Source organism: Arthrobacter sp. MDB1-55 (genome assembly GCF_059092925.1).
Genome location: NZ_JBNHID010000001.1, coordinates 1 through 113,069, shown reverse-complemented (window position 1 = coordinate 113,069; position 113,069 = coordinate 1). Strand labels below are relative to the sequence as shown.

Genomic DNA, 113,069 nt, shown 5'->3' with positions numbered 1-113,069 from the left:
TGCCGCTGCTCCGAGGGATCCCTCGCGCGGAGCGGGCACCGCCGTCGTGCTGGCTCTCCGCCGAACCATCTCGGATGCTCGCGGATCCGAGTCGCTGCCCGGCGAGCCGGCCCGCCGGGAGGGTGATCCGGCCACGGGTGACCCGGCGGTCGATGAGGCGTATGCGGGCCTCGGCGCAACGCATGAACTCTTCAGTGAGGTGTACGGCCGAGCCTCGATCGACGACGCCGGCCTGCCGCTGAACGCCACCGTCCATTACGGGCGTCAGTATGACAACGCGTTCTGGGACGGTTCCCGCATGGTTTTCGGTGACGGGGATGGCGAGATCTTCGGGCGGTTCACCGCGTCGCTGACGGTGATCGGTCACGAGCTGGCCCATGGGTTCACCCAGTACACCTCGAACCTGAGGTACCAGGGCCAGTCGGGTGCGCTCAACGAGTCCATCTCCGACGTTTTCGGAGTCCTGGTCGAACAGCGCGAGCGTGGCCAGTCCGCAGATGCCGCGAGCTGGCTGGTCGGCGAGGGTCTGTTCACCGACCAGGTGGAGGGCAATGCGCTGCGGTCACTGAAGGCTCCGGGCACTGCCTATAACGACGACATCCTCGGCAAGGATCCGCAGCCCGCCACCATGGCGGACTTCGTGGACACCACGTCCGACAACGGCGGAGTCCACATCAACTCGGGCATTCCCAATCAAGCGTTCTACATTGCCGCAACGCGAATCGGCGGTTATGCCTGGGAACATGCGGGGCAGGTCTGGTATGACGCCGCCGCGGGCGGCAATGTTCCCGCCGATTGTGACTTTGCCCAGTTCGCGGACATCACGGTCAATGCTGCGAACGCGCGTTACGGGGAAGGCTCCCCCGTCCCGCAGGCAGTGGAGTACGGGTGGCGGGAGGTGGGTGTGCTGTGACCCGCATCGAGGTCTCACGGTCCGGAGGCTTCGCCGGGATGACCCGGACCTGGAGTGTGGAGGTGAGCCCAACCGAAGCGGAAGAGCACTGGCTTCCACTCCTCGAGCAGGCTGATCCCGGCGAGTCGGAGGACGCGCAACGCGACCGCTTCGTCTATCACATCGTGGTGGTCGGCTACCGCGAGGTAACGGTCGGCGAAAGTGCGGTGCAAGGTCCTTGGAAGGAACTGGTGGAGTGGGTGAAAAATTCCAGCCAGCACGGGAACCAGGCGGGTGAAGGGCCCCGCTGACATGTTGTAGTGTTTATGGAGCGGTTCAGGCCGCATGCGGGCGTAGCTCAATGGTAGAGCGCTAGCTTCCCAAGCTCGATACGCGGGTTCGATTCCCGTCGCCCGCTCCACGATGTGTAGCTCTAGCTCGGTGAGCGGGGTCCGAACATGATCACCGCAACTCCGGTCAGGCAGACTGCGCTTCCGATGACGTCCCAGCGGTCAGGGCGGAAGCCGTCGAGGACCATCCCCCACACAAGTGATCCCACCACGAAGACACCGCCGTAAGCGGCAAGGATCCGGCCGAAATGAGCGTCGGGCTGCAGCGTTGCCACGAACCCGTACGTGCCGAGGGCCATCACGCCCAGCCCCGCCCACCACCATGGCCGGCCCTCGCGCACGCTCTGCCAGACAAGCCAGGCTCCGCCGATCTCGGCGAGCGCGGCAAGGGCGAAGAGGACTGCAACAAGGAGTAGGTTCATGGCCCCATTATTTCCCTGCAGCAGGGAACCGTCGGGTGCGCAAGTTGGTGCGCAAGGCCACATGGCAGGCGAAGTTGGGCGAGCGTAGACTTGACGCGATGAATCGCACAATGTTCAAGTCCAAGATCCACCGGGCCACAGTCACCCACGCAGACCTGCACTACGTCGGTTCGGTGACCGTTGACCTGGACCTGCTCGAAGCCGCAGACATCCTGCCGGGTGAGATGGTTTCGATTGTGGATGTCACCAACGGCGCCCGGCTCGAAACCTATACCATCGCCGGTGAGCGCGGCTCAGGTGTCCTCGGGATCAACGGTCCGGCAGCGCATCTGGTGCATGAGGGCGACACTGTCATACTCATCACGTACGCCGCGATGACCACGGAAGAGGCGCACTCCTATGTGCCCACCATCGTGCACGTCAATGCTGACAACAGAATCATCGAACTCGGCAACGATCCGGCCGAGGGCCTGACGGAAGGGCTGCAGCGGCCACCGTTCGCGCTCAATAATGCGGCGCTTCTCTAGTTTGCGCCAAAGACACTATCCAGATGGCTCCGCAAATTCTGCGGAGCCATTTCTGTATTGCGTGTTGTCTTTAGGGACACGCGGAGACTAGCGACAATCCGCCTAGCGGAAATTAGTCAGAAGGCTTAGGGTCGAGAAGACAAAACGTTGCTCCGGCCCTTTTCACCGCAGTGTCTGATTGATTGCAGTGTCTGGGCCAGGGCTGCTCATGCTCGATGTGGAGGCGAGGTACGTATGCCGGGAAATCGCAGGATCGATCAGCAACAAAAGCGGCTCCGGCAGAGGGCCGGCGCCAAGGTAGTCACTACGCTCGGGTTGGGTTCGCTCCTCCTCACCGGCTGTGGGCCGGCGGATTCCGGAGCGCCGACTCTGACCTGGTACATCAACCCCGATGCCGGCGGACAGGCCGCAATCGCGGAACGGTGCACCGAGGAAGCCGGGGGTGAATACCGAATCGAAACCTCGCTTCTCCCCAATGATGCGGCAGCCCAGCGAGAGCAACTGGCACGGCGGCTTGCAGCGGGCGACGATTCCCTCGACATCATGAGCATCGACCCTCCGTTCGTTCCGGAACTGGCCACATTCCTTGCTCCCGTACCGGAAGACATCGCGGAGAGCACAACCGAGAACACCCTTGAGGGCGCTCTGCAGGGTGCGACATACGAGGACGAGCTAGTCACCGTGCCTTTCTGGGCCAACACCCAAATCCTTTGGTACCGCGAGTCGGTGGCTGAGGAAGCGGGGCTCGACATGTCGCAGCCCGTCACCTGGGACCAGCTCATGGAGGTAGCAGCATCCCAGGACGTGGAGCTCGGAGTTCAGGGTTCCCAGGCTGAATCGATGACGGTCTGGATCAATTCCCTGGTCGAGTCAGCCGGCGGGACCATCCTCGAGAATCCGGAGGCTCCCGCTGACGAGATAGAACTGGGCATCGCGAGCGACGCCGGTCAGGAAGCCGCGCGAATCATCGGTACGATCGGCGAGGAGGGCCTGGGCGGCCCAGGTATCGCAACGTCGACCGAGAACACTTCGCTGATTCTCTTCCAGGGCGATACCGGTTCCTTCATGGTCAATTACCCCTTCGTCTGGCCGGCCACCCAGGGTGCTGTCGAGGAAGGATCCCTTGACCAGTCAGTGCTCGATGACATCGGGTGGGCACTCTATCCGCGGGTCACCGAAGACCAGGAAGCCGCTCCACCGCTCGGAGGCATCAACCTCGGCGTGGGCGCCGGCAGCGACGCTCCCGATCTGGCCTACCAGGCGATCGAGTGCATCGTGAAGCCGGAGAACCAGACCGAGTACTTCCTGACAAACGGTAACCCTCCCTCAAACTCGGAGGCCTACGAGGACCCCCAGATCGAGGAGCTGTTCCCGATGGCGGAGACCATCCGCGAATCACTGGAGCTTGCGGCCCCTCGCCCGCAGACACCGTTCTACAACGAGATTTCCAGCGGCCTGCAGCAGACCTGGACGCCACCGGAACAGGTTGATCCGGAAACAACGCCAGAGCAATCGGCAGACTTCATCACCTCCGTCCTGAAAGGGGAGAGGCTGTTGTGACCAGCGCGATCACCAAGAACCCCGAGGCCATGAAAACAAATGGCCGCAACCGCAACAACGATTACAGCGACAGGGCCAAGGCTGAGCGGCGCCTCGGCTGGATCCTTGCAGGCCCGGCATTCATCATCATGCTCGCGGTCACGCTGTATCCGATTCTTCAGGCGTTCTTCGACTCCCTCTACGCGTTCCGCCTGACCGCCCCCGATGAGCGCGAGTTCATCTTCTTCCAGAATTACGTGACCATCCTGAGCGATCCGGTCTGGTGGCGGGACCTCGTCGTGACGCTTCTGATCACTGTGGTGACTGTCGCCGTTGAACTCGTCCTCGGTTTCGCCCTGGCCCTGGTGATGCACCGGGCGCTGAAGGCAGTACGGGGCTGGCTCCGCACGGCCATCCTGGTTCCCTACGGCATCATCACTGTTGTCTCCGCGTATGCCTGGTTCTACGCGTTCGACATCAGCTCGGGCTACGTCAACGCCTGGTTCGACTGGGTGCCGGGCATCGATGCGGACCTGAACTGGTTCGCACAGGCGAGCACCGCCCTTCCGGTCATCATGGCCTCGGAAATCTGGAAGACGACCCCGTTCATCTCGCTCCTCCTCCTGGCCGGCCTCGCGCAGGTTCCGGATGAGCTGACCGAGGCCGCGAAGGTCGACGGCGCCACCTGGTGGGAGCAGATGCGCAAGGTCATCATCCCGAACATGAAGGCAGCGATCATGGTCGCGGTCCTCTTCCGGGCCCTCGATGCCTTCCGAATATTCGACAACGTGTTCATCATGACCAACGGCCAATACGGCACTGAGGTGCTCTCGCTCCTTGCCTATCGAACGTCCATCAGCCGGCTGGAGATCGGGCTGGGCTCGGCAGTGTCCGTCCTTCTCTTCGCCTGCGTTCTCTTGATCAGCTTCATTGCCATCAAGGTCTTCAAGGTGGACCTCGCCGGATCAACAGGAGGAAAGCGATGAAGTCGACCGGCCGTCAAAAGCTTGTATGGACCATCATCTCGATCGCGGTTCTGGTTTACGCGCTGTTCCCTGTGGCATCGATTCTGGCCACCTCGTTCAAGTCTCCGGGAGATCTGACCAACGGGCGCTTCCTTCCCACCCCGGGGCTGGCAACGCTGGCCAACTACGAGCAGATCCTGGTGGGCGATGCGCAGGGCCTCTTCCTCACCGCGCTGTGGAACTCGATCGGGATCTCGCTGATCGCAACTTTCATCGCCGTCGTGCTGGCGACGCTGTGTGCCTACGCGATTGCCCGTCTTGATTTCCCCGGGAAGAAACTGATTCTTACGACGGCGCTGGCCGTTTCGATTTTCCCGGTTATCTCCATCGTGACACCGCTGTTCAACCTGTGGCGCAATATCGGCCTGTACGACACCTGGCTCGGCCTGATCATTCCGTACCTGTCACTCACCCTCCCAATTTCCATCTGGACCCTCGCTGCGTTCTTCCGGCAGATTCCGTGGGAGCTGGAGCAGGCTGCCCAGGTGGACGGGGCAACGACGTGGCAGGCGTTCCGCAAGGCGATCGTTCCGCTCGCTGCACCGGGTGTGTTCACGACGGCGATCATCGCCTTCTTCATCGCCTGGAACGACTTTGTCTACGGCATCTCGCTGACGTCAACGGAAGCGGCGCGGCCCGTGCCTGCGGCGCTGGCGTTCTTCACAGGGGCTTCGCAGTTCGAGTCCCCCACCGGCGCAATTTCAGCGGCGGCAATCATCGTCACCATTCCGGTTGTACTGCTGGTACTCCTGTTCCAGCGGCAGATCGTTTCAGGCCTGACCCAGGGCGCAGTCAAGGGTTGAGAACCGAAGGAAGAGGATCCAGAACATGGCTTCTATAACGCTCAAGAACCTCGTCAAGCAGTACGGGGACGGGTTCCCCGCTGTCAACGACATCAGCATCGATATCGAGGACGGCGAGTTCATCATCCTGGTGGGCCCGTCGGGCTGCGGCAAGTCCACCCTCCTGCGCATGATCGTGGGGCTCGAGGACATCACCTCGGGTGACCTCTACATCAATGGCGAACGGGTCAATTCGAAGGCGCCGCGTGATCGGAACCTCGCGATGGTGTTCCAGAACTATGCGCTCTACCCGCACCTGACGGTCTTTGAGAACATTGCGTTCCCCCTCCGTCTGGCCAAGGGCCGGCACAGTGAGGAGGAAGTGCAGCGGCTCGTCACGGAAGCCGCGGCAACGCTTGAACTGACCGACCACCTGCAGCGCAAGCCGGCGAACCTCTCCGGCGGCCAGCGGCAGCGTGTTGCCATGGGCCGGGCAATCGTGCGGCAGGCAGACGCGTTCCTCTTCGACGAGCCGCTATCGAACCTCGACGCGAAGCTGCGCGGACAGATGCGGTCAGAAATTTCACAGATGCAGCGTCGGCTCGGCACAACGTCCGTGTACGTCACCCACGACCAGACCGAGGCGATGACCCTCGGCGACCGCGTTGCGGTGCTGAAGAAGGGCGAGCTGCAGCAGATTGCATCGCCTCGTGAGCTGTATGAACAGCCGGTCAACCTCTTCGTGGCCGGCTTCATCGGTTCCCCGTCGATGAACTTCCTTCCCGCGACCATAGAGAACGGCAAGCTCCAGACATCGCTGGGTGCACTGGACATCCCTGCCGACCGTGCAGCCAAGGCAGCCGGCCGCAAGGTCGTGCTGGTTGGGGTCCGTCCGGAGTTCTTCGAGGACGCCAAACTCGTCGACGAGGCGAAGAAGCCGCACGGCTCGACGTTCAAAGCCACGCTCACTCACACTGAGTGGCTCGGCAACGAGCAGTACGGCTACATCAACTTCGACCCCTCCCCCGAGGTCCGTGAACTGCTGAACAACCTTGCCCGGGACATGGACGCCGACGAACTGCGGCCACAGGTCGTGGTTACGCTGGACGCGGCGAGCCGGATCCGAGGCGGCCGTGAGTCAGAGATCTGGCTTGATACCCGCAAGCTGCACCTGTTCGATCCCGAGACAGGCGAGAACCTCACCCGCGATGCAGAGGCGGGTGCGGCACTGACTGCAGAGGCCAATGAGGAACGCGCCGAGGAGATCGCCAGCGCCCGCGATGCGGACCACGAACACAGCACTACGAGTACAGGCAACGGTGGCGGAGGCGGAAGCCACCGGGCGGTGAGCTGACGCACGCCATATTCACCGCCTGACTGACGACGCCGGCACTCACCAGGGTGCCGGCGTCGCTTCGTGTCGCGGAGATTCCTGCCTGTGCCGGCGCCGGTGCCTGAGAGTGGTTGTAGCCTGAGGCTATGGCGAGCAAAGAGGCAGCAAACACGCAGGCATCGACCGCGGAGCACGCAGAGAAGATCGCGGCCGGCTATACCTTCGAGGGCCCGGCAGTGCAGCTCGGCGCGGCCATCGTCGACGGTACTGTCCACCCGGGGACGGCGGTGCGTCTGCCGCTGGCCATGATGAACCGTCACGGGCTCGTCTCCGGTGCCACAGGGACCGGAAAAACGATCACTCTCCAGGTCCTTGCTGAACAGCTCAGCACCAACGGAGTGCCCGTCTTCCTTGCCGACATCAAGGGGGATCTCACCGGGTTGTCGACGCCGGGCACGGGGAGCGACAAGCTCCTTCGGCGGACCCAGTCGGTCGGCCAAAGGTGGACTCCCGGAAATTTCCCGGTGGAATACTTCTCCCTTGGTGGTGACGGCACCGGCGTTCCTATCCGGGCAACCATCTCCGACTTCGGTCCCCTGCTGCTTGCGCGCGTCCTCGACCTGAATGAAACGCAGGAGTCCAGCCTGCAACTGGTGTTCCATTACGCCGACAAGGCCGGCCTTGAGCTTCTCAACCTCGCGGACCTTCGCGCCGTCATCGCATTCCTTGTATCCGATGAGGGTGAGAGCGCTCTGGACCAGCTTGGGGGGCTCTCGAAGGCAACTGCGGGCGTTATCCTCCGCGGGCTTGTCACTCTGGAGGCGCAGGGCATGGACCGCTTCTTCGGTGAACCGGAATTCGACACTGCTGATCTCCTGCGCACGGACGCGGAAGGTCGCGGCATCATCAGTTGCCTGGAACTGCCCACGCTCCAGCAGAAGCCGCAACTCTTCTCCACGTTCCTGATGTGGCTTGTCGCAGACCTCTTCGCCGATCTTCCGGAGGTCGGGGACGTCGAGAAGCCCAAATTGGTGTTCTTCCTCGATGAAGCTCACCTGCTGTTCAACGGTGCCTCGAAAGCGTTCCTGCAGTCCATCCACACCACCGTGCGCCTCATTCGCTCCAAGGGCGTCGGGATCTTCTTCGTCACCCAAACCCCACGGGACGTGCCCGCGGAGGTATTGGGCCAGCTCGCAAACCGGGTTCAGCATGCCCTGCGGGCGTTCACACCGGATGACGCGAAAGCCCTCAAGTCCACCGTCTCCACCTTCCCGATGAGCCCCTACGATCTCGAAGAGGTACTGACAACCGCCGGCATCGGGGAGGCCGTGGTCACCGTCATGAACGAATCGGGCGCGCCCACCCCGGTGGCCTGGACGCGGATATTCACTCCACAGTCCGTCATGGGGCCCTCGCCCGCAGGCGTCGTGGAGGACATCGTGAAGAACTCGCCACTCCTCGGCGATTACGGCACACCTATCGACAGCCATTCCGCGTTCGAGAAGCTCTCCGCTCCACAAGACAGTCCGGAAGCGCGACCCACGACGACGACGCCGACGCCGTCATCACCCGCGGGCGGGCGCATGCCCAGTCAGGCGGAGATCGACGCCGAGGCGCGCCGTATTGAGGAGGAGATCCTGGGCCGGCCCAGCAGCCGGCCGCCAACTGCCCGTGCTGAACGCCCGGCGCCGCGTGCCGGGCAGCAGGCTCCCGACGGCGGTTGGCATGCCCCGCCTGCAGGCAGAAAACAGCATGAGACGAACGAGGTAATGGACTTCGCCCTCAAGGCCGCCGGCACCATCGGCGTAGAGCTGGTCCGTGGGCTTTTCGGGACGCAGCGGAAGCGCCGACGTCGTCGTTGGTAGGTCTGGCACTGCCATTGGGTAACGTAAGAGGGTGCATTCGTCCCGCCTGATCCGAGTCCTGGCCGCCTGGCTGCTTGGGCTCATGCTGGCAATCGTGGCGGCAATTGCAACCGTGATGCTCGTCAATACGCGGGTATACGGTCCTCACCAGCAGGTCGAAAGCTATTTGGAGGCGCTGCGTCAGGGCGAGGGAGAGCGGGCGCTGGGACTGCTCAACGCCTCCGTTCCGGACTCAACGAATGCAGCGCTTCTGGACGGTCCGGCCCTGCAACGGGCAGCGCAGGGCGTCGAAAATGTGCAGGTCGGCGAGCCACAGGCGGCGGGAGAGAATCGCGTGGAGGTGGACGTCAACTACACGATTGATGACGCCGCACACGCCACCGCTTTCCAGCTGGAGAAGACCGGCACGGAGTGGCTTTTCTTCGATCGCTGGGAGTTTGTGCCCTCGACGCTACCCATGCTCGAGGTGTCGGTGATCAACCAGAACGATGCCACGCTCAACGGCACCCGCGTGCTGATGCCTGAGGGCCGCAACCGGTTTGCTGCCTTCTATCCGGCCGAGGTGGAGGCCCACTACACGAGCGAGTATTTTGCCGCGCCCGCCCAGACCGTCGCCGTCACCGACCGCCAGCAAGCACCGGCCGGTCTCAACCTCGCAACGGCGGCAACCCCGGCGCTGACCGATGCCGTCACGGCGCAATTGAAGACGTTCCTCGACGACTGTGCCAAGCAGACCGTGTTCCAGCCGGCCAACTGCCCCTTCGGTTTCGAGACCGAACGCCGGGTGGCCGGGCCCATCAAGTGGTCCATCACCGAGTACCCGGAAGTCCGCATCGAACCGTTCAACGGCGACTGGGTTATCGCCCCGCTCACAGGAACCGTTCAGCTCGAGACCAGCCTGCAGGACCTGTTCACCGGGGTCATCGAACCGGTCACCGTCCCCCAGGAATACGGGTTCACCGCGCGCCTCGCCGTCACCGACGAGGGCATCACGGTAACCCCGGTCGTAGAGTACTAGCGCCGTCTAGTCGAGGCCGCGCAGGTCCAGCGTCAGTTCCTTTTCACCGCCGGCGCCGAGAGTGACCGGAATGCCCCAATCCTGCTGGTACAGGTGGCAAGCTGCGTGGTCCGGTATTTCGCCGCCGGGCTCACCGTCACAGGCCGCTGCCCGCGCGGTGATGTGCAGAACGCCCTCGGATACCTCGTCTGAGAGGACGAGCTGCCGCTGCAGCCCGACGCCGGTTCCACCACCCGAGACCAGAAGTGATTCCGGCGACGATGAGATCTTGAGCTGCGTCGGGTCACCCCAGCGGTCATCCAGCTTCTGGCCCTTCGGCGCGCTGAACCGCACGGTCACGCCGAACTCTCCCGTGGCCACCGCTGTCTTGGGCCGCTGCGTCTGCGAGGCACCCTCATCCACTGCGAGAGCTTCCTTGGGGATCGGCGCCCGGACCAGCTGATGCTTGTTCGCCTCGACGACGATGAGCAACGGCTCGCCGCCCGACTCCACCGGTGCCTGGTCCACCAGCACATCGGAGGGCTCCGCCAGTCCCCGCAGGAGGGTCGAGACCTGCCTCGTTGAGGGGTCATACCGACGGATTGCGCCGTTGTAGGTGTCGGCGATGGCAATGGATCCGTCCGGCAACGCGGTCACACCCAGCGGATGCTGAAGACGCGCCTGTTCGGCCTCACCGTCCCGGAACCCGAAGTCGAAAAGCCCCGTACCGATCGCCGACTGCACCTGCGTGCGGCTCCTGCCGTTGACAGTGAGGAAGCTCAGCACGCGCAAGGCCGACGTTTCGGAATCGGCAACCCAGATATTCCCGTGTGCGTCCTCGGCCAGGCCGGAGGACTGCGCGAACCAGGCAGCGGTGGAATCGCCGTCGAGCAGGCCCTCCAGGCCGGTGCCGGCGAGGATGTCCACGGCGCCGGTCAGCGGGTCGAAGGTGAAGATCTGGTGCGTCCCGGCCATGGCTACGACAATCCGCTCCAGGGCGGTCGACCAGATGACGTCCCACGGTGAGGAGAGGGAGATGTTGAGGGCGTCCGTACCGAGGAACGTGTCCTCCAGCCGCGGCGCTGCATCCTCGGGGATGTCCTCTGCGTCTCCGCCCAGGTCATGGGAGACCTCCTGCAACTCCACCGGCCGCGCTTTGACCTGGTTACCGGCATCGAGCAGCCGCTGGACGCCGTTGCCCGCGACAGTGCGCACCGCACCGGTTTCCAGTGCCACCCCCCGCAAGCGGTGGTTCACAGTGTCAGCGATGACGACGTCGTACCCTACCCGGCGCGCTATCGGCGCCGGGAGGAGGGCCAGACCCTGCGGTTCATTGAACTGCGCCTCGTCCGGGCCGCCGTCGGCGAAGCCCCTCGTGCCCGAGCCGATGGTGCGCCGCACGGTCTCAAGGTCAGCCTCAAGCTCGACGAGACGGTGGTGGCCGCTGTCCCCCACGAGGAACGTATTGGTTGTAGGCAGCGCAAGCACCTTGCCCGGGAAACGCAGGTTGCCGGCGGTGGGCTCGGCGGGCACGTAAGGGCCGTCACCGCGGTGCAGCGTGCCCTTCGCCTCATGCTCGGCGACCAGTTCCTCGACGAGTGATTCGAGGCCGGCCGCGTGGCCCTCACCGGAGAGATGCGCCACGATGTAACCCTCGGGGTCGATGACAACCAGGGTCGGCCAGGCCCGCGCCGTGTAGGCCTGCCAGGTATCGAGCTCGGGGTCGTCAAGGACCGGGTGGTGAATCTCATACCGCTCCACCGCTGCGGCGAGGGCAACCGGATCAGCCTCATGCTCGAACTTGGGCGAGTGTACGCCCACCGTGACGAAGACGTCGGAGTACTTCGCTTCGAGCGGTCGCAGCTCGTCGAGGACGTGCAGGCAATTAATGCAGCAGAACGTCCAGAAGTCGAGGAGGACGATCTTCCCCCGCAGGTCCTCAAGCGTCAGCTGCCTGCCCCCGGTGTTGAGCCAGTTCCGCCCGACGAGTTCTGACGCGCGGACGCGGTAGCCGACGCGGAGCGAGGTTTCGGTCATTCAGGATCTCCTGGTGGGGTTGAGCGCTGTCCTGCGGGAGTTTCGGATGAAGGGCGACGCGTCGCAGGCCGGGTCCCCTCCCGTTCGGCCAGCGAGGCGAACATGTTGTTATAAGCAGAGAGCTCGGCGTCGTTATTCCGGTCCGCGGCACGGTCCTTGCGCCGCGACTCCCGCGCATCGCTGCGGGACCACATCACCGCGACGCCGATGGCGAGCAGGAGCGTTGGAACCTCTCCGATGCCCCAGGTCACTGCACCACCGATCTGCTGGTCCTCAAGGGCTGACGGCCCCCACTCCCGGCCCATGTTGCCGAAGTAGGAGGCCTGCAGCAGGGAGGTGCTGCCGGTCAGGGCCACGCCGAAGAACGCGTGGAAGGCCATGGTGGCGAAGAGCAGCAGCAGCCGCAACGGGAAAGGCGCACGCCGCGGCACGGGGTCGGTGCCGATCATCGTCAGTACGAAGATGTACCCGGTGAGGAGGAAGTGGAGGATCATCAGCTCGTGCCCCACGTGCTCACGCAGCGCGAAGCCGAACAGCGGCGAGTAGTAGAAGATCACGATCGACCCGGCGAAGTTGGCAGCGGCGAACAGCGGGTGCGTCACCAGCGCCGAGAACTTCGAGTGGACGATCACGAGTATCCACTCGCGGATGCCCCGGCTGCCGTCCCTGCGGGGCGTCAATGCCTTCAGGGCCAGGGTGACCGGTGCGCCGATCACCAGGAACAGCGGCACAACCATGGTCAGCGCCATGTGGTCGATCATGTGCGCGCTGAACAACACCATGCCGTAGATCGCCGGAGCCCCGGAGGTGAAGTAGGTGAGTGCGATCAGTCCGATGAACCAGGAGATGAGCCTGAGTACCGGCCAGGAGTCACCCCGGCGGCGCAGCTTCACAACGCCCAGGATGTACGCTGCCGCGACCGTGAGGGTGAAGGCGATCCAGAGCCAGTCGGGGCGCCATTCGGTGAGCCAGCGCATCGCCGTCGGCTCCGGAGGCAACTCATAGCCGGTGAGGATGCGCGCCGGCGTGGCATCGGGCTGCAGATCCTCGGAACGCGGAGGCGCGGTCCGCGCCAGCGCAACGGCGACTCCCGATACAGCGCCCATGATGGCCAGTTCGACGGCGATGAGCTGCCAGAGAACCCGGCGCGCGGACATGTTGGTATCGAGCTGCGGAATGATCCACTGCCGGTGCATCAGGCCGATACCACCGAGGAGGATGGTTGCGATGGCCTTGAAGGTCACCAGCAGGCCCCACTCGGAACCCAGTTGTGAAAGGCTTCCGATCCGGAGGCTTGCGTTGATGATGCCCGAGAGGAAGACCAGCGCGAATGCGAACCCGGCGAGCGCAGAGAATCGCTTCAGCACGGCCGTCGTCTGGGTTCCCAGCTTTCCGCCGATGATGGCGAGGACCACGATGCCGCCCACCCAGAGGCAGACCCCGACCAGGTGAAGCAGGATGGAGTTCACGGCGGCGTTGTGGTCGTCCCCGCTGGCAGAGTGGCCGATCAGTGCCATCGGGAGCAGCCCACCGAGCGACAGGACGAGCGTGAGGGCAAGCCACAGGCTGGAACGGGCGCCGAACGTCATGGTGGCAACGACGGCGGCAATCATCGTGGTGGAAAGCCAGGCACGACCGGTGTCGAAGTCTGTGAGGTAGGACGCGAGCCCCTGGGTGTAGGCCGGTTCGCCGCTCAGGGGAAGGCCGGATGCGTCGGAGTACGTCAGCACCAGCACGGCAAGGGCTGAAAGGGTCCAGGCAACCGCGGCCCACGACGCAAGCGACATGACCCTGGAGAAGGCCGGAGACTCGTCTGGTACCGAGGTGGATTCGGAGGAACCGGCGCCGCTGGATCCTCCGCGCGAGCGCACCTGCCTCGGCAGGATCACCACCGCGAAGGCAAGGGATCCGATGACGGCGGCCACCGAGATATTGTGCACGGCTTTCGACAGGGGTAGCCCCCACCGCGTGAGTGATCCCGGGTCGCTCAGCTGCCGGGGTGCTGCGGCGCCGGAGAAGGCGAGTGCCAGCACCACCGCGGTCAAGAGGGCGATGCCGGCAGCGATCAGCCAGCCCGGCTGGACCCCGGACTGCCCGGTGGCGCCGGTGTTGCCGGGTTTCGACTGGTTGGTTGTTGTGGCCACGCTTTCCATTGTCTACCCGCAGTAGAACAACGACCAACTAACGTGCTCCGCCGCACGAAGCCTGCTCACAGGCTCGGTTTCGCAGAACAGTTAAACGAAACAGGGACTGCCACCGCGTGGTGGCAGTCCCTGAATTCTGCTGGGCTACTTGACGGCAGCCTTGAGCTTGGAGCCTGCGGTCAGCTTGACGCTGCTGCCTGCTGCGATCTCGATGGTCTCGCCCGTCTGGGGGTTGCGACCGGTGCGAGCTGCACGCTCGGTGCGCTCGACTGCCAGCCAGCCCGGGATGGTGACCTTGACGTCGTTCTTGGCAGAGGAAGCGAGAACGTCGAACAGGGCGTCGAGCACGCTGTTCACGGCAGTCTGGCTGGTGTCAGCCTTTGCTGCTACCTCGGCCACCAGTTCGCTGCGGTTCTTGGTCTCTTTCTTAGCCAATGTATGTCCTCCTGGACTTGTGCGGATTATTCAGAACCTCACCGTCTGGCGAAGCTTCTGGAGGAAAACCTATCAGCTTCAACCGCGATCTCCCGCAGAAATGGGGGTTTTTGCCCGTGATGTGGCGGAATATGGGCCTGTTGGAGAGGATATGGCGTCCGAAGACCGACCACGCCGTCTCCACCGCTTAAGATAAATCAGGACGGCGACCATGTGGTCGCCGTCCTGATTTTCACTGCGTCAAGCCGGAATATTTACCAGCTGGACTTGGTCACGCCGGGCAGCTCGCCGCGGTGTGCCATCTCGCGGAAACGAACGCGCGAGATACCGAACTTCTGGAGGGTGCCGCGGGGGCGCCCGTCGATCTGGTCGCGGTTGCGCAGGCGCACCGGTGAAGCGTTGCGGGGCAGCTTCTGCAGGCCGAGGCGTGCAGCCTCACGAGCCTCGTCGGTTGCGTTTTCGTCAACAAGCGTCTTCTTGAGCTCGAGGCGCTTGGCCGCGTAGCGCTCAACAATGACCTTGCGCTGCTCGTTGCGAGCAATCTTTGACTTCTTAGCCATGTGTTTAGCGCTCCTCTCGGAATTCGACGTGCTTGCGAATCTTGGGGTCGTACTTCATCAGAACCATGCGGTCCGGGTCATTACGGCGGTTCTTGCGGGTTACGTAGGTGTAACCGGTGCCGGCCGTGGACTTCAGCTTGATGATCGGACGTACGTCTTTGTCCTTTGCCATTAGAGCTTCACTCCCCGAGCCTGGATCTCAGCGACGACGGCGTCGATACCGCGGACGTCGATGGTCTTGATGCCGCGGGCGGAAACCTGCAGCGTTACATTACGGCGCAGGGATGGAACCCAGTAGCGCTTCTTCTGAATGTTCGGGTCGAACCTGCGCTTGGTGCGCCGGTGCGAGTGCGAGATGCTGTGCCCGAAGCCCGGCTCGGCCCCAGTCACTTGGCAGTGAGCTGCCATGATGATCCTCCAAAGATTGAATAAAGCAAGTAGCAGAGTGTTCTACCTGCCATGAGGTGCATGCAGAGGCGTCACCTTCAACGCGGTCCGAACGACCGTGAGATGTTCGCGATTTCGCGCAACCTGAGCCCCTAACTACCGGCCCTCGAACGGAAAAACCCACGAGAACCGAAGCAATTGCGCACGCTCCGCCACCTGATGCCTTTCTATTCTAGGAGGCAGGCGGCTTTAAGACCAATCGCGGTGCGCTCAGCTGCCGTTCGACTCGTCCGGCCTGAATGCCTCCCCATCGGCCCCGATCACGGTGATCGCGCCCGACTCCCCCACTTCCGTGCCGGGACGAACCTGGGCATCGGCATCGACAATAACGGAGCGCAGCACCGCGCCGGCGGGAATGTGCGCACGGTTCAACACCACTGAATGTTCGACGACGGCGCCCTCCTCGACCACCGCGTCCGTCCCGATCACGCTGTTCGTCACCGAGCCGGCGATGCGGGCTCCCGGGGAGATGAGGCTGGATCCGATGTGCGCCGAGTCAGCAATGAACGCGGGCAGACGGCGCGGACTCGCACTGAGGATGGGCCAGGCAGGATCGTCGAAGTCAAGGCCGTTCCCGGCCAGCAGGTCCATATGTGCGCGGTGGTAATTCTTTGGTGTGCCCAGGTCCAGCCAGTAGGACTCGAGCCGGTGCTCGGCGACCGTGCCGGTCTCGACGAGGTGCGGGATGAGCTGGTCCCCATAGTCCTCCAGTTCCCCCTCCCGCTCATACAGTTCCGCCAGCGTGTCCAGCAAGACATCCGCGGAGTACAGGAAGACTTCCGCAGCGACCAGGTCCGAGCGCGGGCTCTCCGGCTTGTACTCGAATCCCGTCACCAGGCCCTCCTCCACCTCCACCACGCCGTGTTGGGAAGCATCGCCGTCGAACCTGGTTGTCACCATGGTGAGGACAGCGCCGGTGTCCTGGTGGGTCTTCACCACATCGCGGTAATCGAGCTGGTACAGGTGGTCGGCACTGAGCACCAGCACCAGATTGGGATTGAACTCACGAATGTACTCCGACTGCCGGTACAGGCCGTCCGCGTTTCCAGCCGCGAAGCCCTCTCCGTGCTCTCCCTCGAAGGGAGGCAGTACCCTCAGGCCGCCGTTGGTGCGGTCGAGGTCCCAGGGGCGGCCGTTCGCCAGATGGTCATTGATGGACTTGGGCTGGTACTGCTCCACCACCCACACGTCGGAAATGTGACTGTGGTGCAGGTTGGACAGCGGGATGTCGATCAGCCGATAGGTTCCGCCCACCGGCACCACCGGCTTTGCCTTGTGGTCCGTCAGCGGACCGAGCCGCCCGCCCGTGCCGCCGGCCAGGATGACCGCCAGGATGGACGGCTCGCTCATGCCGATCCCACCGGCTGGGACTGCCTGAGAATCCAATGCGCCGAATCGAGCCGGGCGAGGATCTTCTTGCCCACCCGCTCCAGGTCCGCAACATCCTGCTCGTCAAGCCCGTCGAATACCAGGTGGCGTACGTACTCAACATGTTCGAGCGCCAGCTCCTGCAGGTTCTCAAGACCGTCGGAGGTAAGGGTGGCGGTGGTAACCCGGAGATCCCGGGTGCTCTGGCTCCGCTGCACCCAGCCGCGGGCTTCGAGCTTGGTGACCACGTGGCTCAGCCGGGACAGCGAGGCATTCGAGCGGCCCGCGAGGTCGCTCATGGGGAGGGTGCGGTCCTCCGCCTCGGACAGCATCGCCAGGACGTGATAGTCAAAAAGCGTAATCTTGGCGCGGCGGTTCAGGTCCGCGTCCAGCGTGCCGGGCAGCATGGTCGCCACCGCATAGAGGGCCAGCCACGCTTGTCTTTCCGCAGGATTCAACCACCGCGCGCCAGTCATAGGACTCATTCTTGCAGAAGCGCCGCCCCTACGGTGATGCTCCTACGGTGACGCCCCCACGGTGACGCTTCTACGGTGACGTGGTCTGCCGAGTCCACACCGGGTGCGTCAGGTTCGGGTACTTCAGGGGAAGGGCATCCCCGGAGGACTGACCGCGTAACCGTCTGCCGACCCAGGGCCCGAGGTAGTCCCGTGCCCACACCGCGTCCTTGCGGAGCTGCACGAGCCGCGATGCTGCCGGACGCGCCTCCAGTTCCGGCACTTGAATGCTGTGCGCTGACTTCAGCACCTGCAACACCCGGACCGCCATCAAAGTGTGTCCGGCAGCGGCCATGTGCATCCGGTCGACGTCCCAGTAGCCCCAATTCTGGAACTCCCGCATCCGCCAGTAATCGACCAATTCGGCATCATGCCGGTCCGCAATCTCCCGGACGAGTTCGTTATAGATGGCAGTACGCCCGCGCGTCTTCGCGAAAACCGCCGACTTCGACGAGTCGAAGCCCGTGAAGAGCACGACGGCGGCTCCGCTGCTGCGCAGGCGGGCGATCCCGGCGTCGTACTCGGCAAGCAGAGCGTCCAGGTCGATGGAAGGGCGCAGGATGTCATTGGCGCCGGCGTAGACGGTGACGAGCGTCGGCTTGAGTGCCAGGGCGGCGTCGACCTGCTCGGCGAGGATCTGCCGCATCTTTTTGCCACGGATCGCCAGGTTCGCGTAACCCCAGGAGGGATCGGCGAGGATCAGTTGCTCGGCAACGCGGTCAGCCCAGCCACGCACACCGTTGGGACTCTGCGGGTCCCAGTCCCCGACCCCTTCGGTGAAGGAATCTCCCAGGGCCACATAGCGGTGTGCGAAGGTCTCCCCCGGGAATTTAGTGGTCAAGAGCGGTGGTCTTCCTGATCGGATCCTTCGGCGGCGTCGCCGTCGGACGGGTTCTGCTGGTGCTCGGCGTCGTACTCGTGCTGGGTGTGGTGCTCGGTTTCGGTGTACGAACCGTTGAAGCCAGTGGTGTCGCCGGTGGGGCGAGCGGTTGACGGGTTGGGGAACGTGGGCGACCCGCCGGAGGGGTTGCCTTCGGGAGCGCCCTCCTCCTGTGCGCTGCCCTCGCCTGCATGGGACGTGCCTGCATTGGACTGGTCCTGTGTCATTGCTCCTCCTTCTCGGTTTTGCCCACCCAGCATAATCCGCCGAAACCACCCGCACACCGGGCAAGGGGCAGACGCTAAGCTCGATTCAGAACCACCGCCGTCAGGAGAACACGCATGGCTTCTTTACCGGACACAGAGTCTGAGCCGCAGGTTGATACCCAATCCGAGTCGCGCACAAAGCGCGCTGCCCTGATCCTCAACCCGGTCAAGCCGACGACTGAGGACATTCGCGCCATTGTCACGGAGTTGAGCCTCGAGAAGGGCTGGCAGGAGCCGCTCTTCCTCGAGACCACCGCGGATGATCCGGGCCACGGCCAGGCGCGGGAGGCGCTCAAGGCAGATGTCGACGTCGTTATCGCTGCAGGCGGAGACGGCACCGTTCGGTGCGTGGCTGAGGAGCTTGCGGGCACCGAGACGGCCCTTGGACTCCTTCCGCTGGGCACCGGCAACCTGCTCGCCCGGAACCTCGATATCGACGTCGATGATCCTAAAGGGGCGGTGGAGGCAGCACTGGGCGGAACCGAGCGTCTCATCGACGTCGTCTACGTGAATGTGGACCGCGCACAGGATGCTCACGTCTTCCTTGTCATGGCGGGGCTCGGTTTCGACGCCGCGATCATGGCTGACACCCGCGACGACCTGAAGGACAAGGTCGGTTGGCTGGCCTATGTCGACGCTGGTATCAGGAACCTGCCCGGGAAGCCGTCCCGGGTTCGCATCACACTCGACGGACGCAGGCGCATCAACGGTCGGCTGCGGAGCGTCATGGGCGGCAACTGCGGGAAGATTATGGGCGGTCTGGAGATTTTCCCCGGCGCCAAGCTCGACGACGGCCTCCTGGACGTCATGACCATCGCGCCGAGCGGTGCATTCGGCTGGTTCGCCGTACTCGGCAAGCTGCTTGCGCGCGGCAAGGGCAAGGACCCGTCGCTGGAGTACTACCAGTGCAAGACCGCCGAGATCGAGGTGGACTCTCCGCTGGAGATCGAACTCGACGGCGACCACCTCGGCAAGGGCCGGCACATGGCCCTGCGAGTGGAGCCAAGCTCGCTGAAGCTGCGCATGCCGTACGGCAAGAAGGATCCGGCAATCCTTACCGACCCGACCCCATAGGGGCCGGGCCGCTTACCCCTCTGCCTTACCCCGGCGCCAGTAGCCCATGAACGCTACCTGCTTGCGGTCGATGCCGACATCGCGCACCAGGTATCGGCGCAGCTCCCGCACTACTGCAGCTTCACCTGCGATCCAGGCGTAGAAGGGCAGCGCGCCGGCGGGTTTGTCCGGGTTCAGGGAACCGTCGAGCGCCGCGGCATCCAGCAGTTGAGGCGTCTCCCAGAGGATGGTCCTGTCGACGTCGATATCCTCCGGCTCAGGACCGGCTGCCCGCTCGGGCCCGCCGACGCGGCCCGCGGCCGCAGCGAGTGCCTGCCCGGAGGGAGTGTCCGAACCGAGGCTGACCCGGAACGGCGCAGCCAGGGAGACCCAGCCGGGGACCTTGACCGCCTGGCGAACGGCGGCATCCAGCAGTTCACCGTGCGGACGCCCGCCGCGGACGAGCCAGCTGATACCGACGCCCGACCGCGTCTGAATCTCCTGGCAGTCCGAACCGGCAGGCACCTCGAGGAAAGCGTGTCCGCTGATGTCCTCGGGCAGCGATTCAAGGATCGCGCTGATTGCCGGAACCGCTGTCTCATCACCGGCGAGCAGGACATTCTGGGCCAGGCCGGGACGCCATTCGATGCCGCCGTACGCGCCGGCCGTGGAGCAGGTCGCGGCATGAAGATTCGGCCCGATGATCCAGACCCGGTCGCCGGGCTCAGCTGCCGCCGCCCACTGCGAGGCAGGCCCGCCCCTGCCGTCGTCGTCGAGGTGCATCACGAAGTCGACGTCCAGTTCCGGGATCGCCTGGTGGCAGCGGGAGGCGCGCACCGTGTAGGTTCGCATGTCACCGCGCTCGGCCTGGTCGAGCGAGAGCCACTGCTGGTACCAGCCGCTGCCGGAATCCTCCATCAGTGCTCCGAGGTCGGCGGACCCGCCGCCGACCGGCGGGATCATCACCTTGATGCGGAGGTCGAGCGTGTGCCCCTGGACTCCGAAGTCGGACAGGCAGGCGCCACCGAAGGTGATGCGCCGGAAATTGGCGCTGAGGTGCTCCACGCGGCTGACTACGACGTCGAAGGCACGGATGGCGGGCACCGCGGACTGGCCGGCGTCGGCCGCAGCCCGTGCGCTCCTCCGGGCGGGGCGGGTGGTGCTGACTTCTGTCACGATGCTGCCTCCATTGTCAGTGCGGGTAGCCCGTCCTGCGGGTTCGCTAAAAAACCCTGCTCACGTTCCACGCTGGCTCGTGCGGGGGTGGTTCTGTGGGTTGCATGGTGGCGTCCAACGGGTACCACCATGGGCGTACCCGAGATCGGATCCGGCATGACGCGGCTCTCAAGGCCGAAGACCTCCGCGACCGTCTCCTCCGTGACCACGGCCGAGGGCGCTCCCTCAGCGACGATCCGGCCGCCCTTCAGGGCGATGAGGTGGTCCGCGTAGCGCGCCGCCAGGTTGAGGTCGTGCAGGACGATCGCAACCGTGGTGCCCGCGCTGCGGTTCAAGTCGGTGATGAGGTCCAGGACCTCCACCTGGTGTGCCAGATCAAGGAAAGTCGTCGGCTCGTCCAGAAGGAGGATGTCCGTCTGCTGGGCCAGCGCCATGGCAATCCAGACGCGCTGCCGTTGCCCGCCGGAGAGCTCGTCGACGTTGCGGTCCGCCAGCTCCAGAGTATCGGTGACGCGGAGTGCGGAGGCGACTGCGGCGTCGTCGTCGGCGTTCCACTGGCGGAACCATCCCTGGTGTGGGTAACGGCCGCGGCCGACGAGGTCCACCACGGCGATGCCGTCCGGTGCCACCGGTGTCTGCGGGAGCAGGCCGAGGGTCTTCGCGACCGATCGGGTGGACAACGAGTGGATGTCCTTGCCGTCGAGCAGCACCGTTCCGCCCGCCGGCTTCAGGAGCCTGGCGAGGCCCCGGAGCAGCGTCGACTTGCCGCAGGCGTTCGCCCCGACGATGACCGTGACATTGCCCTCCGGCACTTCCACCGTCAGGTTCTCGACCACCGTGCGGTTGTCATACGCGAGAAAAAGGTCCTTGGCGCTCAACCTCATGTCAGCCTCCCTGGCCTGATCGGTTGGATGTGGCAAGAAGCCAGAGGAGGAACGGAGCCCCGAGGACACCCGTGATCACTCCCACCGGCAGGGAAACCCCTGGAATCAGATTCGCGCCCACAAAGTCCGCTCCGAGGACGATGACCGCTCCGACGAGCGCTGCCGTGACCAGTGGGCGGTACCCACCAAGGATGCGCCGGGCAATCGGTCCGGAGAGGAAGGCGATGAACGCAACGGGCCCGGCTGCCGCCGTCGCTACCGCGGCCAGGAGCACGCCGGTAACGATGAGCGCGAGCCTCGAGCGCTCGACGCTCACGCCGAGTCCGGCCGCTGCGTCGTCTCCCAGTTCCAGGCCGCGCAACGAGCGGGACAGTACGACGACGGCGGGTGCCAGGACCAGCAAGGCAACCGACAGGATGGTCACCCGGTCCCAGTTGCTCGAGTTGAGCGAGCCGTTCAGCCAGGCCAGCGCGTCAGCAGCAACGCGGATATCCGTTCGGGTCAGGAGAAAGCTGACAACCGACTGCAGGACCGCCGAAAACCCGATGCCGACCAGGATGAGCCGATAGCCCGCAACTGAGCCGCGCCGTGAGATGGCGTAGATGGCCAGGGCCACCGCAAGTGCGCCGACCATCGCGAATCCGGACAGCACGAGCCCGGAAGCTCCGAGGAACGCAATGGCGAAAACAGCCGAGGCGCTCGCTCCGTAGCTGATTCCGATGATGTCGGGGCTGGCGAGCGGGTTCCGCAGCATGGTTTGGAACACCGCCCCGGCTACCCCGAATGCCGCGCCGACCATGATCCCGATGAGAACGCGGGGAATCCGGTTCTCCATCACGATGAAGCTGGCACCCGGGATGTCCACCCCGCCGACGATCCGGAAGAAATCGGGGATGGTGACCGTGTAGCGGCCCAGCAGCAGCGTGACGGCCGCGAGCGCGACAATCAGGAACGCCAGGATCGCGAGCTTCACCGCCCGCTGGGTCCGCAGATGACGGCGCTCCCGGAGGACCAAAGGCTCCTCGGCTGCGCGCACCGCGGAGGCGTTCGGGCGGGTGGTGACGCTCATAGCTCGGCCATTTTCCGGCGTCGTACCAGCCAGACGAATACCGGTGCTCCGATGACGGCGGTCAGGATGCCGACCTGCACCTCGCTGGGCGGGAGAATGACGCGGCCCAGGATGTCAGCGCAGAGCAGCAGCACGGGGGCGAGCACCATCGAGAACGGGAGGATCCAGCGGTAGTCCGGTCCAGTGAACGCGCGGACCACGTGCGGAATAACGAGGCCGACAAACCCGATGGGCCCGGCGGCCGCTGTCGCGGCACCGCACAGCACGACGACGCCGAGAGCTGTCAGCGCGCGGGCGAGGGTCACGTTCTGCCCTAGACCCCGGGCGATGTCATCTCCGAGGGAGAGGCTGTTCAGCACCTTGCCCGTCAGAAGGGTCAGGATGAAGCCGAAGGCCAGGAATGGCAGGACCGGAAGAATCACGTCCCACCCCCGGCCGGCCACTGAGCCGACCTGCCAGAAGCGGAAAGAATCGAAGGTTTGCTGGCTCGAAACAAGCACAGCGTTCAGCAGCGAAACCATGCCCGCGGAGAGCGCCGCGCCCGCGAGCGCCAATTTGACCGGTGTCGCGCCATCCCGACCCAGGCTGGCGACCGCGTAGACCAGCACCGCTGCTCCGGCCGCTCCGAGGAAGGCGAACCAGACGTATCCCGTGAAGCTGGTGACGCCGAAGACGAAGATTCCGATGACGACGGCAAGCGCAGCACCGGAGTTGACGCCCAGAATGCCGGGATCGGCGAGGGGGTTGCGGGCGACGCCCTGCATGGCCGCTCCCGCGAGGCCGAGGGCAGCACCGGCCAGGAGCCCGACGATGGTCCGCGGGACGCGCGACAGTACTACGGCGTGATCACCGTTGGCGGAGTCATAGGCGGTCAGTACCTGCACCAGAGTTTCCGCGCTGATCGGGCGTGCCCCGATTGCCAGCGATGCGACGCAGACGATCGCGAGGACGAGAACGGCCAGAATCAGTTGCAGTGCACGGGCTGTTGGACGTTTCCGGGACCGCTGCTGGCGGAGGAGCGGCGAGGCGGGCGCAGCCACTGCCATGCATGCCTCCCTGGGCCAACTCCTGAGATCGCCGGATTAACCGGATCGGACCCAAGTAAGGCTAGCCTATGCATGCCCGGATTAGGAAACGGTAATGTTCGCTATTTCCCGAAGAACCCCTCGAGCTTCACGGGGCTGCGGTGGGTGCCGTGCCGCGCCCGAACGGACTTCCACCGAGCCGTTCGCGCTGGTGCTCGGTGTGCCAGTTCTCCAGGGACGGACCTTTCGGCACGATCTGTGTGGGGTTGATGTCCTGGTGAACGACGTAATAGTGCTTCTTGATCTGATCGAAGTCGATGGTGTCACCGAAGCCGGGAGTCTGGAAAAGGTCCCGCGCATAGCCCCACAGTGCCGGCATCTCCGTGAGCTTGTTCCGGTTGCACTTGAAGTGCCCGTGGTACACCGGGTCGAACCGCACGAGGGTGGTGAAGAGCCGCACGTCGGCCTCCGTGATCGAGTCCCCCACCAGGTAGCGCTGGCTGGTTAGCCGTTCCTCCAGCCAGTCCAGTGCTGCGAAGAGGCGGTCATAGGCGTCGTTGTAGGCGTCCTGTGATCCTGCGAAGCCGCAGCGGTAGACGCCGTTGTTCACCTCGGTGAACACACGCTTGTTGACCCTGTCGATCTCCTCGCGGAGGTCCTCCGGATACAGGTCCGGGGCGCCGTCCCGATGGAACTCCTTCCATTCGGTGGACAGGTCGAGGGTGATCTGCGGGAAGTTGTTCGTAACTACTGCTCCGGAATTGACGTCCACGATCGCGGGCACAGTGATGCCGCGCGGGTACTCGGGGTCCCGCTTGAAGTAGGCCTCCTGCAACCGCTCGATCCCGAGTACCGGATCCTTGCCGCCCGGGTCGAGGTCGAACGTCCAGGAGCGTTTGTCATGGGTGGGTCCCGGCGTGCCCAGCGAGATCGCCTCCTCCAGCCCCAGCAGGCGGCGAACGATGATCGCCCGGTTAGCCCACGGGCAGGCCCGGGCGGCGATCAGGCGGTACCGGCCCGGCTCGACCGGGAAACCGTCAGCGGCGTCACGGGTGATCCGCGTCTCGATGTAGTTGCTGTCGCGCTTGAACTCCTTGCCGGAGTCGACGTAAGCGCCCTTGGTGCTGTGTTCGGAATTGCTCATGGTTCACTCTCGTTGTTTGGCTGCGTTCAGGAACGGGCTGCGTCGATTCCCTTCCCGATCTACCGGGCGAGGTATTCGAGCAGCGCGGCGCAGGCCGCTTCACAGCGACGGCAGGTCTCTGCGCAAATCCTGCAGTGATCGTGCATCGACGCGTGCCGTTCACATTCCTCTGCGCAGTTTCGGCAGGCTTGCAGACAGGCCTCGAGCAGCGGCGCGAGCACCGCGGGATGGTGTCCGCCCTGCCGTTGCAGCATCCGTGCGGTGGCAAGACAGATATCCGCACAGTCCTGGTCCGTCCTGATACAGTGCCGGAGCTCTTCGATTCCGTCTTCGCCAAGGCAGGCGTCCGCGCAGCTTCCGCAGGTGGCAACACAGTCGAGGCATGCCTCAATGGTTGCTGCCAGATCCCCGGCCTGCACATGGCCGGACGGGCGGGGGTGGGCGATGATCATGTCCGCGATGTTGGTCATGACCGGCTCTTCTCGCGGTCGCTGTGGTCGCGGCCGTACTTCTGGCGCAACTCACGGCCCTTGTCGACCAACTCGATCTGCTTGTCGCGCTTCTTCTTCGCCTGCTTGTCATCCCGCGGGGGAAGCTGCACGGTTTCCTCGGCCTCGATACCGGCCTGCAGTTCCCGGCCACGCTCAAGCTCAGCGTCGAATTCGGCACCGAACAGGAGGGAAAGGTTGGCGAGCCAGAGCCACAGCAGGAAGATGATGACGCCGGCGATTGCGCCGTAGGTGCGCTCATAGTTGCCGAAGTTCGAAACATAGAACGAGAACGCCGCCGTCGTGATGGCCAGCACCAGCAGCGCGATGATGGAACCGATGCTCACCCACTTGAACTTGGGCTGCTTGAGGTTGGGAGCCGCGTAGTAGAGCACAGCGATCATCAGCACCGCGAAGAACACCATGACCGGCCACTTGGCGATATTCCAGATCGTCACGGCTGTTGAGCCCAGACCAATCGCGCCGCCGACGGCCTCTGCAACGGGACCCGACAGAATCAGCAGCAGCGCCATCAGCACCACCAGCAGCAATACGACGAGGGTGATGGCCAGCATCACTGGGCGCAGCTTCCAGAAGGGGCGGCCTTCCTCGACCTCGTACATCCGGTTCATGGCGCGGGCGAATGCGCCCACGAATCCGGATGCCGACCAGATGGCACCAACAAGACCGATGACGAATGTCAGCCCGGCGGTATTCGACGAGGCCAGTTGCTGGATAGTGGGCCCCACGGTCTCTTCCGCGTCGGAGGAGACGCTCGACAGGATTCCGATCACTGCGTCCGTGGTGGCCTCGGCCTGCCCGAAGAACCCGAGTATCGACACCAGCGCCAGCAGGGCGGGGAAGATTGCGAGCACTGCGTAGTAGGTCAGCGCCGCTGCAAGGTCGGTGCACTGGTCCTTGCTGAACTCACTGACTGTTCGTTTAAAGACGTAACCCCAGGCCGGTTTCGCAATGTCGGTGGGGTCGTCGGGCTTCCGGGAGTCATCCGGGTGGGGGCTCGAAGCCGCCTTTGCCTGCGTGGCTTCCTCTGTCGAATCCGCCTTCGCTGGATCTTTAGTGGTCACGTTCCTACCTCCGGTTCAGATTTACCTTCCCCAACCGAACCATAAGGATACTTACTATTGCAATAAGTAGTCGACCGTTTAGTGTGGTTTTCAGGCCACAACGATTGAAGGGTTCCACATGCGCATCGCTGTTATCGGAGCAACCGGCAATGTGGGGACGGCGCTTCTTCGCCGGCTTCAGCAGGCCCGCACGGAGAACCCAGCCATCGAGCTGGTGGGCATTTCCCGCCGACAACCATCGCAGGACCACGCACCCTATGAGGGAGTGCAGTGGCACACCGCGGATGTGGGAACCGATGCGGGGCGCGAGCGGCTCACGTCTGCGCTCCAGGGGGTGGACGCCGTCGTGCATCTCGCGTGGGCTATCCAGCCCAACCGGGACGAGGATGCGATGTTCCGCACCAACGTGACCGGAACCGAGAACGCCCTGCATGCCGCCGCCGACGCCGGTGTACGCCACTTCGTATGCGCATCCTCTGTCGGCGCCTACAGCCCGGCGAGCAAGGACCAGTCGGTCATAGAGGACTGGCCCACCGGAGGCATTCAGACGTCGCACTACAGCCGCCACAAGGCCGCGCAGGAGGACCTGCTGGATGCTTTCGAACGCGATTTCCCGGAGATCCCTGTTGCGCGTGTCCGCCCGGGGCTCATCTTCCAGGCTGACGCCGGTGAGGAGATCGGGCGCTATTTCCTCGGACCACTGATCCCCCGGTCCATCCTCAACAAGCTGAGCCTGCCCGTCCTGCCCATTCCATCCCAGATGGTGTTCCAGGCCGTGCACGCGGCGGACATGGCAGACGCTTACTGGCGCATCGTCGACCAGCGGGCGTCGGGAGCCTTCAACATCGCAGCCGAGCCAGTTTTAACACCCCGGCTTCTGGGCGGCCTTCTCGGCGCGAAGCGCGTGTTCGACCTGCCCGTTCCGGTGCTCCGGGCGGCAGTGGCGGCATCTTGGGCACTGCACATTCAGGCGACCGACCCGGGCTGGATAGACATGGCTGCACAAGCGCCCGTCATGAACACCGACCGGGCACGCACGCTCCTCGGATGGGAGCCGACGCGTTCCTCGGTAGCGGCCATCCGCGAGGTCATCGACGGATTGGCCGGCGGCTCCGGCGTGCACGGCTCCCCCAGCCTGCGCCCCGGCCGCTGAGTCGGCTTACTCCTTCACCGCACCGGCAGAAGCGTTCATGATGCGCTTCTGGAAGACAAAGAACACGATCGCCACCGGCACGGTCATCAACGCGGCCGCCGCGAGCTTGAGCGGGTACTGGGTTCCCTGGCTCAGGGCACCGGATGCAAGTTGCGCGACGCCCTTGGTCAGCGTGGTCAGCTCCGGGCTCTGTGTCGAGATGATGAAGTGGTTCAGTTCGTTCCAGGAACCCTGGAAGGACAGAATCACGATGGTCATCACGGCCGGACGGGCCATCGGCAGCACCACGGACCAGAAGGTTCGGAATGTTCCTGCGCCGTCGATCCTCGCCTGCTCCTCAACGCTGGCCGGGATCGACTCGAAGAAGTTCTTCATGATGAACACTCCCGCGGCGTCGGCCAGCAGCGGGAGGATCATTCCGGTGTACGAGTCGTAGATCCCCAGCTGGTTGATCACGAGGAACTTCGGAATAAGAAGAACGACGCCGGGCACCGCCATTACTGCCACGAGCAGCGCGAACACCAGCGCTCGCCCGCGGAACGGGATTCGCGCCAGCGCGTAACCGGCCAATGAGTTGAAGAAGACGCGGCCGAGGGTCACAAACACAGTCACGATGAACGAGTTCATGCCCCACAGCGGGAAATCCGAGTTGGCGAACAGCGTGTCGTAGGCCGCCACCGTCCAGTTCTGCGGAACGAGTCCCAGCGGGTTCTGCGCGGCTTCCGGCTCTGACTTGAAGGACGTGGCTACCTGCACCAGGAACGGAAAAATGTAAATGAGTGCCAGCGCGATCAGGACCAGGTAGGCAATCCAGGCTCCGCGGGCCGCCCTGCGCCGCCCGTCCGTTGGGGGACGACGACGGCTGGCAGCGGCCGGCGGTGCTGGTGCTGTGGCAGTGCTCATCGCCGCTGCTCTCCTTCTTCATCGGCGGGTGCCGCCGTACCGGGGATGGCCGCCGCGCTGGAGCCGGCGCTCACGCCGCCGGGTACCATCCGCCGTCGTCGTGGGACGTCACGCTCCCGAAGAGCCCAGCGCTGGAGCAGGGTGAGGACCACGATGATCGCGAAAAGGACAAAGGCGATAGCTGCGCCGACTCCCCACTGCTGGTCCACGAAGGCGGCGTTGAAGGACAGGTATGCCGGTGTGAGCGTTGTTTTGGCCGGTCCGCCCTGGGTGCCGGTGTAGATCTGGTCGAAAACCTGCCAGGTACCGATTAGCCCCAGCGTCAACACCGTGAACAGGGTGGGGCGAAGCATGGGCAGGGTCACGGCCCAGAAGCGCTGCCAGCCGGTGGCACCGTCGACCATGGCGGCCTCCTGCACCTCGCCGCTGATGTTTTGCAGCGCAGCGATGAACAGCAGCATGAAGGTTCCTGATGTTGTGAAGATGGCCATCAGGACGAAGGCACTCATTGCCACCGATGGTCCTGCAAGCCAATCCCACCCGCTGATACCCAGGAAGCCCGGAGCCCGAAGTCCTGCCGGTGCCTGATCCACTCCAACAAGACCGAACAGGATGTGCAGCACGCCCCGCGGATCCTGGAACCAGTTGGGACCTTCGATCGCGAAGAACGACAGCACCTTGTTGATGACGCCGGTAGCGCTGAACAGGAAGAGCCACAGCACGGTAATGGCTACCGAACTGGTTACTGACGGGAAGTAGAAGGCAGTGCGGAAGAATCCCCTGCCCTTGAGGATCTGGCGGTTCACCATCACCGCGAGGAACAGCGCGAGAGCCGTCTGAAGCGGGACAACCAGGAGCACGTAGTAAAGATTGTTCCGGATTGCTGTTCCGAAATCCCGGCCGATCAGCCCTTCGCCTCCGAGGATTCCCGAGTAGTTCTCGAACCCGACGAAACTCACGCTGGCCGAAAAGGGGCTTCCCCGTCCCGTCCAGTCGGACAGGCTGACCCAGGCCGCCATGATGACCGGGACAACGAGGAACAGGCCCAGGATCAGCACGACCGGGGTGATGAACAGCCAGCCCGCAAGACCTTGGCGACCACGGATGTCACCGCGTTTGACCCTGCTCGGGGGTGCTTCCGCTGCAGTGGTTGAAGTGGATGGCATGGCTACCTCGGATCTGAACGCTGTGGGTCTGGGCGGCGCCCCTCATATGGAGCGCCGCCCGGTAGTGGTGAGGCGTTACTGGGTCGCTATGGTTTCCACGAGCGGCTGCACCGACTCGAGGATCTGCTGTGGGTCCGAGGACTCGAGTGACTCGAGCTGCGAGTTCAGTTCCCCAAGCACGTCGGCTGCGCCCTGCTGGGCGGGCAGATTCTGCGCGTACTCGCCTCCGGCGATGAACGGCTCAAGTTCCGGGTACTGCTCGGACCAGTCGGCGGCGACGGACTGCAGCGACGGCATAACACCGAACGCCTCAGCGAATGCCAGCTGGCTCTCCGGAGTTGTCAGGTGCTCAACCAGTGCCTTGGCGCCCTCGATATTGTCGCTGTCGGCAGCAATTCCCCAGCAATTGGTGAACTGCAGTGTGCCCTTCCCGCCCGGACCTTCGGGCAGCTCGGCGACCTGGTATTCGACGTCGGGAAAGTCGTTGGTCATGGCGCCCGCGATCCAGTTGCCTTCGATGACCATCGCGGCCAGCCCCTTACCGAAGGCTTCACCGCCCCAACCCGCTCCGAGGTTTGAGGAGTAGTCGGCCACGCCGTCGGTCATCATCTGCTTGACATAGCTGAGCGCTTCCACGTTCTCTTCGCTGGCCGCAGTCGCTTCGCCGTCCGTGATGAGTCCGCCTCCGGCCTGGGCAGCAAAGACACCGAGCCGCTGGAATTCGGGGCTGAAGCCAAGACCGACGGTTTCCTCAGTAGTGAGCTGCTCAGCGACGTCTGCCAGTTCCTCCCAGGTCGTGGGAATATCCTCTTCTGTGAGCCCGGCTTCCTTCCACTTGGCGCTGTTGATGACGAGGCCGAGCGTGGAGAAGTCCTTGGGAGCACAGTAGAGCTGATCCTCGTAGGTGAAGGCTTCGCGCAGGGCCGGGTAGTAGTCGTCCTTGTTCGCGAGGTCCTCGCCATACGGCTCAAGGGACCCGTTGGCCGCGTACCCAGCGAACGCGTCGGTGGACAGGTAGAACACGTCTGCAGGCTCACCGGAGGCGAAGCCCTGACTGAGCTGCTGGGTCAGATCCGACGCGACGATGACGGATGCCTCTACGCCCGACTCGCTCGCCCAGGAATCGACGGCAGCAGTGACAGCCTCGGTTTCGGCGTCGCCGGATGATCCGATGAGAACGCTGACGGGTGCGTCGGTTGCTGCCGCTTCACCGCCGCCGTCCTCTGCTGATTCCGAAAAACCGGACCCTCCGCAGGCCGTCAAGGCCAGCATCGATGCCGCGGTGATGGCGACGGCAAGGCGCCGTCGGGGATGTCCAGTCTTCATTGTCTGATTCCTCATTGTGGTTGCTTCTTTTGGTGGTGGTTCTGGTCTCAGCTGCTGCTGAAGGAGTAGGGAGTACGTTGGATCAGAGTCGGCGGGAGCAAAAGGTGTCGCTCGGGTACCTCTTCCCCCTCGGGGAAGTTGGTTCCAGCCAGCTCGTGCGCAAGGACGGCGATGATGTGCCGGGCAGCGTCCTCGATGGGCTGGGAAACGCTCGAAAGTCCGACGGCGGCAGCCACCGGTGTGTCATCGAACCCGATGACCGTGCCTGAGGCCTGCTCTGGAAACAGTTGCCGCATCTTCGCGGCAGCGCCCAGTGCCAGGGAGTCGCTCGCGCACACGAGCGCTGTCGCTCCCCTCGACGCTAGCCGTTCAGCACCCTGCGCGCCGGCGGGAACGCCGTCGTCGGCCTGAATGTCCAGGGTGTCGGTGGCCAAACCGGCGGCGACCATGGCACGCTTCCAGCCTGCGCGACGGTCATCGCCCGCTCCGGAACCTGCGGGCCAGCCGATGAACCCGACGGCGGTGTGACCCTGTTCGATCAGGGTGCGCGCGGCTTGCTCGGTGCCGGCACCGCCGTCGACATCCACCCAGGGGTGGCCGGAGCCGAAAGGGTCCTCGACACTGCTCCAGGGACGCCCGAACGCAGCGAACGGCACCTCGTGTTCCAGCAGCCATTCGGTGCGGGCGTCGCCGTAATGCGTGCCGGTGAGAACGAAGCCGTCCAGATCGGCAACCTTCAGGAGCTCTTCATACTGCCGTATCTCGCCCGAGTCCGATTCTGCGCAGAACAGGGTGAGCCGATATCCCTCATCCTGCGCCGATTCGGTCAGCGCGTGCAGGAACCGGTCAAGGATCGAACCGTTGATTCCGTCCACCACCGGCATCAGGCGGATACCTAAATTCATCGACCGGCGGGTCCGCAGCTGGCGGGCTGCCGCGCTCGGCCGATAACCGCTTTCGGCGATGGCATGCTGCACACGCATCCGGGTCTCCGGCTTCACCCGGTGGGGGGCGTTGATGACGTTCGACACCGTCTGCCTGGAGACGCCGAGGGAGGCCGCCAGGCTGACAAGCGTGGTCTTCGGCATTCCGGTGCCTCCATGAGATCGAACGTTCACCGTGTTCGGCGGACGTTTACAGAATATGAACGTTCAAATAAAGTTGTCAATGAGAAATTTGAACGATCTAATGAGACATTGCCGAGCTGCAAGGAGAACCCCTTGGCGTACCTACAGCCTTTCCTCCACAACCTGACCGGCGTGTTCAGTGCTCCCCTCCAGGCGTGGGCGGATCCGCACGGCCAGATCAGGGACTCGGGTGCGCAGGGCATCCATTGTGGAGATGACAGGATTATCCGTTCAGCAGTGCTGACCGTGGACGGATCCGAGCCCGAGTGGGTGTCCACTCAGGTCCGTTCCGCGCAGCGCGTCGAGTACGTGCACTTCGTCCGCGTGGCGTCACAGGTCGCGGATCCGCTGATGCACCTGACCCGCGCCCGCACGGCGGACGCGCAGGGGGTTGCCGAGCACATCCGGCTGGAGTCGGCGTATGAGTTCGTGGTTCGTCAGGAGGTCCGGCTGGTGCTGGACGTGGACAACACCCCAATGGAGCAGGTGAAGTCCGGTGCAGCCCGGCGTTCCGATCTCACAGTCACCGGACCGCAGTGGAACTGGCGGGATGAGGACACCACAGCCTTCCTTGACGCGCCCGAGGCGCATATCGACTACGACGGCGGCCGCATCACTCTTACCTGGCCGGTGGTTATCGAGCCGGGCGGCACCGTAGACCTCAATTGGAGGCTTGCGGCAAACGATGCAGTGGCACCCATGGTTGCGCCGTCGGGCCCTGCCCTGACTGTCCCCCCGGTTGGGGACGAGCTGCTGCGCAGGCTCCTCGACCGGTCGGTCTCCGACCTCAACGGTTTGCGAATGGCAGCTGCCGACCGGCCGGAGGACACCTTCCTCGCAGCGGGAGCACCCTGGTTCTTCACGATGTTCGGACGGGATTCACTCATCTCCGCACGCCTGCTCCTGCCCATCGACACCTCCCTGGCGGGAAGCACGCTCCGCGCTCTGGCCGCGCGGCAGGGCGGCTCAATCGATCCCGAAACTGCTGAGCAACCGGGGAAGATCCTGCACGAGGTGCGCCGGGGCACCCTGTCCTTCACCGAGGGCGGCGCCGGCGTTTCACTTCCGCCCGTCTACTTCGGCACGATCGACGCCACTCCCCTGTGGATCTGCCTGCTCCACGACGCCTGGCGGGCGGGTCTGCCTGAGAGTCAGGTCGAGGCCTTGCTGGACCAGTTGGAAGCGGCGCTGTCGTGGCTACGCGACCACGGTGATTCCGACGGCGACGGGTTCCTCGAGTACCAGGACGAGAGCGGTCACGGGCTCGCGAATCAGGGCTGGAAAGACTCCGGTGATTCCATCCGGTGGCATGACGGTTCGCTCGCTGACGGGCCGATTGCGCTCGCAGAAGTCCAGGGCTATGCGTACGAGGCAGCGGTCGGAGGCGCCGCCCTGCTCGATGCGTTCGGCCGGCCGGGGGGAGATTCGTGGCGGCGCTACGCAGCCGAGCTGAAGGATCGGTTCCGACGTGCCTTCTGGTGCACCGACGAACTGGGTCCCTATCCTGCCATTGCATTGGATTCGTCCAAGCGCGCAGTGGACGGCGTCACCAGCAACATGGGGCATCTTCTGGGCACAGGCATTCTCAGCGATGACGAGGCACGAACAATTGCGGGCCGATTGATGGACGCCACCATGTTTTCGGGCTACGGCATCCGCACAGTGTCCACCACCAACGGGGGCTTTTGGCCAACCCGGTATCACGCGGGTTCGGTGTGGACCCATGACACAGGGATGATCATCAGCGGGTTGCTCAAGGATGGATTCACCAGCGAGGCGTCAGCCCTGGCAGGGGGGCTCCTCCGGGCCGCTGAAGGCTTTGACTGGCGCTTACCGGAGCTGTTCTCCGGCCATCCGGCACACGAGATGTGGCCGCCTATTCCCTACCCCGCGTCGTGCCGGCCGCAGGCGTGGGCAGCTGCGACCTCAGTGCCCATCGCGCAGGCGCTCGGCGCGCTCTAGCCGGCCTGCTCGTCGGTCCGGTCCTGCGCGTCCGCCTGGTCCTTCGTGAGCCAGGCAATCGCCGCCGCTTCATCGGTGAAGAACTCGCTCAGTGTGGCGGCGCGGTAGTTGAAGGCGGTCATCACCCGGGCAACTTCATCCTTGCCGAGGGCCGCTGTCCGGCTGGAGCAGGTCTCCTCCAGCAGGAGCTGCCGGGCTTCAGCGCTGATTCCGTTGACGCGATCAATGTGCACCAGCAGCGGGCGCTGTCCCGACGGCGACATCGCCTCCACTGCGGCAATACTCGACTGCACGTCGCCCAGCTCCATGACGATCCCCGCGTTCCAACACAAACGGAGGAAATCGCCCTCGTCCGTCAGTTCGAAACGTGGCGCGTTCTCGGATGAATATTCCATGGTTCGGTGCTTCCCCCAGCTTTACGGTCCATTAGTGCTGTGTCCCGGCGTCAACAGCCAATCAAGCGCCGCTTGCGGCTCCGGGAAGTATCGCGTGGGGTAACTCGGACGATGAACATCGTTGAAAAAGGCAGCAATCACCCGATCCACCGCCGAAGGTCCGACCAGCGCCAGAGCGCTCACGTTGAGCCGCCCGGCGAATGCCGACAGGGCTGAAGCGTCGAGCGAGACCATCGAATTGAGGATCACCAGCATCGGTTCGCACAGCCCCGGGTTCACTTCTTCGAGGGCCCGGATGAGGTCCAGCGCATCCTGCTCAGTGACAGTCACGCCCTCGTTCCACTCCACACGCACATAGCCGCCCTGCGGAGTGAGGACAAAACGGTACCCAGACATGCTTCCGTTCATCACTCCTCCCGCAGTAGGCTGCCGATGCCAAATGTATCCCACCTCACGTCCGCTGCGTCAGAACGCCGGGGCGCTGCTAGTAGAGGAAGATCGCGAACCACTCCCGGTTATGGGCGTGCAGCAGCACCAGGAAAAGCACGAAGTCGAACAGGAGGTGCACGCTCACGATGTAGCTCAGCGACTTGGTCTTGGAGAAGATCCAGGCCTGGATCAGCGCGAACGGATAGATCAGAACCGGCCCCCAGGCGTGGAAGCCAAGCTCCCACAGGAACGAGGTGAACAGGACCGCCTGAAGGAGATTCGCCTGCCAGTCCGGTAAGTGGCGGCGCAGCAGCGTGAACGCGGTGCAGATGAAGAAGAGTTCGTCCCAGATGCCAAGGACGTTGGTGCCCAGGAACAGCCGAGCGATGGTTCCGGGATCCGAGGCCGCCGGCCAGTTCTCGTAGACCCCGGTGGGGATCATGTACACGGGCAGGAGCAGGTATCCGATGACGACGACGGCAACCAGATACCAGCGCTCCGTCCGGTTCCACTTCTGGCCGGTGAGTACCGGGAAGCGGATGGCATGATCCTTGAAGACGAACCGGGACAGCAGGTACGGCACGGCCACAGCGAGAATCATGGCGGTACCCATGATTGCCATATGGCTGAAGCTGATGTCTGTCGTGATGGGCACCGCGCTGATGATGACCAGTCCTACGGCCAGCAGCAACAGGTCCCGAAAAAGCGCCTTACCTGAGAGGTAGGCGGTCGTGAGTGCAACGGCCACGACCAGGTAGCCGATCAGTCGCTGCTCCATCGCAAAAATGAGGAAGCCGGACACCGAAATCAGGGCTGCGGACAGGACCGGTAGAACCCGGGGGCGCGCGTCAAGACTCGCCGTAGTGGTCATGTGTCGAGCTTACGCCCTGCCCGTTGTCAGGGCCCGCCCCTAGACTGACGCAATGGTAGACAACATGGCCCGCGAGTCGCTCATTGCCGATACTCTCGTCGAGGCATTCAAACCGCTGATGGAGGCGGATCCGCACGGCTTCCGGACGAAGTTCCGCAAGATGGCCGCCGATCCGTTCGCCTTCTACCGCGGCAGCGCGTGTCTGTTCTATGCCGATATGCGGGAGACAGAGGACAGGTGGGCGGACGACAGCACCAGCAGGGTGTGGATTCACGGCGACCTCCACGCGGAGAACTTCGGCACCTACATGAGCGCCACCGGCCATCTCACGTTCGATATCAACGATTTCGATGAGGCCTACCTCGGCCACTTCTCCTGGGACCTCCGCCGGTTCACCACGTCGCTGGCGCTGATGTGCTGGCAGAAGGCTCTTCCCGAAGAGGCCGTACGCTCCCTTGCGCGCACCTACCTGTCCTCGTACCTCGACCAGGTCGATCATTACGACGACGTCGGCCAGGACGACTTCGCGCTTCACCTGGGCAATACGTCCGGCACCATTCACGGCGTACTGCTGGCAGCCCGGGCCTCGCGCCGCACCGATCTGCTCGACTCGATGACGTACGTCGAAGACCATGAACGCCATTTCCAGAACAATCCCAAGACACGGCAGTTGGATAAAGCCGAACATGACATGGTGGCAGCGGCATTCGAGCAGTACCTCGGCACCATCCCGGAGGGGAAACGGTCCGCCCGTGAGGTCTTCTACAACGTCAAGGACATCGTCGGAAGTACCGGCTTCGGCATCGGCAGTGCGGGCCTTCCCGCCTACAACGTACTCATCGAGGGGTACAACGAGGCCCTCGAGAATGACATCATCATCTCGATGAAGCAGGGCAACGTTGCCGCGCCGAGCCGGATCGTCACCGATGAGCGGGTCCGTTCGTACTTCGAACATGACGGGCACCGCACCGTCATCAGCCAGCGTGCGCTTCAGGTGCACACCGATGAGTTTCTGGGCTACACGACGGTGGACGGGGTCGGCTTCGTGGTGGACGAACTCTCCCCGTACAAGGCTGACCTACGGTGGGACATGTTGACGGAACCGAACGAGATCGAACCGGTCCTCGTGGATCTCGGTCGGGCAACTGCCAAAGTGCACTGCGCGTCTGACGAGGACAGCGACCAGGACCTGGTGGCCTTCCAGACAGAGCGCGCCATCATGCAGGTGATCAAGGGCAAAAAGGAAGAGTTTATCGACGACATCCTTGAGTTTTCCCTCGACTATGCCCGGACGGTCCGCACCGACCACTCACTCTTCGTCGATGCGTTCCGCGAGAACAGGATCGCCGGCGTCCCCTCCACTTGAGATCGAGGCCTAAGGCCGAGACCTGAGCCGAGACCTGAGCCGGGGCATGGCACAAACCGGACAACAGCACAAGGTGATGTAGTTCACGTCGGCAGAATTTGGTCGGCTAATTAGGTAAGACATACCTTACTTAATGCCGGGCCGGCCGGTTTCCTATCCCGTCTCACCCTTGGAGTCCCGCACGTGAAAAATCCCGGAAAGCCCGGCGCCATCGCCGCCCTGGCAGCGTCAGTCCTAGCTCTTAGCGCCTGTGGCGGATCTGCCGACGCCGGCAGCGAGCAGGCTGCTGACGCAGCATCCGCCACGGTCACAGTGGAGCATGCGCAGGGCGAAACGGAGGTACCCGTCAACCCGGAAAACGTCTACACCTTCGACCTTGGCGTGCTGGACAGCATGGACAGCCTGGGCATCACGCCGGGCGGCGTCCCGCAGGCGACCTTCCCGGAAGCGCTCGCTGAATACGCTTCGGATGACTACACGAAGATCGGGTCCATGAAGGAACCTGACTTCGAGGCCATCGCGGCAGGGGGCCCGGACCTCATCATCATCTCGGGACGCACCGCCGGCTCCTACGAGGAACTGAGCCGGATTGCACCCACCATCGACCTGAGCATCGACCAGGCCGCGCCGATCGACAGCTTCAAGGAAGTGAGCACCACGCTCGGCGCCATCTTCCAGAAGGAGGATCAGGTAGCTGAGCGCCTGGCCGCCATCGATTCCTCCATCTCGGACGTACATGCCGCCGCAGAAGGAGCAGGAACCGGCTTGATTGTCCTGACCAGCGGCGGGGAACTAACTGCCTACGGCGCCGGTTCCCGGTTCGGTCTGATCCATGACGTCCTGGGGGTTGAGCCCGCCACAGAGGTGAAGGCGGACGGTTCCCACGGCGAGTCGATCTCCTTCGAGTTCATTGCCGAAACCAACCCGGATCATCTGTTCGTGATCGACCGTGACTCTGCGGTCGGCGAGTCCGGAGACGCGGCCTCCGCCGTGCTGGACAACGAACTGGTCAACGGCACCACCGCCGGTGCCGAAGACCAGATCACCTACCTCGACGCCGCCAGCTGGTACCTCGTCGGGTACGGACTCAACAACGTCGATGCCATGGTCAGCTCGATCAGCGACGCGCTGACCAGCTGATTCCTCCGCCGGCCGTCCCATCCGGACGGCCGGCAGCAAAGCTCCCTCCGTGATCACAGCACCCTCACCTACACAGGCCACGACGACGGCACGCCGCCGCTTCCCAGCGTTGGGTGCGCTGGGTGCAGCCCTCGCCGTCGTCGTTCTTTCTGTTGTCAGCCTGTTCATCGGTGTCAGCGACGTTTCGCCGGCAACGCTGCTCTCCGACTCGGATGACGGTGCCGCCGGGCGAATCCTGCTGATCAGCCGTATTCCCCGGACCCTCGCCATCCTCCTGACCGGGACGGCCCTCGGAGTGGCCGGGCTCATCATGCAGCTGATGGCGCGCAACAAGTTCGTGGAGCCCTCGACGGTGGGTACCGTGGAGTCGGCGATGCTCGGCATCCTCGTAGTGACAGTGATGCTCCCCGCCGCCCCGCTGTTGGCGAAGATGGGGGTGGCCGCGGTCTTCGCCGTCGCCGGGACCGCCCTCTTCCTGCTGGTACTGCGGCGCGTGCCCCTGCGCAATACCCTGATCGTTCCGCTGGTTGGCATCATGCTCGGCGGCATCATCGGCGCCGTCACCACCTTCTTCGCCTACCGGTTCGATCTCCTCCAGAGCCTCAACAGTTGGATGGTCGGTGACTTCTCCGGTGTCATAGCCGGCCGGTATGAGTTCCTCTGGCTGGTCGCAGCCCTCACCGTGGTGGGCTACCTCGCAGCCGACCGGTTCACCGTCGCCGGGATGGGGAGCGAGTTCACCACCAACCTGGGCCTGAACTACCGGGCCGTGATGACCCTGGGACTCGTAATCGTCTCCCTGATCAGCGCCGTCGTCGTTGTTACGGTGGGCGCGTTGCCCTTCCTCGGCCTCCTGGTGCCGAATCTCGTCTCGCTGCTGATCGGCGACAACGTGCGCCGATCAGTGCCCTGGGTGGCCCTGACCGGAGCCGGGCTGGTGCTGCTCTGCGACATCGTCGGCCGGCTGATCCGCTTTCCCTACGAGATCCCCGTAGGTACCGTCCTGTCCGTCGTCGGAGCCGCCGGCTTCCTCTACCTCCTGCTGAGGAGCCGCCGCCGTGCCGCCTAACCCGCTTCCTTCCGCGCTGACCGTACGACGACGGCTGCCCGCCAGGAGCGTGGGTCCCCGCACCTGGATACTGGTGCTGGGACTCCTGACGGCGGGACTGGTGGTCATCTTCATGACAATCGGTCTGTCCGGCAATCTGTCCTACGTGCTGCCATTGCGAGCCAATAAGGTAGCCGCCATGCTGCTGGTGGCCTACGCCGTCGGAGTTTCGACCGTGCTCTTCCAGACGGTCACCGGCAACAGGATCCTCACACCGTCGATCATGGGCTTCGACGCGCTGTACATCCTCCTGCAGACCTTTCTGGCCTTCACCATTGGCACCCAGGCTCTCCTCACCATGGGGGCAGGCACGCGCTTCGTCCTGGAAGTCCTGCTAATGGTCGGATTCTCCTGGCTGCTCTACCGGTGGCTTTTCATCGGGGGTGGGAAGTCCCTGCACCTCGTCCTGCTGGTCGGCATCATCTTCGGCACCCTGTTCCGGGGAATGTCCTCCCTGCTGCAGCGGCTGATCGATCCCAGCGAATTCGTGGTGCTGCAGGACCTGTTCTTCGCCAGCTTCACCAACGTGGACCCGTCCCTGCTGGGCGTCTCCACACTGGCCATCCTTGCCGCCAGCGCCGTGGGGTGGCGGATACGAAACCAGTTCGACGTCCTTGCCCTCGGCCGGGAAACCGCCCTCAGCCTCGGCGTGGACCACAAGCGCACGGTCACCCGGGTGCTGCTTATCTGCTCGGCGCTCGTGGCTGTGTCCACCGCACTGGTTGGCCCCATAACCTTCTTCGGCCTGCTCGTGGCCTCACTGGCGTACCAGCTTTCCGCGGTCTTCCGGCACAAGTACGTCCTGGCGCTTGCCGTGCTGCTCGGCGCCATCGCGCTGATCGGTGGGCAACTGGTCCTCGAGCGGGTCTTCGGGTTCGACACGGCCCTGAGCATCGTCATTGAGTTCGTCGGCGGAATCGTCTTCATTGCCCTGCTCCTGAAAGGTTCGATCAAATGATCCAACTGTCCGGCGTAACCAAGGCGTACGGCGCCGAGACCGTCGTCGACTCCGTCACGGCCACGATCCGCCAGGGCGGCATCACCTCGATCATCGGCCCCAACGGAGCCGGGAAGTCCACCCTCCTGTCGATGATGAGCAGGCTGCTCCCCCTGGTCAGCGGCTCGGTGGTGATTGAAGGCATGGACGTCAGCACGACGGCGAGCAACACTCTCGCACGAAAGATGGCGATCCTGCGACAGGACAACCAGCTCACTGTCCGTCTGACGGTGCGCGACCTGGTGGGATTCGGACGGTTCCCCCACAACCAGGGCAGGCCAACCGCTCAGGACCGCATTCACATCGATCGCGCCCTGGACTACCTGGACCTCGGCACGATGGCCCACCGTTTCGTGGACGAGCTCTCCGGCGGGCAGCGGCAACGGGCATTCATCGCCATGGTGCTGGCCCAGGACACAGATTACATTTTCCTTGACGAGCCGTTGAACAACCTCGACATGAAGCACTCCGTCGACCTGATGCGTCTGCTGCGCCGCACCGCTGAGGATCTCGGCAAGACGGTGGTGCTGGTCATCCATGACATCAACTTCGCCTCCTGCTACTCGGACGCCATCATCGCGATGCGGGATGGGGCGGTGGTGCACCACGGCACTCCCGCCGAACTCATGCATACGCACCTGCTCCGCGAGGTGTACGACATCGATATCCGCGTGGAGGAAATCGACGGCAACCGGATCGGCGTCTATTTCGCCTGAGCGCTTGGCGCCCTGGCACAGCCCTACCCTGACACAACGTCCGTCCGATGGGGCAGGATGGGAACCATGCGAGCCCCCATGGACTTCGATGTACTGGTGATTGGCGCCGGGCCGGCGGGTATGGCCGCCGCAACCCGCTCAGCGGAGCTGGGAGCGCGCACCGGCGTCGTCGAACGTGCCCGGCTGGGCGGCACCTGCGTGAATTCGGGGTGTGTCCCCACGCGGGTGCTCGCAAAGACTGCGCGGCTGTATCGGGAAGTGCGCACGGCCCGCGAGTACGGGATCGTGGTGCACGAACCCGCGGTTGACTGGCCTCAACTTGTCCGGCGGGTGCGTTCCACGGTTGACCGCGTTCTGGAGGCCAAAGGGTACGACGAAACCATGCGGCGCCTGAAAATCACGCTGCTGGAGGGCGAGGCATCCTTCACAGGCCCGCGGGAGCTCCTGATTGACGGCCGTACGGTGACCGCGGCCTCGATCATCCTGTGCGTCGGCGGAAGTGCACGGCGGCTTCCCATCCCGGGCGCAGAACATGCCGTGCTTCCCCACGAAGTGCTGGACCTTCCGCAGCTTCCCAGCGCCGTCGCCATCATCGGTGGAGGCCACACCGGCGCCCAGCTTGCGACAATCTTCGACGCGTTGGGGTCACGGGTGACCCTCCTCGATGTAGCCCCACGCATCCTCACGACGGAGGACGACGACGTCTCCACCGCCGTCACCGACGGCTTCCGTTCGCGAGGGGTAAGCGTGGAGGTCGGCATCAGCGGCGTGGACGGGATTGACCAGCACGACGACGGCCTTGAGCTTCGCTGGCGGGGAACCGACGGTGCTCAAACTGCCCGCGTTGGAGCCGTTGTCATGGCTGCCGGGTGGCCGGCGAATGTCGAGGGTCTCGGGCTGGATGCCGCCGGCGTCGCCACCGAGCGGAACGCCATTCCCGTGGATGACTATCTGCGCTCCAATGTCCCGCACATCTTTGTTGCCGGTGATGCCAACGGAACATCCATGCTGGTTCAGGCCGCAGTGTTCGAGGGGGAAACGGCCGCGGAGAACGCTGTCCTTGGCGCACACCGCACCACGCCGCACCATCTGTTGCCTGAAGGCGGTTTTACCGACCCGGACTATGCCGGGGTAGGTCTTACCGAAGCCCAGGCGAAGGAACGCGACCCGGAGTGCGCCGTCGTCGTGGTCCCATACGGCGCGGCGGAGCGTCCCATCATTGATGACCGGGAGCAGGGTTTCCTGAAGCTGATCACCGACCGGCACCGGGAATTGATCCTCGGCGCGCACGCGGTCGGTGAGAATGCGGTCGAGGTCATCCAGGCCGTTGCCACCGCGATGGGAGCCGGCACCGACGTTGCCACGCTCGCCCGTGTGAAGTTTGCCTACCCCACCTACAGCGCGATCATCGGCCACGCTGCACGCGCAGCGGTGCGGGGAGCAGGGAAAGACTCCTGGTGATCGGACTGCTACTGTGGGACGAGGATCACTACAAAGCTTGCTTATTACCGGGCGCCCGCGGCACGAAGCCCGGTCCCCGTAGGAGAGCAGTGAGGAGTAGCCATGGGCAGCGCAGAGAAGAAGTTTTCAGTTACCGAGGAATCAGACAGCAAGCACCCGCATGACTGGGGTCGGGCAATGGCCGTAGCGATCAGCCGCCTCGTCGATCTGGCACACGAAGCGGGGGACGTCGTCGAAAACGAGAACCTCTATGGTGAGGACCTCCACCTCTTCGTCGCCGAGACGGAGCACGGCGCAAATATCACGATGTCATGGACGCCTCGGGCGTCGAAGTCCGCCGAACCGGCTGAGCAGGAGTAGATATGAGCGCGCCAAATCCCGATCCGGATCAGGACAAGGTTACGGGGCTGGAACCCGGCGGCGGCGTCCCCCCGGGTGAGACACCTCCCGGCGAGGCCAGTACGGCCGGACCTCAGGGCCACGAGGAAGGGGCGCCGGGCAAGGCCGCGTCGCGAATCTGGCTGGTACTGATCGGCATCTTCGTGCTGCTGGGCCTGCTGTACTTCGTCGGGTACATCGTCGGGCTTTTCACCTAGGCCACCAGGGACACAGTAAAGCGGCCGTGACCCGTGGGGGACGGCCGCTTTACTGTGTGCGCTCACAGTCTGCCCAATCGGGCGTGCGCTTAGTTGCGGTAGTAGTCGCGGAGAGTTGCTTCCTGGTCGGCTGAGAGGCCTTCCTCCACAGTGAAATCCGGCGCGTCCTTGATGGTGTCTTTCGATACCGCAACGTAGAGGTTGTCACCGTCCAACCGGGACCCTGCGAGCGGAACGAAGTTTTCCCTCGTATTCAGCAGCCCGAGCCCCACCGTGATCCAGGCGGGTTGGCGAGTTGCACCGTCAAGGTGCACCTGCGTGACGTTTCCGAGCTTCTCCCCGTTGACGTCCCATGCCGTGGCGGCCTGCAGTTGTTCCAGTTCCAGGTTCTCCATGATGCCTCCGAGCGTCGATAACAAGTGCCCTTACCATTCCAGTGCATCACGCCACCAAAGGCAACGGCGACGCCCGTCGATCTCCCCGGCTGGTTACGCTGCGTCGACCTTTTCGGCCGCCTCGTTCAGCATGGGGAGCCACTTGTCCAGCGCCCAGACCAGGGAGAGCGGGCTGGCTGCGGAGATTGAGAGCGTCAGGGTGTTGTCGGCGTCGGCAACGAGGGCTCCGGACTTGACGGCGGGAATCTGGCTCAGGAGCGGATCTTCACCGATGGCTTCTTTGGTGGCGTCGTCCGGCACCCAGGTGACGAATACATCAGACTCGAGTTCATCGGCGCGCTCAGCGGACCAGGGGAAGAAGAATTCCTCGCCCTTGGTGTTCTCGGTGACAACGTCAGCAAGCTCCATGCCGATCTGGGTGAGGAAGCGCGGCCGGTTGTCGCTTGCCGTGTAGACGTTCACGCCCTCGGCGTTGGCGGGCTCGAGGTTGCCGAAGATGAAGGACTTTCCTTCGATCGCCGGGTACTCAGCGGCAGCTTCGGTGATCTTGTCCTCGGTATCAGCGACAAGCTGCTCCGCCTCTGCGGTCAGGCCGAGCGCCTCACCGACCAGCGCGGTGGATTCCTGCCAGGCAGTACCGTAGGCCACCTCGGGGTAGGCCACCACCGGCGCGATCTCGCTGAGGGTGTTGTACTCCTCCTCGGTGAGGCCGGAATAAGCAGCGAGGATAACGTCCGGGTTGGTTGCAGCAATCTCGTCGAAGGCTATCCCGTCAGCCTCGGAGTACTGGGCCGGCGCGTTGTCTGAACCGATGGCGGCCCCCAGCTCCTCAAGCTTCGCGTCCTTCCACGGCGTGGAGCCCTGCTCGTTTCCACCGTACTCATCCAGCGGCATACCTACGGGCACTACGCCGAGCGCGAGCGCAACATCGGCGTTGACCCAGGAGACGGTCGCGACGCGCTCGGGCTTCTCCTCGAGAACAGTCTCACCGAAAGCGTGCTCGATGGTGACGGGGAACGCCTCGGCGGAGCCGGCTTCGTTCGCACCGGCTGCTTCCGAACCGCCTCCGGCCGGGCCCGTAGAACAAGCTGAGAGGGACAGAACCGCAACCGCTGCCGCGGCGACAAGTCCGCGCAGGCGTGTGGGGGCCATGGGGGCTCCTTGACTTTCGTGACGGCGATGAACGGACCGTCTGGATGGATACGAAAGTAAGGCTAACCTATGCTCTAACCCATTACGAAATGTTTGTGTTGCGTAATAGGTTCAGCTCCCGGATTTGCGGGCTTTCCGGCTCTCCCTGTCGTTCGCTTTCTGGATTGCGTCCACCAGGCCCTGCTTATTCATGGTGGATCGGCCGGGAACATCCAGCTTTTTGGCGACGTCATACAGGTGCTCCTTGCTGGCGTTCGCGTCCACGCCGCCCGCAGTCGGCTTGCCGCTTCCCCGTCCGCCTTTCGCCTGGTCGTCGGATGGGCCTTTATGGTCCTTCTGCTCCCAGTGGTCGCCCACCTTCTCATGCGTGTGTTTCAGAGCGCTGTAGGCGGTCCGGTGTGCGCGCTCACCGTCCCCGTACTGTTCCTCAGCGGAATCGAGGGTCTTCGCGAACGTTTCCTGCGCCTTTTTGTCCGAGCGCTGCAGGGTGCTTGGCAGGTCGTCGGTCTTGACCTTCCCGGACTTCGTTACCTTCGGCATCGCCTCTGCTCCTTCCGTGTGGGGTAGGGCTTCCATTTTCGAGGCTACCGCTGCAGCTGCAGCGCCGCTACACGTACGACGGCGCCGGGTTCGCTGCAACAGCCCCGAGATATTTCGCGAGCGCGCCCGGCGCGGAACGTGGCGCTTCGGCTTCCACCAGAGCGTTGTAGTTCGTGTTCGTGTTGACGTCATACGTGAGTACGCGCCCATCAACTGACTCCATGAACTCGATCCCGCACACCTCGATGCTGTTCCGCCGGGCGAAGTCCAGGTACTTCGCGATGATCGGGTGGTCGAAACCGCGGCGCAGGCTGAACAGCTGCTGACCTTCCTCGGGTTCGATCGTGGCACCGGGAGGCATGATCGGCTTGCCGGTGTTCGGATCGATGGCGCAGGAATCCGCCGGGCAGAGTTGGAAGCCGCCGCGCGCGGTGTCCGCCTGGATCGCGTAAATGAACTCGCCGCCGACGATTTCCACGCGCGTGATGATCGGCTCGGCTGCCTGAATGAACTCCTGGATGAGCGTGATGCCGTCCTGCGGTTCCTCGAACTCGTCCGAGCTCACGTAGTCGGCCAGTTCGTTGTGACTTTCGAACTTGCGGACGCCGAGACCCTTACCGCCCTGATTGTGCTTGGTGATGAACGGGGTGGGGAAACTCTTTGCTGCTTCGAGAATGTGCTCCCGCCCGACGGCGGCAACCGTACGGGGTGTGTCGATGCCGGCCGCCTTCAACGCGGTCAGTTGGTCCACCTTGCTCATCTCAAGCTCAAGGACTCGCCGCCCGTTGATTGTCCGGCGGCCATGAGCCTCCAGCCAGGACAGGACCGAACGGGCGTACTCCTTGGAGAGTCCGTGTTCCCGGGTGTGTGCCGACGCGCTGATCCTGGACCAGAAGATACCTTCCGGCGGGGTCGAATCCAGGTCGAGGACCCCATCGGTCAGGAGCCACTCCTCGAACTCCAGGCCCTCCTGCTCAAATGCCCGGGCAAAGGGCGGAAACCATTCCGGATTCTCGTGCAGGGCATAGATCTTTGTGGTTTCCGAAGTAGTCATGTTGGGTGCAACCGCTCGGATGGGGGCACTATTCCGGGAATGCCGATGCAGGCAATGAGCTGTACCCGCCGAAATAACGCCCCGGAAACCATCCTGCAACACGATGGCGGGACGCTTGTATCACCGGCGGGAAAGCCGGTTCCATCCTCATCAAGGAGCCGCAATGTCTCTGCTCACCTCCACCGAAATCATCCGAATCCGCGACCTCGGCACGCTGCGCCGGGGAGACACCGTCGAAGCCCATCTCCGGAACGAGCTCCACTACCGCGGACGTGTCGAAGAGACCGCTCCCGGAATCGGCGTCGTGTGGATACGCGACGACGTCGATGGCCGCCGCGCCATCATCCACGCAGATGAGTACGCCATCTGGCAGATCCGGGTGGCTGTTCAGGGGGGCCGCCTCGCCGCATAATCGACGCCTCAGGCCGCGAATGAACGACGGCGGTGGGTTCCCTTCCTGGTGAAGGGAACCCACCGCCGTCGTTGTGGAGTGTGTGCAGCCGCAGCCTAGCGGGTGGGCTCGCGTTCCAGCGCGGCTTCGTGTTCCTCGTGTGCCTGCCTGAGGAGAGCCATGAACTCGGTTTCATTCCGGATGAACCGCTTGTATTTCTCGGGCTGCTTCCGGAGCATCTGCTCCTCGGCGCACATCCTGTCGAAGATGCGCTCACGCTCGTTGATGTCGGTCTCGTAATTGAGGTCCAGGTAGTACGTGGCGTGACGGCGGGCGCCGGAGATGAGGTTCTTCGCCTTGCCCTTGGGACTCAGCAGCGATGCGAGCACCGTGACAATCAGGACCCCGAGGATCACGCTCAGCGACAGGCCGGTCGAAATCTCCACGACCTCGACGTGTTCGCCGTTGTTGATGAACGGCACATTGTTCTCATGCAGGGCGTGCAGGATCAGCTTGACTCCGATGAACCCGAGGATGGCCGCCAGCCCATAGGAAAGGTAGATGAGGCGGTCGAGCAGACCGTCGATGAGGAAGTAGAGCTGGCGCAGCCCCATCAGCGAGAACGCTGTCGCTGTGAAGACAATGAACACGTTCTGGGTGAGCCCGAAGATTGCCGGGATGGAGTCGAGGGCGAACAGGATGTCCGTACCCCCGATGGCCACCATGACCAGCAGCATTGGAGTCAGCACCTTCTTGCCGTTCTCCATCGTGAACAGTTTGTCGCCGTCGTAGTGCTCTGTCGCGGGGAGGAACCGCTTGGCAAGGCGGACCACGATCGGTTCCCTGTCCTCATCGTGCCCGTCGGGCTTGAGGAGATTTCCGGCCGTGAGCAGCAGAATTAAACCGAAGATGTAGAACACCCAGGCGAAAGAGTTGATCAACGCGGCGCCGAGGAAAATGAAGCCGGTTCGCGCAATCAGTGAGAACACAATGCCGAACAGGAGCACCTTCTGCTGGTCTGCCCGTGGAACCTTGAAGGTGCTCATGATGATCAGGAAGACGAAGAGATTGTCCACCGACAGAGCCTTTTCCGTGACGTAGCCCGCGAAGTACTCCGCCCCCATGTCGCCGCCGCCAAAGACAAGCACCCCGATGCCGAACAGCACCGCGATTCCCACGTAGATGGAGGACCACACCGCGGCCTCCTTCAGGGACGGTGTGTGTGCCTTCCGGACGTGGAAAAAGAAATCGAAAAGAAGCAGCCCCACAATGCCGACGATCGTGGCTATCCAGACGACTGTGGGCACTTCCATGCGGGATCTCCTTGTGAGTGGGCTGCCTATTCACCGTAGTTTGACGTTCAGCGCACCTGCAACTGGTTCAGCTACCGGTAGAAACCCCGGCAATCTGCGACCGTGCAGCGTCGATGATTCTGTCGAACCCTGCATCCAGTTCGGAGTCGACCTGCTGCCGGTTGGGATCGGCGTCATACCAGGCGAGGATCTCCCGTGCCCCAAGGGCGAACGGTGTGGTGCAGACAAAGCCGGGCACCAACGCCTTCACCTTCGAGTTGTCGAAGATCACGGAGTGCGACTTGTCCCCCACCAGCTGCGGCCCGAGGTCAGGCAGGTGAGCCGCGATCGTCTGGGAGGCCACGTGGACAAGCTCAGGTTCAGGGGCCCCCGCGGCCTCGGCGAAGATCTGGTAGATGCGGTTCCATGGCAGGAACTCGTCGGAGGTGATCGTGAAACTGTCTCCGATCGCCTGGGGCAATCCGAGCAAGCCGACGAAAGCCTTCGCGAAGTCGGTGCTGTGCGTGAGGGTCCACAGGGACGTCCCGTCCCCGTGGACCAGCACCGGCCGGCCGGCCCGCATGCGCGCGATGTCCGTCCACCCTCCGGTGATGGCGATCTTGGTGTGATCGTATGTGTGGGAAGGACGGACGATGGTGATGGGGAAGCCCTGCTCCCGATACGCGCCCACCAGCAGGTCTTCGCATGCGATCTTGTCACGCGAGTACTGCCAGTAGGGGTTCCGCAGCGGAGTGGACTCTCGGATCGGCAGTGACGCCGGTGGTTTCTGGTAGGCCGAGGCGGAGCTGATGAAGACGTACTGTCCGGTTCGTCCGGCAAACAGTTCGATATCCGCTGCCACGTGATCAGGAGTGAAAGCGACAAAGTCGACGACGACGTCGAACATGCGGTTGCCCAGCGCGGCGCGGACGTCGTCCGGCTTCCGGATATCCGCCTGCACAACTTCCGCCCGCGCCGCCGGCGGACGTTCGGTGGTGCTCCCCCGGTTGAGGATGGTGACCGAGTAGCCGTGGGCGAGCGCCAGATCTACCACGGCGGTGCTGATTACTCCTGTCCCACCGATGCACAGGACCTTCACAGGACGCTCACCACGCGTAATCCTCGGGTGCAGTCTTGTGACCGGGGAAAATTTCATCAAGCGCGGACAGGGTGTCGTCGTCGAGCTTTATCTCCAGGGCACGGAGGCCGCCGTCGAGCTGTTCCTGGGTGCGCGGTCCGATGATCGGTGCGGTCACGGCCGGCTGCGCGAGGAGCCAGGCCAGGCCGAGGTCTGCCGGCGGGTGGCCGAGGGACTCAGCCAGGTCCTCGTAGCGCTGGATCTGGTCGCGGTGCTTGTCGAGGGTGTCCGCGGCCCTGCCCTCAAGGCGGCGGACGCCCTCGTTCTCCTTCTTGAGGACGCCGCTCAGCAGGCCTCCGTGAAGCGGTGACCACGGGATGATGCCGAGCCCGTACTCCTGGGCAGCCGGGAGAACTTCAAGTTCCACAGTGCGCGTCAACAGGTTGTAGATGGATTGCTCGCTGATGAGCCCGGTGTAATTGCGGCGGGCCGCGGCCGCCTGGGCCTGCGCAATGTGCCAGCCGGCGAAATTGCTGCTGCCCGAGTACAGGATTTTGCCCTGCTGGACCGCCACCTCGATGGCCTGCCAGATCTCGTCCCACGGTGTGTTCCGGTCAACATGGTGGAACTGGTACAGGTCGATGTAGTCGGTCTGAAGACGCTTCAGGCTGGCGTCGAGGGCGCGGCGGATATTCAGTGCGGACAGCTTGCCGTTGTTGGGCCACTCGTCCATGTCGCCGTAGAGCTTGGTGGCCAGCACCGTCTTCTCGCGGCGCCCGCCGCCCTTCGCGAACCAGCGGCCGACGATCGCTTCGGTGCGGCCCTTGTTTGTCCCCCACCCGTACACATTCGCAGTATCAAAGAAGTTGATCCCGGAAGCATGCGCCGCGTCCATGATGGAGTGCGCGTCGGCTTCCTCGGTCTTGGGTCCGAAGTTCATCGTGCCGAGGCACAGTCGGGAAACGGAAAGACCGGAGCGGCCAAGGTGGGTGTACTGCATCAGCGAAGTTCTCCTCAGATGGGCAGGGAATACGTTTTCCATCCTGCCAAGTCCTGCTCCCGGGCGCTAGTGGCCCTAGGATTCTGGACATGACTTCTCCCACTTCCCTGCCGGTGGCGCTGATCACGGGCGCCTCCCGTGGCATCGGCCGTGCCATCGCCGACGAACTCGCGCCGACCCACCATCTGTTGCTCGGCGGACGGGACGGTGCGGCGCTGAAGGAACTGGCGTCGTCGTACCCGTCTGCGGAGCCGTTCGCACTGGATGTGCGGGAGGCAACAGCGTCGTCGGTCGAGGGAATAGACACGCTGGACGTGCTGGTCCACTCGGCGGGGGTGCTGCGGATGGGCACCATCGCGGAGCTTGACGACGACGCCTGGCGGGAGAGCTTCGAGATCAACGTGTTCGCTGTCGCGAAGCTGACCAGGCTATTGCTGCCCGCACTCCGGGCAGCAGGCGGCCAGGTGATCGCCATCAACTCGGGTTCCGGGTACAACTCGGGCGCGGGTTCGGCGGTCTACAGCGGAACCAAGTTCGCGCTGCGGGCGCTCACCGACGCGCTCCGGGAGGAGGAACGCGCCAACGGCGTGCGCGTGAGCTCGATTCATCCGGGGCGAGTGGCAACGGACATGCAGGCGGAGCTGCACGACTACGAGGGCAAGGAGTATTCCCCCGGATCCTGGATCCAGCCCGCGCAGGTGGCGAAGGCCGTCCGGCTGGCAGTCGATGCGTCCCGCGATTCAACCGTCGAAGCGCTCAACATCCGTCCCTCGGGGATGTCATGAGCACCGTCCGCCTCGTGGCCACCGTGACGGGTGAGGTTCAGGGCGTGGGATTCCGTTATCGGACTCGGCAGCAGGCGGAGCAGCTCGGGCTCGTCGGTTCGGCCACCAACCGGTCCGACGGTTCTGTCCTCGTCGTCGCAGCCGGGCCGTCGTCGTCCGTCGACCAACTCCTGATCTGGCTGCATTCGGGAGACACTCCCGGCCGGGTTGAGAACGTGGATGCGGACCTGCACGACGACGGCGCCACTGATTTGACCGGCTTCGTCACCGACTAGCGGCTCACGCCACTGTGTGCGGCACCCCGAATTGGGTCTGCACGCCGGGCGAGTACAGCACCGATTCCGGCGGGCCCGCCACGTCGAGGCCCGCTGCGTGAACCAGCCCGTCCTGACAGGAGTCGAGAACCGCCGTCTGCAAGGGCCAGGGAGCGTGGGTGTTCGGAATATAGATCGTCCGCCCGGCAAGGCGTGAGTGCAGCCCGAAGCGAGCAGTGACGTGGACGGACAGCGGATCGGCGGCGATGTTGCCGGTGGGAAGCACTGAGAAGGAGGACGTTGCCCCGCCGAATCTCTTCACCGAATACCCCGTCTCTTCCGTCCCTTGCCACGCGCCGCAACGGGACCAGACGTAAGGGATCCCCGCGGCGCGGGCGGCCAGCACCACGGCGAGCCGTGACGCGTCCAGGGTAAGGAAGACGACGCCGCGGACACCGGTCCGGTCGCGGGAGTACAGCCGGACGTTCACCTCAGTGAATGAGCCGAAGTAAGGTACCGGCAGTCCACGCCCCACACCCGCTCCGCGCATGCGGAAACCGATGAGGCCTACCCAGGAGTCGCCGTCGTACTCGTCCGGGACAGTCCCTTCCGGCATGAAGCGGGCCGCGTCGGCCGTCGCTATACGCCAGTGCAGGAAGACCGCGTCGCCCCAGAACTGGTCCATGATGGCGGGACTGCCCAGCGGAGGAGGCGCCGGCCACCGGTCGGGGGCCGGACTCGGGTCAGACATGGGTTTTGGGCACGTCGCCCTCGCCCTCGGTCTCGACCTTGCGTTTCCGGACCCGGTCGAGGGCCATCATCACCGGAGTTGCCGTCACTCCGTGGAGCACCACTGACAATGCGACCACCAGGCCGACGAAGCCCCAGACCTCGTTGGCTTCGGCGTCGAACTCGCCGTTCGAGAGCCCGTAGCCGAGATAGTAGAGCGAGCCGATTCCCCGGACGCCGAAGAAGGCGAGCGCCACCTTCTCGCGCATGCCCGTCTCGCCGCCGAGCAGACCGAGGAAGCCGGCCAGCGGACGCACGATGATCAGGAAAGCCAGCGCAAGGAGCACATCGGTCCAGCCGATGGTGTCCAGGAGTCCGCGCGCGATCGCCCCGCCCAGCAGTACGAGGATGACCACGGAGAGCAGCCGCTCGAGTTGCTCCACGTAGCTGTGCAGCACGCGGTGGTAGCCGTGGTCGCGTTCTGCCCCACGGATGGTGACGGCGCAGACGAACACCGCAATGAACCCGTAGCCTTCGAGAGTCTCGGTAACGCCATAGGCAAGGAACGTAGCTGCAAGCGCAACGAAGCCCTCGGAGTGGTTCGACAGGCGGAAAGACTCTGCCCGCGAGGAGAAGAAGAGGCGTCCCAGAAGCTTGCCCGTTCCGAATCCGAGGAGCACACCGAACCCGATCCGCCACAGCACGTCCACCGCGAGCCACTGGGGCAGCCACGCTTCCGGTGCCGTGCCCAGAAGGCTCATGGTGATCGCCAGATAGACGAACGGGAAGGCCAGTCCGTCGTTGAGCCCCGCCTCGCTGGTCAGCCCGAAGCGGACCTCATCCTCGCGATCGAAGCCCTCCTCACCGTCGGCCGGTTCACCGACCTGCACTTCCGAGGCAAGCACGGGGTCTGTAGGGGCCAATGCCGCGGCCACCAGGATCGCGCTGGCCAGTCCCAGGCCAAGGAAAGCGAATCCCATCAGCGTGAAGACCAGGATGCAGAGCGGCATCACGATCCCGAGCAGGCGCCACGTGGTAGACCACGAGCGCCAGCCGACGGGACGGTCAAGCGCAAGGCCTGCACCCATGAGCGAGATGATGACGCAGACTTCGGTGAGGTGGGTTGTGGCAACCTCGTACTTGACCGGGTCGGGCGTGGGCAGGTATTCGATCAGTGAGAACGCCACGACTCCGGCTGCGAGAAAGACAAGAGGCATGGAGATCGGGGCCCGCCTCAGCAGCCGGGGCAGGAGCGCGGCGGCGAAGACGACGGCGCCCAGAACGGTGTAGATGATGCTGGGTCCCTCGAAGAGTTTGAGCATGGGAGGTTCCCTCTCGCCGTGTGGTCTTGCCTAAAGATACTCGTGTGGGGGGAACTTCGTAGCGGCTGTCACCCCGGGATGGGATACTGGTCCCGATCTCGACGCAGCGGGGGCATAAATGGAATTCCTGGACACGACCACGCTTCGTGTTGCCTTCGGCGTGGTGGCTGTCACCCTGCTGGGGCTTTTCTACTTCGTCACCTTCCAGCGAACCCGTTCGGTGTACAGCGCGTGGTGGTGCGTTGCTCTCCTGCTGTTTCTCGCGGGTGCCGCCGCATACCTGCTCGATGGCACGGTTCACCAGCAGTGGGCCAACCCCTCCGGCAATGCCCTGCTGGTGCTCGGAGCGGCCAGTGTGTGGGCTGGAGCCAGGACACTGCGAACCGAGGGACCGGAACCGTGGCAGATACTCGCTGGACCCGCTGTAACGCTGGTTGTTTCCGTGCTGGACAATCCGGCAACCAATGACTGGTCAGGGGGACCGGTCTTCCTGGCGTTCATGTGCCTGTTTCTTGCGCTGGCTTCCGCGGAACTATGGGCAGTGAAGCGGTCCTACAGCCGGGTGAGGCAATCCCTTGCGCTCGCCTCCGGCCTCCTCGCAGCCTTCTATCTATGCCGCTGGATAGTCTTCATCGTTGAGGGGCCGGACGGACCCACTTTCGTTGCCTACTTCGACTCGGCCATCACCACACTGATCACGCTGGTCCTTCTGGTGGTTGTGTCGTTCAGCATGGCGGCGCTCAGTAATGAACAGGTCACCCAGGACCTCCACCTGCGTGCCACCCGGGATGACCTCACCGGCCTCCTGAACCGTCCCGGGTTCCATGACCTGGCGGTGAATGAACTGAAGCGCATCCGGGACAGCAGGACCCCGGGCGCGCTGGTGCTGGCCGACCTTGACCACTTCAAGACCGTGAACGACACCTATGGGCACGCCGCCGGAGACGTGGTCCTCCAGGCCTTCGCCGATGCATGCGTCGGCACGGTCCGGTCCACCGACCTGGTGGGCAGGCACGGAGGCGAGGAGTTCGTCATCCTGCTCTCCGGAGCGGACTCCAACCGGGCGGAGGGGATCGTCGGTCAGGTGAGTGCTCGGTTCGCACTGGCGAGCTTTTCCGAGGGATTTAAGCCGCCGACGGTCAGCTACGGGATCGCCGCTATCGACGGCAGCTCAAAGGATCTGGGAACGATCCTCGCCACCGCCGATGCTGCCCTGTATGAGGCAAAATCCCTGGGCCGCAACCGGGCGGTTCAGGGTTCTTCCGGCGGCGGGGACTGAAATGGGACGGCGCGTTGCCTCCGCCGGAACTCCCGCGACGGTGCTCCTGAGTAAGCTCGGGGTCCCCTACCGCACGCTCTCCTACATCCACGATCCGTCCGCGGAGCACTACGGGACGGAAGCCGCCGAGAAGCTTGCGGTAGATCCGGCACAGGTGTTCAAAACACTCATGGTGGACGTCGGCACCCAGTTGGCAGTCGCCGTCGTGCCCGTGAACCGCACGCTGAACCTGAAAGCGATGGGTGCAGCCTGCGGCAGCAAGCGCGCGGCCATGGCGGACCGGGCCGCGGCGGAGCGGCGCACCGGGTACGTCATCGGCGGCATTTCACCGCTCGGCCAGAGGCACCCCAGCCCGCTGGTGCTGGACGAATCCGCGTTGCCCTTCGACGCAATCCTGGTGTCGGGCGGCCGCAGGGGTCTCGAGATAGAGCTTGCGCCGGCTGATCTCCTTCGCGCAACGGACGGTACGACGGCGGCGCTCGCCTCGGATTGACCGACCGGCTATTGTGGTGCCAGTTGTCCCACCCCTTCCAGCGAAAAAGAGCACCTGTGCATTGTCACGGCATGCTGGCGGTTGTCAATTCTTCCGCCGGAACAGCGTACCGGCGCAGTGTCGACGCTGTAGCGTCCTTCCTGTCATCGGCATCCTCCCGGCAGGGCAGCGCTTTTGAGCTTGCGCGTACGGAGAACCTCGACGAGCTGAGCTCCGCACTGGGGAGCCTCAACGGCAGACAGTTGGTCCTGCTTGGAGGCGACGGGTCGGTTCACGCGGCGATCGAGTGCCTGCATCAGTCCGCCACGCTCGACGCAGTGGGACCTATCGGAATCATTCCAGTCGGCACCGGGAACGACCTTGCACGGTCGTTGAAGATTCCCCTACACCCGCTGCAGGCTGCCGAATGCGTGATGTCCGGCCCTGCCCGAACGATGGAGCTGCTGCTCAGCGGGGACAAGGTTGCCGTCAACGCGGTGCACATGGGTATCGGCGCCGATGCCTCATACAAGGGTGCCGAAGTGAAGAAGAAACTTTCGAAGATCAAAGCAGGGAAGCTGGGCTACCCGCTCGGCGCGATCGCAGCAGGAATCAGCTCGCCGGGTCTGAACCTCAGCGTGCGGGTCGACGGAGAGCTGTTGCACGACGGCTCCCGCCCTCTGCTGATGGCCGCGCTTGGGCTTGGAGGCACAGTCGGCGGGGGTGCGCGGCTCATTCCCGACGCCAATCCGCACGACGGGTTCGTCGACGTCGTGCTGTGGGAGTCGGTGGGAAGAGCCGCCCGGGTAGGGTACGCGCTGGGCCTGAAGAACGGGGACCACGCGCGGCGGAGCGATGTGCGGGTCGGGCGGGGCCAGACTGTGGAGGTCACAGCCGTGGACGGGAACGGATTCCGCGTGAGCAATGACGGCGAGCTGTGGGGCCCCTTCACGGAGCGCCGGTGGGAAGTGCAGTGCGATGCCTGGCAGGTCATTGCACCGCAGTAGATATCACGGTTCGCAAGGGATTGCCACGGGGACCTTCGAATTCACTCAAGGTTTCCACAAGAGAGAGGGAGCACTCTTCTTACATGGCAAACAGCCCAGTAGGCTGATTGTCAGCCGCCAGCAACAATGGGCCCTTTCGAGGGCACCTAGCGAAGGCTAGATGTTCAGATTCCTTCCCGGAGGGTCGGTCGGAACGGACCTTCAATAGGGGAAAATGTACGGGGAGTACCAGTGAGTGAAGTCAGGCCAGCGTCCGGCCACCAAGTGTTGAGGAGCCGTCGTCGTGCGGTGCGGTCGGGCATGAGCGTCTGTCTTGCGGTGGCTGTCATCTACTCATTCGGTTACCCAGGGGCTACGCCCCTCTCATCCGGATCAGGAGCAGCAGGCACCATCCTCGCGCAGGGTGCCGGCAACTCCACTGATGTCGCAGAGCCACCCACCGGATTCGTGGGTGAACAGCTGCTGGTAGCACCGGAGGTCACCGCGCCCCACGGCAGCTCCGATTCCCTCGTTCCGGGTCGTGAGATTCCAGGCGCCAAGGAATCAGCCCGCGCACGGGCGAACGCTGAGGAAGCCTCAGTCGGAGAAATCAGCACCATGGGGCGTCCCGGCAAGGGAATGCTCATCTCGCCGCTGCAGTTCCTCACCCCCAGTTCCCCATTCGGTTTGCGCACCAGCCCCATCACGGGTGAGCACGGTGAGTTCCACTCAGGCCAGGACTTCGCAGCGCCGTGCGGCACCCGGGTCTTCTCGGCGGATGCCGGGGTTGTGCGTGCGGTTGGCTGGCATCCGTGGGGTGGCGGCAACCGAGTTGAGCTCGATCACGGCAACGGGCTTGTCACTACCTACAACCACCTCGAGGGTGTCGCTGTGGAAACCGGTGACCGCGTAGGTGCAGGGCAGGTCATCGCCACAGTCGGCACCACCGGCTGGTCCACCGGATGTCACCTGCACTTCGAGACCATCCTTGACGGCGCACACACCGACCCCAGTGCTTGGAAGCTGATCCCGCTGGATGGCAGCGGACCAACCGAGATGCCGAGCCTGGTGAACTTCACGCCCGGCACCGGTAACGGGCGCGACGGCGACACCGCCTGGGTCGCCTACCTCGCTTCATCCGAGCCCATCGAGCCGATCGCCTACAAGTCACCGTCGCGCGTTGATGCTGAGGTGTCTGCGCTCGGGAAGCGCCCTGCCACCGGCAAGACCCCGTCCGCCGCGGAGAAGTCCTCGCCGGGCAAGATCGTCACGGCGTCGCCGTCGGGAACGCCGTCGACCTCGGGAACGCCGTCCAGCACAGGGACGCCGTCGTCTTCAGGAACGCCCACTGATAAACCGGGCACATCCACGTCCACGCCTCCTGCGACGAAGCCCCCGGTCACGAGCACGCCCCCGACGACGACGGCTCCAGTGACGCCTCCGTCCGGCGAGACCGAAACCCCCTCGACTCCGCCGCCAGCGTCCGAGACCCCTTCCACTCCACCGCCAGCGACCGAGACCCCCGCTCAACCGACACCCCCTGTCACTGATCCGGTGCCGACACCCCCTGTCACTGATCCGGAGCCGACACCCCCTGTCACTGATCCGGAGCCGACGCCAACGGTCACCGATCCGGTGGTTGAAACCCCCGCGGATCCGGCCCCGAGTGATACAGCGGTTCCGACCGCGGACTCACCGGCTCCGACTACGCCGTCGGCCGCTGCGCCGGAGACCTGCGACCCGCTCGGCGATTCGGCGGCGGACCTGATCACGATTGATCCGGAAACTGGTTTGGCGATCGATCCCGTCACCGGGCTGCTGCGGCCTGTTGAGGAACTGTGTGACCCGGCGAGCGAAGTTGTCGCCGCGGCGCCGTAGATACTGACGACGAAGTTTGAATGTGCCCGGATCCTCCCAAAGGATCCGGGCATTTTCGCTTCAGCAGCGCGTCCGGATTTCCTTGTACGGGTCGTCCGGGCAATGCGTCAAGACACCATAGTCATATTGGTACGAGATTGCCTTAGCCTCTTCCCTTGGTTGCTTACCCCAAGTAACCTCGTGTCACCCCCCTCTCTTTGAGACATATCCGGAGGTTCACACATATGGGAAAGCCTTTCCCGCTCTCTGCCAAGATCGCGCTCCTGAGCACCGCTGCCCTGGCTGCGCCCATCTTGGTTGGTCCGCCCGCCGTCGCCAACGCACAGTTCCCGTCGACGGAGGGAAACACCAACACCGCGAGCATCCTCACCTATGACGACACCATCGCCGAACTGACCAAGCTTGAGAAGAACAGCCGGTATCCGGTCGATGTCTTCACGCTGGAAGAAGCCGGCACAGAGGTTAACAAGAGTGAACAGGGCCGCGACCTCTACGTGGCAACGGTCGGAAACGGACCGGAAGACGTCTGGGTGCAGGGACGCATCCACGGCAACGAGCCTTACGGTGCCGAATCGATCCTGACCCTTCTGAAGGACCTTGGCACGAACGGATCCGCCGAGTACCAGGAAATCCGTGACGCGTTCACCATCCACTTCATCCCGATGTACAACCCGGACGGCAGCGAGATGAACATCCGCCAGACCGTCCTGTACGACGATGAAACCGGGAAGCCCCTCCTGAACGGCGCCGGTCAGGAGCAGCGCGTCGATCTCAACCGCGACTGGGTCGCTGACAAGTTCCAGGCCGACGAGTCCCTTGCGTTCTACGAGTACTGGACCATGGTCAAACCCGACTACGGGATCGACATCCATCATCAGGGCCTGAAGAAGCAGTACGGCACGGGCGACGACGTCACCCTCTCCCTCGGCATCTCTCTTGCACCCGGCGGCCCCACGCTGCCGACCCTGCAAGGTGGGGCCTACGACGTGCTCACCCGTCAGATGCACGGCCACGTCTTCCAGGAACTGTCCAAGTACGGCTACATCACCATGGACCGCTATCAGGTTGGCGGTTCGCTGGAAATCGACATCAAGGGCGGCGTTGTGTCGGCAATGATGCTCGGACTCAACTATCAGGGCCTGAACCCGTCCGGACACTCGAACCCTGTGGTCTTCTTCGAGACCTCGGGCAACACCAGCGACGGCAGCCTCGGCCAGAAGGCGCGAGGCAAGAGCATTCAGCAGAATGTGCTCGCCATGAAGACACTCCTGTCCGGCCTGGCAACCGACGAAGTCCAGCAAGTGGACCCCAACGTGTGGGAAGAAATTCCGCACACTCCGGTCACCGGCTACAGCACCGACTACGCCGGCACCATTCCGGTCTCCTTCTGATCTCCAGCACTTCCTGAAAGGAAACCCTTCCCTGTGAAGAAATCACTTGCAGCAGCAGCCCTCGCCGGCGCCCTCACCATCTCCTCCGTGGCCGTTTCCGCGCCGGGCTTCGCCGTAGGCGAGGGACCGGGATACAACGGCAACGAAACCATCAACACTTCGATCCTGCGCACCTACGATGAGATGGTCGACTACCTGAAGACTCAGGACGCCAAGCAGGACGCAATGGAGCTTGAGGTCATCGGGCAGTCCGTGAAGGGCCGCGACCTCTATCTCGCGAAGTACATCTCCAACCCGGAGAACCCGACCATCCTCTTCCTGACCCAGCAGCACGGCAACGAGCAGCTCACCACAGAGGGTGCGCTCGAGTTCATCAAGCACCTCGGCACCGGCAAGACCGGCGGAGTCCTCGACGGCGTCAACATCCTGGTAGTGCCCATGCTCAACCCGGACGGTGCAATGGGTGATGTCAACTTCTCGCTCGATGACTACATCGCCAGCGGTGACCGGCACCTGACCAGATACAACGCTGTCGGCGTGGACCTGAACCGCGACCATGTCGCGAAGGTGCAGCCCGAGACCCAGGCGCTGCACACCAACGTCATGGCCAAGTACGACATCGACTACATGATCGACCTCCATCACCAGGGCACCAACAGCGAGCGCGACGGAAAGCTGGTTTCCGGTTCGATCCTGCACCCCACCACGCCCAACGTTGATCCGGACGTGCTCGAGGGCTCCAAGCGCCTCGGCGCAGTAGTGTTCGACGCCGTCGACTCCACAGGCTGGGGCCACCTCGGCAAGTACGTCGGTGGTTCCGCCGAAACCATCAGCCGCAACGGCATCGCCGTCGAGTACGGAATCTCCACCCTGCTGTTCGAGATGCGCGGTATGTCCGACCACTTCAACGAGGGCGCCGTCCTCGGCCAGAAGAGCAACGGCTACCTGATCAAGCAGACCGTCACCACACTCGACGCGACGGTCCGCGCGATCGCTGACGGTTCGATCAGCACCGCAGACACTTCCTTCTGGGACACCCTTGCAGAGCAGAACAACCGCTCCGAGTAACCAGGTCCGGTAGTCCACAGCACGCAGAAGGGGCGGGCCGCTTACAGCGGCCCGCCCCTTCTGCGTGTGTGGACTACTCCCCCGGTGTCTATTCCCCTGGTGCAGCGGTACTGGATCGCACGATCATCTCGGTATGCGCCGTGTGGTCGGTGGGGTCGCCGGATTCGGCAGGACCGGCGAAGAGCTGCAGCATCCGTTCGACAGCCCTGGCGCCCTGCCGCGCCGGATACTGTGCGACAGTGGTCAGCCCGAAGACCTCGCCCAGGTCGTGACCGTCGATTCCAATCACGGAAAGCGCATCCGGCACCCGAATCCCGAGTTCCCGGGCCGCGACGATAGCGCCGATTGCCATTTCATCCGAGGCACAAAAAACGGCGGTCGGCCGGTTGCGGGGATAACCGAGCATGCGCTTCGCGACGGCGTAACCACCCGGAATCGTGAAGTCCGCGTACGCCAACCACGACGACGACACCTCCAGTCCCGCCGCTTCCATCGCCACCTCGTAGCCACGACGCCGGCCCTCGGAAATGTTGAAGTCCCGCGCCGCATCCTCTGGTCCGCCGACGTAACCGATCCGCCGGTGCCCCAGGCTGATCAGATGTTCGGTTGCGAGCTGCGCGATGGAGAACTCATTCACGCTGATGGTGTCCGCGCCCGGCAGCGGTCCCCCGATGCCGACGATCGGCTTGCCCACCGCGAGGAGCTGCCCTAGTTCAGTGTCGGAGAGCTGCAGCGATACCGAGATAACGCCGTCGCAGCGCTGCCGTAGCAGGAACTCGGAGAACACCCTGTCACGGTGAGCGGCGCCGTCGCTGACGTTGTAGAGCGTGAGGTCGTAACCGGCGTCGAGCAGGGACGCGGCGACACTGTCCACAATCTGGGAGAAGTACCAGCGGTTGACGGAGGGCACAACGACGCCAACATTTCGGTTCCGGCCCGACGCGAGCGACGAGGCCGAGAAGGACGGAACGAATTCCAGTTCCTTCGCGGCCTCGAGCACTTTGAGGCGGGCACGTTGTGAGACCTGACCGTTGCCGTTGAGGGCACGGGAAACCGTGGCCGTGGAAACGCCGGCAAGCGCTGCTACATCCTTGATGCCAACCACGGCGCCCTCCCTCAGAGCAAAGGACGGGCGGGGTCCTCTTAGTTGAGTCTTAGCCATACGCACCGGTTCGGCGCCAATACGCCGTCGGCACCGGCATCCGCATGGCTGGCCGCAAGAACCGAGCCCGCAGGTACGTTGATGTCAGATTGTCCCATGTTGAAGATCACCATCACGTCATTGTTGAGGAATGCGATGGTGTCGGTGCCGTCGGCGTCCACCGCCCAGCTCAGCGACCCTGCGCCCAGCCCCAGCTCTTTTCGGAGCGAGAGCGCAGAGCGGTAGAGATTGAGGGTCGATGCAGGGTCTGCCTGCTGGGAGTCGCGGGCAAGGGTCGCCCAGTCCTCGGGCTGAGGCAGCCAGCCGCCGTCGTTCGAGCCGAAGCCGTAGTGCGGCTCATCCGCGCGCCAGGGCAGCGGGACGCGGCATCCGTCCCGGCCCACTCGTTCTCCGCCGGTGCGAACAAAGGTGGGGTCCTGACGAAGTTCGTCCGGGATGGTGAGGTGGTCGGGCAGCCCAAGTTCTTCGCCCTGGTACAGGTACACGCCGCCGGGCAGTGCCAGCATCGCCAGGGATGCAGCGCGTGCGCGGTCAAGCCCGACCTCCGGCCTTTCTTCCCCGAATCGTGTGGCGTGACGAGGAACGTCGTGGTTGCTCAGGACCCAGGTGGTTGGAGCGCCGACGCTGTCGAACGCCTGAAGTGAGTCGGTAATGATCTCCCGGAGCCGGGCGGCATCCCACGGGTGGTGCAGATAGGCAAAGTTGAAGGCCTGGTGCATCTGGTCGTTGCGAACCCAGTTCACCAGCCGCGACAACGGATCAATGGTCGCTTCCGCACACAGGATGCGGTCGCCGTCGTACTCGCCCAGGATCGAGCGCCACCGGCGGTAGATGTCGTGGATCGCCTTCTGTCCGAACATCGGCGCAGCGTGGCCGGGGTGTTCCTCAGTCGAGCACCCGTCGGGGCGTCCGTGCCAGTCCGGAAGGCCTTCGGCCTTGACGAGGGCGTGCGCGACGTCGACGCGGAAGCCGGTGACGTTCCGGTCCAGCCAGAAGCGGAGGATCCGCTCGAACTCGGCGTGCACGGCCGGGTTGTCCCAGTTGAAGTCCGGCTGGGAGGAGTCGAAGAGGTGGAGGTACCACTGGCCGGGTGTGCCGTCGTCGTTCAGCGTGCGGGTCCAGGCCGAGCCGCCGAAGTGCGACTGCCAGTTGTTCGGCGGATTGGACCCGTCGGGGCCGGTTCCGTCGCGGAAGATGAACATTGCGCGTTCCGGTGAGCCGGGTTCAGCGGCAAGGGCGGCCTTGAAGAGTGCGTGTTCGCTGGAGCAGTGGTTGGGGACGAGGTCGATGATTACCTTGATCCCCAGCTCTGTTGCTCGTGCCGTAAGCCGGTCGAAGTCTTCGAGACTGCCGAACATGGGGTCGACGTCGCAGTAGTCGGCGACATCGTAGCCGCCATCCCGCTGTGGCGAAGTGTAGAACGGAGACATCCAGATGGCGTCGACGCTGAGGTCGGCGAGCTGGTGGAGCTCAGCCGTGATCCCTGCGAGATCCCCCTGGCCGTCACCGTTCAGGTCCCTGAAGGACCGGGGGTAGACCTGGTAGATGACCGATGAGCGCCACCATGCGTCGTCGTCGTGTGCGGTGTGGAGAGGTGCATGAAATGTGGGCGCGGGCGACAGGGCGGAGACAGCTGGCGCAAGCGATACGGCGTTGGGCATGGGGTACATGCTAACCACGGCAGCACGTTAATTGAAAGCGTTTACAGTTGCTCTTGATCCCGTTGTACCAACCCTCCCGCGGATTCTCGCGGGCCACAAAATTCATCTTGTGCGGATTGACCGTAAACGCTTACGATGTGTTGTGCCTCACCCCTTCCGACGGATTGCGAAGGGTTCGGCACTACCAACCGGTCTCTCATTCTCACCAGCGCCGTGAAGCGCAATGCCCACTGATGGGCTGCCGTCCGGCGCCACAGAAAGGTTCACCAATGAAGGTGCAAACAACCAGACTCCTCCATCGACGGACGCTGGGCACAGCCGCTCTGTCCGTCGCCGTGATGGCAGTGACTGCCTGCGGCGGCGGGTCCACCGAGTCCACTACCGGAGAATCGGCTGCGCCCACCAACCTCGCCGAAGGTGGCTCAACCACCCTGACCATGTGGGTGGACGCGGAGCGTGCTCCAGCGCTCGAGTCGATCGCTGCATCCTTCGAGGAGGACACCGGAATCTCGATCGACCTCGCGGTCAAAGACTTCGCTGCCGTCCGTGACGACTTCATCACCCAGGTACCCACCGGCAACGGACCGGACCTGATCGTCGGCCCGCACGACTGGATCGGCACCTTTGTGGAGAACGGCGTCGTTGCTCCCGTTGAGCTGGGCGACAAGGCAGGCGAGTTCCAGGAATCGGCAATTCAGGCCATGTCCTACGAGGGCAGCCTGTACGGCGTTCCCTACGCGATCGAAAACATCGGACTGCTGCGCAACGCCGACATGGTGCCTGAGGCCGCAGAGACCTTCGACGAGGTGATCGCCAACGGCGAGGCAGCTGTCGAGGCCGGCGACGCGGAGTTCCCGTTCCTCGTGGGTCTCGACCCCAAGCAGGCAGACCCGTACCACATGTACCCCTTCCAGACCTCGATGGGCGTTCCGGTTTTCGCCCAGAATGAGGACGGCAGCTACGACGCCTCGAAGCTCCTGCTCGGTGAGGAGAACGGCGTCGAATTCGCGAAGAAGCTCGTTGAGTGGGGCGACGCCGGATCCGGCATCCTCAACTCGAACATCACCGGTGACATCGCCAAGGAGAAGTTCCTTGCCGGTGAGTCCCCCTACTACCTGACCGGCCCGTGGAACGTCGGCGCCGCTCAGGAAGCCGGGATCAACGTCGCCGTCGATCCCCTGCCTACTGTGGGCGATGAGCCTGCTCAGCCCTTCATCGGCGTGAACGGGTACTTCATCTCCGCGCAGAGCAAGAACGCCCTGGCTGCAAACGAGTTCGCAGTGAACTACCTGACCACCGAAGAAGCACAGGATGCCATGTTCGGAGTGGGTGGCCGCCCGCCGGCACTCACCGCCTCCTTCGAGAAGGCCGCGTCTGACCCGATCGTTGCCGCGTTCGGTGAGATCGGCGCCAACGGCGTTCCGATGCCCGCGGTCCCCGAAATGCAGGCAGTCTGGGCTGACTGGGGTGCAACTGAACTTGCACTGATCAAGGGCACTGCAAAGCCGGAGGAAGCCTGGCCGGCCATGGTGAAGAACATCGAGCAGAAGATCTCTGCCGGATAACTCACCCACCAAGCAGCCGTTGTGGGCCGGCCGGATGCACCCCGGCCCACAACGGCTTCCCTTTACCCGGGCCGTGCCCTGCACTGCCTGACTCGCCACTGCCTTGACTAGTGCCTGCCCTTAACGCACTGCTTCGAACGAAAGCTCCGGCCCATGCCAACCACCGAACTGACCCGAACTTCTCCGCAGAAACAGCCCAGGTCCCTCCGCCCGTCGGACTCGATGGCCGGACTTCTCGCAAAAATCATCCTGCTGGGGCTCGTCGACGCCTTCGCGGTCTACGTCCTCACCGTCCTGTTCCTGCAGGAAAAGTGGACCGTGCTGGTGCTGGGAGCGGGCGTCACGCTACTCATCAACTGGATCTACCTCCGGCGTGGAGGGCTTCCCGCCAAATACCTTGCCCCCGGCGTCTTTTTCCTGCTGATCTTCCAGGTCTTCGTCATGATCTTCAGCGGCTACGTGGCGTTCACCAACTACGGCGACGGACACAACAGCACCAAGGAAGATGCCATCTCCGCCATCCAGCTCGCAGCGCAGCAGCGGGTGCCGGACTCCCCCGCCTACCGGGTCACCATCGTCGAGCAGGACGGCGAATTCCACTTCCTCACCACCGATCCCGACGGCGGCATCAGCATCGGCAGCGCCGAGGAGCCGCTCGAGGAAGCATCGGATGCTGTTACCGACGGCACCGGGAAGGCAACCGAACTCGAGGGGTACCGCACGCTCCAGTTCAACGAGGTGCTGGCGAACCAGGCCGACATTCTCGCCCTGACCATCCCATTCTCAGACGATCCGGACGACGGCACCCTGAAGACCAGCGACGGCTCCACCGCCTATGTCTACAGCCCAACGCTGGAATACGACGAAGCCGCCGACACCTTTACCGACACCGAAACCGGCACCGTGTACGCCGACTCGGGGAAGGGCACGTTCGTCTCCGAGGACGGGAACGAGCTCAGCACCGGCTGGAAGATCGACGTCGGCTTCGCAAACTTCACCAAGGCCTTCTCCGACGAGAACATCCGTGGACCGCTCCTTCAGGTGACTCTCTGGACCTTCACCTTCGCGCTGGTTTCGGTACTTTCCACGTTCGCGCTGGGGTTGTTCCTCGCCAACGCCTTCAACCTGCCGAACCTGCGCGGGAAGCGCATCTACCGGGTCCTGATGATCCTCCCCTACGCGTTCCCGGCGTTCCTCGCAGGCCTCGTATGGTCCGGCCTGCTCAACCCCGAGTTCGGATACGTCAACAACACCTTCTTCGGCGGCGCGAACATCCCGTGGCTGACCGATCCGCTGCTGGCGAAGATCAGCGTCCTGCTGGTCAACCTGTGGCTCGGTTTCCCCTACATGTTCCTGGTGTGCACCGGTGCGCTGCAGTCCCTCCCGGAGGACGTCAATGAAGCGGCAAAGCTCGACGGCGCCACCCCCTGGAAACTCTTCACCTCCATCAAGCTGCCGCTTCTGCTAGTCTCGGTCGCTCCTCTGTTGATCGCGAGCTTCGCGTTCAACTTCAACAACTTCAACATCATCTACATGCTGACCGACGGCGGTCCGCGCCTCTCAGACACCACGGTCAACGTAGGCGCGACGGACATCCTCATCACCATGGTGTACGAAGTCGCGTTCGGCAGCGGGGTGGGCCGTGACTACGGTCTCGCCAGTGCGCTGTCCATCGTCATCTTCTTCATCGTCGCCGCAATTTCGATTCTCAGCTTCCGGCAGACCAAGGCCCTCGAGGAGATCCACTAATGGCCACCCAAACACCAACCACGCTCCTTGCCGGCTCAGGATCGGGTACGACGACGTCGCTTCCTCCCCAGCGCAAGCAGTCCTTCGGCGCCTGGTTCCGTGAGAAGGGCTGGCGGCATCTGGTGGGCGTCATCACCACCCTGTTCGCGGTGTTCCCGCTCCTGTATGTGCTGTCCGCGGCGTTGAACTCGACGGGCACCATGGCCGGGTCCAATGTGCTCTTCAGCCGCATCGACTTCGGCAACTTCGAGCAGCTGTTCAGCGACCCCAACCGTCCCTTCGGCAAGTGGTTCGTCAACACACTGGTGATCGGCGTCATAACCTCTGCAGCAACTGTCTTCCTTGGTGCGCTGGCTGCGTACGCGTTCAGCCGCATGCGCTTCAAGGGCCGCAGGGTCAGCCTGCTCACCCTCCTCATACTGCAGATGTTTCCACAGCTGCTTGCCGTCGTCGCAATCTTCCTGCTGCTCAACTTCATAACCGACGTGGTGCCGTGGCTGGGACTGGGCAGCCAGTTGGGGCTGATCATGGTGTATCTCGGTGGAGCGCTGGGCGTGAACACGTATCTGATGTACGGATTCTTCAACACCATTCCGCCGTCGCTCGACGAGGCTGCGCGCATTGACGGTGCGAGCCACGTCCAGGTGTTCTTCACCATCATCCTGCCGCTGGTGACGCCGATCCTTGCCGTCGTCGGGCTCTTGGCCTTCATCGGCCTGAGCAGCGAGTTTGTGATTGCCAGCGTGGTGTTGACGGACCCGGACAGCCAGACACTCGCCGTCGGGCTTTACTCCTACGTGGGTCAGCAGCGCTCCGAGAACTGGGGCGTCTTCGCTGCCGGCGCCGTGCTCGCTGCCCTGCCGGTGATGGCGCTGTTCCTGTATCTGCAGAAGTACATCGTGAACGGTCTGTCCGCCGGATCGGTCAAGGGCTAAGTCGCAGATGGTCGTCCTGCCGCATCATGACGGATCGGCACTGTATGTGCCCTCCGACGTTTCGCTGGGTGCTTCGGTGCCGGTCCGCCTGCGGGTCCCCCGGTCTTACGGGTCCGTCCGGCGGGTGTATGTGCGATCTCTCAGGGACGCCGAACCGCACTATGACGAGGCCCGCCGGCTTGGGAACGTCGGCTCGTGGGAGTGGTGGGAGGCTTCGGTCCGGCTGGTGAATCCGGTGACGCGTTACCGGTTCCTGCTCGAGGTTGATTCTCCATCCGAATCTGCCGACAGTTCCACGTGGCACTGGCTGAACGCGGAAGGCCTGTTCGCGCGGGACACACCTGACGTGCACGACTTTCGAATGGTGGCCCATGAACCGGCGCCCGAATGGGCCCGGCAGGGTGTGATCTACCAAATCTTTCCCGACAGGTTCGAGCGGTCAGCTTCGGCTGCTGAACGGGAGGCTCCGGACTGGGCGGTTCCCTGCGAGTGGAGCACGCCGGTACAGCCGTCCGGCGCCGAAACCCCGTACCAGTTCTACGGCGGCGACCTCGACGGCATCGCGGAGCGGCTTGACCATATCCAGTCACTCGGTGCGACGGTGGTGTACCTGACCCCCTTCTTCCCGGCACGGTCGAACCACCGCTATGACGCATCGACGTTCAGCTCGGTCGATCCGCTGCTCGGCGGTGATGAAGCGCTGATCCGGCTCGTGAAGGCTGCCCACGAGCGGGGGCTCAAGGTGATCGGTGACCTCACCACCAACCACACCGGCGACGCGCACGAGTGGTTCCGCACCGCCGTCGTCGATCCTGGTTCCGATGAGGCGGGCTTTTATTACTTCTCTGAGGACCGCTCCGACTACGCGGCCTGGTTCGGGGTGCCGAGCCTGCCGAAACTGAACTGGGTCTCCCCTGCGCTGCGTGAGCGGTTCATCGGGGGTCCGGCCTCCGTCGTCGGGCGGTTTCTGCAGCCGCCGTTCAATCTGGATGGGTGGCGCATCGACGTGGCGAACATGACCGGCCGCCACGGCGACGTTGACCTGAACCGTTCCGTCGCATCGGCTGTCCGGTCCACGATGCACAAGGTCAATCCGGACACCCTGCTGCTGGCGGAATCGACCAACGATGCGGCGATGGATTTCGACGGCGATACCTGGCACGGAGCCATGACGTACTCGAACTTCACGCGGCCCTTGTGGCAGTGGCTGGCTGGTTCATCGGACGTCAACTTCTTCGGCACTCCCATGCCCGGCCCGAACCGTATTCCGGCAGAGCAGTTCGTGGAGCTGCACTCGGTGTTTGCGGCAGCGTTCCCGTGGCAGGTACGGACGCAGAACATGATGGCGCTGAACACCCATGACACCGCGCGTGCCTCCACCGTAATGATTCCCGGAGGGCAACTGGTCGGGCTGGGCATCATGTTCTCAATGCCCGGGATTCCAACGCTGTTTGCCGGTGACGAGTTCGGTCTGGAGGGCATCAACGGTGAGGACTCGCGGACGCCGATGCCGTGGGGTTCGCTGACGCCATCGCATCGAGAACTGCACGACGCCGTTGCGCACCTTGGCCGGTTGCGTCGCGATGTGCCGGCGTTGGCTTTCGGCGGGCTGCGGTGGCTGTACGCCGAGGGGGCCGTTCTGGCGTATGTCCGTGAACATGCCTCGGGGTCGGTGCTGGTTGTTGCGTCCCGTGCTGGCTTTGATAACGTCAGCCTGCCGCTCGATCTTGTGGGTGTGCCTGCCTTCGAGGCTGCGTCCGACCTGTGGAGCACGGGCTCAGTTTCCGCCGACTGGTCTGAGGACGCGGTGGCGTTCCACGGCGAGGGCCCCGGTGTAGGGCTGTGGCTGTTGCCCGGGGTCGCCGTGCCGCCTGCCTGACACCGGCCTGGACTCTGCCCCGCCCCGTCGCAACCCGCCTCTCCCCCGCCGCCCGGCGCAGAACTGGCCCCTAGGCACAAATCCCGCTGTCTCTGAGCACCGGTTCTGCGCCTAAGGGCCACTTCTGCGTGCGGCCCCTTATTGACGACGACGGCGGCCCGGGTAAGCATGGGACATCATCACTCCTGGGTCTCCTTATCAATGGCGGTTGTTCATGACTTGGGATACCTCCCGCACCTCGCTGATTTCACGGGTTGCCGGTCCTGCCGCACTGATTGGCGGCCTGCTTGGTACCGTCGCGGTGATCCTTCACTCGCTGGAACCGACCGGATGTGTCGGAACGGAATGCGCCGCCCAACCGATGCGGTCGGCGTCGGACCTGGTCACCGGCATCGGTGCCGCAGCCGCTTTGTTGGTGCTGCTGGGTCTGGTCGAGCTCACGCTGATGGCGCGTCACTCCGGCCGGTTGCCGAAGCTGATGAATATCGGGCTGGCATGCGCCGCCGTCGGCTTCCTGGTGCTGCTGGCCGCAGTATTCATCCAGGCGGCGTTCTTCGGGGGCAACTTCTCGGGAATGCCCTATCTGGTGGTCGTCGGGATGGTGACCCTGATCATCGGATTCGTACTCATCGGAATCTTCATCCTGCGGTCCGGGGTTCTCCCCCGCTGGCTCGGGGTTCTCCTCGTCGCGAGCAGTGTTCTGTTGTTGGCGGCCAACGAGCAGACGTCCGCCGTGCTGTTGGCGATTCCATTCCAGCTCGCCATCGCGACGACGGGATACTTCATGGTCAATCAGTCGAGGGTCCCGAGCAGTGCTGCAGCGGGCCAACTCGGGTGACGGATCGTTGTGAGCCTTGCCGGATGCCGACAGAATAGGGAAACCGACTCCGACGGCTGAAGGGGAGCCATGGCCACTGCACAAACGAGCGCTCATTCGGAAGCCCCGGTTGGCAGACGCCTGGTGTTATCAGGGTTCCTGTTCGGATGCGGGATCGCTGCCTCGATGATCGACCTATTCATCTTCCACCTGGCCCTGCATTGGCATCATTTCTATGACCTCTCCACCACCGAAGTCGCTCTGACCATCGACGGTTTCTTCCACGCATTCGGCTGGTTCATCACGATCTGGGGTCTCTTCCTGCTTGCCGACATCCGCCGTCGAATGGATGTGAACTGGATGCGCTGGACCGGTGCGGTACTGGCCGGCGTCGGGTTCTTCCAGTTGCTGGACGGCGTGCTGAACCACAAGATCCTTGGCATCCATCAGATCCGCTACAACGTGGACCTGTTGATGTACGACGTCGTGTGGATCGGTTCGGCGGTCGTGGTCCTGCTGGGCGGCGTCGTGGTGCTCTGGCGGACCCGCCGCGACCTACCTGTGTAACCCGATGGACCATTCAGAGCACGGTGCCGCGGTGCGGGACTCCTGGGGCTGGGCAGCGTTCGACGTCGTCACTGTTGGAATTCTTGCTGTTGCCGCCGTCGCCTATGCAGTTGCGCTGAGGACGGCGCGCGAGCGCGGTCGCTGGCCGGTTCGCCGCACGGTTTTCTGGTATCTGGGACTGGGGAGCGCCGCAGCGGCACTGCTTGGTCCTGTTGCCGACCTGGCCCGGGCCAGCTTCACAGCGCACATGGTGGGGCATGTGCTGCTCGGCATGGTAGCCCCCTTGCTGCTGGTGCTGGCGGCTCCGGTCACCGCGGCGCTGCGGGCACTGCCGGTTCCGGCAGCGAGAACCCTGACCCGTGTTTTACGGTCGGGTGCGGTGCGCGCTGGAACGCATCCGGTGACCACGGCTGTGCTGAACGCCGGCGGGATCTGGCTGCTCTACACCACCGACCTGCATCACCTCACGCACCTTTCGGTGCCGGTGTATGCGGCGGTCCACGCCCACATCTTTCTGGCGGGGTACCTGTTCACCGCGTCGATCATCGGTGCGGACCCCAACCCGCACAGGGCATCGATGCGGGTGCGGTCCGCAGTGCTCGTTGCTTTCATTGCGGCCCATTCAATCCTGGCGAAGTGGCTCTATGCCCACCCGCCCGCGGGCGTTGGAGCCGCCGATGCCCGCTCGGGTGCCCAGCTGATGTACTACGGTGGCGATGCGGTGGACGTGATGCTGATTGTTCTGCTGTTCGCGGGCTGGTATTCGGCTACTCGGCCTCGTCACCCTTCCCGGGAGCCTCATTCCCAGCTTCCTCCTGCCGCTCCTGCAGCTTCTCCTCGGCATCCCGACGACGGTGCAACATAGCCTGCAGATCCTGATTGCCGCTGTGTTCGTCGGGTGTTTTGGGAGGCAGCTGTGCGTCGTGATGGTGCTCGTCTCCGTGGGAAGTCTCGCTCATGCCCACCATGCTCCCACCGGACTGCGCAGATGGGAACGGACTAGACCGATCCCGTCCGAAAACGCAACGTCACTAGCTGGAACGGCCGCAGCGAGAGGGCTACAGCGCCGTCGTCGTTGGCGCTCAGGAAATCAGCCGCAACTGGACGCTCCAGCAGATCAGTGGCCTCCACCGACGAGTAGGAAAACCCAGCCGAAATCACCGCTGACGCCCTGCCGCCAAACGCCTCGTACAGCCGCACCACAACATCGCCGCTGCGGTCCTCCGCCAGCTTCACCGCTTCTACCACCACAGCTGGATTCGACACCGTCACCACCGGCTCGACCGACGACGACGCCACCCCTTCAACGGATCGAACCGGCAGGTTCACCCGGTACCCCTCGGCAACGGCATCGGCAATCCCGGATGCAGGCCGCAGGGAAAACTGAAAACAGTGCGACCCCTGGTCGGCCTGCGGGTCGGGGAACAGCGGCCCCCGCAAGAGCGATGCCCGCACCAGGGTATACGGCTCCCCTGAGGGGGATTCGGCACGGGAAATGTCATACCCGTACGTCGAATCGTTGGCCAGCGACACTCCGAAGCCGGGCTCCCCCACCTGCACCCAACGATGCGCCACCGTCTCGAAACGGGCTGCGTCCCACGACGTGTTTGTTGCCGTAGGCCGTTGTATATGCCCGAACTGAATCTCCGACGCCGCCCGCTCCGCCAGGACATCAACCGGGAATGCGAGCTTCAACAGCTTCTGCTGCTCATGCCAATCAACCTCAACCGTCATGTCCACGGCAGTGCCGTCCGCGCTCAGCGAGATCCGCTGGACCAGACGCGATTTCCCGAACACGCGCTCCACCCGCAACACTGAGCCCACCGCGTCCACAGAGGCAGCCTCCGTCAACTCGGTCACGGTGAACTTGTAATGCTCATCGATGTCCCAGGCGTCCCACTGGTTCGGCGTATCACGGAACAGCTGCAGCACATTCGCGCGCATGCCGGCCGGAATGACTTCCCGACCACCGGTGACCAGCGAGCTGAACAGGCCGTTCTCGTCGACCGTCAACCGCAGGGACCCGCTCTCCAACAGCCACGAGCTTCCGTCCCGTACAGGCTCGTAGGAACCAGCCGACGACGACGGCGCCGCGCCTCCCAGCGCCGGGACACTATCCACGCCGTAAGGGCCGGCGTTCAAAGCGACGGTTGCCGGCCCGGTGCCCAGCAGCGAGCCGAGAGCCGCCGAAATCAGGGACTCAAGCGACGCCTCGACAGCCGCGTAATTCCGCTCAGCTTCCTCGTGCACCCAGGCAATGGAGGAGCCGGGCAGGATGTCGTGGAACTGCTGCAGGAGCACGGTGTGCCACGCAGTCTCGAGCTCGTCATACGGGTAGGCGAACCCGGACCGCAATGCGGCAAGGGTGCACCACAGCTCTGCCTCTCGCAGGAGGTGCTCACAGCGACGGTTGCCGTGCTTCGTCCGCGCCTGCGATGTGTACGTTCCGCGGTGGAACTCCAGGTACAGCTCACCCGACCACACCGGCGCGTCCGGGTACTCGGCGGAAGCTTCCGAGAAGAACCGTGACGGCGACGAAAGGGTAACCGCCGGCGACCCCTCCAGCGACGAAGTCCGCGCAGCGGCGGCCAGCATCTCACGGGTTGGCCCACCGCCGCCGTCGCCCCAGCCGAACGGAACCAGGGAGGTATTGGCGGCACCCTTCTCCCGGTAGTTGCGCTGCGCCCGCGCAAGGTCACGGCCGCACAGATCCGAGTTGTAGGTGTCCACCGGCGGGAAGTGCGTGAAGACCCGCGTGCCGTCGATCCCCTCCCAGTTGAAGGAGTGGTGCGGGAAGAGGTTGGTTTCGTTCCACGAAATCTTCTGGGTCAGGAAGTACTGCGACCCAGCGGCACGCACAATCTGGGGCAACGCCGCCGAGTACCCGAAAGAGTCCGGCAACCACACCTCCTGGGGCTCCACCCCGAAGTTCTCCAGGAAGAACCGCTTGCCGGCCACGAACTGACGCGCCAGCGCCTCGCCGCCCGGCATGTTGGTGTCCGATTCCACCCACATCCCGCCCGCCGGCACAAACTGGCCGGAACGGACCTTTTCCGCAACCCGCTCGAACACGTCCGGATAAGACGACTTGAGCCACGCGTACTGTTGCGCCGAAGAAGCGGTGAACACAAAGTCCGGGTGGCGTTCCATCAGGTCAAGCACGTTGGAGAACGTCCGCGCTACCTTCCGGACGGTCTCGCGAACCGGCCATAACCACGCGCTGTCGATATGGGCATGCCCGACCGCATGCACCCGGTGCGCACTCGCATACGCCGGCGAGGCCAGGACCCCGGCAAGGCACGCGCGCCCGGCGGCAGCCGTCCCACCGACGTCGGCCGGGTCGACGGCGTTAGCCGCACTCTCCAGCGCACGGAGGATTTTGTGACGTCGGGGCAGGTCGACGGGAAGCTCGTGCATGAGCCCGTTCAGGGTCCACACATCCTGGCCCAGCTCCCAGGCCTCGCGGTCGAACAGGGCGGCATCCGCCCGGCGGAAGGTGTAGAGCGGATCCGATCCCGCGGTGGAGAGCGATCCTAGCGGTGTGGGTTGGTAGTCGAAACCGTCGATCACGTTGGGGTTGGAGGCTGCCTCGACGTAGAACTCGACGGCGGCCCCCGGGGCGGCGTCAAGCGGCACCCACATGTTCAGCGGCTCCAGCGCCTTGATCACCCGACCGTCCGGCGCATAGACCAAGCCTTCGGCCTGGAAGCCGGGCATGATCGTCGAGAAGCCGAGGTCAATGACCGCCTCAAGCTCATGCCCGTTTGAAAGATTCCACTCCTCCGGCACCGCGCCCGTGAAGCGGAACCAGGTGGTTCCCCACGGCCTGCCCCACGCGGACCCGACCACGAAGGGTTCGAAGCGTTCGGAAAGCACTGAAGCGAACGGCACCGGCTCTCCCGGCGCCTGCCACATGGACACCTCAAGCGGCACCGAGACCGGCCACACAGCAGGGGTGAGCCGCTCCGCCAGGAAACGCGCGATTCGTGCCTCCACGAGGAGTCGATTGTCGTGCATGGTTCTAACCTTTCAGGGCGCCCGACATGGCAAACGAGCCACCGAACACACGCGAGACGAGGACGTACAGAACTATCACGGGCAGTGCATAGAGGATGGAGAACGCGGCCAGCTGCCCATACGCGACTGTCCCGAACTGCCCGAAAAAGCGGAAGATACTCACTGCTGCCGGCTGGTTCTCCAGCGAGAAGAGCAGGATGAACGGCACGAAGAAGTTTCCCCACGCCTGGATGAACACAAAGATGAAGACGACGCCGAGACCCGGCCGCATCAACGGCACCACAATGTGCCACAGCGCTTTCATGGCGGACGCGCCGTCCACCCAAGCCGCCTCCTCAAGCGAGACGGGCACCGAGTCCATGAAGTTCTTGGTCATCCAGATGGCCATCGGGAGTGAGGTCGCAGCCATAAAGAAGGTGGTCGCCGCCAGCGAATCCAACAGGTTCAACTGCACGAACAGGCTGTAAACCGGAACCATGATCGCCGTGATCGGCAGGCACGTCCCGAACAACACGGTGTAGAGGAACGGCCGGTTGAACCGCGTGTTGAACCGGGACAGCGGGTAGGCCGCCAGCACCGCGGCAACCACCGTCACCGCGGCTGAGCCGCCGGAGAGAATGAGGCTGTTGAGCAGGGGCAGATACGTCTGCTCAGGCGTGAGAATCGCCGTGAAGTTCGCAAGGGAGAACGACGACGGCAGGGCGGTCTCGTAGGTCGCTTCCTCGTCGAAGGACGCCAGTACCAGCCAACTCAGCGGCACGACGAAACACAGCCCGATAACCGCCAGCACCAGGCTCGCACCCCAACTCGGGGCGCCCCGTCGAGAATTACGATGTGATCCCCGGTGCCCACGAGCAGCACGCTCAGGCGTGACCACGGGTCCCGCCGTCGTCGCACTGGAAACGGGCGCAGTCATGAGGCGTTCCTCTCGCGCAACAGGCGGATGTACGCCAGCGAGAAAGCGGCGCCGATGATGAGCATGACGACGGCGATGGCCGTACCGTAGCCGATGTCGCTGTAGCTGAAAGCTTCCTCGTACGCCATGATCGGCAGGGTGGTACTGCGGTTGGTTGGACCGCCCGCAGTCATCACGTAGATGAGCGTGAACACGGCGAGCGTCTGCAGGGTGATGAGCATCAGGTTGGTCGCGATGCTGCGGCGGATCATGGGCACCGTTACATAGACCAGCGTCTTCGCGCCACCAGCGCCGTCGATCTCCGCTGCCTCGGTGACCTCCCGTGGGACGTCGTTCAGCGCAGCCTGGTACACCATCATCGAGAACGCGGTGCCCCGCCAGATATTGGCAAGGATGATGGCGAGCATGGGGTGCTCGAACAGCCAGTCCACGCCAGGCACGCCGGCGAGGCTAGTGAGCTGGTTCAGCGTTCCGTCACGGAAGAAAAAGGCGTACGCAACGAACGCCGCCACGATCTCCGGCAGTACCCAGGCTGCCACCACGCACACGCCAACGACGGCGGCAACAGCACGGTGGGCACGCCGCATCAGGAGCGCCAGACCAAGACCGAGGAAGTTCTGCCCGATCACTGCGGAGACGAGGACGAAGACAACGGTCAGCAGCACCGACCGCGGAAACAGCGGGTCGGCGAACAGCGTGGTGTAGTTTTCGAGGCCGATCCACTCCGGGTTCTTCGCGTTCGCACCGGTCAGCGCCGCATTGGTGAAGGACCCATAGAAGGACCACACGATCGGACCCGCGAGGAAGATGCCGATGAGGATCATTGCCGGAGCGAGCGGCAGGAGCTTCAGCGCCGAGGAGATGGAGCGGGAGGCCCGTCCGTTGCGCTCCCGCTCCTGCCTGTAATCACCGCGGCTATTGCGGCGCGCAGCGCCGGAGGACGAGCCGCGGGAAGTGACCGTGGACGAGATGGCTACTCCTCGACGACGTTCTCTTCGCCGACGATCGACTTCAGCGTCTCGTCGTAGGTTGCTGCCGCTTCCTCGGGGGTTGCGCCGCCGGTGATGACGGCCTCGGTCGCTTCCTGGATCGCTGTGGAAATTTCGGCGTAGTTCGACGTCGCCGGACGGTAGTTCGTGACGTCGAGCACCGCGGAAACCTCCTCGACGAACGGGTTCGCCTCAAGGTATTCGGGCGCCTCCGCGATGTCGGTGCGCACGGCAATCTGCGAATTGTCGATCGTGTACTTCTGCAGGTTTTCCTGGTTCATGGCGGTGGTGAGGAACTCGAAGGCGAGCTCAGGGTCCTCGGTACCCGCACCGACCGCCAGCGTCCAGCCGCCCGACATGCTCACGGCGCCGGGCTCCTGCCCCTCCTGTGTGGGGAACGGCGCAACGCCCATAACTTCAGCATATTCCGGCCACTCAAGCATTCCGCCTTCCTGCCAGAACGACGGCGCGTAGGAACCTTCCACTGTGGCCGCCATCTGGTTCTCCGGCAGCATGGTTCCCAGCACTACCTGCCAGACATTCGCATCGAGCGCCTCGGCGGGAGTGACCGCCAGTTCCTCGTCGTAGAGGGTCTTCAGGAAGGCCAGTGAATCCACGAAGCCTTGCGACCCTGCGATCCACTTGGCGGACTCCTCGTCGTAAAGGCCCCCGCTTTCGGTTCCGTAGAGGAGTTCGTAGAAGCTCTGCATCACGGTGCCCTCACCGGTACCGGTTCCCGCGTACATGCTGAACGGCCTGGACTCGGGCTGCGCTTCCTTGACGGTGCGCGCCATCTCCAGCAGGTCGTCCCACGTTTCGGGCTGCCAGGGAACTTCGACGCCGGCATCCTGAAGAACCTGCTTGTTGTACCAAATGACCCGGGTGTCGGTGCCGAGGGGCACCGCGTAGGTGCTGCCGTCGTCGGCCTTTCCAGCTTCCTTGGCTGCCTCGTTGAAGGAATCCCACTCATCCCAACCGGCCAGGTGCTCGTCGAGATTGAGCAGGTAACCTGCGTCCACGTCGGAGCGGAGGCGGAAGGTGTCCTCGTAGAAGACGTCCGGCGCGGTGTCCGGCGAGCGCTGCGACAAGGCGAGGCGGGTGTTGTAGTCCTCATCGGTGCCCTCGACCGGCTCAAGTTCGACGGTGACGCCCTCATTGGCGGTTTCGAACTGCTCCTTTGCGGCCTGCATCAGGTCATCCAGCGGCGAAGCATCCCCCGCCTTCTGATAAATGATGCGAAGGGTGTTGTCCGTTGCTTCATCCTCGCCCCCGCCGCCACCGGCACAACCGCTGAGGACGAGGAGGGCGGCGACCGCCGCTGCCGGGAGGGTTCGAGTGGCGCCGCGCATGGTTTCTCCTTTGAAACTGAGGCATCGGGAGACTGCCGTTATCGAAATAGTACATCGAGTGGATTTAACCCACAATGGCCCCTCCTGAGTTGGCAGGACACACCCTTAGTGGCTGCCCATTCGGGCGTGTCCTGCCAGCTCACCGTGGGTCTGCGATCACCCTATCGCTCAGCACCGACCAAAGCAGATCCTCACCGAATGCGCGGCCTTTCGGAACTCCGTCAGAGCCCTGCGAGCACGTCCTTCATTTCCTGGACCTCCGCCTTCTGTGTCTCCGCAATCGCCTCGGCGAGCGCTACAGCTTCCGCGTTCTCGCCCTTTTTGATCTCCTCGCGCGCCATGTCGACGGCGCCAATATGGTGGGCGGTCATGTACTTGAGGAACGTCCGCGCTGCTTCATCGCCCTGGGCGGCCTCAAGGTCTGCCATTTCCTCTTCGCTCAGCATCCCGCCGGCGCCGTCGATTGCGCCCATGTGATGGCCCTCCATGCCGTCAGCCAACTCAGCGGGCTCGTCCCACTCCTTGAGCCACCCGGCCATGGTGTCCATCTCGGGAGCCTGCGCCTCCCTGATACTGGTGGCCAGATCACTGACCTCGGGGCTGATGCCCTTCTTGGCGAGCAGCATGTCGCTCATCTCGACCGCCTGCTGGTGATGGGGAATCATCATCTGAGCGAACATGACGTCCGCTTCATTGTGGCTTGCGGACACCTCACGGGCGGAGGACGCGGACTGCGAGTCCGCGGACGGACGTGAGCCCGTGCTGCCGCACCCCGACAAGACGACGACGGCGGCAAGGGCAACGGCGGGCAGGGAAAGGTAACGCTGCATGGTTGTCATTCCTTCTGGTTCGGAAAACTGTGATCTGCTGGTGTGCCGCTGTGGCTGCCATGCAGACTCAGGTTCGGCTGATACAAAGCCGGATCAGCGAAGGAACAGGGTTCAGCTGAGGCACGAGAGGGGCCAGCGGCAGCCCCCGAAGCAGGAAGCTCCCAGGTATCACGCTCCCGGCGGGAAGCAGGAACAACAGCAGGGCGACGACCATGAACGCGAGAACGCACAGGCCCATCTCGGCGGTGTTGTCGTGGGGAGTCTTGCTGTGCGTCGGGCCAGTACCGTCGTGACCGGCATGATCGCTGGGCACCTCCGCCGCCGTTGGCGGTTGCACCAGCGCCATAGGCGGTTGCTCCAGCGCTGACACGTAGACGGGTGGTGCGTGCAGACCGTGCACCGCCGTCGGGCCATGCCCACCGGCCCAGACGTGCATCGCCAGCAGCCCAATGAGCACGGCCGTCAGGCCGATGAATCCCAGGACGGCACGCGGAACGGCCAGCACACGTCTGGCCGTTCCGCTACGCGGGCGCGTCACCGCAGGCCCGTACACCGTCATTGAATCCGTTCCGGGCTGAGGTCGATCCGGCGCAGCAACTGGGCGTTGAGGGCGACCACCACCGTCGAGACACTCATCAGCACGGCACCCGCTGCGGGCGAGAGAACGATTCCCGCGAACGCCAGCACGCCTGCCGCGAGCGGCACCGCGAGAACGTTGTATCCGGTGGCCCAAACCAGGTTCTGGATCATCTTCCGGTAGCTGGCCCTGGACAGGTCGATCATTGCCAGCACCGACCGCGGATCATTCCCCGCAAGCACAACACCGGCAGACTCCATTGCGACGTCGGTGCCGGCACCGATCGCGATGCCGACTTCCGCGCGAGCGAGCGCAGGGGCGTCGTTCACGCCATCACCCACCATTGCCACCTTCAACCCGCGCGATTGCAGTTCGGCAACCTTCGAGTCCTTGTCCTGGGGCAGCACGTCGGCGAAAACCTCGTCGATACCCAGCTCGGTTCCGACAGCATCCGCCACCTGATGCGCATCACCGGTGATCATGGCGACCTTGACGCCGCGATCCTGCAGCGCTGTGACGGCAGCAAGGGACTCGTCGCGGACGCGGTCTTCAAGTCGCAGCGCACCGATAACCCGACCGTCCCGAAGCACGTGCAGCACAGACGCGCCGCGGGCAATCCACTCCTGCACCGCAGGGCTGATCTCGGCCGGCGAGGCCACCCCGAGGTCCCTGAGAAGGTTCGGACCGCCAACAGCCACCTCGGAACCCTCAACGATTGCGCGCACACCACGCCCGGTCATCGAGGAGAAACCTGTCCCCCGGTAACCGAAAGCCGCAGCTTCCGGGCGTTGGGTTGCCGCCTGGACGATTGCCCGCGCGACCGGGTGCTCGCTGTCAGATTCAGCGGCTGCAGCGATTGCGAGGACTTCTGCCTCGCCGAAGTCACCGGCAGCAGCAACAGCAGTGACGGCAGGACGTCCTTCGGTAAGGGTGCCGGTCTTGTCGAAGAGCACCACATCGACGGTCCGCATCCGCTCGAGCGCCATCCGGGCCTTGATGAGGACCCCGCCCTTGGCGGCCCGTTCCGTCGAGATGGCGATCACCAGCGGGATCGCCAGCCCCAAGGCATGGGGGCAGGCAATCACCAACACCGTTACGGTCCGGATCACAGCATCATTCGGACTTCCCAGCAGCAGCCACGCCGCGAACGTCAGTACACCCGCCACGAGGGCGAAGTAGAACAGCAGTGCCGCTGCCCGATCGGCAAGGGCCTGCGCCCTGGACGAGGACGCCTGCGCCTCCGCGACGAGACGCTGAATGCCCGCCAGCGTGGTGTCCGAGCCCACCGCTGTGACCGACACCCGCACCGCGTTGTCCGTCGCCACCGTGCCTGCAACCACCGGTTCACCGGCAGTGCGGGAAACGGTGCGGGACTCACCGGTGATCATCGACTCATCGAACTCCGCCTCACCGTCGACGATCCTGCCGTCGGCGGGCACCCGCGCACCTGATCGAACAAGGACAACGTCGCCGGGGACGAGGGTGTCCACCGGGACCGTTTCCACTCCGTCCGGCGTGACGCGGTCCGCCTCATCCGGCAACAGCGCCGCAAGCGCGTCGAGGGCGCCCGCAGCCGAGCCGAGTGCGCGCATCTCCATCCAGTGCCCCAGCAGCATGATGACTATCAACAGGGCGAGTTCCCACCAGAAATCGAGATCAAAGTTCCCGATGCCGAGGGTGGTGACCCACGAAGCGATGAACGCGACGCTGATAGCCATGGCGATCAGAAGCATCATCCCGGGCTCCCGGGACTTCAGTTCTGCAATGCCGCCCCTTAGGAACGGAGCTCCGCCGTAAAGAAAGATGACGGTGCCGAGGGCCGGAGAAATCCACGTCGAGCCGGGAAAGTCCGGCACTTCATAGCCCACGATCATCGCGAACATTGGGCTGAACAGGACAACAGGAATAGCGAGAATCAGGCTGATCCCGAACCTGTCGCGGAACATCGCCGTGGAATGCCCGGCGTGCTGGCCGTGGGCATGTACTTCGTGGCCGTCCGGCGCAGCATCCCTGGAATGGTGCGCAAGGTCGTGCTGTGCCGTGGCCGGATCGGCCGGGCTGAAAGTGGAGTGTTTCATGATGATTCTCCCTCGGTCACGGGGAACGCGTCCCCGGCCCTCAAGGTCAGTCGTTGCTGAAGTGGTTGCCGGCCGGCTCAGCTGGTGAATGAACAGCATGAACCGGCTGGGTGAAGGGTGTGACCGTCGAGGTCACGCCCGAGACAAGGTCGATCGCTGGATCGGATGCGGCAGCGTCCTCCTGTGCACAGCAACAGGCGCACCCGGCAGCAGACGTGTCGGTAAGGGCGAGGTTGGAAGAGGTGATGCCGCGCATGATGATCTCCAAACAAGAAGGAACTATTCGAGGATCGATGACTGCTGCACCAGATGGTCGTCCGCGCCGGCTGCAGCCGTATCGAAAGAGACCTTCAAGGAGTAAGCCGCCCAATGGGCCGGGACTTCCCGCTTCGGTACCATCAAAGTATACCCCCCAGGGGTATCTGTCAAGGCCGGAGGTCTCCGACAGGAAGAAACCAGGTCAGCGGGCGAGCATCAACCGGTCAGCCCGAGGCCCAAGCGTCCGCTCCAGCAGGAGACATGCCGCGCCGACTGCGGCAACATCGTCGCCGATACCGGTGGACACCACTTCCACCGGATGGATGCTTCGTGCCGCGCGGAAGTCCAACAACGACGACGGCACAACCTCAAGGTAGCGGCTCGCCAACGGCGCCCAGAACGGGCCGCCGAACACCACACGGTCAACATCGAGCAGGTTGGCGAGCACGGAGACGGCCCGTGCGGTGCGGACCGCAGCCCGCGTGATGATGTCGCACGCCAGCGTGTTGCCCGCATCGGCAGCGGCGCACAACTGTCGGAGCCCGTCGGCAACATCACCGTTGCGGTGCCGTTCCTCGCTGAGCACTCCGAGCTGCTCTGCTTCCCGCACCAGTGACTGCGGATCACACGTCACGGCAATGCAGCCCCGCATGCCGCATGCGCACTCGGGTCCGTTGGGGTCCGTGACGATATGGCCGATCTCGCCGGCATTCCCTGAGGTTCCGCGCAGCACCTCGCCGTCGACCACGATGCCGCTGCCGATGCCGGTACCGATGTAGATGAAGACAAAACTCTGGGTGCTTTCGTGCCCGCCTCCCCAGATCTCCGCGACGGCCGCCGCAGTCACATCCTTCTCGACGAAGACGGGCATGTCGGTTGCCTCTGCGAGCGCGTCACGCAGCGGAACACGGTGCCAACCGAGCAGAAGCGGAGGGTCGACGACGGTGCCCGCCGGCTGATCGATCGGCCCGGGAGGTGCCACTCCGATCCCCTCGATACGCGCCGGGTTCACCTCCGACTCGGCCAGCAGTGCATGAACCTCACCTGCGATGGCGCCGATGATCTCACCGGGCTCGGTGTTCAGCGGCGTTTCACGCACCCGGCGCCGCACCACCACGCCCATCAGGTCCATCAGCACCACGGTCATCAGCGCCGGGTCGAGATGCACTCCAACGGCATACCGGCCTGACGGGTTGATGCGCAGAATAGTCCGCGGCTTGCCGGGTCCGGTACCGGATTTACCGGCCTCCACGATGAGGTCCTCGGCCAGCAGCCGCCGGGTGATGTTCGAGACCGCCTGAGGCGAAAGGCCGATCAGGTCAACCAGTTCGACCCTGCTCAAGCCCTCGGCGGAACGACGAATGGCATCGAGAATGACACTCTGGTTGAAATCCCCCATGCGGGGGAGATTGGTGCCACGGCGCACGTGCAAGCCTTTCCATCAGGGCGACTGATGCCTGATCCTACCGCCACTTCTCGGCACAGGGCCCGGCACGTGGCTAGACTCGGCAGAACCTGCTAGAAACACAAACGGTCTGGTATTCAAAACAAGGGGACGAGTCTTGAGCGCAACTGGTGAGCTCGATACTGCTGCGGGCGCTGCCCTCGTGGTGGACTCGGATGTCGACCTGCTCGGCGAGATCGCATGTGATCTGCGCTCGGCCGGTTTTCGGGTTGCCGCACACAGCACGGTCAACGCGGCGATAGAGGCGGCCCGTGAGCGAACGGCTGATGTCGCCGTCGTCGGCGCGGAAATTGCGCTGGAGTACCTGGCGACCATCGCAAAGGAAGCGGACCATCTGCTGCCGCGGACCATCCCGGTGGTGCTGACGGCGAAGTCAGCCGAACAGGTGACATCCCATCCCGAGCTGGCCATGCGTTCCAGCGACTACCTGCTGCTTCCGGTCGACCCGGATGAGCTGCTGCACCGGGTCAACACTGCCATCCACCGCAACCGGCTCCGCGAGGAGCGCCGGCTTGAATCTTCGCTCCTGCGTGACCGGGTGCGGCGCATTTCGGATGAGATCCGCCAGACCAATGAGCCGTCAGAGATGGTCGAGACAGTGCTGAGTGGGGTGGGAGAAGCCCTCGGGGCGGAAGAGGTGACCCTGCACCTTTTCGAGGATGCGCGCATCTCGAGCGGCTCAGCGCGCTGGCAACGAGGTGGCGAGAGCACTGAGCCAACCAACCTCGCCGAACTTCAGGAGGAACTGCGGGTTCTCGGCACCGAGCTGTGGCGGACGTCGGGCTCGCTCGCCGTGGCAGCAGGGCAGCTCGATGAGGTGCCGGCCGAACTTCACCGGATCCACGCCCGCATGGAAGGGTTCTCGCGGAGCGGCCTGCTGCTGCCCATCGGGGAAGGCTCCTCCGTCTTCGGGGTGCTCTGGGTTGCCGCCGACCGGGGACGCCGCAAATGGTCCAGCGCAGAAATCGCCCTCCTGCAACACCTGCTGGGCAATCTTGCCCACGGCATGGTCCAGGGCCAGCTGATCATCGGGCAGCAGCAGGTGGTGGATCGGCTCCGCGAGCTCGACGCCGCCAAGGACGGCTTTGTGGCGACGGTCCATCACGAACTGCGCACTCCCCTGTCCTCAATCCTCGGGTACATCGAACTGCTTGAGGACGGCGACGGCGGTGAACTGCCCGCGCAGGCCCGGAAGATGCTGCGGATCATTGAACGCAACGGCCAGCGCCTGAGCACTCTGGTGGAAAACGTCCTGGCGCTGTCAGTGCTCGACGCCGGCAGCACACTCGCGACATCCCCCATCGACGTGGTGCACCTCATCGATTCGGTGGTCGCGGATTTGTTGCCGCTCAGTGCCACGAAGCGCGTATCCTTCGAGCTTGTTCCAACGGAGACGCCGCACGTTGTCAGCGGAATGTGGGAATTGCTGGAGCGGGTTTTCGTGAACGTGCTGTCCAACGCGGTGAAATTCTCACCCGACGACGGAGTAGTCACCGTGCGCTTTCTGTCCGACGACAGCATGGTGCGCGCATGTATCGAAGACTCTGGGATGGGTATCCCCGCTGACGAACTCCCCCGCCTGCTCGACCGCTTCTATCGGGCGTCCAACTCCGTCTCGGCGGAGATACCGGGCACGGGCCTGGGGCTTTCCATCGCCGCACAGGCCGTCGAACGGCACGGCGGAAAGCTCTCCATCGAGTCCGAGCTCGGTGTGGGAACCAAGGTCACCGTCGAATTGCCGCGCGCATGAACGGGCGCACTCACGCGGTTCGCGGATCGGGAGACTGCGACGGTGACCGAAGGAACGCTACGCTGCTGAACATTCCTCCGGCCACCGTCCGGACGGCAGAAGATTCCACCTCTCAGTGGCTTGTCCCCGGACGAACAAGACCTACCTCTTCAGTGTGGCCCACCAAACTCAAGGAACCGTGCGGCTGGCCATCAAGATTTAGGCAAGACATTTGTATGCCCCGGCTCCCCGTAGGCGCCGTCGTCTGGCAAGGTACTAACTATGGGTACTGAATCTTTCGAGCGCACGGCAGTTGTGGTTGAAGACGATTCAGATATCCGCGAACTCCTGGTCCTGACCCTGTCCATGGTCGGCTTCAACATCATTGAGACGGCCAGCGGGCGTGACGCGCTTGCTCTGGTGCGCGAGCATCGGCCGGACCTTGTCACCCTCGATCTGAACCTGCCGGACCTCGACGGCATGGAGGTCTGCCGTCAGTTGCGTCCGGAGACAGACGCCTACATCGTCATGATCACGGCGCGCGTCGAGGAGATTGAACGCGTGCTGGGCCTGGAGATCGGCGCGGACGATTTCATCGTCAAGCCCTTCAGCCCCCGAGAAGTCAGGGCGCGGGTGGCGGCCATGTTCCGGCGTCCGCGGTCGTTCGTCGACGGTGAGTCGGCCCCGGGTGAGGGGGCCGCAACGACCAAGGCAGCGGAAGCCGACGGTGACGTCGTCGTGCATGGCGCCCTGTCAGTGGATGTCGAGGGGCGGGTAGCCCGGCTCAACGATGAAGAACTGCCGCTGACGAAAATCGAATTCGACCTGCTGGCCACGCTGATCACCGGATCGCGTCGGGTATGGACCCGTGAAACCCTGCTCGAGCGCGTGTGGGGTGAAGGCTGGACCGATGACCACCACCTGGTGGAAGTGCACATCCGGAACCTGCGGAAAAAGCTCGGCGAGGATACCCGGGAGCCACGCTTCATCAAGACCGTGCGCGGCGTCGGCTACCGGATGATGCCGGTCGACTAGAGTCAGCTGCCCGGCTAGCGCCGGGTGGGATGGCCCGTGTCGCTGGACTCGGCCAGGTAGCTCAGAAACCGCTCCGACTCGCGGTTGAGCGTCGGCAGGCAGACGGTGCTGCGGCCGCCCCTCACGTCGGCGAGGCACTGGGCCACGACATACTGCAGGCGGGGTGCGCCGACCATGGTTGATCCGACGTTGAGGCTGAGCAGTGTGGCTACGGCTGCTTCCTGGTCCCTGGATTCCACCTCAGTGGTAAGGGTTGCGATCCGCTGCGGCAGAAGCCGGGCGAAGTTGTCGCGATATCGCAGTGCATCGCTCACTGCGGACAACTCGCTGGCCAACTGCGCAATGACTTCGGGACGGTGCACGGGGAGATTTTCGGGCACCCGGACAGCCGGTCCACGGAGCGGCGCCGCTGCTGCGGAGATCGACCAGTTCAGCTTGCTTCTCAGCCAGGTCACCTCACTCGCTCCCAACCCGTCGAAGAATTTAACCTCCGGACCGGCGAACGGTCCGATCCGGAGGAGCATCAGTCCACTCTGGACCACGGACCTCAAGCCACCAATCGCTTTTGAGCGAAGCTTTCCTCAAGAATGGGACTCCAGGTCATCCGGATCGGGTGCTGTGTTGAACTAGAGTCGTCAGGGAGTTCGGCGAGCGGCAACGGAAGGACTCGTACATGGCCGGCACATCGCCCAAGCGGCCGCCCACCGCACAGGCTTTCGCATTGGCCGAGCTGCGCCGCATGATCATCGCCGGCGAAGTCCAGCCAGGAGAACCGCTGCGGCAGGATGCACTTGCTGAGCGGTTGGGCGTCAGCCGCGTGCCGCTGCGTGAGGCGTTCAAGATCCTTGAGGGCGAGGGGCAGATCGTGTACCAGCCGCACCGGGGTTTCAAGGTTGCCCGGCTGTCGCTCGCCGATCTGCTGGAGACCTACCGCATCCGCCAGCTCCTTGAGACCGAGGCCGCCCACGCTGCGATCAAGCGGGCGGACCCTTCGGTGCTGCAGGCCATGAAGGATGCAGCGCGTGAGGTTGAGGCAGCCAGTGCCGCCGCCGATATCCTGCCGATGACCGAAGCCAACCGCCGGTTCCACTTCGCACTGCTCTCTGCATCCGGGATGCCCAGGCTGGACCGGCTCATCCAGGTTCTCTGGGACGCTACCGACACCTACCGGTTCGTGTACTACGGTGTGCCCACCAACCGCCACCGGGTCGAGGAAGAGCACAACCTGATCATCGACGCGTTCGCGGATCGGGATGCCGAGCGGCTCGTCAAACACATGGACGAACACCGCAACCATGCCGTCGACGCGCTGCGCAGGTTCCTCGACGCGAAGTAGCGGGGCGAGCGGGAGATTCGAGCTTCGAAGAGGGTCTTTTCCTGGCGTCAGTAACATGTCACACTCTAATAACACTCCCCACAAACGAAGTTACCTCTGGTAACTTTTAATGTGACACGGCTTACACCGTGGCTCGAATTTGTATACAATCTCCAATAACGCCTCATTCGATGACGAAGCAAAGGGATCACATTTCGTGGAGAACTGGCTAGGACTAGCTGACCGGCGTGTGCTGGTCGCCGGGGCCGGCGGCATCGGTGAAGCCTGCGCCGAGGCATTCGCCTCGGTGGGCGCCCGCGTGGTCGTGGCTGACATCGACGAGTCGCGGCTGGCGGAACATGAGAACGCCATCTCGGCGGACTTCTCGACGGCCGCAGGCTGCGAAGACGCCGTCCGGCAGACGGTCGACGCGCTCGGCGGCATCGACATCCTTCTCCACGCGGTCGGCGTCAACCACCGCGTTCCGGTCCTGGACACTGACGATGACGACTGGCAGCGCACCCTGGACATCAACCTCTCAAGCGCCTTCCGCCTCGGCAAAGCCGCCGGCAAGCACATGGTCCACGCGGGCTGGGGCCGCCAGGTCTACTGCTCCTCGGTCTCGGGCCTCCTCGCCCACCCCGACCACGGCCCGTACGCCGCAAGCAAGGGCGGCATCAACCAGATGATGCGCGTGATGGCCCGCGAGTGGGCACCCCACGGCGTCACCGTCAACGCGATCGCCCCCGGGTACACCGAAACCGACCTGACAAAGGCGCACCTGGACAAGCCCGGAGTGCGTGAGCACTACACGTCCCTCGTTCCGGCCGGAAGGCTGGGCCGCGTCAACGACCTCACCGGCTCCGTCCTCTTCCTCGCCTCCGACCGGGCGTCCTTCATCACCGGACACGTCCTCTACGTGGACGGAGGCCGGACCCTTGTTTGAGTACCCGCTCCTGGTGCCCGGCGGCCTTTCCCTCGAGCAGCAGTCGCTGTATGAGAAGATCACCGCTGGCCCGCGCGCCAACGGCCCGTTCACCATCGTGCACGACGACGGCTCCCTCGCCGGCCCCTTCAACGCTCTCCTTTTTGCCCCCGGCATCGGCAACGCGGTGCAGGAACTTGGCGCAGCGCTGCGGTTCCACGGCGCGCTGCCCGACCGCACCCGCGAACTTGTCATCTGCGCCGTCGCCGCCGCGTTGAACTCGGAGTACGAGTGGTACGCGCACAGCAGGGCGGCCGTCGTCGTCGGCGTCTCCGAGGAGGAGCTGGTCCAGCTGCAGGCTGGCACCATACCTACCAGCGCGTCCGAAGGCGAAGCCGCCGCGCTCGAGCTGGCACGGGAACTGATCGCGGAAGCCGGCGTGAGCGAGCACATCCGCTCAAAGGCTCATGAACACTTCGGCCCGAGCGGGCTGACAGAGCTGACGGTCCTCGTGGGGTACTACCGTACCCTCGCGGGACTGCTGGCCGTGGCTGACGTCCGGGCCCCGGCCGAAACCGCTCCAGATCGGGGGCACAGCAGTGACCAGCAATGACAACCAGCACAAACCTCATCACCGCACCACAACCCATCACATATCAAGGGAGAAACCCATGACCAGCACCACGAACAAGGTTCGCGGACCGCGCATCGTTGCCGCCGCCATCCTTGCACCGGCACTGTTCCTGAGCGCCTGCGGAAGTCCCGTTACTGACGGCGGCGGCGGAGGCGGAGGCGGCGCCGACTCCGGCGAAGGCGGCACCCTGTCCATCGCCACGGGCGGCACCGGCGGCGTCTACTACCCGCTGGGCGGCGGCTTCGCGACCGTCATCCGTGAGAACGTCGAGAACTACGACGCCACGGTTCAGGAGACCAACGCGTCCGTCGACAACATGCTGCTCATCCAGAGCGGCGCCGCGCAGCTCGCCTTCTCGGTGGGCGACGTGGTTGCAGACGCCGTCGAAGGCGTGAACGACTTCGAGAGCGGCGCGCTCGACATCTGCTCGCTCGGCAACATCTACAACAACTACCTGCAGCCCATCTCGGTTGAGGGAACAGGCATCACCACCGTTGAGGAGATGAAGGGCAAGGTCGTCTCGGTGGGCGCCCCGGGTTCGGCTACCGAGGTGGCCGCCCTGCGCACACTCGAAGCCGCCGGTCTCGATCCCGAAGCGGACATCGACCGCCGCCAGCTCGGTGTCGCCGAAACAGTGGCAGCGCTGCGTGACGGCACGATCGACGCCGGTTTCTGGTCGGGCGGCCTGCCCACCGGTGCCCTGATCGACCTCGCGGCCGACGGCGACATGGTCCTCATCCCCATCGGCGAATATGCAGCGCCGATGGCCGAGGAATACGGCGAATACTACGTGGAGGAGGAAATCCCGGCCGACACGTACGAGGGCCAGACCGAGCCCATCTCGGTGATCGCCTCGCCGAACATCCTCGTGGCCGCGACGAGCATGGACGAGCAGCTCCAGCAGGACATCACCACCGCCCTGTTCGAGAACAAGGACCAGCTCATCCAGGTGCACCCCGCCGCGGAGGAGATGGACCCCGCCACCGCCGGTGAGGTTCCGTTCGTCGAGACCTGTCCCGGCGCGCAGGCTTACTTCGACCAGGCCGGCTAAGACCGGCAAACCGGCATGCGCAGGTCAGCCGCCGTCGTCGTTGTTTCGCTGGTGTGTCTCGGCACACTGGCGGGCATCGCCGCGGGGAGCACCGGGTCACCGGAGCGCGCCCTGACAGTGATGAACGACGACGGCGAGCTGGCCCGCGTGCCCCTGGACGGAGACACCTTCGCGGTGAGCTACCGAAACTCGATTTACCAGACGCTCGCCGAGGAACGCTACGAGGTGCAGCCGGACGGGTCCTACCGCCTGGTCGAGATCGCCGCCGATCAGCTCGCCGTCCTCGAGGAGTACTACGGCGTCCCGGACGCCCCCGCACCGGCCGGCCCCGACGACCGGCGCAACTACGTTGTTCCGCCGAACCCCGACCGTCCGGCGATTTTTGACACCCTCTCAATCGCTGCCACCGACCTCGGGCAGCGCACCCTGCATGTTCCCGGAGAGCAGCCGCTTGAACTGTGGCAACTCGTGGAGAACGGCGAACCCTTCGTTGTGCTAGATATCAAGGAGACCCAATGACCGAGCGACACGACGGCAAAGGCGCCGCGACAACGCACACGTCACCGCCCACGGATCAACACTCCGAGGCGCAGCACGGTAAAGGCTCCCACCGGGCTGAAACGTCCCACGGCAAAGGTGGCAAGGACGGCAAGGAGACCGAGGAGTTTCAGCCCTCACCCCATCTGGACAAGGATGGCAGCGTAGATGCCATTGATGAAGAGGCGTTGATCGCGGAGTTCGAGGCCGAGAAGCCGGCCCGCCACCTCAGCGGCAAGCCCGCCATGATCATCAAGGTGATCGGCGTGGCCCTCTCCGTCTTCGGCCTCTACTGGGTGTTCAACCCCATGGCCACCCAGTTCTACCTGCCGGCGTTCCTGATGATCGGCCTGTCGATGACGTTCCTGGTCTACCGAGGCTGGGGTCGGTCCGACAAGGACAAGGAAGCCGGACGAGCGGACAACCCGCACATTCTCGACTGGGCGCTGGCGGTCATCGCCGTCGTCCCCTTCGCTTACATCATCACCGACTGGGACGGCTTCTTCCGCCGCGCGATCATCCCCACCTACCTCGACCTGATCATGGGCACCATCGCCATCCTCGTGGTGCTCGAGGCGTGCCGCCGCACGGTCGGGATCCTGGTGCCGATCGTGGTGCTGGGCTTCTTCGCCTACGCCTACTTCGGTCCGTTCATTCCGGATCCGTTCCAGACGTCGTCGTTCGGGTGGGTCCGTCTGGTGGGCCACAACGTGATGGGAACGCAGGGCATCTTCGGTGTGCCGACGGATGTGGCGGCGACGTACATCATCCTGTTCACGATCTACGGCGCCGTGCTGACGGCGTCGGGCGCCACCAAGTTCTTCATCGACCTTTCCTTCTCAGCGTTCGGCCAGTCAAAGTCCGGCCCCGGACGAACGGTGACACTGGCGGGCTTCCTGCTCGGTACGGTGTCCGGCTCGGGTGTGGCCACCACGGTGACCCTCGGTGGTATTTCGTGGCCGCTGCTGAAGAAGGCCGGTTACCCGAAGGAACACGGTGGCGGTGTCCTCGCGGCTGCCGGTATCGGTGCGATCATGTCTCCCCCGACGCTCGGCGCCGCGGCGTTCATCATCGCCGCCCTGCTGAACGTCTCCTACCTCCAGGTCCTGATCTGGGCCACCATCCCGACCCTGCTCTACTACCTCGGCATTATTCTCGCCATCGAGATGGACGCCCGGAAGTTCAAGACCAAGCCGGTCGAGTTCGATACCCAGCCTGCCGGCAAGCTGCTGCTCCGCTTCGGATACCACTTCAGCTCCCTGGTGGCGATCGTCGTCTTCATGGCGCTCGGCATGACCCCGTTCCGCGCCGTTGTCTACGCAACAATCCTGGCGTTCGTGCTCAGCTTCCTGGACAAGCAGTCGTGGATGACGCCGAAGCGCATCTGGGACGCGCTGGCCGTCGGTGCCACCGGCGCCCTGTCAGTCATCCCTGTCATGGCCGCCGCCGGCCTGATCGTCGGCATCATGACCCTGACCGGACTCGGCCTGAAGCTGGCGAACATCATCGTCGACTTCGCCGGCGGTTCCCTGTTCCTCACGGCGCTGTTCTCCGCTATCTCGGTGATCCTGCTGGGACTCGCGGTGCCGGTGACGGCGAGCTTCATCATCTCGTGGGTGATCATCGGCCCGGCGCTGCAGGACGTCGGTGTTCCCGCGTTCGCCGCCGCGATGTTCATCTTCTACTACTCGGTACTCAGCGAAGTGTCGCCTCCGACCGCGCTCTCCCCGTTCGCGGCGTCGGCGATCACGGGCGGCAAGCCCATCAAGACGATGTGGCTGACCTGGCGCTACACGCTCTCGGCGTTCCTCGTGCCGTTCATCTTCGTGCTCACCGGTCCGGGCATCGGCCTGCTGATGCAGGGCGGGATCGGCACCATCCTGATGGCGCTGGCCGTCTCGACCGTCGCCGTCGCAGCACTCGCCGTCGCTACAGGCGGCTGGATTCTCGGCCCGGCCAACCTGGTTGAGCGTGTCCTGATCGGTCTCGGCTCGCTGCCGATGCTGGTCATGGAGCCGCTGTACCTGGCGGTGGGCGCGGCGCTGATCGTCGTCGGGCTGGTACTGCACCTCATCCGCAGGAAGCGGCACGCACATGAAGAACCCGCTCCGGCAATCTCAAGAAGCTGATGACCATACCGTCCTCCGGGCGGCCTGTGACCACGCTGTTGCAGGCCGTCTCGGTCACCACCACCGGGGTACTGCCCGCGTTCCTCCTGGGCGCGCTGGCGGTACAGATCCGCGACGACCTCGATCTGGGGCCGGCGCAGATGGGCATCGCAACGGCAACACTGTTCGCCGTGTCCGGAACCCTGGCGCGCCCGCTGGGCGGGGTGGTTCAGCGGGTCGGTGCCGGCCGGGGTATGGTTTTCTCTGCTTGTCTGGCGACCGTGGCGTTGGCAGGGGCCGGAGTAGCACCGTCATTTCCCGTTCTGGTGGCGGCGCTGTTCATCGGCGGCCTCGCCAACGCCATGGCGCAACCCTCGGCGAACCTTGGTATTTCGCGCAGCATCGGCAGCAACCGGTTGGGCCTTGCCTTCGGCGTGAAGCAGTCCTCCATCCCCGCGGCGTCGCTGTTGGGCGGGCTCGCGGTTCCCGGGATCGCGCTGGTGTTCGGTTGGCGGTACGCGTTCTTCCTCGGCGCTCTCCTTGCGCTCTCCCTCGCGGTCTGGGCCCTCTTCCGCGGGCAGGCACCCTTAACAACGACGACGGCGGCAGACCACCCGGAAGACCGCGGCACCCCGCGTGCCGGGCTCATTGTTCTCACCATCGGTGCCGGCTTGGCCGCTGCTGCGGCCACCTCCCTCGGCGTATTCCTGGTCGACTCAATGGTGCAGTCAGGAATCGCACCCAGCACCGCGGGATTCCTCTTCGCCGGTGCGGCGGTAGTCGGCCTTGCTATCCGCATTCTCCTCGGCGCGCTGATGGACCGGATGCCGACCCGCAGCCCCTACGTACTGATCGCCAACCTGCTGGTGGCCGGCGTCGTCGGCTATTACATGCTCAGTGTCGGCTCGACTGCGCTGATGGTGATCGGCACACTCCTCGCCTACAGCGCGGGGTGGACCTGGCCGGGGTTGCTGCATTTCGCCGTCGTGCGGGATAACCGGCTGGCGGCCGCCTCGGCAACGGGCGTGGTGCAGACCGGGCTCTCGCTCGGCGCGGCCGGCGGACCGCTGCTCTTCGGGCTGCTGGTCAGCGCCACCTCGTACTCGACCGCTTGGGTGGTGGCCGGCGTCGTAGCGCTGGTGGCAGCCCTGACCTTCCGCATCGGGCGCCGGCTGATCCGCAAGTCGCGGGGAAATCCGGTTCCTACCCTTCGTTCACGGTTCTTGCTACCAGTTAAGGAGACTTCATGACAGCCACACGCTATGCGGTGATCGGCGGCGGCATTGTGGGCACCGCCGTCGCGCGCCGGTTGCTTCAGCAGCAGCCGGATGCCAAGGTCACCGTCCTCGAGAAGGAAAAAGAGCTTGCCGCGCATCAGACGGGCCGGAACTCCGGCGTCGTGCATGCGGGACTGTATTACACGCCGGGATCGCTGAAGGCGAAGCTGTGCCGGCGGGGTGTGGAGCTGCTGAAGGAGTACTGCGGCGAACGCGGGCTCATCTACGACGAGTGCGGCAAGGTTCTGGTCGCCCGGAACGCGGTGGAGGAATCGCGGCTGGGAGACATCATGACCCGCGCCCGGGCCAATGGAGTCCCGGGTGTGAGGATCATCGACCGCGCTGAGCTTCGGGAGCTGGAACCGCATGTGGAAGGTATCGGCGGGCTGCACTCCCCGCACACGGCGATCGTGGACTACGGCGCGGTGACCCGCGCGTTCGCGGAGGACATCGTGACCGCCGGCGGCGCCGTGCACACCGGGTTCCAGGTCACCGGTATCACCAGCCGCGGGAATGAGACGCTCGTGACCGGGACGCACAACGGCGCTGACACCTGGGAGATCTTCGACGCGGTGATCATTTGCGCCGGACTGCACGCGGACCGGGTGGCTAAGTTGGCCGGTGACCAGGAGGACCCGAAGATCGTGCCGTTTCGCGGCGAGTACTACCTGCTGAAGCCGGAGAAGCGGTCGCTCGTGAAGGGGCTGGTGTACCCGGTGCCGGACCCGCGCTACCCGTTCCTCGGCGTGCACCTGACCCCGCGGACCGACGGCGAGGTGATGGTCGGCCCGAACGCTGTGCTGGCGCTGGCCCGCGAGGCGTACGGCTGGGGCACTGTGTCACCGCGGGACCTCGGCGACGCCGTCGGGTACGCCGGATTCCGGGCTTTCGCGAAGCAGCACTGGCGTACCGGCGCTGTCGAAATGGTCGGCTCTCTGAGCAAGCGCCGCTTCGTGAACGAGGCCCGCAAGTACGTGCCGGAGCTAACCATTGACGACGTCGTTCCGGGGCCGAGCGGGATCCGCGCCCAGGCGCTGGACCGCGACGGCTCGCTGGTGGATGACTTCCGCATTACCCGTCACGGGTCGGTGCTGGCGGTGCGGAATGCGCCGTCGCCGGCCGCGACGTCGTCGCTCGCGATTGCCGAACACATCGTTTCGCTCGTACTTGAACAGAACCCTGACAGTGAGGAAGCCGCATGACGCATCTGAAGAAAGGGCTGTGGGGCGTACTGGCGACGCCCTTCGCCGGTCCAACATTCGCCGTCGACACTGAGTCGCTGAAGCGCGAGGTCGAGCTGTACACGAACATCCCGGCAACTGGCATGGTGGTGCTCGGCGTCTTCGGCGAGGGTGTTTCGCTGGACACCGGCGAGCAGATCCTGACTGTCTCCACCGTGGCGGAGGCCGCCGGGGAGACGCCGCTGGTGGTGGGGCTGTCGGCGCGGACCACCCAGGTGGCGATCGAGCAGGCCCGCACGGCGGGCGAGGCGGCCGGGTCTAATCTTGCCGCGCTGATGGTTCAGGTGAACACCCCTCAGCCCGACCTTCTAGTAGCGCACTTGACTGCGATCCACGAGGCGACCGGCGCGGACATCGTGCTGCAGGACTACCCCGTGGCCTCGGGCGTGAAGATCAACACTGCGCAGATCCTCGCCGTCGTCGAGCGTTGCCCGTTCATCGCGGCCGTGAAGTCGGAGGCGCCGCCCACCGCTGTGGCGATCGCGCAGCTCACGGCAAAGACCGACGTGCCGGTGTTCGGTGGGCTCGGCGGCGTCGGCCTGATCGACGAACTCGCCGCCGGCGCCGCGGGCGCCATGACCGGCTTCTCCCACCCGGAGGCGCTGCAGCTTGCCATCACCGCGAACGACGACGGCGGCTTCCGCGCTGCCCGCGACGCCTTCGCGCCGTGGTTGCCGCTGGCGAACTTCGAGGGTCAGCCGGCGATCGGCCTCGCGCTGCGCAAGGAGATCCTTCGGAGGCGCGGAATTATTTCCGAAGCTCTGGTCCGCCCGCCGTCGCCCACGTTGCCGCCGGAACTGGCCGACATGATCGACGCACACCTCGATGCTGTTAAGGAGCTCGCCTGATGGATATGGGTCTGAAGGGAAAGAACGTACTGGTGCCGGGGTCGAGCTCCGGGATCGGGCTGGCCATCGCCCAGGCGCTGGCTGAGGAGGGCGCCAACGTGGTGCTCGCCGCCCGCCGCGAGGACGTGGTGCAGGCCGAGGCAGCCAAGCTGCCGTCCGCCGTCGGGCTCGGTATGGACCTGACCGAGGAGGGCGCGCCGGAGAAGCTGGTGCAGGAGGCGGAGAAGGCGTTCGGTCCGATCGACGTGCTGATCCTCAACAGCGGCGGTCCGCCGCCGGGTGGTGCAGCTGATGTTTCCGACGAGCAGGCGCTGGCCGCCGTGCACCAGTTGCTGCTGCAGCACATCCGGCTCGTTTCGTTGGTTCTTCCCGGGATGCGCGAGCGCGGCTGGGGGCGGATTGTCGCCGTCGGGTCCTCGGGCGTGCAGAGTCCGCTGCCGAACCTGGCGCTGTCGAATATCGGCCGTGCCGGGCTCGCGGGGTACCTGAAGACGCTCGCCAACGAGGTGGCTGCCGACGGGATCACCGTGAACATGGTGCTGCCCGGCCGTATCGACACGGACCGGGTGGCGTCGCTCGACGCGGCCGCAGCAAAGCGCACCGGCAAGACGCCCGAGGAAGCCCGCGCCTCCTCCGAGGCGACCATCCCCGCAGGCCGGTACGGCAAGCCGGAGGAGTTCGGCGCCGTCGTCGCTTTCCTTGCGAGCGAGCCGGCAGCCTACGTCACCGGTGAGCAGATCCGCTGCGACGGCGGCCTGGTCCGTTCCTATTAGCCCCGTTCCTACTACCTGAACACCAGTCTGGGAGACACCATGAATCACACCTTGCACCTTTGCTCGATCCGAATGGGCGCGGACGAGCTGGCTGCTGTTGTCCACCCGCAACGCGGAGTCGCGCTGGTCCAGGACCTGATACCCGGCTTTCACGGTGACATCCGGGACGTCCTGGTTGAGGAGCTGGTTGACCAGCTGGAGGCGGCAGCCAACGCGGCCGACGGCGGCACCTTCCGGGACCCCTCCGAGGTCACCTACGGCGCGCCGTACCGGCACCCACGGATGCTGTGGGGCATCGGGCTGAACTATGTGGAGCACGCATCCGACCTGTCCGAGGGTGTGCCGGAGGAACCGGCGTCGTTCATCAAGGGCGACCACACCATCATCGGGCCCGGGGAGGACATTCCCATCCCGTCGCAGAGTGAGCGGACCACCGCGGAGGGCGAAGTCGCCGTCGTCATCGGGCGGTACTGCCGCAACGTGGAGGTGGAGGAGGCGCTGGACTATGTGGCCGGCGTCGTGCCCGTGCTGGATCAGACGGCGGAGGACATCCTGCAGCGGAATCCCCGATTCCTGACGCGGTCCAAGAACTTCCCCGGGTTCTTCTCGTTCGGGCCGCGGATTGTGCCGCTGGCCGAGGCCGTGGGCGACGGGATGCTCGCGGACATGGAGGTGTCCACGGTGGTGAACGGCGAGGTGCTGCGGACCAATACGGTGGCGCACATGCGGTACAGCCCGGAGTACCTGATCAGTTTCCACTCCAAGGTGATGCCGCTGTACCCCGGCGACATCATCTCCACCGGCACGCCGGGTGCGATCCACGTCAAGCCGGGCGATGTTGCGGAGGCCCGGGTGGCGCGTGTGGGCACCCTGACCAACCCCGTGGTTGCGGGGACCTGAGTTTCAACGAGGACCACGCACCGCTCAGTACCACCCAGCACCACCATCGAGTGGGCGCCGAGAACGGGTTCCCGCCCGGAACCTCGTAGCCAGCGCCCACTCGATGCACCAAAAGTAAGGAGATGACGATGGGCACATCAGGATCAGGCCCCCTCGAGGGCATCCGGGTCGCCGACTTTTCCCGTGTGCTCGCGGGGCCGTATGCGTCGATGATGCTCGCCGACTTCGGGGCGGACGTCATCAAGGTGGAAAGCCCTGCCGGGGATGACACCCGGTCCTGGACGCCGCCTGTCGATGAGCACGGCGTCGGCACGTACTTCTCGAGCGTGAATCGGAACAAGCGCTCGGTGGTGTGTGACCTGCGGACCGACGAGGGGCTCGCGCGGGCGCGGGAGTTGGCGCTGAATGCCGACGTGGTCATCGAGAACTTCCGGCCGGGCGTGATGAAGAAGTTCGGGCTGGAATACGAGAGCCTGCACGCTTCGAAGCCGGAGCTGATCTACTGCTCCATCACCGGATTCGGTGCGACGGCGGGGGCCCACCTTCCGGGGTACGACCTGCTGGTGCAGGCCGTCGGCGGGCTGATGAGCGTGACCGGGTCGCTGGATTCGGAGCCGAGCAAGGTCGGCGTCGCCCTGGTGGACGTGTTGACCGGGCAGAACGCCGTCGTCGGGATTCTTGCGGCGCTGCGACACCGGGATGCGTCCGGGGTGGGTCAGCGGATCGACGTGAACCTGTTGTCGTCGCTGTTGGCGGGGCTGGTGAATCAGGCGTCGAGCACTTTGGCCACCGGCGAGGCGCCGCAGCGGATGGGGAATGCGCATCCGTCGATTGCGCCGTACGAGACGCTTGCCACCGCCGATGGGCCTCTCGCTGTTGCTGTCGGAACGGACCGGCAGTTCGCGTCGCTGGTGCGGATCCTTGGGGTGCCTTCGATGTCCGACGATGAGCGGTTCAGGACCAACACCCAGCGGGTTGCCCACCGCGACGAGCTGAAGTCGCTCCTCGAGGAGCAGCTCGCCAAGCGTCCCGCAGCGGAGTGGTCCGCCGTCCTGTCCAAGGAGGGCGTCCCGGCCGGGAAGGTGAACTCCATCGTGGAGGCGCTGGAACTGGCCGAGCAGCTGGGACTTGATCCCGCCGTCGAAATGGCCGACGACGACGGCCCGCGCACCAGTCACCAGGTCGCCAACCCGATCCACCTGTCCGAAACCCCCGCCAGCTACCGGCGCCTGCCGCCGCTGCTCGGTGAGCACAACGATGCGACGTTCGCGTCGCTCTCCGCCGCTACCTCCACTGTTTCGGCCTCTGATTCAACCTTCACTCCGACGGGAAAGTAAGAACCATGACTGTTGACCTTCTGTCCATCGACTCGCTCCTCTCCGACGAGGAGCTCGCCCTGCGTGAATCCGTGCGCTCCTTCGTGGACGCGGAGATCAAGCCGAACATCGCCGGGTGGTACGACAACGCGGTGTTCCCGCTGGAGATCGTGCCGAAGATGGCCGAGTTGGGCCTGCTCGGCATGCACATCAAGGGGTACGGCTGCCCGGGCCGCAGCTCCGTTGAGTACGGTATCGCCGCCATGGAACTGGAGGCGGGCGACTCGGGCCTGCGGACGTTCGTGAGTGTCCAGGGGTCGCTGGCAATGAGCGCTATCGCCAAGCACGGGTCCGAGGAGCAGAAGAACGAGTGGCTGCCGCGGATGGCGAAGGGCGAGGTGATCGGCTGCTTCGGGCTGACGGAGCCCGGGTCAGGCTCTGATCCCGGATCGATGATCACGAACGCTAAGCGCGATGGATCCGACTGGGTGCTCAACGGCGCGAAGCGGTGGATCGGGCTGGCAACGGTGGCACAGATCGCCATCATCTGGGCGATGACCGACGACGGCGTCCGCGGCTTCGTGGTGCCGACCGATACACCGGGTTTCACGGCGACCGCGATCACACAGAAGCTCTCGATGCGCGCGTCGATCCAGTGCGACATCACGCTTGAGGACGTGCGGCTGCCGGAGTCAGCGATGCTGCCGAACGCCCGCGGATTGCGCGGACCGTTCGAGTGCTTGAACGAGGCGCGCTACGGCATCATCTGGGGCGCGATGGGTGCCGCCCGGGACAGCTACGAGGCTGCGTTGAACTACTCGAAGGAGCGCCTGCAGTTCGGCAAGCCCCTTTCCGGCTACCAGATCACGCAGCAGAAGCTGGTGAATATGGCGCTCGAGATCAACAAGGGCATGCTGCTGGCGCTCCAGGTGGGCCGGTTGAAGGACGCCGGACAGCTGGAGCCGTACCAAATTTCGGTGGGCAAGCTGAACAACTGCCGCGAGGCAATCGAGATCTGCCGGGAAGCTCGGGCGATGCTCGGCGGCAACGGGATCACGCTGGATTACTCGCCGCTGCGGCATGCGAACAACCTGGAGAGCGTGCGCACCTACGAGGGTACCGACGAAGTGCACACCCTGATCCTGGGCAACCACATCACCGGCACGCCTGCGTTCCGGTGAGTTCGTCTGACTCCGGCCCTTCCGGCCTGCGCCGCGGCCTCACCAGCTACGGCGACGCCGAGTTCTCGCTGTTCCTCCGGAAGGCGTTCATCAAGGGCGCCGGGTATTCGGACGATGCGCTGGACCGGGCCGTCGTCGGGATCGTGAACACCGGCAGCGGCTACAACCCGTGCCACGGCAACATGCCGGCGCTGGTGGAGGCTGTGAAGCGGGGCGTGATGCTGGCGGGCGGGCTGCCGGTGGAGTTCCCGACCATTTCGGTGCACGAGAGCTTCTCCTCCCCCACCAGCATGTTCCTCCGGAACCTGATGTCGATGGACACCGAGGAGATGATTCGGGCGCAGCCGATGGACGCCGTCGTGCTCATCGGCGGGTGCGACAAGACGGTGCCGGCGCAGCTGATGGGTGCGGCGTCGGCCGGTGTACCGGCGATATCGCTGGTCACCGGATCGATGCTGACCGGCGGCTACCGCGGTGAGCGGGTCGGTGCGTGCACGGACTGCCGCGCGTTCTGGGGTCGCTTCCGCGCGCAGGAGATTTCAAAGCCAGAGATCGACGACGTTAACTCGCGCCTCGTAGGTAGCGTCGGCACCTGCTCAGTGATGGGAACGGCCAGCACCATGGCGTGCATTGCCGAGGCGATGGGGATTGCGTTGCCTGGGTCGGCGTCGGCTCCTGCGGTGACGGCGGACCGGGTGCGGATCGCTGAAGCTACCGGGACACAGGCTGTTGCTCTGGCTACGGCTGGAGTTGCGCCGTCGTCGATCCTGACGCCCGCTGCCTTTGAGAACGGGCTGCGGATGTTGCTGGCGATCGGTGGTTCGACGAACGCGATCATTCACCTGACCGCTGTGGCCGGGCGGTTGGGTATCAAGCTGTCGTTGGACGAGCTGGACCGGATGAGCGCGGAGACGCCGGTGCTGGTGGACCTGAAGCCGTCGGGCAAGTACTACATGGAGGACTTCCACCGTGCCGGCGGTGTGCCCGCTGTGTTGCGCGAGCTGGGATCGCTAATCAATAGGGATGTGCTGACCGTGACCGGGCGGACGCTGGGTGAAGAGATCGACGACGCCGGTCCCGGCTTCCCGCAGGACATCATCCGGCCGCTGCATGACCCGATCTATCCGCAGGGCAGCCTGGCTGTGTTGCGGGGGAACCTGGCGCCGGGTGGGGCGATCATCAAGCAAGCGGCTGTTTCGCCTGCGTTGCTTGAGCATTCGGGGCCGGCGGTGGTGTTCGAGAACGCGGCTGACCTGGCTGCTCGGATTGATGACCCTTCGCTCGAGGTCACCGCTGATTCGGTCTTGGTACTAAAGAACATTGGTCCGGTAGGGAACCCCGGTATGCCGGAGGCCGGCTACCTGCCGATCCCCAAGAAGCTCGCTGCGCAAGGCGTGAAGGACATGGTTCGTATTTCGGATGGACGGATGTCCGGCACTGCGGCTGGTGCCGTGGTGTTACACGTGACGCCGGAGTCGGCTGTGGGTGGACCGTTGCGGTTAGTGCGGACCGGGGACATGGTCACGTTGAGTGTGAGCCGGCGGTTGGTGCAGTTGGAGGTGCCCGAGCAGGAACTCGAGCGGCGAGAGTCAGAGCTGGGTCCTGCTTCACCGGAGCTTCCCGACCGTGGATACCGACGCCTTTACGTCCGAGAGGTAACCCAAGCCGACGAGGGCTGCGACTTTCGCTTCCTGGCACAGTGATAGGCCTGAACAAGCGGTGTCACCTGTTGACGACGCAACGATCAACGTGGCGGATCCATGAGATCCCTACCGTTGCGACCGTAATCGGGCGGAGCAACCACAACCATATAGGGCCCCGCGCGGTGCGCGCGTCTTGAGGGATAGGCGCGCCGGGGCGCCGCCGAACTATCAAACTCACTACTCATCCGTCGTCATGGTACCCGCCTACCTAAGGAACATAACAGCTCGATGGTGCAGGTGCATCCTTCGAATGGAACGAATGAACGCTTGGCTGGAGGTATCGAGACCTTCACAGACGATAAATGTGTTTCTGCCGCGATTCACGTACTGCAAGAAGAGGTGCAAGAACTGAATCTACTTCCATTCTTGGCACCTTCATGCCTATTAGGGCTTGTTTGAACCGACTGATGATACCCATTACGTTGCCATTCTCGTCCACTTTGTGAGCTGCCAACCGGTCAAGAAAGCTGTGGAGTAGGTTATCGGGAAGCATCTGATCCAGCTGCAAGACGAAGGCGTCAAACTCCTTACCTGACGGTCGAACCATCCGTTCGAATTCTTTCGGTCGATCCGTCATTCGCAGTAAGGCGGATTGGGATAATCATCCTCGTCTACAACTTGTACTTCGCCTCCGTTGACAAGCCTATCTGCTTCCGCGATGAGCCCCACTTCCTTCTCGCTGAGAATCGAGCCGCTGAAGTCTGGCGATGAGAAGTAGCGCTGTTTGATGAGTTGGCGCAAGGTTGCCGTCATCTGGGTATCCATCACCGGATCGTAGGCCGCTTGAAACAATCACCTCATGCCGTCGCGATTCTTTCGGCGACACTATCGCGCCGGTGAAAGTCCTCACTTCGTCTGCGTCGTCCCCGTGATCTGCTCCAGTTGAATCGGGGTGAACCCATTCATCTTCAATCGCGAACTCGGAAAGAATCTCTGGATTGGCTGGAGCATACGAGTGTCGTGTTCTGAAGCGCCGCGGCGCAGCAGTGCTTGGCGTGCATCAAGGAGATGCTTGACTGCGTTGAGCCAAGCCGTGACCTGGGCCGGGTTGAGATCCCCTGGGACGGGGAAGCATTGGGAGGGACTGAACTCAACGAACCGAATGCCCTTACGCTGGTACGCTGCGTCGGTGTCGAACAGCGGGCTCACGCGGAGCCGGAAGTCCTGTTTGAGGCTTAGCTTATCCATCCACCGAACATCAATCGCCTGCACTTGGCCATCATCGGCGATTATGCCGTCAGCACCTGAAACAGAATCAAGCATCGGCTTCACAATGTTGTCGACGTCCGCTACACGGCTCGTTCTATATCGCACGTCGGCATCAACATACCAATCGATCTCCACCTTGACGTCGCATAGCATCAGAATGTCCGTACCCTCGGCAACTGCAACAGATAGCGCTTCCATGTAAGCGCGCTTCCGCGCCGTCTCCGCTTGAAGCGACAGCGGCGCGGTATAACCGACAACTTCAACCCAAGCCGGGATTCCTCCTTGGCGCACGACAAACTTCTGGTCTTGCTCTCCAGCGAGCATGCTCCTCCTTACCGCCCGAATGCCTGCCATTACCTTCCGAATACGGCCGAGCCGAGCCGAGCCGAGCAGGTTCCGGGTTCCGGGCTAGCACAACTTAGTGGCGTGACTCCGCTTTCAGCAGCTTACTGCCAGCCTCTAAATACTTTCGAAGCCATCGATTTGGGATTCGACTCCGTCGATAAGTGAACATGGCCACTCCAAACACCGGCACCGGCTGTATGCGAAGATGTCAGACCGACGCTCTCGTGCTGACGGAGGGCGTGACACGGCGGTGCCGGCGCAACTGCTGAGTGGCGCTGCCTGGGGCCAGCCATTCCGTTGATCACGAGCCAATTGCGACTAACAGGCACGTCAAGTGAGCCGTTCAATAACCACACTTAGTGCCAATCGTGGTGGGCTGCATCCGGCGCGGGAGACTTGGAAATCAGGTCATCTGAACTCGCACATGGTGGGTACTGCTAGGTTGCCCCTTTATCGATTCAGTGGCGCCTGAGAGAGCTCCAGAGTGCTCTGCAGATGTTGTCGGCCCTCGATGGTTCCGTACATCATGCACAGGACGGTTATCCCTGAGCTGCTCGGGATCGAGCTCTCGCTGGAAAAGTTGGGCCGGATGAGCACCGACACGCCGGTGCTCAGGGATTTGAACCCGTCCGGCGAGCACTACATGAAGGACTTCACCGTTCCGACAGCGTTTCCGCAATACTGCGCGGATGTATTTCGCGGATCAACCCGGGAGGTGTTCATCGTGACTCTGCGGACGTCCCGTGCAGATCAATTCGTGTGGAGGGGCTGTCCCGGGCGCCGATCCGTGGCGCTCACCGCAGAAGCGCATGACGTACTAAACCTTCAAGCGCTCCATCGAGGTCTTCACACTCAATCAGCATTTGGAGTTGTGATCGGTCAATCATCACAACACAAATTTCCTGTGTCGAGAACCGAAGCTCCTGCAGCTTCGCATCCTCGGTGAAACCGGCGAGTGATATGAGGAAGGCAATGCGAGAGGTTCCCCGCTTTGTCTGCAACTTCGTGAGAAGAACTGACATCACCTGTTGAGACGCCTTGTCCGCGCGGTTTTTCGCCTCAACGAGGATGAATGGTACTCCTGGTCTTTGCCATACCCTCTGACTGAAATTGTCCACTTGGAGGACTAGGTCTATCTCTTCAGTCTCAGTTCGATAGTTTCGTTCGATAACTTTGACGTCGCTGACCTGAGAAAACAGGAAAGCGAGCAACGCCTCCAGTCGCGCACCCCGCTGCTGCGCAGTTCCCTCACTGATCCGACCCCAGATGCTTCTACATATCGTCCTTCGTGACGTAGGCGCGATCGGCACCTCAACTTCGGCTAGGGCTAGGAGTATGGGGCGGGACGCGAAGCGCCTCGCGGAAACGTAATCGTCTATCACGAGCACATCAGCTTCGAGATCAACAAGAAGTTCGACAACGTCTGGCTTGAACAGTGAAGCGATAGGGAGGGCGACGGTCACCGCAACCCCCAACGATGCGGCCAGTCGTAACCGTTCGACTACAAAACGTGGCAGCTCGTTCTGAAGGAAAACATATAGTAATCGGTCACCGTTGCCAGAGACAGCGGACGGGCGCCATTTTTTCGGTCCGAGGTCAACTTCAATGTCTTGCCTCCAATGAGCCCAGTCGGGGGCAGCGCAAATTTCCCTGGTCAGACCCTCGATTTCCTCAGCGCTTACCGTCCGGCCTGACCCTGGGTCATCCAGAATTTCGTCGACGATTGTGCGCTCGAACTCAGGCGGATTGCTCGTCGGCATCAAGTAGGGCCCCCAACTGAGAAATAAATTCGCGCCCGAGCCGTTTCACTTCTTCACTGTCCGGTGTGCCTGCAGTTTGAGAGAGCAATCGACTAAAGACAGCAATCATGGAAGTTGTACGGCGTCCGAGCTTGTCTACCTCCACCATCATCTGAACAGTGTCTTCATATGCATCGTCAATAGTGGTGTCAGGCTTGTCGATCAGATTCCGAATAGAGGTGTCGATCGACGATTCACCGGTTGCATTCGACGCCGCGTCTTGCGCAGCGAACTTGATGATTGGCGACACCTTTCTGAGGCTGACGGTGTCCGTGATCACCTGGTCGAGTCGCTTCTGCACGAAGGCCGCACTGACTTTGTCTTCGCCGTATTCCTGAAGAATTGTCGGGCGGTTGCTACGTAAAGCGTCGACGACGTTCTTCTTCAATTCCCAGAAGAAGTTGAGCGGAATTGTTTCTTCACGGATGTAGTTCTGCCACTCACTTGGTAGCGTCACCACGTACCGCAACTGTCGCACGCGTTCGATGGAAAGTCCGGTCAGGTCGCGAAGTTCGATGTCGTTCGGTTCGCGCTGCTCACTCGCCTTTATATCTTCGGCAAGGCGTTGGAGAGCCTTTGCTGTGGGAATGTCTCGCCACGGCTCTCTGATGAGATGAATGTTGAACATCTGTTGCAACACTTCACGTTCGCTGCGTTCTGTCGTAATTAGCGCAGGAATCCTTGCGTGGCCCAAGTCTCGCGCGCATCGGTAGCGGCGTTCACCGTCAACTAAGACGAACTTCTCGCCCCTTGGGTAGACGACGATCGGTACCAATACCCCTTCCTGATCGATTGATCCAGAGAGTCGGTCCAGCTCATCTTGCGGGAAATCTAGACGCGGGTTCGCATCGTTTGCGACAACATCCGTAACATTGAGCTCGCGCAGCTCGGCAGTCACATTGAATCCATCAGCTCCCGTTGCTTGAATGGAAGCTCCCTCAGATGGTGCAGACATACAAGTTCTCCGTTGCCGTCTTCTTGGACTTTCCTGTGGACCCGCCCATAGTTGAGTGGTTCGCCTCAAAAGACAAGGTTCGCACATCAGTGAAGTATTCAGTGGCGATTTGCGCGACAGACAAATTCATCTCCGAGAGCAAGCCAGCGGAAGGATAGCTGACTACGAGCGGTACCCGCATTCTCGCGACGTTCCGGCAGAGATCATGAAAGGAAGCTACTACGGCGCTCTTCAAGGAGAAGCCCGTCGTGAAGCGATCCGATCGGTTTCGACCCGCTCCACTTGAATCTGGGTAGTCGTATCGATATAGCGTCTCGTACATATGGTAGTAACGACTGTACTGATCTTTGGTGTACGGGGGGTCGGCATACACGGTACCGATATTCTCCAGCTGGCCCGCGCTGATCAAGTCAAGAGCGTCGCTCACGAACACCGAGTTCCCTGACCGCCACTCCTCGCTACCGACCAATGTAACTGTGTCGAGAGCGTCGACGAACTCATCCCACACTGAACGGGTCCAGGTCCGGATGATGCGGGAGTGAGCAGAGGGGGAATTTGGGCGCAAGAATTGCGCCGTATGTCCGGGCGCGTTGACAAGCACGGATGCCCCGGCAATCCACGACCCTAGTAACCAGTCTCGGTCGTCGAGCTGGTTATCCAGATCGATCGCCGAGCGGATGGCGTCAACCTCGATAGATTGCCGAAGACTTAGGTAGCCCGCCGAGAAGTACAAGGTTGCAAGCTCGTAGTGCTCGGAAGTGCTTGACACAGCCGCAGTACGTGCTGCTCGCCTGTGGCTTGCGGAGTTCCCAACATGAGAAGCATGCTCCATATACGAGGCGAGGTTTTCGCGTGTTCCCGCGAGCGCGGTGTCCTCGGAGCGCAACTGCTCACGGTATTTGGCTTCCAGCTCGCGAAGTCGCGCGGCGAATGCAGGTCTCAGTCTCGTGGCTGTATCCCGGGAAGATGCACAGCGCTGCAAGGTAGTGAATCGCGCGCGAGAAAGAGCGGCGGTGAAGCTTAGTGCATCATTAGTGACGACCGATGCTGTATCTTGAAGACTTTCTGCCACGCTCCCCATGCCGGAAAATAAATCAACGACTCGTCCGTCTTGAGCGAGATTGGAAATGGTGTCGCGAACGTGGTCGGCCATGTGACGTTTGGTGCCCATATAGCGCACAACCACTCGATTTCCCCCATTCCGCGCGGCACCTTGCAGATGTACCGTTGACCACAGGATAGCGAAAGCACACTCAACTGCTCGTATGCCGCGCCGCGAAGAGGTCGGAGCCGAAATTTAGCTCTGGTCCAAACCGACTAAATGTCTCGGCGACAGAACGCGGCTCAACCTTTGCGTATCTAGCAGGCGACGTTCGGCTACCAATGCTGCGATTGTTCGGTTGTTGGCAAGTGCTTCTTTGGCCAAGTCAGCTGCCGCCGCGTACCCGATCAGTGGAGCCAAACCTGTGACAACGCTGATGGACTCAAGCATCCGCTGCTGCAGGACCGCCGTGTTGGCCCGGATTCCATCGACGCAGTGTGTGCGGAGGAGACGCCACGCAGAAGTCAGCCAAGCGAGCGATTCGAGAAGGGCATCAGCGACGACGGGCTCGAACGCGTTGAGCTGGAGCTGCCCAGCTTCCACAGCCATCATCACTGTCGCATCGGCCCCGACAATGCGAAAGGCAACCTGGTTCACCATTCCGGGATGACCGGTTCACCTTGCCCGGCATGATCGACGAACCGGCCTGAACCGCCGGAAGGAAGATCTCCCCGAAGCCGGTTTGCGGGCCCGAAGAAAGCAGGCGGAGGTCGTTGCAGATCTTCGAAAGCTTCACGGCAGCTCGCTTCAGCACACCGGACACCAGCATGAAGACGCCCGTGTCACTCGTCGCTTCCACCAGATCAGTGGCGGAGACGAGCTGCATACCGGTCAGCGCATTCAGTTCTTCGATGACCGCTTCACGATATTCGGGCGGCGCTGTGATCCTAGTACCGATAGCGGTTGCACCGAGGTTGGACTCCCGCAGGTGGGGCAGCAGCTCGAGCATTCGTTTCCGGTCCTCACGAAGAGTTTCGGCGAACGCGCCGAACTCCTGGCCCAGCGTCATCGGTACGGCGTCCTGGAGCTGGGTCCGCCCGACCTTCACGATGTCGGCGAACTCAGAAGCCTTAGTCGCGAACGCGTCACTGAGCCGCTCGTGCTCGTCGCAGAGAGTGATCAACTCACGCTGAAAAGCGATCTTGATGGCTGTCGGATAAGTGTCATTGGTCGACTGGCTGCGGTTCACGTCGTCAATCGGGTGCAAGGCCGCATAATCGCCCTTCCCATGACCGAGTATCTCGAGTGCGCGGTTCGCGATCACCTCGTTCACGTTCATGTTGGTGCTGGTCCCGGCACCGCCCTGGATTCGGTCGACAACGAAGTGCTCATCGAGCAGCCCGTCCATCACCTCTCGGGACGCCGCTTGGATGGCCGCCGACTGTGCCGGCTCCAGCAGCCCCAGCTTCTCGTTGGTCCTCGCAGCCGCTGCCTTGATCGCACCGAAGCCCCACAGCATCGATCGCATACTGCCGATGGTGCGCCCACTGACCGGGAAATTCTCCACAGCGCGCAAAGTGCTGATACCCCAATAGGCATCGGCGGGAACTTCGCGCTCCCCGAGGCTGTCTCGCTCCAACCGAACGCTGCCAGTCGACGGTGACTCTTGGCTGTTCATGATCTCTTTCTGAGTGGATGTAGAAATAAGGGCTACGCCAGATAGTCCAGCGCGGTCAGCGCCAGGGCGGCAGCGCCGTCGTAAATTGTCTGGTTCGCTGCCTCACCGACACAGTGGGCCGCGAAGCTGGGCTGGTGATTGGCTGCCGGGAAGCAGCCCAGACCTATATAGGGATGGATGGCCGGAACCACCTGCGACACGTTGCCCATGTCGGTGGAGGCGCGGTTCATGGTTGCCTGCTCGGGCGGCGCATTGAAGTTCCGGCCCAGCGACTCGGCGTGCTGGACATACAACTCGAGGGCCCGCTGATCGGTGCGGAATTCGGAGTACGGCTCGGACTCCGGCGTGATCGTCAATTCAGTTCCCGAGGCCAGTGCGCCGGCTTCGAAACACCGGTACACCCGCTCCTCCAACGCCGACAGATCCGCCAGCGTTTCAGCCCGGACGTACCAGCGGCCTTCGGTCTTCTCCGGGATGGCGTTCGGCGCCTCTCCCCCGCGGGTCTGGATCCCGTGCACTCGAGTGCCGGACGGCAGCTGCTGCCGCAGCAGACCGAGCGCTACCTGCGCGACGACGAACGCATCGTTAGCGTTGACGCCCATCTCCGGGTACGCAGCCGCGTGGGCCGACTTCCCCTGGAACTCGATGTGACTGTGCGCGACGGCGTAGGGACGGGCATCGGCCGAGTCCACCGGATTGGGATGCGCCATCATGGCCACATCCAGCCCCTGGAACGCGCCCCGCTTCAGCAGCTCGATCCTCCCGAAGCCGCCTCCCTCCGCCGCCGGCGCAACATCATTACGGCCATTTCTTGTAGCGACGACGATGTCGGGTTCCTGCGGTGGAGCTGCCCGCAGGAACCGGAGCGGTGAAGATCTGCTCATTGCCAGAGCGAGAGCGCGTGTTATCTCGTGTTATCTAGCGAACAACCTTCACGAACCCGGAAGCGCCCTCGCCGGTCCACCGATAGAGCTCAAGAGTGGCTGCTTCCTGCTTGCGGCCGCTGGAGTGATCGTCGAAGTCGCGGGCGACGTAGAAGTAGCCGTCACCGATCGGCTCGATGCCGACGTCGGACTTGAATTCCCATCCGTAGATCCCGGTGGGTTCGTGCTGCAGGCCCTGCTGCAGGAGCGGCAACACTAACCCGGTTTCCTCGGTGGGCTGGCCCTCGATGGCCTGTTCTTCCGGTGCAACGGTTCCGTCCACTACGTACAGCGTCCGGTTGGGGTACTCGGGCTTGCTGCCGCGATACACACCCATGTACCAGAGGTGGCTGTCGTCGTCGTAGCTCAGGTTCTGCACCCCATAGTGAGTGTTGCCGGTGTGGACAAAGTACTTGGCGTCCTCCTCGGCGGGACCGGAGGTGTGCGAATCGGCCTGGGTGAGCGGGCGTTCGTACTGCTTCCAGCCGGAGACGTCGTACTGCAGGAGCACCTGGTGGTCGTTGTCGCTGCGGGCGTTGTTACGGTAGACGCCATACGCGACCATCAGCTGCTGCTTGCCGTTCTTCTTCCCGAACTCGGGGCCGAAGCTGACGCCATCGATACCGCTGGAGCCGTAGCGGTGATCGGCAGTGTTGCCGGTGTTGCCGTCGAACCGGCCGTCGCCGTTCATATCCGCGGTGTAGTCCTCGACCACTTCCTCCAGGTAGACGGCGGTGACGATGCCCGAGTCCTCGGCGTCCATTCCGACCTCAGTAATCGCGTCGACGTCGAAGATCGCGATGTAGAAGGATTCCTCAGCCTTGTACTCCAGCGAGCCGTAGACCCGGCCGTCCTTCGTGTTGAAGTCCAGGTCACCGAGGTGGCCGGTGAACCCTTCGACCGTCCCGATGACGGTACCTTCGAGGTCGGTCTTGACCAGCATGTTCGTGAACGAGTGGTAGACATACCCGTTCTTCTCATCTATTGCGATGCCCTGAATATGGCCGGCGTCCCAGGAGCCTGAGTCGATGGTTAACGGATAGTTCTCGATGGCGCGCTGCGCCTCGGCGTGCGCTGCCGGTGCCTGCAGGTCAGCCGGTGCTGCGGCCGCAGGGACAGCACCGCCCAGGCCAGCAACTACAGCGATTATGGTGACGAGTGGTGTGATGTTCTTCTTCATGGATCTTTCCGGGAGTCGGTGTCGGCGGGAAGCCGCTGTTGGCATGCCCATCCACCTTGGCCGGTACGTGGAAACGTCGGCCGGGGAGGACGTGAACAGCACCTGAAGTTCCAATCAACCTTGGCGAAGCCCGTCACCGTGCGTCGCCCTCGCCGGCTCACCGGACCGGCGCCGTAGAAGCGCCTTCCGTCCCGTTGACTCGCTCGTAGCGGTCCTTGTACTCGTCCTTGCTCCACAGCTCGGGCCAGCCTTTTGGGGCTTCGTTCGGGCTGACAGTGTCCGCGTTGTATGCGAGCACGATGGCCTGCTGCACCAACGGCCAGTAGGCCTTCGCCTCTGCGGGGTCGGCGAGAGCTTAGTCGAATTCCCCGGACCACTCCGGCGTGTAGAGCTCGAGAACGTCCTCCTTCTTCAACTGCTCGTAGTAGACGTTGTTCAATCCATATACGACGTCGGCAACGGGGTTGTCTTCTCTGCGATGAGCTTGTTCGTGGCATCAGCTCCGCAGGCTCCAACAATCTCAAATCCTGGCTTGGCTGCTTTCGCCTGCAGCCACTCGCCGCGACCTTCCGAGTTTGAGTTCGTGTAGACAACGAGCGTGCCGGCATCGCTGGAACCAGCACCTTCGGCAGGGCCGTCCTCCTGTCCGCAGGAGGTCAGGAAGCAAGTGCTATGGCACCCCAAGGGTTTTCTCATGATTGGCTCCTCGTTGCGCACGTCTCGAACAGGGACGCACCAACGCTTCCGAACCTAAGTGAACTGTTGCTTGGGAAACCTTAACTGGAGGGTAACCGTGGCAGTCCGTGACCTAGCAGGAACCAAAGCAAGGGAAGGTTTAGGAGGAAGCGAGCGACGAAAGCCACCATCTCCGACTATTGGGGCTAGAACAGACGGCGCAGACCGCACTGCATATTCCGTGAAGGGACGTGCAGAAGGGTATGCGCGTTGGCCGGAGCCCCTTCCGGGGCTCCGGCCGCTACTCTCCTCGGTCAGGCGCCCGCCGTACGCGGACGACGTGCGACCAGTAGGGTGCCGGCGATCAACAGTAGGCCGCCCATCAGGAGCAGCACCAGCGAATCGGTGCCGGTCTCAGCGAGGGCGCTGCGGTTTGCCATGCCAGCGGCGGAAGCCTTCGTATCTCCGCTAGCGGTGATGCCGGTATGGGCGAAGACAACCGTCGATTCAGAACCGGCGGGACCTTCCGCGCGCGGGGTGCCGTTGCTACCTGCATTCGACGAGCCACCTGGCGCTGCAGGAGCGTTCGGGTTGGTCGGGTCGACAGGGGTAACCGGGGTGACAGGGGTTCCAGGCTGAGCAGGTGCACCCGGGTCAGTCGGATCAGTCGGGTCAACTGGGGTGACAGGCGTGCCCGGCTCAGCGGGTGCGCCCGGGTCAACCGGGTCGACAGGGTCGACAGGGTCGACAGGGTCGACAGGATCCACCGGATCGACAGGATCAACCGGATCCACCGGATCCACCGGATCAACCGGATCCACCGGATCCACCGGATCAACCGGATCAACAGGATCAACAGGATCCACAGGTGTTTCTGGGTCGCCCGCGGCGGAACCGCAATCAGTTGTTTTGCTGTCTCCGATTACTGAAACGGCGTTGCATCCGACGTTTATGGGTACGAGTACTTCGAGGTCAGCGACTACACCGCCGAGCAGCCCACCGTTGGTGCCGCCGTTGTAGCCATCACCATGGCCACCGTTCGAGGCATCACCGGAAGTGGAACCGTTCGAGGACGAATCCGAACCATCCGTGGAGGAATCCCCGATCACCGAGATCGCATTCCCGCCGACATTGATCGGAGCAACAGCGTCCAGGTCGGCAACCACACCGCCGAGCAGCCCGCCATTGGTACCGCCCGTGTAGCCATCACCATGGCCACCGTTCGAGGCATCACCGGAAGTGGAACCGTTCGAGGACGAATCCGAACCATCCGTGGAGGAATCCCCGATCACCGAGATCGCATTCCCGCCGACATTGATCGGAGCAACAGCGTCCAGGTCGGCAACCACACCGCCGAGCAGCCCGCCATTGGTACCGCCCGTGTAGCCATCACCATGGCCACCGTTCAAGGCATCACCGGAAGTGGAACCACCAGCCGAGGAATCCGAACCATCCGTGGAGGAGTCACCGATCACCGAGATCGCGTTACCGCCAACATTGATCGGAGCAACAGCGTCCAGGTCAGCAACCACACCGCCGAGCAGCCCACCATCGGTACCGCCCTCGTAACCATCACCATCGCCACCGTGGCCACCGTTCGAGGCATCACCGGAAGTGGAACCGTCCGAGGACGAATTGGAACCGCTGCTGGAGGAATCGCCGATCACCGAGACCGCGTTACCGCCGACATTGATCGGAGCAACAGCGTCCAGGTCAGCAACTACACCGCCGAGCAGCCCACCATCGGTACCGCCCTCGTAACCATCACCATCGCCACCGTGGCCAC

107 protein-coding genes, 1 tRNA gene and 2 pseudogenes (1 of these 110 running past the window's edge) are annotated in these 113,069 nt (G+C 63.8%); 53 read left to right on the top strand and 57 right to left on the bottom strand.

The features are described from left to right. From AC5RU3_RS00550 to AC5RU3_RS00540, 3 genes are all read left to right on the top strand, one after another. Positions 1 to 913, top strand: the 3' portion of a protein-coding gene (locus AC5RU3_RS00550; RefSeq protein WP_493964613.1) for a M4 family metallopeptidase. It extends 152 nt beyond the left edge of the window; 913 of the gene's 1,065 nt are visible here — the last part of the coding sequence; its start codon lies beyond the left edge, outside the window; it ends in the stop codon at positions 911 to 913. Next, complete coding sequence (locus tag AC5RU3_RS00545) at positions 910 to 1,203, top strand: protealysin inhibitor emfourin (protein ID WP_309072525.1); 294 nt, start codon at positions 910 to 912, stop codon at positions 1,201 to 1,203. Before AC5RU3_RS00550 ends, AC5RU3_RS00545 begins: the two co-directional genes overlap by 4 nt. 36 nt (positions 1,204 to 1,239) lie before the next feature. Beyond that, positions 1,240 to 1,313: transfer RNA gene (locus tag AC5RU3_RS00540), tRNA-Gly, on the top strand. A 12-nt stretch (positions 1,314 to 1,325) separates the two neighbouring features. On the opposite strand, the gene AC5RU3_RS00535 is transcribed toward AC5RU3_RS00540, so the two are convergent. After that, a complete protein-coding gene (locus tag AC5RU3_RS00535) occupies positions 1,326 to 1,664 on the bottom strand; it encodes a YnfA family protein (RefSeq protein ID WP_493964612.1) in 339 nt (112 codons plus the stop codon). Positions 1,665 to 1,762: 98 nt separating this feature from the next. Between AC5RU3_RS00535 and panD the strand changes: the two genes are divergently transcribed. The 7 genes from panD to AC5RU3_RS00500 all read left to right on the top strand — a co-directional run bounded on the left by panD (position 1,763) and on the right by AC5RU3_RS00500 (position 9,753). After that, positions 1,763 to 2,191: an aspartate 1-decarboxylase gene (gene panD, locus AC5RU3_RS00530; protein ID WP_458115601.1), complete on the top strand. Its 429-nt coding sequence runs from the start codon at positions 1,763 to 1,765 to the stop codon at positions 2,189 to 2,191. 234 nt (positions 2,192 to 2,425) lie between these two features. Further along, complete coding sequence (locus tag AC5RU3_RS00525; protein ID WP_493964611.1) at positions 2,426 to 3,751, top strand: extracellular solute-binding protein; 1,326 nt, start codon at positions 2,426 to 2,428, stop codon at positions 3,749 to 3,751. A gap of 29 nt (positions 3,752 to 3,780) precedes the next feature. Continuing rightward, positions 3,781 to 4,716: a carbohydrate ABC transporter permease gene (locus AC5RU3_RS00520; protein ID WP_309072101.1), complete on the top strand. Its 936-nt coding sequence runs from the start codon at positions 3,781 to 3,783 to the stop codon at positions 4,714 to 4,716. Next, positions 4,713 to 5,558 carry a carbohydrate ABC transporter permease gene (locus tag AC5RU3_RS00515; RefSeq protein ID WP_309072099.1) on the top strand — a complete coding sequence of 282 codons (846 nt, stop codon included), beginning with the start codon at positions 4,713 to 4,715 and terminating at the stop codon, positions 5,556 to 5,558. Before AC5RU3_RS00520 ends, AC5RU3_RS00515 begins: the two co-directional genes overlap by 4 nt. Before the next feature lie 25 nt (positions 5,559 to 5,583). After that, positions 5,584 to 6,891, top strand: coding sequence for an ABC transporter ATP-binding protein (locus tag AC5RU3_RS00510; RefSeq protein WP_309072098.1), 1,308 nt, complete (start codon positions 5,584 to 5,586; stop codon positions 6,889 to 6,891). A 125-nt stretch (positions 6,892 to 7,016) separates the two neighbouring features. Next, a complete protein-coding gene (locus AC5RU3_RS00505; RefSeq protein ID WP_493964610.1) occupies positions 7,017 to 8,735 on the top strand; it encodes a helicase HerA-like domain-containing protein in 1,719 nt (572 codons plus the stop codon). Between the two features lie 31 nt (positions 8,736 to 8,766). Beyond that, on the top strand, positions 8,767 to 9,753 hold the full coding sequence (locus AC5RU3_RS00500) for a hypothetical protein (protein WP_309072096.1): 987 nt from the start codon (positions 8,767 to 8,769) through the stop codon (positions 9,751 to 9,753). Between the two features lie 6 nt (positions 9,754 to 9,759). On the opposite strand, the gene AC5RU3_RS00495 is transcribed toward AC5RU3_RS00500, so the two are convergent. The 10 genes from AC5RU3_RS00495 to AC5RU3_RS00450 form a co-directional block, all read right to left on the bottom strand. Then, positions 9,760 to 11,769 (bottom strand): NHL domain-containing thioredoxin family protein, encoded by a 2,010-nt coding sequence (locus AC5RU3_RS00495; RefSeq protein WP_493964609.1) that lies wholly within the window; start codon positions 11,767 to 11,769, stop codon positions 9,760 to 9,762. Beyond that, on the bottom strand, positions 11,766 to 13,922 hold the full coding sequence (locus AC5RU3_RS00490) for a bifunctional copper resistance protein CopD/cytochrome c oxidase assembly protein (protein ID WP_493964608.1): 2,157 nt from the start codon (positions 13,920 to 13,922) through the stop codon (positions 11,766 to 11,768). Before AC5RU3_RS00490 ends, AC5RU3_RS00495 begins: the two co-directional genes overlap by 4 nt. 135 nt (positions 13,923 to 14,057) lie before the next feature. Next, a complete protein-coding gene (locus AC5RU3_RS00485) occupies positions 14,058 to 14,348 on the bottom strand; it encodes an HU family DNA-binding protein (protein ID WP_056544463.1) in 291 nt (96 codons plus the stop codon). A gap of 254 nt (positions 14,349 to 14,602) precedes the next feature. Further along, positions 14,603 to 14,908 carry a 30S ribosomal protein S14 gene (gene rpsN, locus AC5RU3_RS00480; RefSeq protein ID WP_309072093.1) on the bottom strand — a complete coding sequence of 102 codons (306 nt, stop codon included), beginning with the start codon at positions 14,906 to 14,908 and terminating at the stop codon, positions 14,603 to 14,605. Between the two features lie 4 nt (positions 14,909 to 14,912). Beyond that, on the bottom strand, positions 14,913 to 15,080 hold the full coding sequence (gene rpmG, locus AC5RU3_RS00475) for a 50S ribosomal protein L33 (RefSeq protein ID WP_019481734.1): 168 nt from the start codon (positions 15,078 to 15,080) through the stop codon (positions 14,913 to 14,915). Further along, complete coding sequence (gene rpmB, locus AC5RU3_RS00470; protein WP_026545364.1) at positions 15,080 to 15,316, bottom strand: 50S ribosomal protein L28; 237 nt, start codon at positions 15,314 to 15,316, stop codon at positions 15,080 to 15,082. Before rpmB ends, rpmG begins: the two co-directional genes overlap by 1 nt. Positions 15,317 to 15,565: 249 nt before the next feature. Beyond that, a complete protein-coding gene (locus AC5RU3_RS00465) occupies positions 15,566 to 16,705 on the bottom strand; it encodes a glucose-1-phosphate adenylyltransferase family protein (protein WP_493964607.1) in 1,140 nt (379 codons plus the stop codon). Beyond that, positions 16,702 to 17,199, bottom strand: a complete 498-nt coding sequence (locus AC5RU3_RS00460; protein ID WP_309071691.1) for a MarR family winged helix-turn-helix transcriptional regulator — start codon at positions 17,197 to 17,199, stop codon at positions 16,702 to 16,704. Before AC5RU3_RS00460 ends, AC5RU3_RS00465 begins: the two co-directional genes overlap by 4 nt. A gap of 70 nt (positions 17,200 to 17,269) precedes the next feature. Next, the gene (locus AC5RU3_RS00455; protein WP_493964606.1) at positions 17,270 to 18,079 is read right to left on the bottom strand and encodes an SGNH/GDSL hydrolase family protein; all 810 of its coding nucleotides are present in this window, start codon (positions 18,077 to 18,079) and stop codon (positions 17,270 to 17,272) included. After that, positions 18,076 to 18,345, bottom strand: coding sequence for a hypothetical protein (locus tag AC5RU3_RS00450; protein WP_458115607.1), 270 nt, complete (start codon positions 18,343 to 18,345; stop codon positions 18,076 to 18,078). The genes AC5RU3_RS00455 and AC5RU3_RS00450 overlap by 4 nt, the downstream gene beginning before the upstream one ends. A gap of 114 nt (positions 18,346 to 18,459) precedes the next feature. Here AC5RU3_RS00450 and AC5RU3_RS00445 point away from each other — a divergent pair, with 114 nt between their 5' ends. Next, a complete protein-coding gene (locus AC5RU3_RS00445) occupies positions 18,460 to 19,458 on the top strand; it encodes a diacylglycerol/lipid kinase family protein (protein ID WP_493964605.1) in 999 nt (332 codons plus the stop codon). A gap of 12 nt (positions 19,459 to 19,470) precedes the next feature. On the opposite strand, the gene AC5RU3_RS00440 is transcribed toward AC5RU3_RS00445, so the two are convergent. The 7 genes from AC5RU3_RS00440 to AC5RU3_RS00410 all read right to left on the bottom strand — a co-directional run bounded on the left by AC5RU3_RS00440 (position 19,471) and on the right by AC5RU3_RS00410 (position 26,308). Next, complete coding sequence (locus tag AC5RU3_RS00440; RefSeq protein WP_493964604.1) at positions 19,471 to 20,613, bottom strand: siderophore-interacting protein; 1,143 nt, start codon at positions 20,611 to 20,613, stop codon at positions 19,471 to 19,473. Further along, positions 20,610 to 21,497, bottom strand: a complete 888-nt coding sequence (locus AC5RU3_RS00435) for an ABC transporter ATP-binding protein (protein WP_493964603.1) — start codon at positions 21,495 to 21,497, stop codon at positions 20,610 to 20,612. Before AC5RU3_RS00435 ends, AC5RU3_RS00440 begins: the two co-directional genes overlap by 4 nt. A 1-nt stretch (position 21,498) precedes the next feature. Then, entirely contained in the window at positions 21,499 to 22,566 is a 1,068-nt protein-coding gene (locus tag AC5RU3_RS00430; protein ID WP_309071696.1) for a FecCD family ABC transporter permease, read from the bottom strand. Continuing rightward, positions 22,563 to 23,612 (bottom strand): FecCD family ABC transporter permease, encoded by a 1,050-nt coding sequence (locus AC5RU3_RS00425; protein WP_493964602.1) that lies wholly within the window; start codon positions 23,610 to 23,612, stop codon positions 22,563 to 22,565. Before AC5RU3_RS00425 ends, AC5RU3_RS00430 begins: the two co-directional genes overlap by 4 nt. A gap of 127 nt (positions 23,613 to 23,739) precedes the next feature. Further along, complete coding sequence (locus AC5RU3_RS00420) at positions 23,740 to 24,735, bottom strand: glutathione S-transferase family protein (RefSeq protein WP_493964601.1); 996 nt, start codon at positions 24,733 to 24,735, stop codon at positions 23,740 to 23,742. A gap of 59 nt (positions 24,736 to 24,794) precedes the next feature. Continuing rightward, positions 24,795 to 25,205 carry a four-helix bundle copper-binding protein gene (locus tag AC5RU3_RS00415; RefSeq protein WP_309071699.1) on the bottom strand — a complete coding sequence of 137 codons (411 nt, stop codon included), beginning with the start codon at positions 25,203 to 25,205 and terminating at the stop codon, positions 24,795 to 24,797. Continuing rightward, positions 25,202 to 26,308: a YihY/virulence factor BrkB family protein gene (locus AC5RU3_RS00410; protein ID WP_493964600.1), complete on the bottom strand. Its 1,107-nt coding sequence runs from the start codon at positions 26,306 to 26,308 to the stop codon at positions 25,202 to 25,204. Before AC5RU3_RS00410 ends, AC5RU3_RS00415 begins: the two co-directional genes overlap by 4 nt. Before the next feature lie 118 nt (positions 26,309 to 26,426). Here AC5RU3_RS00410 and AC5RU3_RS00405 point away from each other — a divergent pair, with 118 nt between their 5' ends. Next, positions 26,427 to 27,461: an NAD-dependent epimerase/dehydratase family protein gene (locus AC5RU3_RS00405; protein WP_493964599.1), complete on the top strand. Its 1,035-nt coding sequence runs from the start codon at positions 26,427 to 26,429 to the stop codon at positions 27,459 to 27,461. A gap of 6 nt (positions 27,462 to 27,467) precedes the next feature. Here AC5RU3_RS00405 and AC5RU3_RS00400 read toward each other — a convergent pair whose 3' ends face one another. The 4 genes from AC5RU3_RS00400 to AC5RU3_RS00385 all read right to left on the bottom strand — a co-directional run bounded on the left by AC5RU3_RS00400 (position 27,468) and on the right by AC5RU3_RS00385 (position 31,944). Beyond that, positions 27,468 to 28,364, bottom strand: coding sequence for a carbohydrate ABC transporter permease (locus AC5RU3_RS00400; RefSeq protein ID WP_309071702.1), 897 nt, complete (start codon positions 28,362 to 28,364; stop codon positions 27,468 to 27,470). Next, positions 28,361 to 29,530, bottom strand: a complete 1,170-nt coding sequence (locus AC5RU3_RS00395) for a carbohydrate ABC transporter permease (protein ID WP_493964598.1) — start codon at positions 29,528 to 29,530, stop codon at positions 28,361 to 28,363. Before AC5RU3_RS00395 ends, AC5RU3_RS00400 begins: the two co-directional genes overlap by 4 nt. 75 nt (positions 29,531 to 29,605) lie before the next feature. Further along, a complete protein-coding gene (locus AC5RU3_RS00390; RefSeq protein WP_493964597.1) occupies positions 29,606 to 30,856 on the bottom strand; it encodes a sugar ABC transporter substrate-binding protein in 1,251 nt (416 codons plus the stop codon). Positions 30,857 to 30,903: 47 nt separating this feature from the next. After that, positions 30,904 to 31,944 (bottom strand): LacI family DNA-binding transcriptional regulator, encoded by a 1,041-nt coding sequence (locus AC5RU3_RS00385; protein WP_493964596.1) that lies wholly within the window; start codon positions 31,942 to 31,944, stop codon positions 30,904 to 30,906. A 132-nt stretch (positions 31,945 to 32,076) separates the two neighbouring features. Between AC5RU3_RS00385 and AC5RU3_RS00380 the strand changes: the two genes are divergently transcribed. Further along, entirely contained in the window at positions 32,077 to 33,945 is a 1,869-nt protein-coding gene (locus AC5RU3_RS00380; protein WP_493964595.1) for a glycogen debranching N-terminal domain-containing protein, read from the top strand. Here the strand turns inward: AC5RU3_RS00380 and AC5RU3_RS00375 are convergent. From AC5RU3_RS00375 to AC5RU3_RS00365, 3 genes are all read right to left on the bottom strand, one after another. Next, positions 33,942 to 34,340 (bottom strand): DUF7793 family protein, encoded by a 399-nt coding sequence (locus AC5RU3_RS00375; protein WP_493964594.1) that lies wholly within the window; start codon positions 34,338 to 34,340, stop codon positions 33,942 to 33,944. The genes AC5RU3_RS00380 and AC5RU3_RS00375 overlap by 4 nt on opposite strands. A gap of 21 nt (positions 34,341 to 34,361) precedes the next feature. Next, positions 34,362 to 34,736 carry a DUF7793 family protein gene (locus AC5RU3_RS00370; protein ID WP_493964593.1) on the bottom strand — a complete coding sequence of 125 codons (375 nt, stop codon included), beginning with the start codon at positions 34,734 to 34,736 and terminating at the stop codon, positions 34,362 to 34,364. 88 nt (positions 34,737 to 34,824) lie between these two features. Then, positions 34,825 to 35,640: a CPBP family glutamic-type intramembrane protease gene (locus AC5RU3_RS00365; RefSeq protein WP_493964592.1), complete on the bottom strand. Its 816-nt coding sequence runs from the start codon at positions 35,638 to 35,640 to the stop codon at positions 34,825 to 34,827. 52 nt (positions 35,641 to 35,692) lie between these two features. Here AC5RU3_RS00365 and AC5RU3_RS00360 point away from each other — a divergent pair, with 52 nt between their 5' ends. The 8 genes from AC5RU3_RS00360 (at position 35,693) to AC5RU3_RS00325 (ending at position 43,024) form a co-directional block, all read left to right on the top strand. After that, a complete protein-coding gene (locus AC5RU3_RS00360) occupies positions 35,693 to 37,006 on the top strand; it encodes a DUF2252 domain-containing protein (protein WP_493964591.1) in 1,314 nt (437 codons plus the stop codon). Positions 37,007 to 37,189: 183 nt separating this feature from the next. Continuing rightward, the gene (locus AC5RU3_RS00355; RefSeq protein ID WP_493964590.1) at positions 37,190 to 38,146 is read left to right on the top strand and encodes a siderophore ABC transporter substrate-binding protein; all 957 of its coding nucleotides are present in this window, start codon (positions 37,190 to 37,192) and stop codon (positions 38,144 to 38,146) included. Between the two features lie 49 nt (positions 38,147 to 38,195). Continuing rightward, positions 38,196 to 39,215: an ABC transporter permease gene (locus AC5RU3_RS00350; protein ID WP_493964589.1), complete on the top strand. Its 1,020-nt coding sequence runs from the start codon at positions 38,196 to 38,198 to the stop codon at positions 39,213 to 39,215. Next, a complete protein-coding gene (locus AC5RU3_RS00345; RefSeq protein WP_493964588.1) occupies positions 39,205 to 40,212 on the top strand; it encodes an iron chelate uptake ABC transporter family permease subunit in 1,008 nt (335 codons plus the stop codon). Before AC5RU3_RS00350 ends, AC5RU3_RS00345 begins: the two co-directional genes overlap by 11 nt. Then, the gene (locus AC5RU3_RS00340) at positions 40,209 to 40,967 is read left to right on the top strand and encodes an iron ABC transporter ATP-binding protein (protein ID WP_493964587.1); all 759 of its coding nucleotides are present in this window, start codon (positions 40,209 to 40,211) and stop codon (positions 40,965 to 40,967) included. The genes AC5RU3_RS00345 and AC5RU3_RS00340 overlap by 4 nt, the downstream gene beginning before the upstream one ends. A gap of 66 nt (positions 40,968 to 41,033) precedes the next feature. Beyond that, positions 41,034 to 42,428 carry a dihydrolipoyl dehydrogenase family protein gene (locus AC5RU3_RS00335; protein WP_493964586.1) on the top strand — a complete coding sequence of 465 codons (1,395 nt, stop codon included), beginning with the start codon at positions 41,034 to 41,036 and terminating at the stop codon, positions 42,426 to 42,428. A 102-nt stretch (positions 42,429 to 42,530) separates the two neighbouring features. Next, the gene (locus tag AC5RU3_RS00330; RefSeq protein ID WP_309071984.1) at positions 42,531 to 42,788 is read left to right on the top strand and encodes a hypothetical protein; all 258 of its coding nucleotides are present in this window, start codon (positions 42,531 to 42,533) and stop codon (positions 42,786 to 42,788) included. 2 nt (positions 42,789 to 42,790) lie between these two features. Then, positions 42,791 to 43,024: a DUF6480 family protein gene (locus tag AC5RU3_RS00325; RefSeq protein WP_309071985.1), complete on the top strand. Its 234-nt coding sequence runs from the start codon at positions 42,791 to 42,793 to the stop codon at positions 43,022 to 43,024. A gap of 89 nt (positions 43,025 to 43,113) precedes the next feature. Here AC5RU3_RS00325 and AC5RU3_RS00320 read toward each other — a convergent pair whose 3' ends face one another. The 4 genes from AC5RU3_RS00320 to AC5RU3_RS00305 all read right to left on the bottom strand — a co-directional run bounded on the left by AC5RU3_RS00320 (position 43,114) and on the right by AC5RU3_RS00305 (position 46,165). Continuing rightward, positions 43,114 to 43,419 (bottom strand): PRC-barrel domain-containing protein, encoded by a 306-nt coding sequence (locus AC5RU3_RS00320; RefSeq protein ID WP_309071986.1) that lies wholly within the window; start codon positions 43,417 to 43,419, stop codon positions 43,114 to 43,116. A gap of 93 nt (positions 43,420 to 43,512) precedes the next feature. After that, the gene (locus AC5RU3_RS00315; protein WP_493964585.1) at positions 43,513 to 44,571 is read right to left on the bottom strand and encodes an iron-siderophore ABC transporter substrate-binding protein; all 1,059 of its coding nucleotides are present in this window, start codon (positions 44,569 to 44,571) and stop codon (positions 43,513 to 43,515) included. 111 nt (positions 44,572 to 44,682) lie between these two features. Further along, positions 44,683 to 45,111, bottom strand: coding sequence for a ChaB family protein (locus AC5RU3_RS00310; protein WP_493964584.1), 429 nt, complete (start codon positions 45,109 to 45,111; stop codon positions 44,683 to 44,685). Positions 45,112 to 45,178: 67 nt separating this feature from the next. After that, a complete protein-coding gene (locus AC5RU3_RS00305; RefSeq protein ID WP_493964583.1) occupies positions 45,179 to 46,165 on the bottom strand; it encodes an ATP-grasp domain-containing protein in 987 nt (328 codons plus the stop codon). A 163-nt stretch (positions 46,166 to 46,328) separates the two neighbouring features. Here AC5RU3_RS00305 and AC5RU3_RS00300 point away from each other — a divergent pair, with 163 nt between their 5' ends. Continuing rightward, the gene (locus AC5RU3_RS00300) at positions 46,329 to 46,577 is read left to right on the top strand and encodes a hypothetical protein (protein ID WP_493964582.1); all 249 of its coding nucleotides are present in this window, start codon (positions 46,329 to 46,331) and stop codon (positions 46,575 to 46,577) included. Between the two features lie 95 nt (positions 46,578 to 46,672). Here AC5RU3_RS00300 and AC5RU3_RS00295 read toward each other — a convergent pair whose 3' ends face one another. The 3 genes from AC5RU3_RS00295 to AC5RU3_RS00285 form a co-directional block, all read right to left on the bottom strand. Further along, positions 46,673 to 47,869, bottom strand: coding sequence for a TerC family protein (locus AC5RU3_RS00295; RefSeq protein ID WP_493964581.1), 1,197 nt, complete (start codon positions 47,867 to 47,869; stop codon positions 46,673 to 46,675). A gap of 67 nt (positions 47,870 to 47,936) precedes the next feature. After that, on the bottom strand, positions 47,937 to 49,004 hold the full coding sequence (locus AC5RU3_RS00290; RefSeq protein WP_493964580.1) for an SDR family oxidoreductase: 1,068 nt from the start codon (positions 49,002 to 49,004) through the stop codon (positions 47,937 to 47,939). Beyond that, complete coding sequence (locus AC5RU3_RS00285; RefSeq protein WP_493964579.1) at positions 48,955 to 49,926, bottom strand: aldo/keto reductase; 972 nt, start codon at positions 49,924 to 49,926, stop codon at positions 48,955 to 48,957. Before AC5RU3_RS00285 ends, AC5RU3_RS00290 begins: the two co-directional genes overlap by 50 nt. A gap of 89 nt (positions 49,927 to 50,015) precedes the next feature. Here AC5RU3_RS00285 and AC5RU3_RS00280 point away from each other — a divergent pair, with 89 nt between their 5' ends. Continuing rightward, positions 50,016 to 50,711: an SDR family oxidoreductase gene (locus AC5RU3_RS00280; RefSeq protein WP_493964578.1), complete on the top strand. Its 696-nt coding sequence runs from the start codon at positions 50,016 to 50,018 to the stop codon at positions 50,709 to 50,711. Further along, positions 50,708 to 50,986 carry an acylphosphatase gene (locus AC5RU3_RS00275; RefSeq protein WP_493964577.1) on the top strand — a complete coding sequence of 93 codons (279 nt, stop codon included), beginning with the start codon at positions 50,708 to 50,710 and terminating at the stop codon, positions 50,984 to 50,986. The genes AC5RU3_RS00280 and AC5RU3_RS00275 overlap by 4 nt, the downstream gene beginning before the upstream one ends. A gap of 4 nt (positions 50,987 to 50,990) precedes the next feature. Here AC5RU3_RS00275 and AC5RU3_RS00270 read toward each other — a convergent pair whose 3' ends face one another. Next, positions 50,991 to 51,716, bottom strand: a complete 726-nt coding sequence (locus tag AC5RU3_RS00270; RefSeq protein WP_493964576.1) for a YqjF family protein — start codon at positions 51,714 to 51,716, stop codon at positions 50,991 to 50,993. After that, positions 51,709 to 53,016: a cation:proton antiporter gene (locus tag AC5RU3_RS00265; RefSeq protein WP_493964575.1), complete on the bottom strand. Its 1,308-nt coding sequence runs from the start codon at positions 53,014 to 53,016 to the stop codon at positions 51,709 to 51,711. Before AC5RU3_RS00265 ends, AC5RU3_RS00270 begins: the two co-directional genes overlap by 8 nt. Before the next feature lie 118 nt (positions 53,017 to 53,134). Between AC5RU3_RS00265 and AC5RU3_RS00260 the strand changes: the two genes are divergently transcribed. From AC5RU3_RS00260 to AC5RU3_RS00235, 6 genes are all read left to right on the top strand, one after another. Then, entirely contained in the window at positions 53,135 to 54,295 is a 1,161-nt protein-coding gene (locus AC5RU3_RS00260) for a GGDEF domain-containing protein (RefSeq protein WP_493964574.1), read from the top strand. A 1-nt stretch (position 54,296) separates the two neighbouring features. Further along, positions 54,297 to 54,788, top strand: coding sequence for a Cys-tRNA(Pro) deacylase (gene ybaK / locus AC5RU3_RS00255; protein WP_493964573.1), 492 nt, complete (start codon positions 54,297 to 54,299; stop codon positions 54,786 to 54,788). A 71-nt stretch (positions 54,789 to 54,859) separates the two neighbouring features. Continuing rightward, positions 54,860 to 55,774: a diacylglycerol/lipid kinase family protein gene (locus AC5RU3_RS00250; RefSeq protein WP_493964572.1), complete on the top strand. Its 915-nt coding sequence runs from the start codon at positions 54,860 to 54,862 to the stop codon at positions 55,772 to 55,774. A gap of 231 nt (positions 55,775 to 56,005) precedes the next feature. Next, a complete protein-coding gene (locus AC5RU3_RS00245; protein WP_493964571.1) occupies positions 56,006 to 57,631 on the top strand; it encodes a M23 family metallopeptidase in 1,626 nt (541 codons plus the stop codon). A 224-nt stretch (positions 57,632 to 57,855) separates the two neighbouring features. Next, on the top strand, positions 57,856 to 59,022 hold the full coding sequence (locus AC5RU3_RS00240; protein ID WP_493964570.1) for a M14 family zinc carboxypeptidase: 1,167 nt from the start codon (positions 57,856 to 57,858) through the stop codon (positions 59,020 to 59,022). Positions 59,023 to 59,055: 33 nt separating this feature from the next. After that, positions 59,056 to 60,090, top strand: coding sequence for a M14 family zinc carboxypeptidase (locus AC5RU3_RS00235; RefSeq protein WP_309071666.1), 1,035 nt, complete (start codon positions 59,056 to 59,058; stop codon positions 60,088 to 60,090). Between the two features lie 88 nt (positions 60,091 to 60,178). On the opposite strand, the gene AC5RU3_RS00230 is transcribed toward AC5RU3_RS00235, so the two are convergent. Together AC5RU3_RS00230 and AC5RU3_RS00225 are read right to left on the bottom strand one after the other, a co-directional pair. Continuing rightward, entirely contained in the window at positions 60,179 to 61,195 is a 1,017-nt protein-coding gene (locus AC5RU3_RS00230; protein ID WP_493964569.1) for a LacI family DNA-binding transcriptional regulator, read from the bottom strand. A gap of 38 nt (positions 61,196 to 61,233) precedes the next feature. Next, a complete protein-coding gene (locus AC5RU3_RS00225) occupies positions 61,234 to 62,913 on the bottom strand; it encodes a glycoside hydrolase family 13 protein (RefSeq protein ID WP_493964568.1) in 1,680 nt (559 codons plus the stop codon). A gap of 269 nt (positions 62,914 to 63,182) precedes the next feature. Here AC5RU3_RS00225 and AC5RU3_RS00220 point away from each other — a divergent pair, with 269 nt between their 5' ends. The 7 genes from AC5RU3_RS00220 (at position 63,183) to AC5RU3_RS00190 (ending at position 71,290) form a co-directional block, all read left to right on the top strand. After that, on the top strand, positions 63,183 to 64,478 hold the full coding sequence (locus AC5RU3_RS00220) for a sugar ABC transporter substrate-binding protein (RefSeq protein ID WP_493964567.1): 1,296 nt from the start codon (positions 63,183 to 63,185) through the stop codon (positions 64,476 to 64,478). Positions 64,479 to 64,631: 153 nt separating this feature from the next. After that, positions 64,632 to 66,227, top strand: coding sequence for an ABC transporter permease subunit (locus AC5RU3_RS00215; RefSeq protein WP_493964566.1), 1,596 nt, complete (start codon positions 64,632 to 64,634; stop codon positions 66,225 to 66,227). Further along, positions 66,227 to 67,162, top strand: a complete 936-nt coding sequence (locus AC5RU3_RS00210) for a sugar ABC transporter permease (RefSeq protein WP_309071661.1) — start codon at positions 66,227 to 66,229, stop codon at positions 67,160 to 67,162. Before AC5RU3_RS00215 ends, AC5RU3_RS00210 begins: the two co-directional genes overlap by 1 nt. Before the next feature lie 7 nt (positions 67,163 to 67,169). Then, positions 67,170 to 69,041 (top strand): glycoside hydrolase family 13 protein, encoded by a 1,872-nt coding sequence (locus AC5RU3_RS00205; RefSeq protein WP_493964565.1) that lies wholly within the window; start codon positions 67,170 to 67,172, stop codon positions 69,039 to 69,041. A 214-nt stretch (positions 69,042 to 69,255) separates the two neighbouring features. Beyond that, positions 69,256 to 69,879, top strand: a complete 624-nt coding sequence (locus AC5RU3_RS00200) for a hypothetical protein (RefSeq protein WP_493964564.1) — start codon at positions 69,256 to 69,258, stop codon at positions 69,877 to 69,879. 69 nt (positions 69,880 to 69,948) lie between these two features. Beyond that, a complete protein-coding gene (locus AC5RU3_RS00195) occupies positions 69,949 to 70,425 on the top strand; it encodes a DUF2243 domain-containing protein (protein ID WP_458115638.1) in 477 nt (158 codons plus the stop codon). Between the two features lie 4 nt (positions 70,426 to 70,429). After that, positions 70,430 to 71,290 carry a cytochrome c oxidase assembly protein gene (locus tag AC5RU3_RS00190; RefSeq protein WP_493964563.1) on the top strand — a complete coding sequence of 287 codons (861 nt, stop codon included), beginning with the start codon at positions 70,430 to 70,432 and terminating at the stop codon, positions 71,288 to 71,290. A 134-nt stretch (positions 71,291 to 71,424) separates the two neighbouring features. Here the strand turns inward: AC5RU3_RS00190 and AC5RU3_RS00185 are convergent, their stop codons facing one another. The 9 genes from AC5RU3_RS00185 to AC5RU3_RS00145 all read right to left on the bottom strand — a co-directional run bounded on the left by AC5RU3_RS00185 (position 71,425) and on the right by AC5RU3_RS00145 (position 82,838). Then, positions 71,425 to 74,442, bottom strand: a complete 3,018-nt coding sequence (locus AC5RU3_RS00185; RefSeq protein WP_493964562.1) for an alpha-mannosidase — start codon at positions 74,440 to 74,442, stop codon at positions 71,425 to 71,427. A 4-nt stretch (positions 74,443 to 74,446) separates the two neighbouring features. Further along, positions 74,447 to 75,358, bottom strand: coding sequence for a carbohydrate ABC transporter permease (locus tag AC5RU3_RS00180; protein WP_493964561.1), 912 nt, complete (start codon positions 75,356 to 75,358; stop codon positions 74,447 to 74,449). Continuing rightward, positions 75,355 to 76,182, bottom strand: coding sequence for a carbohydrate ABC transporter permease (locus AC5RU3_RS00175; RefSeq protein WP_493964560.1), 828 nt, complete (start codon positions 76,180 to 76,182; stop codon positions 75,355 to 75,357). Before AC5RU3_RS00175 ends, AC5RU3_RS00180 begins: the two co-directional genes overlap by 4 nt. A 149-nt stretch (positions 76,183 to 76,331) precedes the next feature. Beyond that, positions 76,332 to 77,696, bottom strand: a complete 1,365-nt coding sequence (locus AC5RU3_RS00170) for an extracellular solute-binding protein (RefSeq protein WP_493964559.1) — start codon at positions 77,694 to 77,696, stop codon at positions 76,332 to 76,334. Positions 77,697 to 77,917: 221 nt separating this feature from the next. Then, complete coding sequence (locus AC5RU3_RS00165) at positions 77,918 to 78,526, bottom strand: DUF305 domain-containing protein (protein ID WP_493964558.1); 609 nt, start codon at positions 78,524 to 78,526, stop codon at positions 77,918 to 77,920. A gap of 67 nt (positions 78,527 to 78,593) precedes the next feature. Beyond that, positions 78,594 to 79,064: a hypothetical protein gene (locus AC5RU3_RS00160; protein WP_493964557.1), complete on the bottom strand. Its 471-nt coding sequence runs from the start codon at positions 79,062 to 79,064 to the stop codon at positions 78,594 to 78,596. 17 nt (positions 79,065 to 79,081) lie between these two features. Further along, positions 79,082 to 81,181, bottom strand: coding sequence for a heavy metal translocating P-type ATPase (locus tag AC5RU3_RS00155; RefSeq protein WP_493964556.1), 2,100 nt, complete (start codon positions 81,179 to 81,181; stop codon positions 79,082 to 79,084). A 46-nt stretch (positions 81,182 to 81,227) separates the two neighbouring features. Then, positions 81,228 to 81,437: a hypothetical protein gene (locus tag AC5RU3_RS00150; RefSeq protein WP_493964555.1), complete on the bottom strand. Its 210-nt coding sequence runs from the start codon at positions 81,435 to 81,437 to the stop codon at positions 81,228 to 81,230. Positions 81,438 to 81,641: 204 nt separating this feature from the next. Continuing rightward, complete coding sequence (locus AC5RU3_RS00145) at positions 81,642 to 82,838, bottom strand: ROK family transcriptional regulator (RefSeq protein ID WP_493964554.1); 1,197 nt, start codon at positions 82,836 to 82,838, stop codon at positions 81,642 to 81,644. A 163-nt stretch (positions 82,839 to 83,001) separates the two neighbouring features. On the opposite strand from AC5RU3_RS00145, the gene AC5RU3_RS00140 reads away from it, so the two are divergent. Together AC5RU3_RS00140 and AC5RU3_RS00135 are read left to right on the top strand one after the other, a co-directional pair. Next, positions 83,002 to 84,654 (top strand): ATP-binding response regulator, encoded by a 1,653-nt coding sequence (locus AC5RU3_RS00140; protein ID WP_493964553.1) that lies wholly within the window; start codon positions 83,002 to 83,004, stop codon positions 84,652 to 84,654. Between the two features lie 261 nt (positions 84,655 to 84,915). Continuing rightward, positions 84,916 to 85,668, top strand: a complete 753-nt coding sequence (locus tag AC5RU3_RS00135; RefSeq protein WP_309072604.1) for a response regulator — start codon at positions 84,916 to 84,918, stop codon at positions 85,666 to 85,668. Positions 85,669 to 85,682: 14 nt separating this feature from the next. On the opposite strand, the gene AC5RU3_RS00130 is transcribed toward AC5RU3_RS00135, so the two are convergent. Further along, complete coding sequence (locus AC5RU3_RS00130) at positions 85,683 to 86,192, bottom strand: hypothetical protein (protein ID WP_493964552.1); 510 nt, start codon at positions 86,190 to 86,192, stop codon at positions 85,683 to 85,685. 149 nt (positions 86,193 to 86,341) lie between these two features. Between AC5RU3_RS00130 and AC5RU3_RS00125 the strand changes: the two genes are divergently transcribed. The 14 genes from AC5RU3_RS00125 (at position 86,342) to AC5RU3_RS00060 (ending at position 101,477) form a co-directional block, all read left to right on the top strand. Further along, positions 86,342 to 87,004 (top strand): GntR family transcriptional regulator, encoded by a 663-nt coding sequence (locus AC5RU3_RS00125; RefSeq protein ID WP_309124344.1) that lies wholly within the window; start codon positions 86,342 to 86,344, stop codon positions 87,002 to 87,004. 196 nt (positions 87,005 to 87,200) lie between these two features. After that, entirely contained in the window at positions 87,201 to 87,929 is a 729-nt protein-coding gene (locus tag AC5RU3_RS00120; protein ID WP_493964551.1) for an SDR family NAD(P)-dependent oxidoreductase, read from the top strand. After that, positions 87,922 to 88,521 carry a carboxymuconolactone decarboxylase family protein gene (locus AC5RU3_RS00115; RefSeq protein ID WP_309072807.1) on the top strand — a complete coding sequence of 200 codons (600 nt, stop codon included), beginning with the start codon at positions 87,922 to 87,924 and terminating at the stop codon, positions 88,519 to 88,521. Before AC5RU3_RS00120 ends, AC5RU3_RS00115 begins: the two co-directional genes overlap by 8 nt. A gap of 58 nt (positions 88,522 to 88,579) precedes the next feature. Beyond that, positions 88,580 to 89,593 (top strand): TAXI family TRAP transporter solute-binding subunit, encoded by a 1,014-nt coding sequence (locus AC5RU3_RS00110; protein ID WP_309072808.1) that lies wholly within the window; start codon positions 88,580 to 88,582, stop codon positions 89,591 to 89,593. 15 nt (positions 89,594 to 89,608) lie between these two features. Continuing rightward, complete coding sequence (locus tag AC5RU3_RS00105; protein ID WP_493964550.1) at positions 89,609 to 90,112, top strand: hypothetical protein; 504 nt, start codon at positions 89,609 to 89,611, stop codon at positions 90,110 to 90,112. Continuing rightward, on the top strand, positions 90,109 to 92,259 hold the full coding sequence (locus AC5RU3_RS00100) for a TRAP transporter permease (RefSeq protein WP_493964549.1): 2,151 nt from the start codon (positions 90,109 to 90,111) through the stop codon (positions 92,257 to 92,259). Before AC5RU3_RS00105 ends, AC5RU3_RS00100 begins: the two co-directional genes overlap by 4 nt. Further along, complete coding sequence (locus AC5RU3_RS00095; RefSeq protein WP_493964548.1) at positions 92,259 to 93,488, top strand: MFS transporter; 1,230 nt, start codon at positions 92,259 to 92,261, stop codon at positions 93,486 to 93,488. Before AC5RU3_RS00100 ends, AC5RU3_RS00095 begins: the two co-directional genes overlap by 1 nt. Continuing rightward, on the top strand, positions 93,485 to 94,717 hold the full coding sequence (gene lhgO, locus AC5RU3_RS00090; protein WP_493964547.1) for an L-2-hydroxyglutarate oxidase: 1,233 nt from the start codon (positions 93,485 to 93,487) through the stop codon (positions 94,715 to 94,717). Before AC5RU3_RS00095 ends, lhgO begins: the two co-directional genes overlap by 4 nt. Next, complete coding sequence (locus AC5RU3_RS00085) at positions 94,714 to 95,604, top strand: dihydrodipicolinate synthase family protein (protein ID WP_493964546.1); 891 nt, start codon at positions 94,714 to 94,716, stop codon at positions 95,602 to 95,604. Before lhgO ends, AC5RU3_RS00085 begins: the two co-directional genes overlap by 4 nt. After that, positions 95,604 to 96,377, top strand: coding sequence for an SDR family oxidoreductase (locus AC5RU3_RS00080; RefSeq protein WP_493964545.1), 774 nt, complete (start codon positions 95,604 to 95,606; stop codon positions 96,375 to 96,377). The genes AC5RU3_RS00085 and AC5RU3_RS00080 overlap by 1 nt, the downstream gene beginning before the upstream one ends. Positions 96,378 to 96,416: 39 nt before the next feature. Then, entirely contained in the window at positions 96,417 to 97,277 is an 861-nt protein-coding gene (locus AC5RU3_RS00075; protein WP_493964544.1) for a fumarylacetoacetate hydrolase family protein, read from the top strand. A gap of 128 nt (positions 97,278 to 97,405) precedes the next feature. Beyond that, complete coding sequence (locus tag AC5RU3_RS00070) at positions 97,406 to 98,614, top strand: CaiB/BaiF CoA transferase family protein (RefSeq protein WP_493964543.1); 1,209 nt, start codon at positions 97,406 to 97,408, stop codon at positions 98,612 to 98,614. 5 nt (positions 98,615 to 98,619) lie between these two features. Further along, on the top strand, positions 98,620 to 99,774 hold the full coding sequence (locus AC5RU3_RS00065; protein ID WP_493964542.1) for an acyl-CoA dehydrogenase family protein: 1,155 nt from the start codon (positions 98,620 to 98,622) through the stop codon (positions 99,772 to 99,774). Continuing rightward, a complete protein-coding gene (locus AC5RU3_RS00060) occupies positions 99,771 to 101,477 on the top strand; it encodes an IlvD/Edd family dehydratase (protein ID WP_493964541.1) in 1,707 nt (568 codons plus the stop codon). Before AC5RU3_RS00065 ends, AC5RU3_RS00060 begins: the two co-directional genes overlap by 4 nt. Positions 101,478 to 102,050: 573 nt before the next feature. Here the strand turns inward: AC5RU3_RS00060 and AC5RU3_RS00055 are convergent. The 11 genes and pseudogenes from AC5RU3_RS00055 to AC5RU3_RS00005 form a co-directional block, all read right to left on the bottom strand. Continuing rightward, complete coding sequence (locus tag AC5RU3_RS00055) at positions 102,051 to 102,242, bottom strand: hypothetical protein (protein WP_493964540.1); 192 nt, start codon at positions 102,240 to 102,242, stop codon at positions 102,051 to 102,053. Positions 102,243 to 102,323: 81 nt separating this feature from the next. After that, a complete protein-coding gene (locus AC5RU3_RS00050) occupies positions 102,324 to 103,010 on the bottom strand; it encodes a RusA family crossover junction endodeoxyribonuclease (protein WP_493964539.1) in 687 nt (228 codons plus the stop codon). Between the two features lie 815 nt (positions 103,011 to 103,825). Continuing rightward, on the bottom strand, positions 103,826 to 104,791 hold the full coding sequence (locus AC5RU3_RS00045; protein ID WP_493964538.1) for a restriction endonuclease: 966 nt from the start codon (positions 104,789 to 104,791) through the stop codon (positions 103,826 to 103,828). After that, a complete protein-coding gene (locus tag AC5RU3_RS00040; RefSeq protein ID WP_493964537.1) occupies positions 104,769 to 105,728 on the bottom strand; it encodes a ParB/RepB/Spo0J family partition protein in 960 nt (319 codons plus the stop codon). Before AC5RU3_RS00040 ends, AC5RU3_RS00045 begins: the two co-directional genes overlap by 23 nt. A gap of 40 nt (positions 105,729 to 105,768) precedes the next feature. Beyond that, the gene (locus AC5RU3_RS00035) at positions 105,769 to 106,956 is read right to left on the bottom strand and encodes a DNA adenine methylase (protein WP_493965136.1); all 1,188 of its coding nucleotides are present in this window, start codon (positions 106,954 to 106,956) and stop codon (positions 105,769 to 105,771) included. Positions 106,957 to 107,082: 126 nt separating this feature from the next. Then, positions 107,083 to 108,505, bottom strand: a pseudogene (locus tag AC5RU3_RS00030) (aspartate ammonia-lyase). A 32-nt stretch (positions 108,506 to 108,537) separates the two neighbouring features. Beyond that, a pseudogene (locus AC5RU3_RS00025) lies at positions 108,538 to 109,293 on the bottom strand (peptidase dimerization domain-containing protein); the annotation flags it as partial. A gap of 130 nt (positions 109,294 to 109,423) precedes the next feature. Then, positions 109,424 to 110,608, bottom strand: coding sequence for a hypothetical protein (locus tag AC5RU3_RS00020; protein WP_493964536.1), 1,185 nt, complete (start codon positions 110,606 to 110,608; stop codon positions 109,424 to 109,426). 157 nt (positions 110,609 to 110,765) lie between these two features. Next, the gene (locus AC5RU3_RS00015; protein ID WP_493964535.1) at positions 110,766 to 110,921 is read right to left on the bottom strand and encodes a hypothetical protein; all 156 of its coding nucleotides are present in this window, start codon (positions 110,919 to 110,921) and stop codon (positions 110,766 to 110,768) included. A 122-nt stretch (positions 110,922 to 111,043) separates the two neighbouring features. Further along, on the bottom strand, positions 111,044 to 111,304 hold the full coding sequence (locus AC5RU3_RS00010) for a hypothetical protein (protein WP_493964534.1): 261 nt from the start codon (positions 111,302 to 111,304) through the stop codon (positions 111,044 to 111,046). A gap of 293 nt (positions 111,305 to 111,597) precedes the next feature. Beyond that, positions 111,598 to 113,069, bottom strand: a 1,472-nt coding sequence (locus AC5RU3_RS00005; RefSeq protein ID WP_493964533.1) for an LPXTG cell wall anchor domain-containing protein, incomplete at its 5' end; no start/stop codon positions are given.

What these genes read in the sequence shown, in the direction of transcription:
- AC5RU3_RS00190 (WP_493964563.1), top strand. Translation starts at nt 70,430, where the DNA reads ATGGACCATTCAGAGCACGGTGCCGCGGTGCGGGACTCCTGGGGCTGG.
- AC5RU3_RS00430 (WP_309071696.1), bottom strand. Translation starts at nt 22,566, where the DNA reads ATGAGCGTCACCACCCGCCCGAACGCCTCCGCGGTGCGCGCAGCCGAG.
- AC5RU3_RS00250 (WP_493964572.1), top strand. Translation starts at nt 54,860, where the DNA reads ATGCTGGCGGTTGTCAATTCTTCCGCCGGAACAGCGTACCGGCGCAGT.
- ybaK (WP_493964573.1), top strand. Translation starts at nt 54,297, where the DNA reads ATGGGACGGCGCGTTGCCTCCGCCGGAACTCCCGCGACGGTGCTCCTG.
- AC5RU3_RS00200 (WP_493964564.1), top strand. Translation starts at nt 69,256, where the DNA reads ATGACTTGGGATACCTCCCGCACCTCGCTGATTTCACGGGTTGCCGGT.
- AC5RU3_RS00285 (WP_493964579.1), bottom strand. Translation starts at nt 49,926, where the DNA reads ATGCAGTACACCCACCTTGGCCGCTCCGGTCTTTCCGTTTCCCGACTG.
- AC5RU3_RS00220 (WP_493964567.1), top strand. Translation starts at nt 63,183, where the DNA reads ATGAAGGTGCAAACAACCAGACTCCTCCATCGACGGACGCTGGGCACA.
- AC5RU3_RS00360 (WP_493964591.1), top strand. Translation starts at nt 35,693, where the DNA reads ATGGTAGACAACATGGCCCGCGAGTCGCTCATTGCCGATACTCTCGTC.
- AC5RU3_RS00055 (WP_493964540.1), bottom strand. Translation starts at nt 102,242, where the DNA reads ATGGATACCCAGATGACGGCAACCTTGCGCCAACTCATCAAACAGCGC.
- rpmG (WP_019481734.1), bottom strand. Translation starts at nt 15,080, where the DNA reads ATGGCAAAGGACAAAGACGTACGTCCGATCATCAAGCTGAAGTCCACG.
- AC5RU3_RS00175 (WP_493964560.1), bottom strand. Translation starts at nt 76,182, where the DNA reads ATGATCCTCATCGGCATCTTCCTCGCGGGTCCGATCGTGTGGTCCTTC.
- AC5RU3_RS00450 (WP_458115607.1), bottom strand. Translation starts at nt 18,345, where the DNA reads ATGACACAGGACCAGTCCAATGCAGGCACGTCCCATGCAGGCGAGGGC.
- AC5RU3_RS00105 (WP_493964550.1), top strand. Translation starts at nt 89,609, where the DNA reads ATGCGCAGGTCAGCCGCCGTCGTCGTTGTTTCGCTGGTGTGTCTCGGC.
- AC5RU3_RS00490 (WP_493964608.1), bottom strand. Translation starts at nt 13,922, where the DNA reads ATGGAAAGCGTGGCCACAACAACCAACCAGTCGAAACCCGGCAACACC.
- AC5RU3_RS00170 (WP_493964559.1), bottom strand. Translation starts at nt 77,696, where the DNA reads ATGCGCGGCGCCACTCGAACCCTCCCGGCAGCGGCGGTCGCCGCCCTC.
- AC5RU3_RS00420 (WP_493964601.1), bottom strand. Translation starts at nt 24,735, where the DNA reads ATGAGCAATTCCGAACACAGCACCAAGGGCGCTTACGTCGACTCCGGC.
- AC5RU3_RS00305 (WP_493964583.1), bottom strand. Translation starts at nt 46,165, where the DNA reads ATGACTACTTCGGAAACCACAAAGATCTATGCCCTGCACGAGAATCCG.
- AC5RU3_RS00520 (WP_309072101.1), top strand. Translation starts at nt 3,781, where the DNA reads ATGAAAACAAATGGCCGCAACCGCAACAACGATTACAGCGACAGGGCC.
- AC5RU3_RS00415 (WP_309071699.1), bottom strand. Translation starts at nt 25,205, where the DNA reads ATGACCAACATCGCGGACATGATCATCGCCCACCCCCGCCCGTCCGGC.
- AC5RU3_RS00275 (WP_493964577.1), top strand. Translation starts at nt 50,708, where the DNA reads ATGAGCACCGTCCGCCTCGTGGCCACCGTGACGGGTGAGGTTCAGGGC.
- AC5RU3_RS00010 (WP_493964534.1), bottom strand. Translation starts at nt 111,304, where the DNA reads ATGAGAAAACCCTTGGGGTGCCATAGCACTTGCTTCCTGACCTCCTGC.
- AC5RU3_RS00130 (WP_493964552.1), bottom strand. Translation starts at nt 86,192, where the DNA reads ATGCTCCTCCGGATCGGACCGTTCGCCGGTCCGGAGGTTAAATTCTTC.
- lhgO (WP_493964547.1), top strand. Translation starts at nt 93,485, where the DNA reads ATGACAGCCACACGCTATGCGGTGATCGGCGGCGGCATTGTGGGCACC.
- AC5RU3_RS00070 (WP_493964543.1), top strand. Translation starts at nt 97,406, where the DNA reads ATGGGCACATCAGGATCAGGCCCCCTCGAGGGCATCCGGGTCGCCGAC.
- AC5RU3_RS00445 (WP_493964605.1), top strand. Translation starts at nt 18,460, where the DNA reads ATGGCTTCTTTACCGGACACAGAGTCTGAGCCGCAGGTTGATACCCAA.
- AC5RU3_RS00185 (WP_493964562.1), bottom strand. Translation starts at nt 74,442, where the DNA reads ATGCACGACAATCGACTCCTCGTGGAGGCACGAATCGCGCGTTTCCTG.
- AC5RU3_RS00510 (WP_309072098.1), top strand. Translation starts at nt 5,584, where the DNA reads ATGGCTTCTATAACGCTCAAGAACCTCGTCAAGCAGTACGGGGACGGG.
- AC5RU3_RS00310 (WP_493964584.1), bottom strand. Translation starts at nt 45,111, where the DNA reads ATGCCGAAGGTAACGAAGTCCGGGAAGGTCAAGACCGACGACCTGCCA.
- AC5RU3_RS00465 (WP_493964607.1), bottom strand. Translation starts at nt 16,705, where the DNA reads ATGAGCGAGCCGTCCATCCTGGCGGTCATCCTGGCCGGCGGCACGGGC.
- AC5RU3_RS00075 (WP_493964544.1), top strand. Translation starts at nt 96,417, where the DNA reads ATGAATCACACCTTGCACCTTTGCTCGATCCGAATGGGCGCGGACGAG.
- AC5RU3_RS00325 (WP_309071985.1), top strand. Translation starts at nt 42,791, where the DNA reads ATGAGCGCGCCAAATCCCGATCCGGATCAGGACAAGGTTACGGGGCTG.
- panD (WP_458115601.1), top strand. Translation starts at nt 1,763, where the DNA reads ATGAATCGCACAATGTTCAAGTCCAAGATCCACCGGGCCACAGTCACC.
- AC5RU3_RS00265 (WP_493964575.1), bottom strand. Translation starts at nt 53,016, where the DNA reads ATGCTCAAACTCTTCGAGGGACCCAGCATCATCTACACCGTTCTGGGC.
- AC5RU3_RS00370 (WP_493964593.1), bottom strand. Translation starts at nt 34,736, where the DNA reads ATGTCTGGGTACCGTTTTGTCCTCACTCCGCAGGGCGGCTATGTGCGT.
- AC5RU3_RS00335 (WP_493964586.1), top strand. Translation starts at nt 41,034, where the DNA reads ATGCGAGCCCCCATGGACTTCGATGTACTGGTGATTGGCGCCGGGCCG.
- rpmB (WP_026545364.1), bottom strand. Translation starts at nt 15,316, where the DNA reads ATGGCAGCTCACTGCCAAGTGACTGGGGCCGAGCCGGGCTTCGGGCAC.
- AC5RU3_RS00330 (WP_309071984.1), top strand. Translation starts at nt 42,531, where the DNA reads ATGGGCAGCGCAGAGAAGAAGTTTTCAGTTACCGAGGAATCAGACAGC.
- AC5RU3_RS00095 (WP_493964548.1), top strand. Translation starts at nt 92,259, where the DNA reads ATGACCATACCGTCCTCCGGGCGGCCTGTGACCACGCTGTTGCAGGCC.
- AC5RU3_RS00155 (WP_493964556.1), bottom strand. Translation starts at nt 81,181, where the DNA reads ATGAAACACTCCACTTTCAGCCCGGCCGATCCGGCCACGGCACAGCAC.
- AC5RU3_RS00195 (WP_458115638.1), top strand. Translation starts at nt 69,949, where the DNA reads ATGGCCACTGCACAAACGAGCGCTCATTCGGAAGCCCCGGTTGGCAGA.
- AC5RU3_RS00515 (WP_309072099.1), top strand. Translation starts at nt 4,713, where the DNA reads ATGAAGTCGACCGGCCGTCAAAAGCTTGTATGGACCATCATCTCGATC.
- AC5RU3_RS00225 (WP_493964568.1), bottom strand. Translation starts at nt 62,913, where the DNA reads ATGCCCAACGCCGTATCGCTTGCGCCAGCTGTCTCCGCCCTGTCGCCC.
- AC5RU3_RS00045 (WP_493964538.1), bottom strand. Translation starts at nt 104,791, where the DNA reads ATGCCGACGAGCAATCCGCCTGAGTTCGAGCGCACAATCGTCGACGAA.
- AC5RU3_RS00240 (WP_493964570.1), top strand. Translation starts at nt 57,856, where the DNA reads ATGGGAAAGCCTTTCCCGCTCTCTGCCAAGATCGCGCTCCTGAGCACC.
- AC5RU3_RS00270 (WP_493964576.1), bottom strand. Translation starts at nt 51,716, where the DNA reads ATGTCTGACCCGAGTCCGGCCCCCGACCGGTGGCCGGCGCCTCCTCCG.
- AC5RU3_RS00505 (WP_493964610.1), top strand. Translation starts at nt 7,017, where the DNA reads ATGGCGAGCAAAGAGGCAGCAAACACGCAGGCATCGACCGCGGAGCAC.
- AC5RU3_RS00100 (WP_493964549.1), top strand. Translation starts at nt 90,109, where the DNA reads ATGACCGAGCGACACGACGGCAAAGGCGCCGCGACAACGCACACGTCA.
- AC5RU3_RS00385 (WP_493964596.1), bottom strand. Translation starts at nt 31,944, where the DNA reads ATGCCGAAGACCACGCTTGTCAGCCTGGCGGCCTCCCTCGGCGTCTCC.
- AC5RU3_RS00125 (WP_309124344.1), top strand. Translation starts at nt 86,342, where the DNA reads ATGGCCGGCACATCGCCCAAGCGGCCGCCCACCGCACAGGCTTTCGCA.
- AC5RU3_RS00110 (WP_309072808.1), top strand. Translation starts at nt 88,580, where the DNA reads ATGACCAGCACCACGAACAAGGTTCGCGGACCGCGCATCGTTGCCGCC.
- AC5RU3_RS00375 (WP_493964594.1), bottom strand. Translation starts at nt 34,340, where the DNA reads ATGGAATATTCATCCGAGAACGCGCCACGTTTCGAACTGACGGACGAG.
- AC5RU3_RS00435 (WP_493964603.1), bottom strand. Translation starts at nt 21,497, where the DNA reads ATGAGGTTGAGCGCCAAGGACCTTTTTCTCGCGTATGACAACCGCACG.
- AC5RU3_RS00205 (WP_493964565.1), top strand. Translation starts at nt 67,170, where the DNA reads ATGGTCGTCCTGCCGCATCATGACGGATCGGCACTGTATGTGCCCTCC.
- AC5RU3_RS00390 (WP_493964597.1), bottom strand. Translation starts at nt 30,856, where the DNA reads ATGAAGACTGGACATCCCCGACGGCGCCTTGCCGTCGCCATCACCGCG.
- AC5RU3_RS00425 (WP_493964602.1), bottom strand. Translation starts at nt 23,612, where the DNA reads ATGGCAGTGGCTGCGCCCGCCTCGCCGCTCCTCCGCCAGCAGCGGTCC.
- AC5RU3_RS00065 (WP_493964542.1), top strand. Translation starts at nt 98,620, where the DNA reads ATGACTGTTGACCTTCTGTCCATCGACTCGCTCCTCTCCGACGAGGAG.
- AC5RU3_RS00150 (WP_493964555.1), bottom strand. Translation starts at nt 81,437, where the DNA reads ATGCGCGGCATCACCTCTTCCAACCTCGCCCTTACCGACACGTCTGCT.
- AC5RU3_RS00340 (WP_493964587.1), top strand. Translation starts at nt 40,209, where the DNA reads ATGATCCAACTGTCCGGCGTAACCAAGGCGTACGGCGCCGAGACCGTC.
- AC5RU3_RS00035 (WP_493965136.1), bottom strand. Translation starts at nt 106,956, where the DNA reads ATGGGCACCAAACGTCACATGGCCGACCACGTTCGCGACACCATTTCC.
- AC5RU3_RS00135 (WP_309072604.1), top strand. Translation starts at nt 84,916, where the DNA reads ATGGGTACTGAATCTTTCGAGCGCACGGCAGTTGTGGTTGAAGACGAT.
- AC5RU3_RS00180 (WP_493964561.1), bottom strand. Translation starts at nt 75,358, where the DNA reads ATGACTGCGCCCGTTTCCAGTGCGACGACGGCGGGACCCGTGGTCACG.
- AC5RU3_RS00300 (WP_493964582.1), top strand. Translation starts at nt 46,329, where the DNA reads ATGTCTCTGCTCACCTCCACCGAAATCATCCGAATCCGCGACCTCGGC.
- AC5RU3_RS00080 (WP_493964545.1), top strand. Translation starts at nt 95,604, where the DNA reads ATGGATATGGGTCTGAAGGGAAAGAACGTACTGGTGCCGGGGTCGAGC.
- AC5RU3_RS00525 (WP_493964611.1), top strand. Translation starts at nt 2,426, where the DNA reads ATGCCGGGAAATCGCAGGATCGATCAGCAACAAAAGCGGCTCCGGCAG.
- AC5RU3_RS00260 (WP_493964574.1), top strand. Translation starts at nt 53,135, where the DNA reads ATGGAATTCCTGGACACGACCACGCTTCGTGTTGCCTTCGGCGTGGTG.
- AC5RU3_RS00050 (WP_493964539.1), bottom strand. Translation starts at nt 103,010, where the DNA reads ATGCTCGCTGGAGAGCAAGACCAGAAGTTTGTCGTGCGCCAAGGAGGA.
- AC5RU3_RS00535 (WP_493964612.1), bottom strand. Translation starts at nt 1,664, where the DNA reads ATGAACCTACTCCTTGTTGCAGTCCTCTTCGCCCTTGCCGCGCTCGCC.
- AC5RU3_RS00460 (WP_309071691.1), bottom strand. Translation starts at nt 17,199, where the DNA reads ATGACTGGCGCGCGGTGGTTGAATCCTGCGGAAAGACAAGCGTGGCTG.
- AC5RU3_RS00215 (WP_493964566.1), top strand. Translation starts at nt 64,632, where the DNA reads ATGCCAACCACCGAACTGACCCGAACTTCTCCGCAGAAACAGCCCAGG.
- AC5RU3_RS00405 (WP_493964599.1), top strand. Translation starts at nt 26,427, where the DNA reads ATGCGCATCGCTGTTATCGGAGCAACCGGCAATGTGGGGACGGCGCTT.
- AC5RU3_RS00315 (WP_493964585.1), bottom strand. Translation starts at nt 44,571, where the DNA reads ATGGCCCCCACACGCCTGCGCGGACTTGTCGCCGCGGCAGCGGTTGCG.
- AC5RU3_RS00165 (WP_493964558.1), bottom strand. Translation starts at nt 78,526, where the DNA reads ATGCAGCGTTACCTTTCCCTGCCCGCCGTTGCCCTTGCCGCCGTCGTC.
- AC5RU3_RS00395 (WP_493964598.1), bottom strand. Translation starts at nt 29,530, where the DNA reads ATGCCATCCACTTCAACCACTGCAGCGGAAGCACCCCCGAGCAGGGTC.
- AC5RU3_RS00210 (WP_309071661.1), top strand. Translation starts at nt 66,227, where the DNA reads ATGGCCACCCAAACACCAACCACGCTCCTTGCCGGCTCAGGATCGGGT.
- AC5RU3_RS00290 (WP_493964580.1), bottom strand. Translation starts at nt 49,004, where the DNA reads ATGAAATTTTCCCCGGTCACAAGACTGCACCCGAGGATTACGCGTGGT.
- AC5RU3_RS00365 (WP_493964592.1), bottom strand. Translation starts at nt 35,640, where the DNA reads ATGACCACTACGGCGAGTCTTGACGCGCGCCCCCGGGTTCTACCGGTC.
- AC5RU3_RS00320 (WP_309071986.1), bottom strand. Translation starts at nt 43,419, where the DNA reads ATGGAGAACCTGGAACTGGAACAACTGCAGGCCGCCACGGCATGGGAC.
- AC5RU3_RS00020 (WP_493964536.1), bottom strand. Translation starts at nt 110,608, where the DNA reads ATGAAGAAGAACATCACACCACTCGTCACCATAATCGCTGTAGTTGCT.
- AC5RU3_RS00295 (WP_493964581.1), bottom strand. Translation starts at nt 47,869, where the DNA reads ATGGAAGTGCCCACAGTCGTCTGGATAGCCACGATCGTCGGCATTGTG.
- AC5RU3_RS00145 (WP_493964554.1), bottom strand. Translation starts at nt 82,838, where the DNA reads ATGGGGGATTTCAACCAGAGTGTCATTCTCGATGCCATTCGTCGTTCC.
- AC5RU3_RS00085 (WP_493964546.1), top strand. Translation starts at nt 94,714, where the DNA reads ATGACGCATCTGAAGAAAGGGCTGTGGGGCGTACTGGCGACGCCCTTC.
- rpsN (WP_309072093.1), bottom strand. Translation starts at nt 14,908, where the DNA reads ATGGCTAAGAAGTCAAAGATTGCTCGCAACGAGCAGCGCAAGGTCATT.
- AC5RU3_RS00495 (WP_493964609.1), bottom strand. Translation starts at nt 11,769, where the DNA reads ATGACCGAAACCTCGCTCCGCGTCGGCTACCGCGTCCGCGCGTCAGAA.
- AC5RU3_RS00280 (WP_493964578.1), top strand. Translation starts at nt 50,016, where the DNA reads ATGACTTCTCCCACTTCCCTGCCGGTGGCGCTGATCACGGGCGCCTCC.
- AC5RU3_RS00400 (WP_309071702.1), bottom strand. Translation starts at nt 28,364, where the DNA reads ATGAGCACTGCCACAGCACCAGCACCGCCGGCCGCTGCCAGCCGTCGT.